This window comes from Azospirillum sp. A23 (assembly GCF_042938965.1).
GTDB classification, from domain to species: domain Bacteria; phylum Pseudomonadota; class Alphaproteobacteria; order Azospirillales; family Azospirillaceae; genus Azospirillum; species Azospirillum melinis.
The window spans coordinates 692,701-808,043 of record NZ_CP170666.1; the positions used below are offsets into that span (position 1 = coordinate 692,701).

General features: G+C 67.5%; 87 protein-coding genes (1 of these 87 running past the window's edge). 49 read left to right on the forward strand and 38 right to left on the reverse strand.

Annotated features, from left to right (window positions below; genetic code table 11):
- Positions 1-107: 107 nt before the first annotated feature.
- Positions 108-470, forward strand: a complete 363-nt coding sequence (locus ABNQ40_RS12095; protein WP_146255429.1) for a hypothetical protein — start codon at positions 108-110, stop codon at positions 468-470.
- Here the strand turns inward: ABNQ40_RS12095 and hypF are convergent.
- Positions 440-2,680: a carbamoyltransferase HypF gene (gene hypF / locus ABNQ40_RS12100; RefSeq protein ID WP_109049039.1), complete on the reverse strand. Its 2,241-nt coding sequence runs from the start codon at positions 2,678-2,680 to the stop codon at positions 440-442. The two genes, ABNQ40_RS12095 and hypF, sit on opposite strands and share 31 nt — an antisense overlap.
- Before the next feature lie 140 nt (positions 2,681-2,820).
- Here hypF and ABNQ40_RS12105 point away from each other — a divergent pair, with 140 nt between their 5' ends.
- The 4 genes from ABNQ40_RS12105 to ABNQ40_RS12120 all read left to right on the forward strand — a co-directional run bounded on the left by ABNQ40_RS12105 (position 2,821) and on the right by ABNQ40_RS12120 (position 5,973).
- Positions 2,821-3,054 (forward strand): hypothetical protein, encoded by a 234-nt coding sequence (locus ABNQ40_RS12105; RefSeq protein WP_109049038.1) that lies wholly within the window; start codon positions 2,821-2,823, stop codon positions 3,052-3,054.
- Between the two features lie 203 nt (positions 3,055-3,257).
- Positions 3,258-4,316: a type III polyketide synthase gene (locus tag ABNQ40_RS12110; RefSeq protein WP_109049037.1), complete on the forward strand. Its 1,059-nt coding sequence runs from the start codon at positions 3,258-3,260 to the stop codon at positions 4,314-4,316.
- A 17-nt stretch (positions 4,317-4,333) separates the two neighbouring features.
- Positions 4,334-4,900: an isoprenylcysteine carboxyl methyltransferase family protein gene (locus ABNQ40_RS12115; protein ID WP_109049036.1), complete on the forward strand. Its 567-nt coding sequence runs from the start codon at positions 4,334-4,336 to the stop codon at positions 4,898-4,900.
- Positions 4,901-4,953: 53 nt separating this feature from the next.
- A complete protein-coding gene (locus ABNQ40_RS12120) occupies positions 4,954-5,973 on the forward strand; it encodes an SDR family oxidoreductase (RefSeq protein ID WP_109049035.1) in 1,020 nt (339 codons plus the stop codon).
- A 329-nt stretch (positions 5,974-6,302) separates the two neighbouring features.
- On the opposite strand, the gene nirK is transcribed toward ABNQ40_RS12120, so the two are convergent.
- From nirK to ABNQ40_RS12150, 6 genes are all read right to left on the reverse strand, one after another.
- Positions 6,303-7,370 carry a copper-containing nitrite reductase gene (nirK, locus tag ABNQ40_RS12125; RefSeq protein WP_109049034.1) on the reverse strand — a complete coding sequence of 356 codons (1,068 nt, stop codon included), beginning with the start codon at positions 7,368-7,370 and terminating at the stop codon, positions 6,303-6,305.
- 147 nt (positions 7,371-7,517) lie between these two features.
- Entirely contained in the window at positions 7,518-8,066 is a 549-nt protein-coding gene (gene mog / locus ABNQ40_RS12130; protein ID WP_109049033.1) for a molybdopterin adenylyltransferase, read from the reverse strand.
- 19 nt (positions 8,067-8,085) lie between these two features.
- On the reverse strand, positions 8,086-10,002 hold the full coding sequence (locus ABNQ40_RS12135; protein WP_109049032.1) for a nitric oxide reductase activation protein NorD: 1,917 nt from the start codon (positions 10,000-10,002) through the stop codon (positions 8,086-8,088).
- 25 nt (positions 10,003-10,027) lie between these two features.
- Positions 10,028-10,831, reverse strand: a complete 804-nt coding sequence (locus ABNQ40_RS12140; protein ID WP_109049031.1) for an AAA family ATPase — start codon at positions 10,829-10,831, stop codon at positions 10,028-10,030.
- A 76-nt stretch (positions 10,832-10,907) separates the two neighbouring features.
- A complete protein-coding gene (locus tag ABNQ40_RS12145) occupies positions 10,908-12,257 on the reverse strand; it encodes a cbb3-type cytochrome c oxidase subunit I (protein ID WP_109049030.1) in 1,350 nt (449 codons plus the stop codon).
- A gap of 13 nt (positions 12,258-12,270) precedes the next feature.
- Positions 12,271-12,723 carry a cytochrome c gene (locus tag ABNQ40_RS12150; RefSeq protein WP_098738670.1) on the reverse strand — a complete coding sequence of 151 codons (453 nt, stop codon included), beginning with the start codon at positions 12,721-12,723 and terminating at the stop codon, positions 12,271-12,273.
- 230 nt (positions 12,724-12,953) lie between these two features.
- On the opposite strand from ABNQ40_RS12150, the gene ABNQ40_RS12155 reads away from it, so the two are divergent.
- From ABNQ40_RS12155 to ABNQ40_RS12170, 4 genes are all read left to right on the forward strand, one after another.
- Complete coding sequence (locus tag ABNQ40_RS12155; protein WP_109049029.1) at positions 12,954-13,568, forward strand: cytochrome c oxidase subunit 3; 615 nt, start codon at positions 12,954-12,956, stop codon at positions 13,566-13,568.
- 11 nt (positions 13,569-13,579) lie between these two features.
- Positions 13,580-13,882 (forward strand): cytochrome C oxidase subunit IV family protein, encoded by a 303-nt coding sequence (locus ABNQ40_RS12160; protein WP_244592693.1) that lies wholly within the window; start codon positions 13,580-13,582, stop codon positions 13,880-13,882.
- A gap of 20 nt (positions 13,883-13,902) precedes the next feature.
- Entirely contained in the window at positions 13,903-14,058 is a 156-nt protein-coding gene (locus ABNQ40_RS12165; protein WP_199235282.1) for a hypothetical protein, read from the forward strand.
- Between the two features lie 95 nt (positions 14,059-14,153).
- Positions 14,154-14,681: an AAA family ATPase gene (locus ABNQ40_RS12170; RefSeq protein WP_109490844.1), complete on the forward strand. Its 528-nt coding sequence runs from the start codon at positions 14,154-14,156 to the stop codon at positions 14,679-14,681.
- A 30-nt stretch (positions 14,682-14,711) separates the two neighbouring features.
- On the opposite strand, the gene ABNQ40_RS12175 is transcribed toward ABNQ40_RS12170, so the two are convergent.
- The 3 genes from ABNQ40_RS12175 to kynU are packed head-to-tail and all read right to left on the reverse strand — an operon-like array spanning position 14,712 to position 17,583.
- On the reverse strand, positions 14,712-15,545 hold the full coding sequence (locus ABNQ40_RS12175) for an alpha/beta hydrolase (RefSeq protein ID WP_109049028.1): 834 nt from the start codon (positions 15,543-15,545) through the stop codon (positions 14,712-14,714).
- Positions 15,542-16,393, reverse strand: coding sequence for a tryptophan 2,3-dioxygenase (gene kynA / locus ABNQ40_RS12180; RefSeq protein ID WP_109049027.1), 852 nt, complete (start codon positions 16,391-16,393; stop codon positions 15,542-15,544). The genes ABNQ40_RS12175 and kynA overlap by 4 nt, the downstream gene beginning before the upstream one ends.
- Positions 16,390-17,583 carry a kynureninase gene (kynU, locus tag ABNQ40_RS12185; RefSeq protein WP_109049026.1) on the reverse strand — a complete coding sequence of 398 codons (1,194 nt, stop codon included), beginning with the start codon at positions 17,581-17,583 and terminating at the stop codon, positions 16,390-16,392. Before kynU ends, kynA begins: the two co-directional genes overlap by 4 nt.
- Before the next feature lie 193 nt (positions 17,584-17,776).
- Between kynU and ABNQ40_RS12190 the strand changes: the two genes are divergently transcribed.
- Positions 17,777-18,949 carry an amino acid aminotransferase gene (locus ABNQ40_RS12190; protein ID WP_109049025.1) on the forward strand — a complete coding sequence of 391 codons (1,173 nt, stop codon included), beginning with the start codon at positions 17,777-17,779 and terminating at the stop codon, positions 18,947-18,949.
- Between the two features lie 31 nt (positions 18,950-18,980).
- Complete coding sequence (locus tag ABNQ40_RS12195; RefSeq protein WP_109049024.1) at positions 18,981-19,610, forward strand: YitT family protein; 630 nt, start codon at positions 18,981-18,983, stop codon at positions 19,608-19,610.
- 23 nt (positions 19,611-19,633) lie between these two features.
- On the opposite strand, the gene ABNQ40_RS12200 is transcribed toward ABNQ40_RS12195, so the two are convergent.
- Positions 19,634-20,107, reverse strand: a complete 474-nt coding sequence (locus ABNQ40_RS12200) for a YchJ family protein (protein WP_109049023.1) — start codon at positions 20,105-20,107, stop codon at positions 19,634-19,636.
- 281 nt (positions 20,108-20,388) lie between these two features.
- Between ABNQ40_RS12200 and ABNQ40_RS12205 the strand changes: the two genes are divergently transcribed.
- On the forward strand, positions 20,389-21,762 hold the full coding sequence (locus ABNQ40_RS12205) for an HD-GYP domain-containing protein (protein WP_247879690.1): 1,374 nt from the start codon (positions 20,389-20,391) through the stop codon (positions 21,760-21,762).
- A 6-nt stretch (positions 21,763-21,768) separates the two neighbouring features.
- Here ABNQ40_RS12205 and ABNQ40_RS12210 read toward each other — a convergent pair whose 3' ends face one another.
- Positions 21,769-22,401, reverse strand: coding sequence for a TetR/AcrR family transcriptional regulator (locus tag ABNQ40_RS12210; protein ID WP_109049022.1), 633 nt, complete (start codon positions 22,399-22,401; stop codon positions 21,769-21,771).
- Positions 22,402-22,491: 90 nt separating this feature from the next.
- On the opposite strand from ABNQ40_RS12210, the gene ABNQ40_RS12215 reads away from it, so the two are divergent.
- Together ABNQ40_RS12215 and ABNQ40_RS12220 are read left to right on the forward strand one after the other, a co-directional pair.
- Positions 22,492-23,610 (forward strand): efflux RND transporter periplasmic adaptor subunit, encoded by a 1,119-nt coding sequence (locus ABNQ40_RS12215; RefSeq protein WP_109049021.1) that lies wholly within the window; start codon positions 22,492-22,494, stop codon positions 23,608-23,610.
- On the forward strand, positions 23,607-26,729 hold the full coding sequence (locus tag ABNQ40_RS12220; protein WP_109490842.1) for an efflux RND transporter permease subunit: 3,123 nt from the start codon (positions 23,607-23,609) through the stop codon (positions 26,727-26,729). The genes ABNQ40_RS12215 and ABNQ40_RS12220 overlap by 4 nt, the downstream gene beginning before the upstream one ends.
- Before the next feature lie 170 nt (positions 26,730-26,899).
- Here ABNQ40_RS12220 and ABNQ40_RS12225 read toward each other — a convergent pair whose 3' ends face one another.
- From ABNQ40_RS12225 to ABNQ40_RS12245, 5 genes are all read right to left on the reverse strand, one after another.
- Positions 26,900-28,054, reverse strand: a complete 1,155-nt coding sequence (locus tag ABNQ40_RS12225) for an acyltransferase (protein WP_109049020.1) — start codon at positions 28,052-28,054, stop codon at positions 26,900-26,902.
- A gap of 265 nt (positions 28,055-28,319) precedes the next feature.
- Complete coding sequence (locus tag ABNQ40_RS12230) at positions 28,320-29,822, reverse strand: sodium:proton antiporter (protein WP_391346671.1); 1,503 nt, start codon at positions 29,820-29,822, stop codon at positions 28,320-28,322.
- A 114-nt stretch (positions 29,823-29,936) separates the two neighbouring features.
- Positions 29,937-30,314 (reverse strand): DUF1850 domain-containing protein, encoded by a 378-nt coding sequence (locus ABNQ40_RS12235; RefSeq protein ID WP_109047842.1) that lies wholly within the window; start codon positions 30,312-30,314, stop codon positions 29,937-29,939.
- Between the two features lies 1 nt (position 30,315).
- Positions 30,316-32,406: a TRAP transporter permease gene (locus tag ABNQ40_RS12240; RefSeq protein WP_109047841.1), complete on the reverse strand. Its 2,091-nt coding sequence runs from the start codon at positions 32,404-32,406 to the stop codon at positions 30,316-30,318.
- 25 nt (positions 32,407-32,431) lie between these two features.
- Positions 32,432-33,406 carry a TAXI family TRAP transporter solute-binding subunit gene (locus tag ABNQ40_RS12245; protein WP_109047840.1) on the reverse strand — a complete coding sequence of 325 codons (975 nt, stop codon included), beginning with the start codon at positions 33,404-33,406 and terminating at the stop codon, positions 32,432-32,434.
- A gap of 345 nt (positions 33,407-33,751) precedes the next feature.
- Here ABNQ40_RS12245 and ABNQ40_RS12250 point away from each other — a divergent pair, with 345 nt between their 5' ends.
- The 8 genes from ABNQ40_RS12250 (at position 33,752) to ABNQ40_RS12285 (ending at position 42,742) form a co-directional block, all read left to right on the forward strand.
- The gene (locus ABNQ40_RS12250; protein WP_109047839.1) at positions 33,752-34,252 is read left to right on the forward strand and encodes a (2Fe-2S)-binding protein; all 501 of its coding nucleotides are present in this window, start codon (positions 33,752-33,754) and stop codon (positions 34,250-34,252) included.
- A gap of 79 nt (positions 34,253-34,331) precedes the next feature.
- Entirely contained in the window at positions 34,332-36,722 is a 2,391-nt protein-coding gene (locus ABNQ40_RS12255) for a xanthine dehydrogenase family protein molybdopterin-binding subunit (protein WP_109047838.1), read from the forward strand.
- 28 nt (positions 36,723-36,750) lie between these two features.
- The gene (locus ABNQ40_RS12260; protein ID WP_109047837.1) at positions 36,751-37,542 is read left to right on the forward strand and encodes a xanthine dehydrogenase family protein subunit M; all 792 of its coding nucleotides are present in this window, start codon (positions 36,751-36,753) and stop codon (positions 37,540-37,542) included.
- Positions 37,543-37,758: 216 nt separating this feature from the next.
- On the forward strand, positions 37,759-38,682 hold the full coding sequence (locus tag ABNQ40_RS12265; protein WP_109047836.1) for a MoxR family ATPase: 924 nt from the start codon (positions 37,759-37,761) through the stop codon (positions 38,680-38,682).
- Positions 38,683-38,689: 7 nt separating this feature from the next.
- Positions 38,690-39,907, forward strand: a complete 1,218-nt coding sequence (locus ABNQ40_RS12270) for a VWA domain-containing protein (protein WP_109047835.1) — start codon at positions 38,690-38,692, stop codon at positions 39,905-39,907.
- A complete protein-coding gene (locus ABNQ40_RS12275; RefSeq protein WP_174469352.1) occupies positions 39,904-40,233 on the forward strand; it encodes an XdhC family protein in 330 nt (109 codons plus the stop codon). The genes ABNQ40_RS12270 and ABNQ40_RS12275 overlap by 4 nt, the downstream gene beginning before the upstream one ends.
- Positions 40,230-40,946, forward strand: a complete 717-nt coding sequence (locus ABNQ40_RS12280) for an XdhC family protein (protein WP_109047834.1) — start codon at positions 40,230-40,232, stop codon at positions 40,944-40,946. The genes ABNQ40_RS12275 and ABNQ40_RS12280 overlap by 4 nt, the downstream gene beginning before the upstream one ends.
- Positions 40,947-41,074: 128 nt before the next feature.
- Positions 41,075-42,742: an NTP transferase domain-containing protein gene (locus ABNQ40_RS12285; protein WP_109047833.1), complete on the forward strand. Its 1,668-nt coding sequence runs from the start codon at positions 41,075-41,077 to the stop codon at positions 42,740-42,742.
- On the opposite strand, the gene ABNQ40_RS12290 is transcribed toward ABNQ40_RS12285, so the two are convergent.
- On the reverse strand, positions 42,699-43,397 hold the full coding sequence (locus ABNQ40_RS12290) for a type 1 glutamine amidotransferase (RefSeq protein ID WP_109047832.1): 699 nt from the start codon (positions 43,395-43,397) through the stop codon (positions 42,699-42,701). The genes ABNQ40_RS12285 and ABNQ40_RS12290 overlap by 44 nt on opposite strands.
- A 175-nt stretch (positions 43,398-43,572) precedes the next feature.
- Here ABNQ40_RS12290 and ABNQ40_RS12295 point away from each other — a divergent pair, with 175 nt between their 5' ends.
- The 4 genes from ABNQ40_RS12295 to ABNQ40_RS12310 all read left to right on the forward strand — a co-directional run bounded on the left by ABNQ40_RS12295 (position 43,573) and on the right by ABNQ40_RS12310 (position 48,058).
- Positions 43,573-45,087: a bifunctional UDP-sugar hydrolase/5'-nucleotidase gene (locus ABNQ40_RS12295; protein WP_109047831.1), complete on the forward strand. Its 1,515-nt coding sequence runs from the start codon at positions 43,573-43,575 to the stop codon at positions 45,085-45,087.
- 121 nt (positions 45,088-45,208) lie between these two features.
- A complete protein-coding gene (locus ABNQ40_RS12300; protein ID WP_109047830.1) occupies positions 45,209-46,252 on the forward strand; it encodes a hypothetical protein in 1,044 nt (347 codons plus the stop codon).
- A gap of 5 nt (positions 46,253-46,257) precedes the next feature.
- The gene (locus ABNQ40_RS12305; protein ID WP_098738697.1) at positions 46,258-47,256 is read left to right on the forward strand and encodes a hypothetical protein; all 999 of its coding nucleotides are present in this window, start codon (positions 46,258-46,260) and stop codon (positions 47,254-47,256) included.
- A 79-nt stretch (positions 47,257-47,335) separates the two neighbouring features.
- Positions 47,336-48,058 carry a beta-lactamase hydrolase domain-containing protein gene (locus ABNQ40_RS12310; RefSeq protein WP_109047829.1) on the forward strand — a complete coding sequence of 241 codons (723 nt, stop codon included), beginning with the start codon at positions 47,336-47,338 and terminating at the stop codon, positions 48,056-48,058.
- A 32-nt stretch (positions 48,059-48,090) separates the two neighbouring features.
- Here the strand turns inward: ABNQ40_RS12310 and ABNQ40_RS12315 are convergent, their stop codons facing one another.
- The 6 genes from ABNQ40_RS12315 to ABNQ40_RS12340 form a co-directional block, all read right to left on the reverse strand.
- Positions 48,091-48,747 (reverse strand): YitT family protein, encoded by a 657-nt coding sequence (locus tag ABNQ40_RS12315; RefSeq protein WP_109047828.1) that lies wholly within the window; start codon positions 48,745-48,747, stop codon positions 48,091-48,093.
- Positions 48,748-48,977: 230 nt separating this feature from the next.
- Positions 48,978-49,952, reverse strand: a complete 975-nt coding sequence (locus ABNQ40_RS12320; RefSeq protein WP_109047827.1) for a pyridoxal-phosphate dependent enzyme — start codon at positions 49,950-49,952, stop codon at positions 48,978-48,980.
- Between the two features lie 380 nt (positions 49,953-50,332).
- Positions 50,333-51,787: a diguanylate cyclase gene (locus ABNQ40_RS12325; protein ID WP_109047826.1), complete on the reverse strand. Its 1,455-nt coding sequence runs from the start codon at positions 51,785-51,787 to the stop codon at positions 50,333-50,335.
- A 46-nt stretch (positions 51,788-51,833) separates the two neighbouring features.
- Positions 51,834-53,456: an ABC transporter substrate-binding protein gene (locus ABNQ40_RS12330; RefSeq protein WP_109047825.1), complete on the reverse strand. Its 1,623-nt coding sequence runs from the start codon at positions 53,454-53,456 to the stop codon at positions 51,834-51,836.
- Positions 53,457-56,144, reverse strand: coding sequence for a HAMP domain-containing sensor histidine kinase (locus ABNQ40_RS12335; RefSeq protein WP_109047824.1), 2,688 nt, complete (start codon positions 56,142-56,144; stop codon positions 53,457-53,459). It lies immediately after the preceding gene.
- 258 nt (positions 56,145-56,402) lie between these two features.
- Positions 56,403-57,377, reverse strand: a complete 975-nt coding sequence (locus ABNQ40_RS12340; protein WP_391346683.1) for a choline ABC transporter substrate-binding protein — start codon at positions 57,375-57,377, stop codon at positions 56,403-56,405.
- A gap of 192 nt (positions 57,378-57,569) precedes the next feature.
- Between ABNQ40_RS12340 and betI the strand changes: the two genes are divergently transcribed.
- The gene (gene betI, locus ABNQ40_RS12345; protein WP_098736529.1) at positions 57,570-58,145 is read left to right on the forward strand and encodes a transcriptional regulator BetI; all 576 of its coding nucleotides are present in this window, start codon (positions 57,570-57,572) and stop codon (positions 58,143-58,145) included.
- Between the two features lie 2 nt (positions 58,146-58,147).
- On the opposite strand, the gene ABNQ40_RS12350 is transcribed toward betI, so the two are convergent.
- The 4 genes from ABNQ40_RS12350 to ABNQ40_RS12365 form a co-directional block, all read right to left on the reverse strand.
- Positions 58,148-59,074, reverse strand: coding sequence for a proline/glycine betaine ABC transporter permease (locus ABNQ40_RS12350; protein WP_109048494.1), 927 nt, complete (start codon positions 59,072-59,074; stop codon positions 58,148-58,150).
- Positions 59,067-60,248, reverse strand: a complete 1,182-nt coding sequence (locus ABNQ40_RS12355; RefSeq protein WP_109048493.1) for a glycine betaine/L-proline ABC transporter ATP-binding protein — start codon at positions 60,246-60,248, stop codon at positions 59,067-59,069. Before ABNQ40_RS12355 ends, ABNQ40_RS12350 begins: the two co-directional genes overlap by 8 nt.
- Before the next feature lie 258 nt (positions 60,249-60,506).
- Positions 60,507-61,688: an acetyl-CoA C-acyltransferase family protein gene (locus tag ABNQ40_RS12360; RefSeq protein WP_098736532.1), complete on the reverse strand. Its 1,182-nt coding sequence runs from the start codon at positions 61,686-61,688 to the stop codon at positions 60,507-60,509.
- 32 nt (positions 61,689-61,720) lie between these two features.
- A complete protein-coding gene (locus ABNQ40_RS12365; RefSeq protein WP_109048492.1) occupies positions 61,721-62,536 on the reverse strand; it encodes an enoyl-CoA hydratase/isomerase family protein in 816 nt (271 codons plus the stop codon).
- A 298-nt stretch (positions 62,537-62,834) separates the two neighbouring features.
- Between ABNQ40_RS12365 and ABNQ40_RS12370 the strand changes: the two genes are divergently transcribed.
- From ABNQ40_RS12370 to ABNQ40_RS12380, 3 genes are all read left to right on the forward strand, one after another.
- Positions 62,835-64,073, forward strand: coding sequence for an MFS transporter (locus ABNQ40_RS12370; RefSeq protein WP_109048491.1), 1,239 nt, complete (start codon positions 62,835-62,837; stop codon positions 64,071-64,073).
- A 139-nt stretch (positions 64,074-64,212) separates the two neighbouring features.
- Positions 64,213-64,800, forward strand: a complete 588-nt coding sequence (locus ABNQ40_RS12375; protein WP_247879628.1) for a sigma-70 family RNA polymerase sigma factor — start codon at positions 64,213-64,215, stop codon at positions 64,798-64,800.
- Positions 64,797-65,468: a cupin domain-containing protein gene (locus tag ABNQ40_RS12380; RefSeq protein WP_109048489.1), complete on the forward strand. Its 672-nt coding sequence runs from the start codon at positions 64,797-64,799 to the stop codon at positions 65,466-65,468. The genes ABNQ40_RS12375 and ABNQ40_RS12380 overlap by 4 nt, the downstream gene beginning before the upstream one ends.
- Here ABNQ40_RS12380 and ABNQ40_RS12385 read toward each other — a convergent pair.
- Positions 65,465-65,746 carry a GNAT family N-acetyltransferase gene (locus ABNQ40_RS12385; protein WP_109048488.1) on the reverse strand — a complete coding sequence of 94 codons (282 nt, stop codon included), beginning with the start codon at positions 65,744-65,746 and terminating at the stop codon, positions 65,465-65,467. The genes ABNQ40_RS12380 and ABNQ40_RS12385 overlap by 4 nt on opposite strands.
- Before the next feature lie 57 nt (positions 65,747-65,803).
- On the reverse strand, positions 65,804-66,589 hold the full coding sequence (locus ABNQ40_RS12390) for an SDR family NAD(P)-dependent oxidoreductase (protein WP_109048487.1): 786 nt from the start codon (positions 66,587-66,589) through the stop codon (positions 65,804-65,806).
- Between the two features lie 223 nt (positions 66,590-66,812).
- Between ABNQ40_RS12390 and ABNQ40_RS12395 the strand changes: the two genes are divergently transcribed.
- Both ABNQ40_RS12395 and ABNQ40_RS12400 read left to right on the forward strand, forming a co-directional pair.
- Positions 66,813-68,936, forward strand: coding sequence for a 3-hydroxyacyl-CoA dehydrogenase NAD-binding domain-containing protein (locus tag ABNQ40_RS12395; RefSeq protein WP_109048486.1), 2,124 nt, complete (start codon positions 66,813-66,815; stop codon positions 68,934-68,936).
- A gap of 172 nt (positions 68,937-69,108) precedes the next feature.
- Complete coding sequence (locus ABNQ40_RS12400) at positions 69,109-69,618, forward strand: hypothetical protein (RefSeq protein ID WP_109048485.1); 510 nt, start codon at positions 69,109-69,111, stop codon at positions 69,616-69,618.
- Positions 69,619-69,705: 87 nt separating this feature from the next.
- Here the strand turns inward: ABNQ40_RS12400 and ABNQ40_RS12405 are convergent, their stop codons facing one another.
- Positions 69,706-69,960, reverse strand: a complete 255-nt coding sequence (locus ABNQ40_RS12405; RefSeq protein ID WP_247879627.1) for a hypothetical protein — start codon at positions 69,958-69,960, stop codon at positions 69,706-69,708.
- Here ABNQ40_RS12405 and ABNQ40_RS12410 point away from each other — a divergent pair.
- The 11 genes from ABNQ40_RS12410 (at position 69,887) to ABNQ40_RS12460 (ending at position 79,812) form a co-directional block, all read left to right on the forward strand.
- The gene (locus tag ABNQ40_RS12410) at positions 69,887-70,582 is read left to right on the forward strand and encodes a flagellar hook assembly protein FlgD (RefSeq protein ID WP_247879626.1); all 696 of its coding nucleotides are present in this window, start codon (positions 69,887-69,889) and stop codon (positions 70,580-70,582) included. The genes ABNQ40_RS12405 and ABNQ40_RS12410 overlap by 74 nt on opposite strands.
- 37 nt (positions 70,583-70,619) lie before the next feature.
- Positions 70,620-71,930 carry a flagellar hook protein FlgE gene (gene flgE, locus ABNQ40_RS12415; protein WP_109048483.1) on the forward strand — a complete coding sequence of 437 codons (1,311 nt, stop codon included), beginning with the start codon at positions 70,620-70,622 and terminating at the stop codon, positions 71,928-71,930.
- 4 nt (positions 71,931-71,934) lie between these two features.
- Positions 71,935-72,192, forward strand: coding sequence for a hypothetical protein (locus ABNQ40_RS12420; RefSeq protein WP_109048482.1), 258 nt, complete (start codon positions 71,935-71,937; stop codon positions 72,190-72,192).
- A 100-nt stretch (positions 72,193-72,292) separates the two neighbouring features.
- Positions 72,293-72,865, forward strand: coding sequence for a hypothetical protein (locus ABNQ40_RS12425; protein ID WP_109048481.1), 573 nt, complete (start codon positions 72,293-72,295; stop codon positions 72,863-72,865).
- Between the two features lie 36 nt (positions 72,866-72,901).
- Positions 72,902-74,659 (forward strand): flagellar hook-associated protein FlgK, encoded by a 1,758-nt coding sequence (gene flgK, locus ABNQ40_RS12430; protein WP_109048480.1) that lies wholly within the window; start codon positions 72,902-72,904, stop codon positions 74,657-74,659.
- Between the two features lie 11 nt (positions 74,660-74,670).
- Entirely contained in the window at positions 74,671-75,576 is a 906-nt protein-coding gene (locus ABNQ40_RS12435; protein ID WP_109048479.1) for a flagellin, read from the forward strand.
- A 121-nt stretch (positions 75,577-75,697) separates the two neighbouring features.
- Positions 75,698-76,522, forward strand: coding sequence for a flagellin (locus ABNQ40_RS12440; RefSeq protein WP_098736547.1), 825 nt, complete (start codon positions 75,698-75,700; stop codon positions 76,520-76,522).
- 166 nt (positions 76,523-76,688) lie between these two features.
- Positions 76,689-78,371 carry a flagellar filament capping protein FliD gene (gene fliD, locus ABNQ40_RS12445; RefSeq protein WP_109048478.1) on the forward strand — a complete coding sequence of 561 codons (1,683 nt, stop codon included), beginning with the start codon at positions 76,689-76,691 and terminating at the stop codon, positions 78,369-78,371.
- Positions 78,372-78,409: 38 nt separating this feature from the next.
- Positions 78,410-78,889 carry a flagellar protein FliS gene (locus ABNQ40_RS12450; protein WP_109048477.1) on the forward strand — a complete coding sequence of 160 codons (480 nt, stop codon included), beginning with the start codon at positions 78,410-78,412 and terminating at the stop codon, positions 78,887-78,889.
- A 34-nt stretch (positions 78,890-78,923) separates the two neighbouring features.
- The gene (locus ABNQ40_RS12455; protein WP_247879625.1) at positions 78,924-79,544 is read left to right on the forward strand and encodes an RNA polymerase sigma factor; all 621 of its coding nucleotides are present in this window, start codon (positions 78,924-78,926) and stop codon (positions 79,542-79,544) included.
- Positions 79,534-79,812, forward strand: a complete 279-nt coding sequence (locus ABNQ40_RS12460; RefSeq protein WP_109048475.1) for a hypothetical protein — start codon at positions 79,534-79,536, stop codon at positions 79,810-79,812. The genes ABNQ40_RS12455 and ABNQ40_RS12460 overlap by 11 nt, the downstream gene beginning before the upstream one ends.
- A gap of 16 nt (positions 79,813-79,828) precedes the next feature.
- On the opposite strand, the gene ABNQ40_RS12465 is transcribed toward ABNQ40_RS12460, so the two are convergent.
- Together ABNQ40_RS12465 and ABNQ40_RS12470 are read right to left on the reverse strand one after the other, a co-directional pair.
- Positions 79,829-82,138 carry a tetratricopeptide repeat protein gene (locus ABNQ40_RS12465; RefSeq protein ID WP_109048474.1) on the reverse strand — a complete coding sequence of 770 codons (2,310 nt, stop codon included), beginning with the start codon at positions 82,136-82,138 and terminating at the stop codon, positions 79,829-79,831.
- Between the two features lie 128 nt (positions 82,139-82,266).
- Positions 82,267-82,824, reverse strand: coding sequence for a helix-turn-helix domain-containing protein (locus ABNQ40_RS12470; protein WP_109048473.1), 558 nt, complete (start codon positions 82,822-82,824; stop codon positions 82,267-82,269).
- Between the two features lie 212 nt (positions 82,825-83,036).
- Between ABNQ40_RS12470 and lhpI the strand changes: the two genes are divergently transcribed.
- Entirely contained in the window at positions 83,037-83,969 is a 933-nt protein-coding gene (gene lhpI, locus ABNQ40_RS12475) for a bifunctional Delta(1)-pyrroline-2-carboxylate/Delta(1)-piperideine-2-carboxylate reductase (RefSeq protein ID WP_247879624.1), read from the forward strand.
- A 10-nt stretch (positions 83,970-83,979) separates the two neighbouring features.
- Here lhpI and ABNQ40_RS12480 read toward each other — a convergent pair whose 3' ends face one another.
- From ABNQ40_RS12480 to ABNQ40_RS12495, 4 genes are all read right to left on the reverse strand, one after another.
- Positions 83,980-85,656, reverse strand: a complete 1,677-nt coding sequence (locus tag ABNQ40_RS12480) for a tetratricopeptide repeat protein (protein ID WP_109048472.1) — start codon at positions 85,654-85,656, stop codon at positions 83,980-83,982.
- 33 nt (positions 85,657-85,689) lie between these two features.
- The gene (locus tag ABNQ40_RS12485) at positions 85,690-105,432 is read right to left on the reverse strand and encodes a calcium-binding protein (protein ID WP_391346698.1); all 19,743 of its coding nucleotides are present in this window, start codon (positions 105,430-105,432) and stop codon (positions 85,690-85,692) included.
- Positions 105,433-105,540: 108 nt separating this feature from the next.
- A complete protein-coding gene (locus ABNQ40_RS12490) occupies positions 105,541-107,013 on the reverse strand; it encodes an HlyD family type I secretion periplasmic adaptor subunit (RefSeq protein WP_109051639.1) in 1,473 nt (490 codons plus the stop codon).
- Positions 107,000-109,162, reverse strand: a complete 2,163-nt coding sequence (locus tag ABNQ40_RS12495; protein WP_109051640.1) for a type I secretion system permease/ATPase — start codon at positions 109,160-109,162, stop codon at positions 107,000-107,002. Before ABNQ40_RS12495 ends, ABNQ40_RS12490 begins: the two co-directional genes overlap by 14 nt.
- A gap of 482 nt (positions 109,163-109,644) precedes the next feature.
- Between ABNQ40_RS12495 and ABNQ40_RS12500 the strand changes: the two genes are divergently transcribed.
- From ABNQ40_RS12500 to ABNQ40_RS12520, 5 genes are read left to right on the forward strand one after another with little or no spacing between them, the layout of a single operon-like run.
- A complete protein-coding gene (locus ABNQ40_RS12500; RefSeq protein WP_109051641.1) occupies positions 109,645-110,676 on the forward strand; it encodes an ABC transporter substrate-binding protein in 1,032 nt (343 codons plus the stop codon).
- Between the two features lie 4 nt (positions 110,677-110,680).
- Positions 110,681-111,529 carry an ABC transporter ATP-binding protein gene (locus tag ABNQ40_RS12505; RefSeq protein WP_109051642.1) on the forward strand — a complete coding sequence of 283 codons (849 nt, stop codon included), beginning with the start codon at positions 110,681-110,683 and terminating at the stop codon, positions 111,527-111,529.
- Positions 111,526-112,437, forward strand: a complete 912-nt coding sequence (locus ABNQ40_RS12510) for an ABC transporter permease (protein ID WP_109051643.1) — start codon at positions 111,526-111,528, stop codon at positions 112,435-112,437. The genes ABNQ40_RS12505 and ABNQ40_RS12510 overlap by 4 nt, the downstream gene beginning before the upstream one ends.
- Positions 112,438-113,718, forward strand: coding sequence for a threonine synthase (locus ABNQ40_RS12515; protein ID WP_247880026.1), 1,281 nt, complete (start codon positions 112,438-112,440; stop codon positions 113,716-113,718).
- Positions 113,715-114,779 (forward strand): malate/lactate/ureidoglycolate dehydrogenase, encoded by a 1,065-nt coding sequence (locus ABNQ40_RS12520; RefSeq protein ID WP_109051644.1) that lies wholly within the window; start codon positions 113,715-113,717, stop codon positions 114,777-114,779. Before ABNQ40_RS12515 ends, ABNQ40_RS12520 begins: the two co-directional genes overlap by 4 nt.
- A 48-nt stretch (positions 114,780-114,827) precedes the next feature.
- On the opposite strand, the gene ABNQ40_RS12525 is transcribed toward ABNQ40_RS12520, so the two are convergent.
- Positions 114,828-115,343 carry the 3' portion of a C-terminal binding protein gene (locus tag ABNQ40_RS12525; protein ID WP_247880027.1) on the reverse strand. The gene runs 495 nt beyond the window's last position, so the window shows 516 of its 1,011 coding nt (coding positions 496-1,011); its start codon lies beyond the right edge, outside the window; its stop codon occupies positions 114,828-114,830.

The following is a 115,343-nucleotide window of genomic DNA, read 5'->3' on the forward strand; positions in this document are numbered from 1 at the left end:
TTGAAAATCTTGAATTGTTCTTCATGCGTTCCCATCTCTGGGAGGTTCCGAAACCACGGAGTCTCCCAGAGCGGCGCCACCCTATGCCGGTGCGTCAGGAGGACGTCATGCCCTATTTTCCGACCATCGACCTGACCCCGCAGGTGAAGATGCTGCTGGCACGCGGGGCGCTGACGCTGAACCCCGGCCAGTGGGTGCGGGGCGAGAAGGGACGCGGCCGGTTCCTGCGAACCGACCCACGCACCGGCACCGCCCATGTCAGCTGGCTGCGGCCGGGCGACGATTGGGGAACCGCGTCGCAGCGGTTCCACCGCGCCTGCCGCAAAGGCTATATCGGCAAGTATCGCGGCCTGTACCAATTCGACAAGGCAAACCCCACCACCAAAATCCCGCCCCTGCGCAGGAAGGTCCGGGCACCGGTCCAGATGCCGCTGTTCAGCTACAGGGCGAAGGACGCCGTCCATGCCTGACCGAGGCTGAGCCCGCCATCGTTGGCGGGAGCCAGTCTCGGCAGCAGCGCCTCCACCCCGGCGCTACGGAAGCCGGCCACCAGTTCCTCCGCCAGCACCGCGTTCATCAGGCAGCCGCCGGACAGCACCACCCGGCCCAGGCCATGGGCACGCAGCACCGGCAGCGTCCAGTCCACCAGCGCCGCCGCCAGCGTGCCGTGGAACAGCTCGGCCCCCTCCACCGCATCGGCGACGGTCAGCAACTGCTCCAACAGGGGGGTCAGGTCCAGTTCGCCCCCGTCGATCCGCCACGCGCCGTCCGCCACGCGGATCTGGCGCACGAGGGATTCCAACGCCATCGGCGCCTCGCCCTCGAAGCCAGCCACCGCGCGGACGCCCAGCAGACCGCAGGCGGCATCGAACCAGCGCCCGCAGGAGCTGGTGAGCGGTGCGTTGATGCCGCGCTCGATCATCCGCCGAACCCCCTCGGCCGGTCCGTGCGCGGCGAAGCGGGAGGTGATCTCATCGGCACGTCCCATCCGGGCCAGGGCCGCGGCGGCCATGCGCCAGGGCTGGCGGGCCGCCACATCGCCGCCGGGCTGCGCCAGAGGCGCAAGGCTGCCCAGACGCTCGGACCGCATCCCATCGACCAGCAGCATCTCCCCGCCCCAGGACCCGCCATCCTCCCCCAGGCCGAACCCGTCCAGCGCCAGCCCGATTGCCGGCCCCTCGACCCGGTGTTCGGCCATCACGGCGGCGACATGGGCATGGTGATGCTGGACCGGCACCGCCGGCAGGCCACTCGTCTCGGCAAAGCGGGTGGAATGGAAATCGGGATGCCAGTCATGGGCGACCGCAACCGGCTCGACGCCCAGGATGTGCAGCAGATGGGCGACCGTTTCCTCCAGGAAGCCCAGCGTCTCGGCGTTGTCGAGGTCGCCGATGTGTTGGGACAGGAAAGCCTCGTCGCCGCGGGTGACGCACACCGTCGTTTTCAGATGGCCGCCCACCGCCAGGACCGGCGGCACCGGCCGGGCCAGCCGGATCGGCTCCGGCACATGGCCGCGGCCGCGGCGCAGGAAGGCGGGGGCGCCGGCCAACCTGCGCACGACGCTGTCGTCGGCGCGGATGACGATGTCGCGGTCATGGTCGACGATCAGATCGGCGATGCCGGCCAGCCTCTCCCGCGCCTCCGCATTGCCGATGGCCAACGGTTCGCCGCCGGGATTGGCGGAGGTCATCACCAGGGTCAGATCCTGCGGCACATCCAGCCAGCCGGTGCCGCCCGGCCGCCCGGCCGCCTCGTGGAACAACAGGTAATGCAGCGGCGTATAGGGCAGCATGACCCCCAGCCAGGCCAGACCGGGAGCGATCTCGGGTGCCAGTTCGGGTGCATCGTCCCGCCGCCGCAGCAGGACGATGGGGCGCGCCACCCCCTCCAGCAACGCCCGCTCGCCGGCGTCCATCCAAACATGACGGATGGCGGATTCGGTGTTGGCGACCATCAGGGCGAAGGGCTTGCCGTTGCGCTGCTTGATCCGCCGCAACCGCTCCACCGCATCCGCCCGTTTGGCGTCACAGGCGAGGTGGAAGCCGCCCAGCCCCTTGATGGCAACGATCCTGCCGGCGCGGAGTGCGGCGACGATGTCTTCCGGCGGATGCGACAGGCGGGGCCCGCAGACCGGACAGGCCGTCGGCTGCGCGTGAAAGCGGCGGTTCGCCGGATCCTCGTACTCGGCCAGACAATCCGGACAGAGCCGAAAGCCGGCCATTGCCGTCTGCGGTCTGTCATAGGGGAGCTGCCGCGTGATGGTGTAGCGCGGGCCGCAATGGGTGCAGTTCAGGAAGGCATAGCGATGGCGGCGGTCAGCCGGGTCGAACAGTTCGGCCAGGCATGCCGGGCAGACCATGGCATCGGGTCCGATGCCGGTCGCCACGGCGCCTGCGGACAGGCTGTGCCGGATTGCGAAAGAGGTCTCAATGGAATGAGGCGGAACAGCGTCGCACTCGACGGCATCGATCCGGGCCAGCGGTGGCGCCTCGGCCGACAGGGCTGCCTGGAAAGCGGCAACGCCGTTGCCCTGTACCTCGATCAGCACGCCCTGCGGGTCGTTCAGCACCCAGCCGGTGAGGCCGAAACGCCCGGCGAGCGCATGGACATGCGGGCGGAACCCCACCCCCTGCACCCGCCCGCGCACACGGATCCTCAGCCGTTCGTCTTCATATGACATGAGAGCCTGTCGAATGATCTTCGGCCGCGCCGACCCCCGACATCCTAACCGTCTCCCAAAAAGGAAGAAGGGATTTCGCAACCATCGGGCACGGCGTCGGTTGACAGGGGGACATGCGGAACCGGAACGGAGATGCCGCCATGAGCGCAAGCAAGCACGAGAAGACCGACAAGCCGACCGATGCCGACCTGAAGAACAATCCGCAGATCGGCGGGTCGAAGGGCGCCCGCGCCGCCGGCATGACGCCGGATGACCTGGATCTGGCCCAGGGCGAGACCACCTTCGAAGGTGACGTGGAGAACCAGACCAACGACAAGGGCGGCGTCGACAAGCCCTTCCGCGACGGCCCCCCGCTTAGGCCCCGTCAGGCCTGACCGGCCGAAAAATCCAAGCGACAGGGCGGCGCTCCAACGGGACGTCGCCCTTTTCGTCGATGCCCACAGCCTGTCCTAAGGCGATAGCCTTTTGAAAGGCTGCCGCTTGGCGCAATCGGGCCACGCTCTACCTGTTGGCTGAGGAAGCGGGATTGCCGCCCCGACCCAGAACGCTCAACCGACGGCAGCATGCAGGAGGCAGGATGTCACCCGATCCGCAGCTGTTGGCGGTCGCCACCGCGTTGCCACCCCACCGCTTCGAACAGGAAGAGACTCTGGCCGTCGCGCGGACGGTGTTCGCCCACCGCCTGCGCGACTTCGAGCGGCTGGCCCCCGTCTTCGCCAACACCGGCATCCGCAGCCGCCACGCCGCCTGTCCGCTGTCCTGGTATCTTGAGCCCCATGGCTGGGCAGAGCGCGCCGCCGTTTTCGAGCGGGTGGCGCTGGAGTTGCTCGAAGAGGCGGCCGGCAAAGCGCTGAGCGCGGCGGGGCTGCGCCCTGGCGATGTCGATGCCATCGTCTGCGCCACCACCACCGGCATCGCCACACCGAGCCTGGAGGCGCTGCTGCTCGACCGCATGGGATTCCGGCCCGACACCTTGCGGTTGCCGGTGTTCGGGCTGGGCTGCGCCGGCGGGGCGCTGGGACTGGCGCGGGCAGGCATGATGGCGCGGGCGATGCCGGGCCGTACCGTGCTGTTCCTGGTGGTCGAGCTGTGCACCCTGTCCCATCGGCCGGAAGAGGCGTCCGCCACCAATGTGGTGGCGAGCGCGCTGTTCGCCGACGGTGCCGCCGCCGCCCTGCTCCGGAGCCCCGTGGCAGGCGACGACACATCCGGACCGCGTTTCGTCGACAGTGCCGAGCACACCTGGCCCGGCACCCGGCGGATCATGGGGTGGCGGATCGAGGATGAGGGCTTCGGCGTCGTCTTCAGCCAGGATATTCCCCGTCTGATCCGCGAACGGCTGGCCCCGGTGGTGGACGGCTTCCTGACCGGACGCGGCCTCACCCGTGCCGATCTGGGCGGCGTGATCTGCCACCCCGGAGGCGCCAAGGTGCTGCAGGCATTGACCGAGGTGCTGGCGCCCGCCACCGCGGGCATGGACGAGTCCTGGGCGGTGCTGGGCGACTGCGGCAACATGTCGGCGGCCAGCGTGATGTTCGTTCTGGAACGGCGGTTGCGGAGCGGAGCAGCCGGACCGCATCTGATGCTGGCGCTCGGTCCCGGCTTCACCGCCGGTCTCACCCTGCTGGACCTCTGAGGATTGAAAGGGTGACAATGGAAGCATTCGGCTGGCCGCAGATCATCCTGGCCGCGGTCGCGGCGCAGCGTCTGCTGGAGCTGGCGGTCGCCCGCCGCAACACCTCCCGCCTGCTGGCCGACGGTGCGCGGGAGGTCGGAGCCGGGCATTATCCTCTGTTCGTCGCGCTGCATGCCGGATGGCTGCTGGCGCTGTTTCTGGCAGTCCCGGCCGACGCGCCGGTGAATGGCTGGCTGCTTGCGCTTTTCCTGCTGCTCCAGGCCGGGCGGGTTTGGGTGATCGCGACGCTCGGCCGCTTCTGGACGACGCGGATCATCACGCTGGACAGCGCACCGCTGGTCCGCCGCGGTCCCTTCCGCTGGGTCCGGCATCCCAATTACCTCGTGGTGGCAGGGGAGCTTGCGGTGCTGCCGCTGGTCTTCGGCGAGCTGTGGATCGCGGTCGCGGCAAGCCTGCTGAACATTCCGCTGACCTTCCATCGCATCCGGGTGGAAGAACGGGCCCTGAGAGGACGCGACGGAACCGCAAGCGGTGCCGGGGGTTTGACAAATTGGAGCAACCGACGCACCCCGCCGGCAGCCTGACGCCCAGAGTGACGCCCAGATTCCGGCCCGCCCCCTGAGACAGGACCCTCGCCATGCAGCCGACCAACGGCGTTCAGAAGTCCCCCGTCATCTGCATCACCGGCGCTTCGGCCGGGGTCGGCCGCGCAACGGCGTTGGCCTTCGCCGCCTATCGCAAAGCCTCCATCGGCCTGATCGCCAGATCGTCCGATGCGCTGGAGGAGGTGAAGGCCGAGGTCGAACGGCTGGGCGGCCGGGCGCTGGTCCTGCCGCTGGACGTCGCCGACCCCGACGCGCTGGAGGCTGCGGCCGACCAAGTGGAGAACGCCTTCGGTCCCATCGACGTCTGGATCAATGTGGCGATGGTCACAGTCTTCGGCCCTGTCCACGCCGTGACACCGGAAGAGCTGAAGCGGGTGACCGAGGTGACCTATCTCGGCTCCGCCTACGGCATCCAGACGGCCCTGCGGCGGATGCGGCTGCGGGACAGCGGCACGATCCTGCAGGTGGGCTCGGCATTGGCCTACCGGTCGATTCCGCTGCAATCCGCCTATTGCGCGGCGAAACATGCGATCACCGGCTTCATCGACAGCCTGCACTCCGAATTGATCCATGATCACAGCCGGATCGGGCTGACCACCGTGCATCTGCCGGCGGTCAATACCCCGCAATTCGACTGGGCGCGCAGCCACATGCCGCGCCGGGCACGGCCGATGGGGACCATCTTCCAGCCGGAGGACATCGCCCGCGCGATCCTGCACGCCGCCGAGAATCCCCGTCGCGAATATTGGCTGGGCGGATCGGCGATGCAGGCGATCCTCGGCAATTTCCTGGCGCCGGGCTTTGCCGACCGCTACCTCGCCGACACTGCGGTGGAGGGCCAGATGACGGAGGAGCGGGAAATCCCCGGCCGGCCCGACAACCTCTACCACCCCGTCGACGGTCTGCACCGCACCCGCGGGCGCTTCGGACTGCCGCACAACAGCCTGCGCCTGACGGCACCCAGCGGCGCCGCAAGAGGCCTGGCGATGGCCGCCGGCCTGATCCTGGCGGGCGGGCTGGGCTTCATGATGCGCCGCGCAAGCCACCGGTAAATGTCACAGCGGAGCGGTCAGGGTCAGGACTTGCGACCCTCGGCGAGCCGCTTATATAGGGTGTCGTACGTCAACAACTGAAAGGAGGTGATCTCGTGTCTCATTGTCCGTCTCACTCGTCGTCGAGCGCCAAGGCCGAGGTCTCTTTCTTCGCGGAAGGGATTTCGGTCCGCTGAGGACTGCGCCGTGGTGTCGACGACACACGGATTGACAATGGAAGGGCTGCCGGAAACGGCGGCCCTTCTTTGTTTTTGTGTTTTTTGAGTGATTTTCAGTAAGCCCCTCTCCCCTTGCGGGAGAGGGGCTTTCTTTTTACTTCATCCGCAGTCTCAGTGCTGCATCTCTCCCATTTTCTTGCGGCTGTCGCCGCTCTTGTCGAGGATGATGCTGTCGTCGGGCTTGCCCTCGACTTCCAGAATGCCGATCAGGCCTTTGGTGGCGCGGCTCAGTGCGTGGTCGACCAGGGCATATTTGCCGGGGTAGTCGACCTTGAATTCCACCATGGTGGCGCCGCCGGGTGCGACGGTGACGGTCTGGATGCCCTTGGCCGGTTCGCTTTCCAGTCCGCCCAGATTGTAGACCTTGTCGAAGATCTCGCCGATGACGTGGAAGGAGGAGGTCAGGTTCGGACCGCCGACGCCGAAGAACAGGCGAACCGTCTCGCCGACCTTGGCCTTCAGCGGCTTGTCCTTGGTCAGGGCGCCGACGGTGCCGTTGAACACCAGATAGCTCGGACGCTCGTTGACGAGGCCGTCATAGTCGTCCTCGGCATTCGCCAGGTTCTTGGCCTTGGTGGCGTAGATTTCCTGCTGCATCACGTAGAATTCGTGATCGACCGGCGGCAGGCCAGCCTCCGGTTCCACCACGATCAGGCCGTACATGCCCTTGGAGATGTGGTGGGCGACCATCGGCGTGGCGCAATGATAGACATAGACGCCGGGGGTCAGGGCCTTGAAGCTGAAGGCCTTGGTCTGGCCGGGCTCCACCTGGGTGATCTGGCCGCCGCCGAGGAAGCCGGTCGCGGCGTGGAAGTCGACGGAATGGTTCATCGTCGATTCCGGCGCGTTGGAGATCGAAACATCCACCGTATCGCCGACCCGCACCCGCACCATCGGACCCGGCACCGTGTTGTTGAAGGTCCAGTAGGTGTAGGTGGTACCATCGTCCAGCTTGGATTCGACCTCGGTCGTCATCAGAGAGACCTTGTGGGTCTTCGGCGCCCGCTTGCCGGCCTTTTCAGGAGCCGGCACGGAAGCGGGGTCCTGGACGACGCTGACTGTCGGCTGCTTGACCTTCGGGTCGGCATAGAGCGTGTCGGCGGCCGAGGCGGCGCCGATACCGGACAGGATCATCAGGGCGGCGGCACTGACGGTGACGAGAGAGAGCTTGGTCTTCATGGCGTCATCTCGGTTGAATGTTTCTTGTGAGGGAATATTCCTCCTGCCCCCGAGATCGATGCTTGACCGCCGTCAAGTGGAACTTCTGAACGCTATTTTGTCGCATGCTCCTTTTTATTTCCACACTAAGTATAATGACTTTTGGTGTCACGATTTAGGACGGAAGGAAACGCAAATCTCGGGATCGGTCTCGATCCGGCCGGCACCGATCAAATCCAGGCAATAGGGGATCGCGGGAAACACCGCGTCCAGGCAATCATGGATGGCGGACGGCTTGCCCGGCAGATTGACGATCAGGCTGCTCCCGCGAATACCGGCGGTCTGGCGCGACAGGATCGCGGTTGGCACCACCCGCAGGCTGACCGACCGCATCAGTTCGCCGAAGCCCGGCATAATCTTGTCGCAGACACGCTCCGTCGCCTCCGGCGTCACGTCGCGCGGGGCCGGGCCGGTTCCGCCGGTGGTCACCACCAGACCGCAGCCGGCGACGTCGCACAGCTCGACCAGGGTGGAGGCGATCAGGTCCAACTCGTCCGGGATCACCCGCGCCTCCGCCACCCAGGGGGAAGAGATGATGCGCGACAGCTCCTCATTGATCGCCGGGCCGCCCTTGTCCTCGTAGACGCCGCGGCTGGCGCGGTCGGAGATGGTGACGATACCGATCTTCACGGGGCCGATCTTCACCGGTGCGGTCATGTCTGAAGGTCCTTTTCGGTCAGGCGGCGCAGGCGACCTGCCGGTAGAGCGCCGGCAACGCCTTGGTCAGATGGGAAACCTGCGGGAATATGGCATAGGCGCCGCGTCCGAACAGATACGGGATATAGTCGCGGGCCTGCGCATCGACGGTGATGGCGAAGACCGCCAGCCCGTCGCGCCGTGCCTCGCGGATCGCCTGCCGCGTGTCCTCGATGCCGTAACGACCCTCGTAATGATCGACGTCGTTCGGCTTACCGTCGGTCAGCAGAACCAGCAGCCGGTGCCGGTTCGGCCGGTCGGCAAGCTGGGAGGTCACGTGACGGATCGCCGCCCCCATGCGCGTGTAATAGCCGGGCTTCAGCGCACCGATCCGGCGGGTGACGGTGGGGCCCAGCGGTTCCTCGAAGCCTTTCAGCGTCTGGACCCGCACCCAGTTGCGCCGCCGCGACGTGAAGGAATAGAGCGCGTGGTCGTCGCCGCAGGCGGTCAACCCATGGCTCAGCGCCAGCAGCGCCTCCTTCTCGACATCCAGGACCCGCCGTCCCTCGATCCAGCCGTCGGTGGACAGCGAGCCGTCGACCAGCACCGCCACCGCCAGATCGCGGGCGGCGCTGCGCACCTGCTGGTGCACGCGGTCGCTGCCGCAACCGCCGGCCCGGAGATCGGCCCGGCTGCGCACCAGGGCGGCCAGATCCAGCTCGTCGCCATCGGCTTGGCCGGTGAACAGCATGCGGCGCGGGCGCAGCGCCTCGAACTGGCGGCGCACCTGACGGATGCGGCGAAGGGCGGCGGCATCGGGCTGCCAGGAGTCGCCGTCGGCCGGTGCGGTTTCGGCGATCACCCGGCAGTGGTTGGGCAGATGGGCCTGCCGGCCATGATCCCATTCCGGATAGGTCAGGGTCGCCGCCAGCGGTGTGTCGTCGACCACCGGCGCTCCGAGGTCGAGGTCGAGCTTCAGCGTGGTCGATGCCTTGCGCTGGTGGGCGCCGACGGCGATCTCGTCCAGATCATCGGCGGCCTTGCGGGCATTCTCCGCATCGTCGTCATCGACCGCACGCGGGATGTTCAGCGCCTCGGCGAGGCTCAGCATCTTTTCGAAGCGGTTGAGGATCAGCGGGTCGTTGCGCTGGATCTGGTCGGTCTGCCGGCGGGTCGCGGTCCGGCGGCGCTGGTCGCCCTCGGCCGCCTGTCCGCCTTCGCCGGGGCTTTCGACGGCAGCGGAAGCGTCACGGCCGATGCTTGGCGACACCAGCCCCCACAGCGGCACCGGCAGCATGCGGGCATAGCCGTAAGGGGCGGTGAAATCCGACAGCGGAACGCTGGGCGCCAGCATGCGTGCGCCGTCGCTGGTGACGGCACCGGCGCCGAGCAGCGCCAGGACGGCGCGCTCGACATCGGCCTCGACCGGCGGCGGGCGGCGGGCGGGGCGGATGGCGGCGACGGCGCGGGCCAACTCCGCATGCATGCGGGACAGGCCGGGCCAGCGCGTCAGAACCCGCGCGGTGGTAGTGGCGGCGCTGCGGAGCGCCTGCACATCGGCCTGCAACGGGTCGGCGGGAGCCGGCTCGGCCTCGGCATGGGCGAAGAAGGCGGCCAGCCATTCATACAGCCGCTCGTTCAGGGCGGGGTCGGGGAACAGGTCGATGGCAGTGGGCAACTGGAGCACATTGCCGTCCAGTGCCGCCCGCTCCACCCGCTCTTCCCCCAGCCCGATGCGGCCGAGCAGCGACAGCCGGTGCCCCGACACCGACGCGCTTCCGGCGGCAAGCCGCACGCCACGGTCGCCGCCCAGCGCCCGGAAAAACACCGCCAGCCGCGGACGCATCGTCTCCAGCGTGACGGCTGCGTCGGGATGGTGCGGATAGCTCGACCGCCCGCCGATCAGGCGGTGCCACAGACGGCCGACGGTCTCTTCCGGCTCGAAGAACTCCAGCATGGCGATTGCCCTCCGCCCTTTCCGATCAGCCCAGCGTGACCTCGGCGACGCGCAGCAGGGCGGCGCGGATGTCCGGGTCGTCGGTCAGCGGCTCGATCAGGGCGGCACGGATGGCGCGCTCGGGCTTCATGCCGGAGCGGATCAGCGTGGCGCAGTAGATCAGCAGGCGGGTCGAAACGCCCTCCTCCAAATCCTGGCCCTTCAGGGCACGCAGGGCGTTGGCTAGGCGGACCAGCGGGGCGACGCGGTTTTCGGGCAGGCCGCTTTCGGTCGCGACGATGGGAATCTCGCGCTCCGGCGGCGGGAAGTCGAATTCGACGGCCAGGAAGCGCTGGCGGGTGCTGGGTTTCAGCGCCTTCAGCACGTTCTGGTAACCGGGGTTGTAGGACACCACCAGCATGAAGCCCGGCGGCGCTTCCAGCGTTTCGCCGGTGCGGTCCAGCGGCAGGATGCGGCGGTCGTCGGTCAGCGGGTGCAGCACGACGGTGACGTCCTTGCGTGCCTCCACCACCTCGTCGAGATAGCAGATGGCGCCCTCGCGCACGGCGCGGGTCAGCGGCCCGTCCGCCCAGACGGTGTCCCCGCCCTTCAGCAGATAGCGGCCGGTCAGGTCGGCGGCGGTCAAATCGTCATGGCAGGACACGGTGTAGAGCGGCCGGCCAAGCTTGGCTGCCATATGGGCGACGAAGCGGGTCTTGCCGCAGCCGGTCGGCCCCTTCAGCAGAAGCGGCAAGCGATGAGTGTAGGCATGCTCGAACAGCGCGCACTCGTCGGCGGTCGGTTGGTAGAACGGCAGGGACGGCAGGATGGGGACGGCGCAGTCGGGCATCGCGAGGAAACTCCGTAAAAGAGACGGCCCCTGCGCCGACCGGGCATCCGGTGGGTCGCAGGGGCCGGAGGGAACGTCACTCGGCCGGCTGGTAGCTGGACGGGATCGAGGCGGGCCGCTCCTCGCGGGCCGGGCCGAAGACGGCGTAGAGGTAGAGCGCGACGCCCACCGCCACGGCGAAACCGGCACCCAGCCGCATCCAGTAGAACAGCGCGATCTGCTCCTGGACCTCCATGTAGCTCATGCCCAGGACCCGTTGCAGATGGGTCTGAACGACGCCGGCCACGGTCAGGGCGAAGGTCATGAAGGCCATGCCGCCGCTCATCAGCCAGAAGCTCCACATGTTGAGGATCTGGTTGTAGGGCTGCTTGCCGCGCAGGTAGGGCATGGCGTAGGTGATGATGGCGAGGTTGATCATCGCATAGGCGCCGTAGAAGGCGAGGTGCCCGTGCGCCGCGGTGACCTGGGTGCCGTGGGTGTAGTAGTTGATCGGGGCCAGCGTGTGCAGGAAGCCCCACAGCCCGGCGCCGAAGAAGGCGAAGACCGCGCAGCCCAGCGACCACAGCATCGCCGCCTTGTTCGGGTGACGGCGGCCGCTTTTCCACACCATCATGAAGGCGAAGACGACCATGGTGAAGAAGGGGGCGACTTCCAGCGTGGAGAACAGCGAGCCGATCCACTGCCAGTAGCCGGGCGTGCCGATCCAGTAATAATGGTGGCCGGTGCCGAGGATGCCGCTGAACAGGGCGAGACCGACCATGGCGTACAGCCACTTCTCGACGACTTCACGGTCGACGCCGGTCATCTTGATCATCAGGAAGGAGAGGATGGAGGCCAGGACCAGTTCCCACACGCCCTCGACCCACAGATGGACGACGTACCACCAGTACATCTTGTCCAGCGACAGGTTGGCCGGGTTGTAGAAGGAGAACAGGAAGAAGACCGCGATGCCCCACATCCCCACCAGCAGGATGTTGGTGATGACCGTGCGGCGGCCCTTCAGAACCGTCATCGTGATGTTATAGAGGAACATCAGCGCGACGACGACGATGGCGGCCTTGATCCACAGCGGCTGTTCCAGGAACTCCCGTCCTTCATGGATGCGGAAGACATAGCCGACGACCGCCGCCAGCGCGCCGAAGACGAACAGGCCGAGCTGGATCAGCGCCAGCTTCGGACTGTGCAGCTCGGTCTCCGCCTCCTCGGGTACGAGATAGTAGGCGGCGCCGAAGAAGCCGATCAGCAGCCAGACGATCAGCGAGTTGGTGTGGATCATCCGGATGATGTTGAAGGGCAGAAGCTCCGACAACGTGTTGGGCAGGACATAGACGGTACCGGCCAGGAGACCCACCAGGATCTGCACACCGAACAGCCCCATGGCGGCCGCGAAGTAATAGAGGGCGACTTTTTGCGATTCGTACTTCATGACGGAAATCTCCTCAGCCCGACAGCTTGGGCGGCCAGTTCTGGGTGTTGATCCGGCTGGTCCATTCCAGGAACGCGGCGAGATCCTCGACCTCGCCTTCGGTCAGGTGGAACTGCGGCATCTGGCGCCGGCCTTCGATTCCGGACGGCTGTGCCGCCATCCAGCCCTTCAGCGCCATCACGGCGCCCTCGGGGTCCTTGTCGCCGCCGTAGCGCAGCCAGACATTGCCCAGTTCGGGGGCGAAATAGGCGCCCTCGCCCAGCAGCGTGTGGCAGTTGATGCAGGCGTTCTTCTCCCACACATGCTTGCCGCGCACGACCGCTTCGGACAGCGTCTTCTTATCGGTGCTGGTATTGACGATGTAGTTGTGGCTGAGCGCGGTCAACGCAACGAAGGTCGCGAAGAAGAACAGCGATCCGCCATAGAAGATGTTTCGCGCGGCCGCCTTGGTGAAGCGTTCGGTCATCGCTCGGGATCCCTGGAAATCTCGATCTGTCGGTCGAGAGGGGGTCGGTTTGGAAGGGCGTCGGGTGCGCGAAGCCGGAGGCGGGAAGCCGGGCGTCGCAGCGTCCTACCGCCACGGGTCGGGTGAATAATTGACCGTGGCGGAAGGGCATTCCTTGACCGCGGTCAAGCCGGTCCGCGGATCGCCGCCTTATCATTCGCGTACATGATGACAAGCTTTGGATAGTGGAAATGGCCGACGTTGAGATGACGGGCCTGGAGATCGGCGGTGCGGAAACCCCGGTTCCGGCGGAGCGGGGAAGCGGCCTTGCCGCCCTGCCCGGCAACCTGATGATGTGGATCCTGATCTTCAGCGAACTGGCTGTGTTCGGTGTCGCCTTCCTGGGCTTCGCCGTCGCCCGCGTGCTGGATCCGGCGACCTTTGCCGCCGGTCAGGCCCATTTGAACGGAACGGCCGGCGCGCTGAACACCATGGTTCTGGTGACCAGCGGCTATCTGGCCGCCAAGGGGGTTGCCGCCGGGCGGCGCGGTGCCGTGCCGCAGGCCCGCCGGGCGATGCTGCTGGCGGCGGCCATCGGGTCGGTGTTCCTGGCGGTGAAGGCGGTGGAGTATTCGGCGACGCTGGGCGCCGGGCTGACCATCGACACCGACAGCTTCTTCACCCTCTATTTCCTGCTGACCGGATTCCACGCCCTGCATGTGGTGCTGGGGATCGTCATCCTGCTGCTGGTCGGCCGCTCCGGCCCCGACACGCTGGTGGAGAATCTGGAGACGGGAGCGGCCTTCTGGCACATGGTCGATCTGGTCTGGGTGATCCTCTATCCGCTCGTCTATCTGATCCGCTGAGAGGACAGGCCATGACATTTCTCAAGAAGATCGACCGGCTGACGCTGTCCTGGCTGATCCTGATGGGGCTGACCGCCGTCACTCTGCTGTTCGCCCGCCACGGCGATGCGGGTGGCAGCGTCGGCATCGCCGGGGCGGCGCTGCTGCTGGCGCTGGCGGTGACGAAGGGACGGGAAATCCTGCTGCATTATCTGGAGTTGGACCATGCCGGCCCGGGCTGGCGGTTCCTGATGACCGGATGGCTGGTCCTGCTGTGCGGGGCCATCCTGCTGATCACCGCCGCCGGCGCCCTGGGCTGGGTCGGCCCGCACTGAAAAGACCGAGGGAAGCCGCCATGACCGAAGCCAAGCTCGGCCTGATCCTGACCAGCATCGCCGTCATCACCATGGCGGTGGCGCTCTACCGCCAGCGCGCGTTGGGACGCAATGGATTGGTGACGGTGATCGCCGCCACCGCCGCCGTGTTCGCCGCGATGTTCTTCACCCAATAATCGGAACCCGCCCGTCATCGGCCGCGCTGGACCCGACGATCCGTATGCGTAAGATCGCCGGTTCGGAACAGCATCAGTCGGACGCGGCGGAAACCATGCAGCTTGAGGATTTGGGACAGCGCATCTGCATCCTGGGACCGTCCAACAGCGGCAAATCCACCCTTGCCACGGCCATCGGACGCAAGTGCGGCCTGACGGTCATTCACCTCGACCAGCTTTACCATCGGCCCGGCACCGATTGGGAGCCCCGCCCCCGGGAAGAGTTCGTCCGCCTGCACGATGACGCCATCGGCGGCGACCGGTGGGTGATGGATGGAAACTACTCCGTCTGTATGCAGCAGCGTTTCGCGCGGGCGACCGGATTGATCATGCTGGACATCGCCATGCCGGCCAGCCTGCTGCGGTATTTCCGCCGAACCTGGTTCGAACGGGAACGGCTCGGCGCGCTGGATGGCGGGCGCGACAGCGTCAAATGGGACATGATCCATCACATCGCCGTCGTCACTCCCCGGAACCGAAGCCGCAATGCGGCCCGGTTCGATCAAGCCGACCTGCCGAAAATTCGCCTGCCGTCCATCCGCGCGATCAAGGACTGCTACCGGCTATGGGGTCTGGAGAGATAGCCCGGCTTCTCTCCGCCCCGGCGGAATGCCCTAAAAGCCAAGCAACGCCGCGACCAGATCGGAGTCCGGATCGGCCAGATCGTCGATGACGTCGAAGTGATGCCGCCCCGCGGCCAGCCGCAATCCGGTCGCCGCTCCCAGCCCGAGCCAGATGTTGGCGAGCAGCTCCGTCTGGCGGACGAACTCCGGCCTCTCGGCCGCTCCGACCCAGCAGGTGATGCCGATGCCGGGCTGCGGGTGCAGCAGCGCCGGGCTTTCCGCCACGGCCTCCGCCTCGTCCAGGCGCAGCGTGGCGTTCATGCGGGTGTTCAGCAGCGGGCGCAGGTCGTGCAGCCCGCTGATGGAGACGACATGCTCCACCCGCGCCCGGACATCGTCCGACAGCGGGGCGTCCGCGCAGACGAGGCGGCTGACCAGATGGCCACCGGCGGAATGGCCGGTCAGGCGCAACGGCCCGGCCTCCGCCCCCGCGATGACCTCCACCGCCCGGGCCATCTGCCGGGTAATGCCGGCGATCCGTGTCTCGGGACACAGCGTGTAGCTGGGCATGGCGACCGCCCACCCTTGGGCGAGCGGCCCGGCGGCCAGATGCGACCAGCGCGCCTTGTCGAAGGCCATCCAGTAGCCGCCATGGACGAAGACCACGGTGCCCTTGACGGCCCCCTCCGGCCGGAACAGGTCGTAGAGCTCCCGGTCTCCCTCGCCATAGGGCAGGTCCAACTCCGCCCGTCCAGCGACCCCGAGTTCGGTCCGGAAGGCCGCGGCTCGCTCCGCCCAGCGTGCGGGGTAGGCGTCGCCGCCGGGGATGTGGGCGCCGTTGCTGTAGGCGTCGTCCCAATCCGCGATCCTGCGCAGTTCCGTCACAGCACCGTCCTCACCCGCCAGAGTTCCGGGAAGAGTTCCACCGCCAGCATGTTGCGCAAATAGGACACGCCGCCGGTCCCGCCGGTGCCGCGCTTGAAGCCGATCACCCGCTCCACCGTCGTGACATGGTTGAAGCGCCAGCGCCGAAAGTAATCCTCGAAATCGACCAGCTTCTCGGCAAGCTCGTAGAGCGGCCAATGGGTTTCGGGCGACTGATAGATAATCCGCCATGCCTCTGTCACGCCGTCATGGGGCTGGTGGGTCTGCGACACGTCGCGTTCCAGCACGTCGACCGGAACCGGAATGCCGTTGCGGGCGAGCAGGCGCAGCGCCTCGTCATACAGGCTGGGTCGCGACAGCTCCTGTTCCAGCAGGGCATGGATGTCCGGCCGGTGGGCATGGGGGCGCAGCATCGCCGGGTTGCGGTTTCCCAACAGGAACTCGATCTCCCGGTACTGGTAGGACTGGAAGCCGGAGGACTGGCCGAGATCGTCGCGGAACCGGGTGTATTCGCTGGGCGTCATCGTCCGCAGCACGTCCCAGGCCGAGTTCAGCTGCTCGAAGATGCGGGCGACGCGGGTCAGCATCTTGAAGGCGGGCGACAGCCGGTCCTCGCGGATCGCTTCGCGGGCGGCGCGGATCTCGTAGACGGCCAGCCGCATCCACAGCTCCGACGTCTGGTGCTGGACGATGAACAGCATCTCGTCATGGGCGGTGGAGCGTGGAGTCTGCGCACCGAGGATGCGGTCCAGCTGGAGATAGTCGCCATAGGACATCCGCCCGTCGAAGGCAATCTCGGCACCCTCCGCCGCCGGATCGTAGGGCTTCTTCGTATCCTGCCCGCTCATGTCACCATCGCCTTCCTGTGGTAGTGTGGCCGGTCCCAAAGCCCGCCATCCATCACCTGTTTGAGCACGGCGACGGCACCGCGTACCTCCGCCTCGCCGATATAGAGCGGGGTGAAGCCGAAACGCAGCACGTCCGGCGCCCGGAAGTCGCCGATCACGCCGCGGTCGATCAGCGCCTGCATGATGGCGTAGCCCTGGCTATGGCGGAACGACACCTGACTGCCGCGCCGGTTGCCGTCACGCGGGGAGGCGAGCTCCAGCATCGGGCACTGCGCCTCGACCAGTCCGATGAACAGCTCGCACAGCGCAATGGAGGTGCGGCGGATGTCGGTCATCTCGACCGCGTCCCACACATCCAGCGCTGCGTCGAGTGCCGCCAGCGCGATCACCGGCGGTGTGCCGACGCGCATGCGCTCCACCCCCGCACCGGGACGGTAGGAGGGATCGAAGGCGAAGGGCGCCTCATGCCCCATCCAGCCGGACAGGGCCGGCCGCGCCGTCGCCGCATGCTGAGGAGCGACATAGATGAAGGCCGGAGCCCCCGGCCCGCCATTCAGATATTTGTACGTGCAGCCGACCGCGAAGTCGGCTCCGGCGCCGGCCAGATCGACCGGCAGCGCACCGGCGGAATGGGCGAGGTCCCACACCGTCACCACCCCCGCCGCATGGGCCTTAGCGGTCAGCGCCGCTATGTCATGCAGCCGGCCGGTCCGGTAATCGACCTGGGTCAGCATCAACGCGGCGACATCCTCGCCGATTGCCGCCTCCACCTCGTCCGGCGCCACCACCCTCAGGACATGGCCGCGGCCCAGCGTCTCGATCAGCCCTTCCGCAATGTAGAGGTCGGTGGGGAAGTTGCCGCTGTCGGACAGGATCACCCGACGGTCGGGCCTCATCGCCAGCGCTGCGGCCAGCGCCTGATAGACCTTGATCGACAGGGTATCGCCAACCACCACGCTGCCGGACGGCGCGCCGATCAGCCGGGCGATGCGGTCACCGACCTTGCCGGGCTGCACCATCCAGCCGGCGCTGTTCCAGCCGCGGATCAGCTGGCCGCCCCATTCCTGGGCGAGGGTACGGGCCACCCGCTCCTCCACCCCGATGGGCAGTGGTCCCAGCGAGTTGCCGTCGAGATAGATCACGCCGTCGGGAATGCGGAACCGGGCGCGGGTCTTCTGAAAATCGGTCATCGATCTGCCTGCTCCTTCCCCGGCAAAGGATGCCCGGCAATCGCTGCCATTGCAAATTGTTGCGATGCTTAAGCGTATCAGACGATATGAATTCATCATTGTCCCGGAGGCCGCGAAAGTGGAGGATCGCACCGGCCGGACCAGCCGGCCGCTACCCCTGCCTTCCCCATCACCAAGGACCGGACGAACCGCCATGTTCAACGCGCTTTCCCGCCAGCCCGACGATGCCCTGCTCGCCCTGATCGGGCTGTACAAGCAGGATCCGCGGCCGGGCAAGGTCGATCTCGGCGTCGGGGTCTACCGGGACGAGGAAGGGCGCACCCCGGTCTTCCGCGCGGTGAAAGCGGCAGAACGGCTGCTGCTCGACGGGCAGGACAGCAAGGCCTATCTGGGGCTGGAGGGCGACGCCGGCTATCTGGAGCGGTTGTGGTCGCTGGTCGGCGGGGCCGCCGGAACCAAGGTCGCCACGGCCGGCGTGCAGACCCCCGGCGGGTCGGGCGCGCTGCGGCTGGCGGCCGACCTCGTCCTGCGCGGCGGGTCGAAGCGGGTCTTGGTCGGCCAGCCGACCTGGCCCAACCATGTCGGCATCTTCGCCGCCGCCGGCCTTGAGGTCGTCAGCTATCCCTTCTTCGACACCGCCGGCCAGACCGTGCTGTTCGACCGCATGGTCGCGGCGTTCGAGGCGGCGCAGCCCGGCGACGTCGCCCTGCTGCACGGCAGCTGCCACAACCCGACCGGCGCGCCGCTGTCGCTCGACCAGTGGAAGGAACTGGCGACGGTGCTGGAGACGCGCGGCGTCCTGCCGCTGGTCGACATTGCCTACCAGGGCTTCGGCCGCGGTCTGGATGAGGATGCCGAGGGGCTGCGCCACCTGATCGGGGTCGTGCCGGAAACGCTGGTCGCCGTGTCCTCGTCGAAGTCCTTCGGCCTCTACCGTGAGCGCACCGGCGCCATCTTCGCCGTCGCCGCGGCACCGGCTGCCGCCGACCTCGCCAAGTCCAACCTCATGGCGCTGGCCCGCACCAGCTATTCGATGCCGCCCGACCATGGCGCCGCCGTCGTCCGCACCATCCTGAGCGACGCCGCCCTGACCGCCGACTGGACCGCGGAACTGGACGTCATGCGCGCCCGCATCACCGGCATCCGCCGCAAGCTGGCCGCCGGTCTGGCCGGCACCTTCCCCACCCTGGCCGCAGTGGCGGAGCAGGAGGGCATGTTCTCGCTGCTGCCGCTGACCGAGGCGGAGGTGCTGCGCCTGCGCGCCGACCATGCCATCTACATGCCGACCTCCGGCCGCATCAACATCGCCGGTCTGAAGACGGCCGAGGTGGACGATGTGGTGGCGAAGTTCGCCGCTCTTCGTTGAGCCCTGTGGTTTGAACCGGGGACAGACGACGATGGCCGCGACCCTCCAGGCTCCGCCCGCCGCGGCGGAGCGTCACCAGCTCTATGAAGACGCGCTCGCCATGCTGATGGGCACGCTGTTCATCGCACTGGGCATGCTGATCTATTCCAAGACGATGCTGCTGACCGGCAGCACCGCCGGGCTGGCGCTGCTGCTGAGCTATGTCACCAAGGTCCAGTTCGGCATCCTCTTCTTCGCGATCAACCTGCCCTTCTACTGGCTGGCCTGGAAGCGGCTGGGCTGGAAATTCACCGCCCGCACCTTCATCGCCGTGGCTCTGGTGACGCTGTTCTCGCGCCTGACCGACCAGTGGGTGGGCTTCACCCATCTGGACCCGGTCTATGCCACCGTGGTGGGAAGCGGCCTGTGCGGCACCGGCCTCCTGATGCTGTTCCGCCACCGCACCGGTCTGGGCGGCGTCAACATCCTGGCGATCTATCTGCAGGAGACCTACGGCATCCGCGCCGGCTATTTCCAGCTGGGCGTCGATTTCGCGATCCTGGCCGGCGCCTTCTTCGTCCTGGCGCCGGACCGGCTTCTGCTGTCGGTGCTGGGGGCGACCATCGTCAACGTCACGCTGGCGATCAACCACAAGCCGGGCCGCTATCTCGGCATCAGCTGAGGGGCGACCGCTGCGGGCCCCGGTCAGCGCCCGCAGCAGGCCTTGTGCTTCTTCCCCGAACCGCAGGGGCATGGATCGTTACGGCCGACCTTCACCACGCGGCGCGGCGGGTCCTTCGGGTTCAGGACGCTGTCGACATAAAACCAGCGGCCGTCGACGCGGCGGAAACGCGACCGCTCATGCAAAGGCCACTCCTCGCCATCGCGGTGGAAGGTCAGGAAGAACTCGACCATCCCGTCGTCGCCGGTTTCCTCCGCCTTCATGACGGTCAGCGGACCCCAGTCGCATTCATCCGCCACCCGCTCCACATCGGCACGGCTGAAGGTGGCGCGGGTTTCCGGCACGCAGCTCCGCTCGATATGGTCGATGTCGCGGCGGACGAAGGCAGTGTAGCGCGACCGCATCAGCGCTTCCGCGCTGAGGGCGGGCTCCCCCGCCAGGATCGGGCCGCAGCAGCGGTCGAAGGCCAGACCGGAACCGCAGGGGCAGACGGACATCACGAAACGGCTCCTTCCATGAGCATCGAGAAACGGCCTGCGGCACAGTGCCCGGCAAAACTTAACGCCGTCTCAACATTTCCCGCCGGATTCTGGGGCGGAGGCTGGATTCCCGTAGGGGGAGCCAGGTCTCGATCCGTGCGCGGCGCGGCCGGCAATAGTGACGCCTGGCATCGGCATCGTCCAGATCGGCCTGCCTTGCGCCCTGGATATGCTGCAAACGGATTATGGCGATGAGCGCGCAGACAGAGACGTTGCAGACAGGAAAGTTGCGGACAGGCATGACGATGACGGCAAAGGGCGAGCGGCGGCGTCTCAGCCTGCTTTTCAGAACAGTGCCCGACCGCCATTCCGACGTGGCGGCGATGCGCCTGCCCACCCCCGGCACGGTTCTGCTGCGTCTGGCCGGCATCGCCCTGTTCCTGGCGCTCGCAGTCGGCGGTGTCGCCTTTCTGGTCGAAGTCGAGATTGCCGACAACCGGGTGGTCGAACTGGCGCGGGAAGAATCAGCGGCGTTTCTGACCGAAACCCGCACATCGCTGGCCGCCGGTGCTGCCGACTCCGATCTGGAGGCATCGCTGCAACATTTCATGGCCAGTCGCAACGGACTGCGCCTGAACCATGGTGACGGCCGCTTCATCGTCGCGGAGCTTTACACCCCGGAACAGCGGAAGACGGCCGAATACATCGCGCCCGGCGCGGAATGGGCGGAGCAGCGGATGTCCGCCACCCGGCATGGCTTCCCCACCGATGGGGATTCCATTTACGACCGCTTCACGATGGACGGACAGATCTTCATCCAGACGATGGAGCCGCTGCTCGATTCCGACGGTCGGCTGCTCGGTTATTTCGAAAGCGTTTTCCAACTTTCATCCCGCCGGTCCCATGAGATCCTGCGCGACACCGCCACCGTCGTCGCCGTTTCCTCGCTGTCGGTTCTTGTGACCGCGCTCATCCTCCTGCCGATCTTCGGCTCCTACAACCGCGGCATCCTGCGGCTGTCGCGCGGCCTGCTCGATGCCAACATCGGCATGCTGAGCGCACTGGGCAGCGCCATCGCCAAGCGCGACAGCGATACCAACGCCCACAATTACCGGGTGACGGTCCTCGCCATCCGTCTGGCCGAGGCGCTGGGGGTGGAGGACGCGGCGATCCGCAAGCTGGTGAAAGGCGCCTTCCTGCACGATGTCGGCAAGATCGCCATTCCCGACAGCATCCTGCTGAAGCCCGGCAAGCTGGACGCCGAGGAGTTCGCGGTGATGAAGACCCATGTCGTCCATGGGCTGGACATCGTCGCCTCGTCCGGCTGGCTGGCCGACGCGGCCGATGTGGTCGGCGGCCATCACGAGAAATTCGACGGGTCGGGCTATCCCAACGGTCTGACGGGAGAGGCGATCCCGATTGCCGCCCGCATCTTCGCCGTCGCCGACGTGTTCGACGCGCTGACCTCCCGCCGTCCCTACAAGGAGCCGATGTCCTACGCCGCGACCATGGACATTCTGGCCGAGGGCGCCGGCCGGCATTTCGACCCGGCGGTGCTCGCCCGCTTCACCGCCATCGCCGCCGGCCTGCATGAGCGGCTGACCGCCCTTGGCGACGATGGGGTACGGGAGGAGCTGCGCGGACTGGTGACGCGCTATTTCAAGCTGGTGTAAACTGCGTCACGCGGCGAGTCCGCGCAGGAAAAGGTCAACCGCCTTGTCGACGAAGGCATGGCGTTCCTCCTCCGTCGGCACCGGACAGAGGCCGAGTACCAGCTGGCAATAAGCGCCCCCCTGCATGGCGGACAGGAACTGCCGGGCGACGAAAGCCGGATCGTCGGTGGAGATCGCACCGCGGTCGTTCAGCCGGGTGAACAGGGCGACGAAATTGGCGATCCCCTGCTCAGGCCCCGCCTGGAAATAGAGCTGGGCGGCGAGCGGCATCCGCGTCGCCTCCCCCACCACCGCCTGATGGACGCGGATCGCCGCATCCGACCACAGCAGGTCGGTGAAACGGCGGCCGACCTGGACCAGAACGTCGCGCAACTGCATCCCGTCGAACATGTCCGGCGCGAAGCGCAGGCCGCGCCGCTCGCACTCGGCGGAGATCACCGCGGTGTAAAGCTCTTCCTTCGATGGGAAGCGGGTGTAGAGCGTCGTCTTGGACACCCGAGCCTGCTGCGCGACCTGATCCATCGACGTGGCGGCATAGCCGAGTTCCAGGAACACCTCCCGCGCGGCGGCGACGATCTGTTCCGCCTTCGCGTCGAGAGACGGGGCGGGGTGGGACGCTTTCTGCTCCGATGACTGCACTGAACTGTACCGTTCACTCTTGACGTTGGCTGGGGGCCGGAGTAGGACGGTAACAGTACGATACAGTCCAGTCCAGTGGGGAGACGTGGTATGGCCCTGTTCCGCGAAAGGCGGCTTGCGTCCGCCGTCATGGCGACAACGGCGCTTCTGACGGTGGCGGGCCTGCTTGCCGGCTGCAACGAAACGCAGTCCGCCTCCACCCCGGCGGAGGCAGAGGTGCGTCCGGTCCGTGTCGCCACCGTCACGCTGGAACCTCTGGTCGACAGCGTGCGCTACCCGGCGGTGATCCGCCCTCGGGTGGAGGCCGATGTCGGTTTCCGCGTCGGCGGCAAGGTGACCGCCCGGCTGGTGGAGGTCGGCACCCGCGTCGAACCCGGCATGCCGCTGGCCCGCCTCGACCCCACCGATCTTCAATTGCAGATCCGCGCATCGCAGGCGCAGCTCGCTTCCGCCCACGCCGATGCCGCCAACGCCCGCAGCGATTTCCAGCGCTACGCCAGCCTGCGCCAGGGCGAATGGACCACCCGCCAGGAATATGACCGCCGCAAGACCACGCTGGACAAGGCGGAGTCCAAGGTGCGCGAAGTGGAGGCGCAGCTGCGCGTCCTCGACAACTCCGCCCAATATGCCACGCTGGTCGCTGACGAGGCCGGCATCGTCACCGCGACGCTGATCGAGCCGGGACAGGTCGTCGCGTCCGGCCAGACCGCGCTGCGCGTCGCCCGGCTGGGCAGCCTGGAGGCGGTGGCGAACATCCCCGAGCAGAGCGTCGCCGCCCTGCCCCGCCAGAAACTGGCGGTGGAGCTGTGGTCGCATCCGGGCAAGAGCATCGCCGGCAGCCTGCGAGAGGTCTCGCCGAGCGCCGACGCCAACACCCGGACCTTCCAGGCGAAGATCACGCTGACCGATCCGCCGCCCACGGTCCAGCTCGGCATGACCGCGACCGTCATCGCCGCCGCCGACCATGGCGCACCGGTCGCCCGTGTTCCCCTGAGTGCACTGGCGCAGCGGGAGCAGAAGCCGGCGGTGTGGGTGCTGTCCGCGCCGGATGACCGGCTGGAGCTGCGCCCCGTGACCGTCGCCGCCTATGCCGGCGACCTCGCGCTGATCGGCGGCGGGCTGAAGGACGGTGAGCGCGTCGTCACCGCCGGCGTGCACAAACTCGACGCCGGCCAGAAGGTCCGCGTGTGGACGGAGCCGGCGCGATGAACCACTCCCGCATGAACCTGTCGGCCTGGGCGCTGGCCCACCGCACGCTGGTGCTGTTCATGATGCTCGCCAGCGTGCTGGCCGGGGCGCTGGCCTACAAGACCCTGGGCCGGGCGGAGGATCCGTCCTTCACCTTCAAGGTGATGGTGGTGCGCACCCAATGGCCGGGCGCCACCGCGCGCGAGGTCGAGCAGTTCGTCACCGACCGCATCGAGAAGAAGCTGGAGGAGGTGCCCTACTACGATGTCGCCCGCAGCTACTCCAAGCCCGGCGAGTCGGTGATCTTCGTCCAGCTGAAGGATTCCACCCCGCCGAAACTGGTGGCGGACCTGTGGTATCAGGTGCGCAAGAAGATCGGCGACATCCGCTACACCCTGCCCGACGGCGTGGTCGGCCCCTTCTTCAATGACGAGTTCGGCGACGTCTATTCCGGCATCTATGCCTTCATGGGTGAGGATTTCACTCCCGCCCAGCTGAAGAAGGTCGCCGAGCAGGCGCGTGCGCGCCTGCTGAAGCTGCCGGGCGTCGAGAAGATCGACCTGATCGCCCCGCAGGAGGAGCGCGTCTATGTCGAGATCTCCAGCCAGCGGCTCGCCAGCTTCGGTCTGCCGGTCGATTCGGTGATCCAGGCGCTCCAGCGCGAGAACGCCATCGCCGCGTCGGGTGACGTCGATACCGGATCGCAGCGCGTCTATGTCCGCCTAGACCTCGGCCTCGACACCGCGGCGGCGGTGCGCGCGATCCCGGTGGAGAGCGGCGGCCGGCTGCTGACCATCGGCGACGTGGCGGAGGTCAAGCGCGGCTATGTCGAACCGCGGCGCTACACCCTGCGCTACAACGGCCGCGACGCCATCGGTCTGGGCGTGGTCATGGCGAAGGGCGGCAACGTGCTGAAGCTGGGAGAACAGCTCGACGCCGCGATGGAGACGGTCCGCGCCGAACTGCCGGTCGGGCTGGAGGTGGCGCAGATCGCCGACCAGCCGAAGGTGGTCGAACATTCCGTCGGCGAATTCACGGAATCGCTGGCCGAGGCGCTGGGCATCGTCATCCTGGTCAGCCTCGTCAGCCTGGGCTGGCGCACCGGCATCGTCGTGGCGCTGGCGGTGCCGCTGGTGCTGGCGATGACGCTGGTGGCGATGCAAATCCTGCACATCGACCTGCAGCGCATCTCGCTGGGCGCCCTCATCATCGCGCTTGGCCTGCTGGTCGACGACGCCATCATCGCGGTCGAGATGATGGTGGTGAAGATGGAACAGGGGTGGGACCGGCTGAAGGCCGGCGCCTTCGCCTACACCTCCACTGCCTTCCCGATGCTGAGCGGCACCATCGTCACCGCCGCCGGCTTCGTGCCGGTCGGCTTCGCAGCCTCGGCCGCCGGCGAATACACCAATTCGATCTTCTGGGTGGTGGCGCTGTCGCTGCTGCTGTCCTGGGTGGTGGCGGTGATCTTCACTCCCTATCTCGGCTGGCTGTTGCTGCCCAAGCCCAAGCATGTGGTGCCGGACGGGCACGAGCTGGACATCTACGACACCCGCGCCTACCGCATCCTGCGCGGCATGATCGAGGCCTGCGTGCGGGCGCGCTGGATCACCATCGGCGTGACGGTGGCGGCCTTCGTCACAGCGCTGGTCGGCTTCGGCCATGTCCAGCAGCAGTTCTTTCCGTCGGCCAGCCGGCCGGAACTGCTGATCGACGTCCGGCTTGCCGAGGGCTCCTCCTTCGAAGCCACGGCGGCCGAGGTCAAGCGGATGGAGGCGGTGCTGGCCAAGGACCCGGACGTTGATTACTGGGTCGCCTACACCGGTGGCGGGTCGCCGCGCTTCTACCTGCCGCTCGACCAGCAGTTGGAGACCGCCAACTTCGCCCAGTTCATGGTGATGACCAAGGGGCTGGAGGAGCGTGAGCATTTCATGCAGCGGCTGGAGCCGACGCTGGACTCCGACTTCCCGGCCGCCCGCGTTCGCATCGGCCGCCTGGAGAACGGCCCGCCGGTCGGCTACCCCGTGCAGTTCCGCGTCACCGGCGAGGACCCGGCGACCATCCGCAAGATTGCCTATCAGGTGCGCGACACCATGCGCGCCCACCCCAACACTGCCAACGTCCATCTGGATTGGGACGAGCTGTCCAAGCGCATCCGGCTGGAGGTTGACACCGCGAAGGCCCGCGCGCTGGGCGTGTCGAAGCAGGATCTGTCAAACGCCCTGCAACTGCTGCTGAACGGCATGTCCGTCACCCAGTACCGTGAGGGCACCGAATTGATCGGCGTCCTGCTGCGCACCACGCCGGAGGAGCGGATGGACCTCTCGCGCCTGGGCGAACTGAACATCCGCACCAGCCGCGGCACCACCGTGCCGCTGAGCCAGGTCGCCACCGTGCGCTACGAGCTGGAGGAACCGGTGCTGTGGCGCCGGGCGCGCGAGACGACGATGACGGTCAAGGGCGACGTGACCGGCGGCTTGCAGGCCCCGGTGGTCAGCACCCAGCTGAACGGGCAGTTCGACGCCCTGCGCGCCACCCTGCCCGACGGCTACGCCATCACCATGGGCGGCGCCATCGAGGAAAGCGCCAAGGGGCAGGACTCGATCAACGCGATGATGCCGGTGATGCTGCTGATCATGGTCACCACGCTGATGCTGCAATTGCAGAGCTTCTCGCGCGTGTTCATGGTCCTGCTGACCGCTCCGCTGGGGCTGATCGGCGTCACCGCCTCGCTTCTGCTGTTCAATCTGCCCTTCGGCTTCGTCGCCATGCTGGGCGTGATCGCACTGGCCGGCATCATCATGCGCAACTCGGTCATCCTGGTCGACCAGATCGAGCAGGACATCCGCAGCGGCCGGTCCCGCTGGGAGAGCATCGTCGAGGCGACGGTGCGCCGTGCCCGCCCCATCGCCCTGACGGCGGCGGCGGCGATCCTCGCCATGATCCCGCTGACGCAGAGCGTGTTCTGGGGTCCGATGGCGGTCGCCATCATGGGCGGTCTGGCCGGTGCGACCGTGCTGACGATCTTCTTCCTGCCGGCGCTCTATGCGGCATGGTTCCGCGTGCCCCGGCCGGAGAGGGAGGAGGTGGAAGACAACGGCTTGAGCGGCGCGCTGCCGAAGCCGGCGTTGGGGGATTGATGCCCTACTCTTTTGCTCAAGCTTGACCGCGGTCAAGGGGCGCACGTGTCGTCCGTGACAGGGTGGCGCCACAATCGATCTCCCGATTGCATCATCACTGCTGATGATCCTCTTTCGTACTGTGCCTTTGCGCCCGGCGGCCTCAGCCCCCGGGCGCATTTTTTTAGGCCTCAGTCGACCCGCCTGCCCGCCGTCGCCAGCGTCAGCCGGCCGAAGCGCGGCCCGTCCCGCAGCAGGCGGCGCCCGCCAACCTCGATCCGGCGATAGGCCGGGCCGGCCATCAGCAAGCAGGCCGTGACCATCGCCAGCATGAGCGCCATCGACCAGCTGCCCGGCAACGCCTTGCGGTCATGGATGCCGAGCCCCAGCCCCAACAGCCGCGTGGTGGCATATTCGACGAAGCCGTGGATCAGGTAGAGCGAATAGGACACGTCGCCCAACCAGACCAGGGGCCGGACATTCAGCATCCCCGCGGCCCGGCCGTGGTTGGCGACCGCCGCCAGGATCAGCAGGGCGAACAGGGGCACGGCCAGCAGGTCCGGCCCGCCTGTGTGCAGAAGCAGCAGGATCGCCACCACCACCCCGGCCATCGTCAGGTCGCTCGACAGCACCGGCGCGGCAAGCCCGCTGCGGAAGGCACTGTAAAGCAGCGTGCCCATCAGGAATTCCGGCAGGCAGCGCAGCAGGGTCTGCGGACCGTCCCACTGGTTCAGATTGTCCTGCGTCGCCCAGGCCAACGCAAAGAGCGTCGCCAGCGCACCGACCGCAAGCAGGGCCTGCGCCCGGCCGCTCGACCGCCAGACCCAGGGCAGCGCGAAGGGGAAGACCAGATAGGCCATGAACTCCAGGCTGATCGACCAGGCCGGGTAATTCCAGCTCAGCATGCTGGCATAGAGGCCCTGGAGCATGAACAGGTTGGCGACCAGGGCCCAGACCGATTCAGCCCCTTTCAGCGGGATTGCCGGGAAGCTGCCGGTGGCGGCGTACTCCACCGCGCGGACGGCCAGCGCCGTCGCCACGAACAGCAGCAGGACCGCCAGATGCAGCGGATAGAGCCGGGCGATGCGCGCCCGCAGGAAGCTCCAGTATTTGTCGCCGACCGAGTCCGTAAAGGTGCCGTGATAGACATGCGTCAGCACGAAGCCGCTGAGCATGAAGAACAGATCGACGGCCAGATAGCCTTTCTGCACCAGATGCGTGTAGCTGTCCGGATGCAGATTGGGGAAATACTGGAAGCTGTAGTGGTACAGCACCACCCACAAGGCCGCGATGCCGCGCAGCGGGGTCAGGGAGTGGAGGTGGCCGGGGTTGGTCTGCGTGCTCATGGCGCAGGCTCCGGCCGCTCAGACCGATGTCACCTGCCCAATCGATGGGACTTGGTCCGAGCAAGATTGCCTGGGCGCGGCCATCGGCCGCCCCGCCTTGAAGCCCGCACCCGTGTTCCAGCCGAGACCCTTCGAAACCACGTCATCCTCCAGCCGTTACGCCGCGCGACACCCGTCCGATGTCGGACGGAAAGGCGGCCCCAGTGCGGGTTAACGGCGGAGGTGACGATTGGTTTCGTCGGTGGCTGTTACAGATTGAGGATCGTTACAGGAAGAAGACCAGCGTGGTCAGCCCCAGCAGAGGCACCAGGATACCGAAGGACCAAGCCATATAGCCGAAGAAGCTGGGCATGGCGACGCCGCGCTCCTCGGCAATCGCCTTGACCATGAAGTTGGGAGCGTTGCCGATATAGCTGTTGGCACCCATGAACACCGCGCCGGCCGAGATCGCGGTCAGCGTCAGCGACAGATCCGTCATCAGCACCTTCGCGTCGCCGCCGGCGGTGTTGAAGAAGATCAGGTAGGTCGGCGCGTTGTCGAGGAAGCTGGACAGGATGCCGGCCGCCCAGAAATAGGCGGCGGGGTTCGGCTTTCCGCCCTCGTTCACCGCGGAGATGATGGCGCCCAGCGCGCCGTCGGTGCCGGCCCGCAGGATGGCGATGGCCGGAATGATGGTCAGGAAGATGGCGGCGAACAGCTTCGCCACCTCCAGGATCGGACCCCAGCTGAAACCGTTCAGGCGGCGGCTCTGCTTGCTGGTCAGCGCCAGCGACAGGCCGGTGATGCCAAGCAGCAGCAGGTTCGACACGATGGTCTCCAGCGGCACCGGCACATGGTACAGCGTGACGCCCGTTCCCGGATGCCAGATGCCGCTGAGAAGCACCGCGCCGACGATGGCGACCAGCAGCAGCAGGTTGACGCTGCCCTCGATGCGGATCGGTTCGCGCTCGTGCACGCCCTCGATCAGCGGGTGCTTGCCGGGATCGCGGGTGTGCAGGAAGAGGTCGAGCGCGAAATAGATCGCCAGCAGCAGGCCCGACAGGAAGGTCATCGGCGCCAGCAGATGCACCGTCGGCCAGAAGAAATCGACGCCCTTCAGGAAGCCCAGGAACAGCGGCGGGTCGCCCAGCGGGGTCAGCGACCCGCCGACATTCGACACCAGGAAGATGAAGAAGACGACCGTGTGGACCTTGTGGCGCCGATGTTCGTTCGCGCGCAGCAGCGGGCGGATCAGCAGCATCGAGGCGCCGGTGGTCCCCATCAGGCTGGCCAGCACGGTTCCCAGCGCCAGCCCGACCGTGTTGGCCATCGGCGTCCCCACCAGCGATCCCGCCAGCCGCACGCCGCCCGCCACCGTGAACAGCGCGGTCAGCAGAACGATGAAGGGGATGTATTCCAGCAGGACCGTGTGCAGCAGCTCGTAGGTGGCAAGCTCGACCCCGAAGGTCGCGGCGAAGGGAACCAGGAAGGCCAGGGCCCAGGCCGCCGAAATCTTGCCGAAATGATGGTGCCAGACCATTGGCGCCAGCAGCGGGAACAGCGCGATCGACAGCAGGATCCCCGCGAAGGGCACCACCCACGCCGCACTCATCAACCGCCCGTCCAGATGCGGCACACCTGCATGGGCGACCTCCGCCGCCACCTCTGCTGCTTGCACCCCATGCGCGCCCAGCAGCACGCTGCCGACGGCGAGCGCCCCCCAGAGAAAGGCCGGGAGAGCGGTCGGGAGGATGGATGGGCGCCGTTGGTGCGTTGGGGAAGTGATCATCGGTCCGGAAAATAGGCTGACGAAAGGAACGGGAGTATGCGGACTGACGCAGCGTAAGCCAAGCCGGAAGGGGCGGCGACGACACGAACTTTCGTAGGCAGGTATGCGCCGGCCCTATGGGCAGGCCCGCAGGGTGATTGCCCGGTCCGCCATCCCCGTCCAGCCGGACAGCGGCCGACACTCGCCGCCCGCACACAGCCGATGCTCGTCGGTGAATCCGGATGCCGCCAGCGTGACGCTGTCCTGCGGCGGCAGTTCCGGCATCCAGACCATCCAGCCATCCTCGGTCGTCCGGGCATCGGGTCCGGGCTCCATCCCAGCACCGGTGCCGCGGATGCGGGCCTCCGTCAGGCGCAACCGTCCGGCTTCGACGGTCCACTGTTCCCGCCACTCCGTCTTTTCGATGGAGTGGGCCCAGGACAGGGTGAAGGCCGTCCCCGGCAGCGACACCAGCAGCGCGCCGCCGAGGGCGAACAGGCAGAGACCGCTCACCTCACGCCGCGGCGGCGGTCGGCACGCTCCGGCGCCGGTGCTGCCACAGCAGGAACAAGACGGTCATGACGAAGGCGGCCTCGTCCGTCAGCGGCAGAGCCACGATGAACAGGAAGGAGGCTGCCGCTGCATAGAGGCGGGCGACCAGCGACAGCGGCGTCCAGAAGAAGCCGATGGTGGCGGCGCCCCACAGGGCAATGGCGACGCAGGCCTTAACGAACACATAGGCCACCGCCAGCCAGCTCCCGCCTTGCAGCACCAGGGCCGGATCGTAGACGGCCATGAAGGGCACGACATAACCCGCCATCGCCACCCGCGTCGCGATCCAACCGATCTCCATATGGTCGGCCTTGCAGATCGACGAGGCCGCCAGTGCCGCCAGGGCGACCGGCGGGGTCAGGTCGGCCATGATGCCGAAATAGAAGACGAACATGTGGCTGACGATCAGCGGCACGCCCATGGTCAGCAAGGCCGGCGCGGCAATGGACGCGGTGATGATGTAATTGGCCGTCGTCGGCAGGCCGGTGCCAAGCACGATGCAGGCGATCATCGTCAGCACCAGCGCCGCCAGCAGATTGCCGCCCGACCAATCGACGATGGTCGAGGCGAAGCTGGACGCCAGCCCGGTCAGCGTCATCATGCCGATCAGCACGCCGACCAGCGCGCAGGCGACGCCGACGCCGACCGCGTTCTTGGCGCCGTCGGCGATGCTGTTGACCACCAGCACCAGCGTCTGCCGGCCGCCCTTGAACAGCAGGCAGGGGATGATCAGCAGCACGACCATGGTGAAGGCCAGATGCTCCGTCCGGAACCCCAGCTTCCACAGGCCGGCGGCGACCAGCCCGACCGCGACCCAGAAGGCGACGCGCAACGCCATCGGCCCGATGGTGCCGACGATGGTCGTGCCGAGGATCAGCGCCGCCGTCGCCGCGATGCCGATCACCCCAGCGAACAGCGGCGTGAAGCCGGAGAACAGCAGGTAGATCAGCGCCGCCAGCGGCAGGATGAGATACCAGCCCTCGATCACGGCGCGGAGCGCGCTGGGGCACTGGTCCTTGGGCAGGCCGACGAGGTTGCGCATCCCCGCCTCCAGATGGACCATCCAGAAGGCGCTGCCGAAATAGAGGATGGCGGGAATCGCGGCAGCGATGGCGACCTCGCTGTAGGGCACGCCGATGGTTTCCGCCATGATGAAGGCCGCCGCTCCCATCACCGGCGGCATCAGCTGCCCACCCATGCTGGCCGTGGCCTCCACCGCACCGGCGAAGGCCGGGCGGTAGCCGAAGCGCATCATCAGCGGGATGGTGAACTGCCCGGTGGTCAGCACGTTGGCGACGCCCGACCCGTTGATGGTGCCCATCAGGCCGGACGAGATCACCGCAACCTTCGCCGGTCCGCCCTTGGCATGGCCGACAAGGCCGAGCGACACGTCGTTGAACAGCTTGATCATGCCGGCGCGCTCCAGGAAGGCGCCGAACAGGATGAACAGGAAGATGTAGCTGGCCGACACGAAGGTCGGCGTGCCGTAAAGCCCTTCCGTCGACAGGTAGAGATTGTCGATCACCTGATCGATGTCGTAGCCGCGGTGAGCGAGCCCGAAGGGCAGATGGCGGCCGAACAGGGCGTAGGGGATGAACACCCCGCACATGATCGGCAGCGCCAGCCCCATGATGCGCCGCGCCGCCTCGAACACCAGCGCCACTGCGATGGTGCCGACGATCAGGTCGGTGGTGTTGGGATCGCCCGCCCGCTGGATCAGGTCGACCTCGAACACATAATGGTAAAGGCCGACGCCGAAGGCGGTCAGGCCCAGCAGCCAGTCGTACCAGGGAACCCGCCTGCGTTCGGCCGTCTGGCGGAAGCCGAACAGGGTGAAGGTCATCAGCAGCAGGAAACCGACATGGACCGCCCGCACCACCATGGTGGATACCGGGTTGAAGGCGGCGGTCCAGATCTGGAAGGCGGAGAAGGCGACGGCGATGGCGAAGACCGCCCGCCCGTCGAACCCTTCGAATGCGGCCACCGTCGCCGGATTTTCCCGGTCGATGGCCTGGCGGATCTCGGAGTCCGCCTGATTTTTCTGTGCGCTCACCACGGCTTCTCCGCCCGTCAGTTTTTTACATCAAGCCCTTTTCCTTGAAGTACTTGATGGCGCCCGGATGCAGCGGCACCGGCGACTGGGTGGCGGTCTGGTCGAGCTTGATCTGCTTGGCGGCGACATGGGCGGCGACCAGAGCGTCGAGATTCTCGAACAGCGTCTTCGTCATCGCATAAGCCGCATCGTCGGACACGCCGGAGTGGCTGACCAGCAGGTTGCGCACGGCGGCGGTCGGCACGGCCTCCGTCTGGCCCGGATAGGTGCCGGCCGGGATCGTTTCGGTGATGTAGGCGGCATCGCCGACCTTCTGCACCAGCTCGGCCGGAATACTGACGACGGTGATCTCCTGCGACGAGGACAGATCCTTGATCGCCGCCACGCCGAGGCCGGCGGAAATCAGCGTCGCGTCGAGCTGGCGGTTCTTGATCAGATCGACCGACTCGCCGAAGGGCAGATACTCGGTCTTGGCGAAATCCTTGTAGGCAAGTCCGGCAGCGCCGAAGATGGCCCGCGCGTTCAGCTCCGTCCCCGATTTCGGCGCGCCGACCGACACCCGCTTGCCCTTCAGGTCGGCCAGCGTCTTGATTCCCGATTCCTTGGCGGCGACGACCTGGATGTAGTTGGGGTAGATGGCGGCGATGGTGCGCAGCTTGTCCAGCTTCTGCTTGAAGCCGACCTCCTCGTTGCCTTTCCAGGCATCGCTCAGCGAATCGCCCAGCGTGAAGCCGATCTCGCCGCGCCCGGCCTGGAGCAGGTTCAGGTTCTCGACCGACGCCTTGGTCGCCTGCGCCGTCACCTTCGCCCCCGGCAGCGCCTTGCCGTATACGTTGGAAAGCGCCACGCCCAGCGGGTAATAGACGCCGCTGGTGCCCCCGGTCAGAACGGTGATGAAGGTCTCCGCCTGCGCCGGGAGTGCGGCGAAGCCAAGACCGATGCCGAAGCCCGCGGCCGTGCACAGGGCCAGGACGCGACGCTTCACAGATGGGCGATTCATGGTGGCTCTCCCCGTCATCATTGCCGTGCCCGGATCGTTGCCGGGCGGATTTATTTTGGGCCCACAGAGCGTGGGCAGCCCCAACCCACTGTAACGCGCCACAAAATTGCGCGCCAGTACGTACAATCCGACATAACGATGGTTGCAATGCCATTCTTTCGGCCAAGCCATGCACAGGCTCCTTGACCTCGAAGGGCAGACACCCCCTATCCTTGTGGCACAAGACCGCCGACCGAAGCGGACACCACCACGGCTTCGGCCGACGGCGCGTCAATCGACAGCGATAAGTCCCAACTGCACGCCATACGACTGCAAGCCAGACTTCAGCCAGCGGGAGGAAAACCGATGTCCTGTACCGTTTCGATGACCGTCAATGGCAAGACGGTCTCGCGCGAGGTGGAGGAGCGCACACTGCTCGTCGCCTTCCTGCGCGAGCATCTTGGCCTGACGGGCACCCATGTCGGCTGCGACACCAGCCAGTGCGGCGCCTGCGTCGTCCATGTCGACGGCCGGTCGGTCAAATCCTGCACCACGCTGGCCGTCCAGGCCAACGGGGCGGATGTCATGACCATCGAAGGTCTGGCGGCGGCCGACGGCACGCTGCACCCGATGCAGGCCGCTTTCCGCGAGCATCACGGTCTGCAATGCGGCTTCTGCACGCCGGGCATGGTGATGAGCGCGGTCGATCTGGTCCGCGAGAACCCTAGCCCGACCGAAGCCGAAATCCGCGAAGGGCTGGAGGGCAACATCTGCCGCTGCACCGGCTATCACAACATCGTCAAGGCGGTGAAGGCGGGTGCCGAAGCGATGGCCGGAGCGCAGGCGACGCCGGTCGCGGCCGAATAAGGGCGAAACGCCCAGAACAGAAAAGATTGCAGATCAGGCATTTCCGCATCTTCAGCGTTCCTGTGGGAGGAAACACGAGATGGCGAACCCCAATGGCATCGGCGCCTCGGTGCGCCGGCGCGAAGACCAGCGTTTTCTGACCGGCCGCGGCAATTACACCGACGATTTCAAGCGCCTGAACATGACCCATGCGGTCCATGTACGCTCGCCCTACGCCCATGCCCGCGTCCTGGGCATCGACTTCACGGACGCGGCGGCGATGCCGGGCGTGGTCGCCGTGCTGACCGGGGCCGACATGGAGGCCGACAAGGTCGGCAGCCTGCCCTGCGGCTGGCAGATCCATTCCAAGGACGGCTCGCCGATGAAGGAGCCGCCGCATTACCCATTGGCGCGCGACCGCGTGCGCTATGTCGGCGACGCGGTCGCGGTGGTGATCGCCGAGACCCGCGAGCAGGCGCGCGACGCCGCCGAGATGGTGGTGGTCGATTACGAGGAACTGCCGGCGGTGGGGTCCTCCACCCGCGCGGTCGCCGGCGGTGCGCCGCTGGTCCATGACGATGCGCCGGACAATGTCTGCTACGACTGGCATCTCGGCGATCGGGCGGCGGTGGATGCGGCCTTCGCCAACGCCGCCCATGTCGCGAAGATCGATCTGGTCAACCAGCGTCTGGTCCCGAACGCCATGGAACCGCGAGCGGCGATGGGCGAGTACGACCAGTCGAACGGCGAATACACCCTGACCACCACCAGCCAGAACCCGCACGTCACCCGCCTGCTGATGGGTGCCTTCGTGCTGGGCATTCCGGAACACAAGCTGCGCGTGGTGGCACCCGACGTCGGCGGGGGGTTCGGATCGAAGATCTTCCATTACGGCGAGGAGGCCGTGGTAACCTGGGCGGCGCGCAAGGTCGGCCGGCCGGTGAAATGGACCGCCGACCGCTCGGAGAGCTTCCTGACCGACGCCCATGGCCGCGACCATGTCAGCCATGCCGAACTGGCGATGGACGCCGACGGCAATTTCCTGGGGCTCCGCGTCTCGACGTTGGCCAATCTCGGCGCCTACCTCTCGACCTTCGCGCCGTCGATCCCGACCTACCTCTACGCCACCCTGCTGGCCGGCCAGTACAAGACCCCGGCGATCTATGCCGAGGTGAAGGCGGTCTTCACCAACACCTCCCCAGTCGATGCCTATCGCGGCGCCGGGCGGCCGGAGGCCTGCTATCTGATCGAACGGATCGTCGATGTCGCGGCCGGCGTGATGGGCATGGACAAGACCGAAATCCGCCGCCGCAACTTCGTGCCGAAGGAGGCGATGCCTTACCAGACGCCGGTGGCGCTGCAATACGACACCGGCGATTTCGCCAAGAACCTGGACATCGCCCTGCCGCTGGTCGATTACCCCGGCTTCCAGCAGCGCCGTGCCGAATCGAAGGCGCGCGGCAAACTGCGCGGCATCGGTTTCGCGACCTACATCGAGGCCTGCGGCATCGCGCCCAGCAATGTCGCCGGTGCACTCGGTGCTCGCGCAGGACTTTATGAATGCGCGGAAGTCCGTTTTCATCCAACGGGTTCGGTGACGGTCTTCACCGGCGCTCACAGCCACGGCCAGGGCCATGAGACCACCTTCGCCCAGATCGTGGCGGAGCGGTTCGGCATCCCGATCGAGAATGTCGAGATCGTCCACGGCGACACCAACAAGATCCCCTTCGGCATGGGCACCTACGGTTCGCGTTCGCTCGCGGTCGGCGGCTCGGCCCTGGTGAAGGCGATGGACAAGGTGGAGCGCAAGGCGAAGAAGATCGCCGCCCACATGCTGGAGGCCGCCGAGACCGACATCGAGGTCAAGGAGGGCCGCTTCACCGTCGCCGGCACCGACAAGAGTTTGGGCATCGGTGATATCGCCCTGCAGGCCTATGTCCCGCACAACTTCCCGCTCGACGAGCTGGAACCGGGGCTGGACGAGCAGGCCTTCTATGATCCGAAGAACTTCACCTACCCCAACGGCTGCCATGTCTGCGAACTGGAGATCGACCCTGACACCGGCGTCACCACCATCGTCAGCTTCGCCGCGGTGGACGATTTCGGCAACGTCATCAACCCGCTGATCGTCGAGGGGCAGGTGCATGGCGGCCTGGTCCAGGGGATCGGACAGGCGCTGTACGAGAACTGCGTCTATGACGAGGAGTCGGGCCAGCTCGTCACCGGCTCCTACATGGACTATTGCATGCCGCGGGCAGACGATGTCCCATCCTTCACCGTGCGCTATCACGAGGACCAGCCCTGCACCCACAACCCGCTGGGCGTGAAGGGTTGCGGCGAGGCCGGGACCATCGGCGCCGCCGCCGCCGTGATGAACGCGGTGGTGGATGCGCTGTCCGACTATGGCGTCACCCACATGGACATGCCGGCGACGCCGGAGAAGGTCTGGCGGACCATCCGCGACGCTGCCCCGGCAATGGCGGCGGAATAAGACGGCCGAAGAAGAAGGAGGCTAGAGAATGTACGCGTTCACGTACCAACGGCCGACATCGCTTGCCGACGCGGCGACCGCCATCCAGGCGGAAGAGGCCAAACTGCTGGGCGGCGGTCAGACCCTGCTGCCGACGCTCAAGCAGCGCCTCGCCCGCCCGACCGACCTGATCGACCTCGGCGCCATTCCGGAACTCAAGGGCATTCGTGAGGCCGATGGAGGGTTGGAGATCGGCGCCTTCACCCGTCATGCGGAGGTCGCCCATTCCGACCTCGTCAAGCGGGTGATCCCGGCGCTGGCGAGCCTCGCCGAGGGCATCGGCGACCGGCAGGTCCGCAACATGGGCACGATGGGCGGCTCCATCGCCAACGCCGATCCGTCGGCCGACTACCCGTCGGCCGTGGTGGCGCTGAAATCGGTGGTGACCACCGACCGTCGGACCATCTCCGGCGACGATTTCTTCACCGGCATGTTCGAAACTGCTTTGGAGCCGGGCGAGATCCTCAAGTCGGTCCACTACTCCCGGCCGGACAAGGCGGCCTACGCCAAGTTCCGCAACCCGGCCAGCCGCTACGCCATCGTCGGCGTCTTCGTCGCAAAGTTCGGCGCGGAGGTGCGGGTGGCGGTGACCGGCGCCGCTGGCTCTGTCTTCCGCGCCGAGGCGTTCGAGGCGGCGCTGGCCGCCGACTTCCGTGCCGAAGCCTTGAACGGCCTGTCGGTGGAGGCCGACGGCCTGAACGCCGACATCCACGCCAGCGCCGACTACCGTGCACACCTCGTCACCGTGATGGCGAAGCGCGCGGTGGAAGCGGCGGGGTGATCGGGAAAGTCCCCTCTCCCCCCCGGGGAGAGGGTTAGGGTGAGGGGGATGCGTTGCGTGGAGCATCCAAGCGATGCAAAGTCCCTCACCCGGCGCCCTTGGCGCCACCCTCTCCCCGAGGGAGAGGGTCCGCCCCCCTCACCCGGTCGGCTTCGCCGCCCGACCTCTCCCCAGGGGGGAGAGGCGGATTTGCGGATTGAGCCTTGAAGGTAATTGATGACCGCAGCCCTCCCCGCCTCCGTCGACGACACGCTGGCGCTACTCACCCGCGGCAATTACGTCGCGGACCGCTCGCTGGCGACAGCACTCTTCCTCGCGCTGAAGCTGAAGCGCCCGCTGTTCCTGGAGGGCGAGGCCGGGGTCGGCAAGACGGAGATCGCCAAGGTCCTGTCGGCGACGCTCGGCCGCAACCTGCTGCGGCTGCAATGCTATGAGGGGCTGGACGCCTCGTCGGCGGTCTATGAGTGGAACTATGCCCGCCAGATGATGGAAATCCGGCTGGCCGAGGCGTCGGGCGGGCAGGACCGCGAATCGCTGGCCGCCGACCTGTTCTCCGAGCGTTTTCTGGTCAAGCGGCCTCTGCTCCAGGCGCTGGAGCCGGACCTTGCCGGCCCACCGGTGCTGCTGATCGACGAGTTGGACCGCACCGACGAGCCGTTCGAGGCCTATCTGCTGGAGATCCTGTCCGACTATCAGGTCTCAATTCCGGAGTTCGGCACCGTCCATGCGCCGGAGCCGCCCATCGTCATCCTCACCTCCAACCGCACGCGCGAGATCCACGACGCGTTGAAACGGCGCTGCTTCTACCATTGGGTCGATTACCCCGGCGCCGCGCGGGAGCGGGAGATCCTGTCGGTCAAGGCTCCCCAAGCCGATGCCCGGCTGGCGGCCCAGGTGGTCGGCTTCGTCCAGACCCTGCGCGGCATGGACCTCTACAAAGCGCCGGGCGTGGCCGAGACGCTCGACTGGGCTCAAGCCTTGGTCGAACTGAACCAGCTGGAACTTGAGCCCTCCGTCATCAACGACACGCTGGGCACGCTGCTGAAATACCAGGACGACATCGCCCGCATCCAGGGCAGCGAGGCGGCGCGCATCCTGACCCAGGTCAAGACCGAATTGGCCGCCACCACCGCGCGTTGAGGCCGTCATGACGGACCCCGTTCCGGCCGGGCGCCTCACCCTTAACCTGATGCATTTCGCCCGTGCGTTGCGCGCCGCCGGCCTGCCGGTCGGGCCGGGCAAGGTGTTGCAGGCGGTCGAGGCGGTGGAAGCGGTCGGGCTGTCCAACCGCACCGACTTCTATTGGGCGCTGCACGCCATCTTCGTGAACCGCCACGACCAGAGCGAGCTGTTCGACCAGGCCTTCCACGTCTTCTGGCGCAACCCCGACATCCTGAAGAAGATGATGTCGCTGATGCTGCCGAAAGTGCGGACGGAGGCACCGCCCGACCAGCCGGAAATGGCGCAGCGCCTTGCCGAGGCCCTGCACGGCAGCGGCACCGAACAGGAGGAGCCGGAAAAGACGGAGATCGAGATCGATGCCTCCTTCACCGTCTCCGCCGCCGAGCGGCTTCAGGACAAGGACTTCGAGAAAATGACGGGGGAGGAGATGGCGCAGGCCAAGCGCCTGCTGACCCGTCTCTCCCTGCCGCTGGCGGAGGTCACCACACGGCGCCACCGCCCCGATCCGATGGGACCGCGGGTGGACCCGCGCGCCACGCTGCGGCGGATGCTGCGTAGCGGTGGCGACCTGTCGGACCTCGCCCGCAAGCGTCGTCGCACCCGACCGCCGCCGCTGGTGGTGCTGTGCGACATCTCCGGTTCGATGACCCGCTATTCGCGGATGCTGCTGCATTTCATGCATGCGGTCACCAACGACCGCGACCGGGTCTACAGCTTCGTCTTCGGCACGCGGCTGACCAACATCACCCGCCACCTGCGGCACAAGGACGTCGACGTGGCGCTGGACGCCGTGTCGGGAGCGGTGGCCGACTGGTCGGGAGGCACACGGATCGGCACCGCGCTGCACGCCTTCAACCGGACCTGGGCGCGCCGGGTGTTGGGCCAGGGTGCGGTGGTACTTCTCATTACCGACGGGCTGGACAGGGATGCAGGGGAAGGGCTTGCGGCAGAGGCCGAACGGTTGCACAAAAGCTGTCGGCGGCTCGTCTGGCTGAATCCTTTGTTGCGCTGGGAAGGCTTTGCGCCGAAATCCTCAGGCATCCGGGCGTTGCTGCCGCATGTGGACGATTTTCGTGCGGCCCACAGCCTGAACAGCCTCGCGGATCTGGCCGGCGCCTTGTCGGCCGACGGTCCGCGTCGTAGCCCGGGCTTGCGCCGCTGGTTGAAGGAGGCGGCGGGATGAACGACACCCTGATGGCGGACAACATCGTAGAGCAGGCGGCCGCATGGCGGACAGCCGGCCGCAGGGTGGCCCTGGCGACCGTCGTGTCGACCTGGGGCTCCTCGCCGCGGCCGGTCGGCAGCCAGATGGCGGTCGACGACCGCGGCTCCATGGCCGGTTCCGTGTCCGGCGGCTGCATCGAAAGCGCCGTGGCGCATGAGGCTGCCAAGACGATGGAGGACGGCGAACCGCGTCTGCTGTCCTTCGGCATCACCAACGAAATGGCCTGGGAAGTCGGGCTGGCCTGCGGCGGACAGGTGCAGGTCTATGTCGAGGCCGTGGAATGAAACGCGAAATTCTGGACCGGCTGCTCGCGGCGAAGGCCGACGCAATTCCGGCTGCCCTGGTGACCGATCTTAACAGCGGCCTCCAGACGCTTGTTTTCGAAGACACCGTGCATGGCGGCTTCGGGCTGGAGCCCGACCTGCTGGACGAGGTGCGCCGGCGCATCCGCCAGGATCGTTCCGGCATGCTGGTCGATCCGCAGGACGAGGACGGCTTCCGGCTGTTCGTGCATGTCCACAACCCGGCCATGCGGCTGTTGATCGTCGGCGCCGTGCACATCGCCCAGGCCCTGGCCCCGGTGGCGGCGCTGACCGGCTATGACGTGACGGTGATCGACCCGCGCGGCGCCTTCGCGACCGAGGCGCGCTTCCCCGGCGTGAAGCTGAACCACCTTTGGCCGGACGAGGCGCTGGCCGAGCTGAAGCCCGACGTCCGCACCGCGGTGGTCACGCTGACGCACGACCCGAAGCTGGACGACCCGGCGCTGATCGCCGCCCTCCGGTCCCCCGCCTTCTATGTCGGCGCGCTGGGCAGCAAGCGTACCCATGCCCTGCGCCTCGACCGCCTGCGCGACGAGGGGCTGAGCGAGGTCGAGGTCAAGCGCATCCGCGGCCCGGTCGGGCTGTCGATCGGCGCCGTCACCCCGGCGGAGATCGCCATTGCGATCATGGGCCAGATCACCTGCGTGCGGCGGGGCGAGAACCATCCCTGCTGAGGTCTGAGGACCGGGGTGGGGGGAGCCATAGCCGTCTCCCCCCACCCCACACCTTCCGCCCATTGCCCCGCTCCGGCCCGGTCGCCATATCCGTCGGCGAACACCGACCGCGCCCATCCGGAGCCCCCATGTTCTTCGGCCCGCTTCCCCTGTCCGACGCTGAGGGCGCGATCCTCGCCCATTCGCTGCGTCTGGGCTCCATCGCCTTCAAGAAGGGGCGCCGGCTGTCGGCCGATGACCTCAAAGCCCTGGGCGAGGCCGGCGTCGCCGAGGTGATCGCCGCCAAGCTGTCCGACACCGACATCGGCGAGGATGCCGCCGCCACCCGCATCGCCGCCGCCGTGGCGGGCGGCGCCGTCCAGGTCGCCGCCGCCTTCACCGGCCGGGTCAACCTGTTCGCTGAAGCGCGTGGCCTGCTGCGCCTCGCCCCGTCCCGCATCGACGCCATCAACGAGATCGACGAGAGCGTCACCATCGCCACCCTGCCCGACTTCGCCCCGGTCGAGCCCGGACAGATGCTGGCCACCGTCAAGATCATCCCCTTCGCCGCCCCCGCCGACGCGGTGGAGCGGGCGGAGCGGATCGCCACCGACGGACCGCCCCCGCTGGCCGTGCTGCCCTACCGCCCGCTGTCGGTGGCGCTGATCCAGACACGGCTTCCGGGGGTGAAGGACAGCGTTCTCGACAAGACCGTCGCCGTGACGCGGGAACGGGTCGAGGCCATCGGCGGCGCGCTGATCCATGACTCTCGCTGCGCCCATGACGAGGCGGAACTGGCGGCGCAGATCGCCGGGGCACCGGTGGCCGACCTGCTGCTGATCGCCGGCGCCTCCGCCATCACCGACCGCCGCGACGTGCTGCCGGCGGCCATCGAGCGGGCCGGCGGCGTGGTGGAGCATTTCGGCATGCCGGTCGATCCCGGCAACCTGCTGCTGTTGGCGCGGCGTGATGGCAAGCCGGTGCTGGGGCTGCCGGGCTGTGCGCGCTCACCCAAGCTGAACGGCTTCGACTGGGTGTTGCAGCGCATTGCCGCCGGCATTGCGCCCAGCCGGGCCGAGGTGATGCGGATGGGTGTCGGCGGGCTGCTGGCCGAGATTCCGACGCGCCCCCTGCCCCGCGCCGGCGTTTCGCCGGAAACGCCCCGCGCCCCGCGCGTCACGGCGCTGGTGCTGGCCGCCGGCCGCTCCAGCCGCATGGGGCCGACCAACAAGCTGCTGGCGGAGGTCAACGGCGCGCCGCTGGTCGCCCGCGCCGTCGATGCGGCTCTCGCCTCGCAGGCCGCCACCGTCATCGTGGTCACCGGCCACCAGGGGGAAAGCGTAGCGCGGGCGCTGGCCGACCGGCCGGTCACCTTCGTCCACAATCCCACCTTTGCCGAGGGGCTCAGCAGTTCGCTGCGCGCCGGCCTCGCGGCGGTGCCGAGCGAATCCGACGCGGTGGTCGTCTGCCTGGGCGACATGCCTCGGGTGGCGTCCGCCGTGATCGACCGGCTGATCGCCGCCTACAGCCCGCTGGAAGGCCGCGCGATCTGCATCCCCACCACCCATGGCAAGCAGGGCAATCCGGTGCTGTGGGATCGCGCCTTCTTCACGGAGATGGCGGCGCTGAGCGGCGATGCCGGGGCGAAGCGGCTGATCGGCCAGCATGCCGACCGGCTGTGCGAGGTGCCGGTCGACGATGCCGGCATCCTCTACGACGTCGATACGCCGGACCTTCTGGCCCGCTTCACCGAGGCTGCCGGCAGTGGACCGGTCAGCGCGCCAGATCCAGCCAGCGCCGGGTCATCGCACGTGTGAACCGCTCCGCCACCGGCAGGTGTGTGACGATCGAGTCTTCCAGTCCGTGCAGCATCTCCGCATTGCTCTGCCGCGCCTCTTCCCGGATGCGCGAGGCCCAGCCGCGCAGGATGTCGCCGGTGGCTTCGGGATGGAACTGGAAGGCATAGGTGGCGCGGCCGAGGCGGAAGGCCTGACGGTCGCAGGCTTCGCTGTAAGCCAGCGGTACGGCGCCCTCGGGAAACTCGAAGGTGTCGTAATGCCACTGGGCGAGATTCAGTTCGGAGCCGAAACCGCCAAGCAACGGGTCGTCCTGCGCCCCGTCGGTCAGGCTGACGCGGTGGATGCCCAGTTCCGGCGTGGTGTGACGGTAGACCTTGGCGCCATAGGCGCGGGCCGCCAGCTGCGCGCCCAGGCAAATGCCCATCACCGGCCGGTCGGCCTCGGTGAAGTCGCGGATCGACTCCATCACCCGGCCAAAATGCGGCCCCTTCTCATCGTCCCAGGCGTCCTGCGGACCGCCCAGCACCACCAGTCCGGCAAAGCCGTCCTTGTCGGGGATCGCCTCCCCCTCGTTGGCGGCGATGGTGATGAGGGTGGCACCGTTGTCGGTCAGCGCATCGCCCACCAGACCGATGGGGGCGGTACGGCTGTTCTGAACGACCAGAATGCGCATGGGTCTGCTCGGCTCGCGTCGTTGGTAAGGCTGTCATGAAGTTGTGAGACCGTCGCGGGCAGAGTTCAAGCCACAGCCTTACCCGACCGCATGCGCCGATGTGCAAAGCCGCTATGCGCGGGGGCGGAAAGCTGGTCTAGAGTATCCGAAGTTTCCTGCCGGAGGTCCGTTCCTCATGCTGTCCCGCACCCGTCTCGTCGCAGCACCGCTCTTCGCCATCATGCTCGGCGCCACCCTGCCCGCCTGGGCGCAAAGCGGCACGCTGACCTTCCTGCACGTCAACGACGTGTATGAAATAGCGCCGGTGAAGGGACAGGGCGGGTTCGGGCCGCTGATGACCCTCTTGAAGCGCGAACGCGCGGCCGCCCCCGATGCGATCACCACGGTCGGCGGCGATTTCCTGTCGCCGTCGCTGCTGTCCGGCACGACGCGCGGCGAGCAGATGATCGCGCTGTTCAATGCCATCGGCGTCGATGCGGTGACCTTCGGCAACCATGAATTCGACTTCGGTCCCGACCTGCTGAAGCAGCGCATGGCCGAATCGAAATTTCCGTGGATCGGCACCAATGTGCGGTCGGCCGACGGCTCCGCCTTCGCCAGCACGGTGCCGAGCTGGACCCGGACCATCGACGGCATCACCGTCGGCTTCCTCGGGCTGATCACCCCCGACACCGCCCGCCTGTCGAGCGCAGGGCCGAGCCTCGACTTCCCGCCGGTGCTGGAGACCGCGGCGGCGACGGTGAAGGAGTTGCGGGCGAAGGGGGCGTCGGTCGTGGTGGCGCTGACCCACCTGACCATCGAGGAGGACCGCGAACTGGCGTCCAAGGTCAAGGGCATCGACCTGATCCTGGGCGGCCACGACCACGACCCGATCAGCTTCTATGAGGGGGCCACCCTGATCCTGAAGGCCGGGCACGACGCACAGTATCTCGGCGTCGTGAAACTCGCGGTCGAAACGAAAGATGCCGGCAAGGGCCCGGCGACCACCACCGTCCCGACGGAATGGCGCTTCGTCACCACCGCCGGCGTCGCTCCCGATCCGGAGGTCGAGACGGTGGTGGAGGGCTATACCAAGCGGCTCGACAGCGATCTGGCGGCGGTGATCGGCACCACGACGACAGACCTCGACAGCCGCAAGGATGTGGTGCGCAGCCGCGAGGCCAGCATGGGCAACCTGATCGCCGATGCCCTACGCGACACGCTGAAGGCCGACGTCGCCATCACCAACGGCGGCGGCATCCGCGCCGACGCGCTGCATCCCGCCGGATCCAAGCTGACCCGCAAGGACATCTTCGCCGAACTGCCCTTCGGCAATGTCGGCGTGCTGGTGGAGATGTCGGGGCAGGATCTGATCTCCACCCTCGAACATGGCGTCAGCAAGGTGGAGGAGAAGGCCGGCCGCTTCCCGCAGGTTTCCGGCCTGACCATGACCTACGACCCGAAGGCGCCGGCCGGGCGGCGGGTAACCTCGATCATGGTCGGCGGCAAGCCGGTGGACCCGCAGGCGACCTACCGCGTCGCCACCAACGATTACATGCTGAAGGGCGGCGACGGTTATGCCGCCTTCCCGCGCTCCAAAGTCATCGTCGATGCGTCGGGCGCGGTGTTGCTGGCGACCATCGTGATGAACTACGTCGAGGACAAGAAAACGGTGGCTCCGGCGGTGGACGGCAGGATCGTGGCAAAATAACGCAGCAGCCGGGACATTATAGTGCCCTGGGCCGTCACTCCGTTGCGTGTGGCGGCCTTTTCCCTTTAGGGTAGCCCGTCCGCCCCGGATCCGCCCTCAGACCAGCGCCCAAGGCCGCCGCATGTCCGACACCCTGACCGCCCGTTCCAACGACTTCGCCCAGACCTTCAACACCGCCCACGGCGAGGCCGGGCTGGGCCGGGTGTCGATCGCGCACATCCTGCAACGCATCCAGACCGATCCGAATTTCCTGTTCAGCCAGGAGTTCCGCCAGGGCGCCGGGCAATGCCCGTTCCATTCCGGCAAGACCGACGGCGCCGCTGTAGGAACGGCCCCGATCCCGCAGGACGACGCCGACAAGGTGGCGGTCAACAGCCTGCTGGCCCTGCTGTTCAGCCGGCTGCGCGACCACATCGCCGGGAAGCTGCCCTTCGATGCGGATGGGCGGCCGATGCTCCCCATCCCGCCGCGCTCGCCGCACGGGCTGGACCCGGCCGACCGCGCCGCCATGGCCGCGGCGGCGCCGGACGTGTTCTGCTCGGTCCTGCGCGACGCCACCTGCCATCTGCTGGACGGGCTGATCACCGGCTGGGCCGTCGATCTGGTGCGCGAGGAGGAGTATTTCCGCTCCCAGGGCTCCGGCGAGATCTCGCTGGAGGCGGCGGCGACCTTCGTCCTGCGCACGGTGCTGGAACATTCGCCGCTCTACCAGCGCGCCGGCTACGACATGCTGTCGATCACCAAGACCGGCAGCCACACCGCCATCCACATCTGCTGGGCGATGGTGGAGGCCGCACCGCTGCTGGTGCCGGGACAGGACGCCGCCTTCTACGACGACCTCGTCCACCGCAGCCTCAAGCAGATCGTGCCGCTGTCGATGTCCAGCCTGGGCATGCTGGTCCATTACATGGAGGAAAGCGGGATCGAGCCGCCCGACGGGCTGGCGGTGCACCGGCTGCCGAAAGACCAGAAGGCCTTCATCCTGGACGCCAACGGGCTGATCCGGCTGAACGCCGATCCCATCGTCACCTTCGCCAAGCCGGACGAGCGCTATTACACCGGCTGCCCGGCCTTCTACACCACCAACCTGATCAAGCTGTATCTCGACATCGTCGCCGGGCTGGCGCTGGACTACTCCGTCTACGACCGCCTGCAGGAGGGCTGAGCCCGATGGCCCGCACCAACGACTTCGCCCTGACCTATGCCGGCGCGCATGAGGAAGCCGGGATGACCCGGATCAACCTCGCGCCCATCCTGCACCGCATCGCCGAAGACCCGAACTATCTGCTCAGCGAGGAACTCCTGACGCTGGCCGGCCACTGCCCGGCCCATGCCGACACCCGCAAGGAGGATTTCGAGAAGGTCGCGATCAACACGCTGCTGGGCTTCCTCTATGTCGATTTGCGGGAGCACATCATCGCCCGCATGCCGCTGGACGATGACGGCCATCTGCGGCTGTCCACCCCGCCGGAGTCGCCGCACGGGCTGGACTTCGCCGACCCCGACGGCATGGCCGCCGCGGATCCCGACCGCATGGTCGGCTTCCTGCGCGATTCCGTCTGCCACCTGCTCGACGCCATCATCAAGGATTGGGCGATCAAGGTGATGGTGGAGGAGGACCGCTGCCGGACGGAGGGAACCATCACCGACATGGCCGCCGCCGGCTATGTGCTGGGCCGCGAATTGCAGAAGTCGGTGCTGCACGGCCCGTCCGGCTACGACATGCTGTCGATCACCAAGACCGGCAGCCACACCGCGCTGCATGTCTGCTGGAATCTGGTGGAAGCGGCGCCGCTGCTGCGGCCGGGGCTGGAGGCCGCGGCCTATGACGACCTCGCCCGCCGCAGCCTGAAGCAGGTGCTGCCGCTGGCCATGGGCAGCCTGGGCATGCTGTGCCAGTTCATGGCGGCGGGAAAGATCGAGGCGGACGACCATCAGGCCATCCACCCGCTGCGCACCGACCAGTCGGCCTTCCTCTACGATCCGGACAAGGACCTGATCGTTCTCAACACCGACCTGATCGAGCCGACCGCAATGGCGGGGGAGCGCCATTACACCGGCTGTCCGGCCTTCTACGCCAACGGCCTGATCAACCTGTACATGGAAATCGTGCTGACGCTGGCCGCCCAGTACGGCATGTATGTGCGGCTGCAGGACAGGGTGGCGTGACCCGTTTCTCGCAATGGGGTTCTTGACGGAACGCCGACCATGCCTATGTTGGCGTTCCGTCAGAGTCGGAAGGTTTGAGTTGGCGAAGAAAAGCACCCTGCGGGCGGTCACCACCACCGCGCTGGCCGATGCGATCAAGCGCAGCCGCAGCCGCATGGCGACGCCGTGGCAGCGCGCACTCGGCCATCTGGAAGCCGTGTTCATCGACCATGCCTGTTTCCGGCTGATCTATTCCAACACCTATCGCATTTCCCCCAACATGTACCGGGCGAGCCAGCCCTCACCCTCGCACATTGCGGCGGCGGCGCGCAACGGGGTGAAGTCGATCCTGAACCTGCGCGGCTCGCGCGACTGCGCCTCCTACATCCTGGAGGCGGAAGCCTGCCGCGCCCATGGCTTGGAACTGGTCGATTTCCCGGTGAACTCCCGCGACATGCCGAAGAAGGAAACCCTTCTGAAGGCGCGCGAACTGTTCAAGACGATGACCTATCCGGCGCTGATGCACTGCAAGTCGGGCGCCGACCGCGCCGGCTTCATGTCGACGCTGTATCTGTTCGCCCATGAAGGCCAGCCGCTCGATCAGGCGATGAAGCAGTTGTCCTGGAAGTACGGCCATTTCAAGCAGGCAAAGACCGGCATCCTCGATTACTTCTTCGAGCTGTACGCCGCCTACAACCAGAAGCGTCCCATCGCCTTCTGGGATTGGGTCGAGCGCGTCTATGACCCGGTGGAAGCCAAGGCGAGCTTCCGGTCGCGGGAATGGGCCGACGCGGTGGTCGACCGGGTGCTGGGCCGCGAATAGAGCGGCCCTCTCCACTGGCGGCCCCATTCCGTTTAGCGGGCGACGTACCAGTCGGCGCGGTGGTTGAAGGCGACGAAGGCGTTCAGCACCGCGGCCCCCAGGATGGACGCCAGCAGCGCCGGCCAGTCGAGCACGAAGGCCGCGGCCGAGAACACCGCCAGATCGAACAGCGACTGTAGCCAGCCGGCACGGAAGCCGGTCTTTTCCTGCAGGTAAAAGGCGAGGATGCCGACACCGCCGCCGCTGGCGCCATGGCGGAACAAGGCGATGACGCCGATCCCGACGCAGAAGCCGGCCAGCACCGCCGCGACATAGGGGTTGATGGCGCTGAAGCTCATCATCGTCGGCAGCAGGCCGGACAGCACGGCGATGCCGGTCACCGCGATCAGCGACTTGACCGTAAAGCCGACGCCGATGCGCGCCAGCGCAAGAAAATAGAAGGGCAGATTGACCAGGAAGAACAGAGTTCCGAAATCGATGCCGGTCGCGTAAGAAATCACAAAGGCGAGCCCCGCCGCCTGTCCGGTGACCAGACCCGCAGCATGAAGAATTGCAATGCCGAAGGATGTCATGACGATACCGAACAGTTGTCCTTGCAAATTGTCAAAGACACTGTGCGCCACCTTCGGACGCTCGTAAGTGGCCGATGCAGGGGATGACGAAATAGTCGAGGCGGAATTGTTCGTCATGCCAGCTACCTCTCGGTGTCGCCTGTGTTTTTACAGGCGGCGACCAATATAGGTCATTTCTGCTGACCTATCCATACTTCGCTTCGGTGAAGGGGTGAGCTATGCGATTTGCGGGGGGACGACTGAGGTGGCGGTCCTTTGGTGCCAGCCGCCCCACCACCTCCAGCGTTCCGCGACGACGGCAATGAATGGGGAGGGGCAGCAACCGAACCCTGATGAATAGCGGAAAATCACGCCGCCAAGGTCCGTGCCAGCGTGTCGCCATCGACGTTGCGGCCGGACAGAACCGCCACCGTCCGTCCGGTCCGTCCCAGCCGGCCGCCGAGCACCGCGGCGATCCCCGCGGCCCCGGCTCCCTCCGCCACCACGCCGAAGGAGCGGTGAAGCGCCCTCATCGCCGCGCCGATCTCCGCCTCCTCCACCTCGACCACCCGGTCGACAAGAGTGTCCACGATTGCCTGTGGCAGCTTGCCCAGCGCATGGACGTTGATACCGTCGGCCAGCGTCGGACCGCCCCGCCGGGCAAGGCGCACGCCGATCACCCGCACCCACGGATTCCGCGCCTTCACTGCGGCGGCCACTCCGGCCAGCAGACCACCGCCGCCGACCGGCACCACCACCGTGTCGACATCCGGCCGGTCGGCCAGGATCTCCAGCCCGACGGTTCCCTGCCCGGCGATCACGTCGGGATCGTCATAGGGATGGAGGAAGGTCAGCCGGCGTTCCGCCGCAAGTTCCAGCGCCCTGCCCTTCGCCTCGCCGACCGTGGCACCGTGGAGCACCACCTCGGCCCCCAGTTCCGCGGTGCGCTCCACCTTGCAGCGCGGGGCCGTCTCCGGCATCACGATGGTGGCCCGCACCCCCAGGCGGGCGGCATGCAGCGCCACCCCCTGGGCATGATTACCGGCCGACATCGCCACCACGCCGCCGGCCCGTTCCGGTGCCGTCAGCCGCAGCAGGCGGTTCAGCGCGCCGCGCTCCTTGAAGGCGCCGGTGGCCTGGAACACCTCCGCCTTCAGCCACAGGTCCCGGCCCAGCGTCGGCGCATGCAACAGCGGCGTGCGGACGATCTGGCCGGACAGCCGCTCGGCCGCATCGGTCACCGCCGACAAGGGCAGCCACGCCGGCAGGCGGTCTTCGAGGGATCGGTGGCGGGGAGCGCAGACGGAAAGGGTGCACGCGGCATCGGCATGCGCGGTGAACATCGCGAAGATCCTCAGCGAACGAATTTTTGGGTAAGTCGGGCGTGCCCCGGACCGCCTCAGCGGGCCGGGAGAATAATTCGCGCCGAGCCACACATTCGCTCGCCGAACCGGACGTCAAAAGACGACGCCGCAACAGCGGTCAGAGCGTTGGACCTGTCATGAACCGGATTGAGGGTTCCGGGAACCACATGGTGCAGCGACACGCCACACACTCCACACGACCATTGAACACGAAGACGGCAACCCTCCGACGCTTCAGAGCGCCGGGCCGGTAATTCGCATTCGCATGGTGTCGGTGGTCTTCATGGGATCTGGATACCCGTTGTTGCAGCGGCGGTCAAGCCGTCATCGTTCAAATTGTCGCAGGTCGATACCCCCCTTCACATCACCTCGACCCGATTCCGCCCGAGCGCCTTGGCGCGGTAGAGCGCCTGATCGGCACGCCCCAGCACGCTCTCCACCGTATCTCCCAGTGTCCGCACCTCCGTCAGACCGAAGCTTCCGGTCAGTTGGAAGTTCCGGCCATCCGACAGCTCGATTGCCAACGCGGCGAGGCCGCTCCGCAGCCGCTCCGCGATGGCCACACCGTCAGCTCGCGAACTGTCCGGCAGCAGGATGGCGAATTCCTCTCCACCGATGCGGCCGATCTGGTCGGTCGCACGCATCTGGCCGCGGATCACCTCGACCACCCGGCGAATCGCGATGTCGCCGGCGCCGTGGCCCATCTCGTCGTTGATGCGCTTGAAATGGTCGATGTCGAGCATGATCAGGCAGGCCATGCCGGCGGCCTGACGCCCCTCCGGGACAACGTCCAGCCCGGTCAGCAGACGTTCCAGAAGCTCCAGAATATGCCGGCGGTTGTGGGCACCGCTCAGCGGGTCGGTGATGGCAAGGCGCTGGAGTTCGCGCTCCATCCGCCGTCGCTCCGTGATGTCGGTGGCGATGGCGATCACGCCGGTCGCGGCACCGTCCGGCGAGGTCAGCGGACGCTTCACCACCAGCAACTCACGCGCATCGCCGTCCGGCCCGGCAACGCTGGTTTCGAAGGAAAAGGCCGTCGTACCGGACGGAACCTGTTCCGGGAAAACCTGTTCCGGTAGATCCTGGCCTGTAAGTTCCTGACCCTCGGATGACCATCCGGCCCCGTCGGCGGCGTTCGGAAACAGTTCGCGGAAGGCGCGGTTGCACAGGGCATAGCGGCCGGCCGAGTCCTTGTACCAGACCGGGCTCGGCATCAGTTCCACCAGATTCTCGATGAAGCGCCGCTGCTCCTCGGCCAGGGCGGTCTGCCGTTCCAACTGCGCCGTGCGTTCGGCGACGCGATGCTCCAGCGATTGGTTCAGAGTCTCGATGGTGACCAGATCGCGCCAGCCGCGCACGGCGCTGACCAGACTGGTGAACAGCTTCTGGGCGGTCAGTTCCGCCTTGCTTTTGTAGTCGTTGATGTCATAGGCGACGATGGCGTCGCGTTCCGGCGCCTGTCCGGGCTGGCCGGTGCGCAGGATGATGCGGATGTGGCGGTTGCCCAGATCGCGCCGGATGTGATGGACCAGACGCAGGCCCGCATCCTGCGTTTCCATCACAACGTCAAGAAGGACCACGGGCAGGTCCGGCCGCTCGGCCAGGATCGTCCGCGCCTCCGCTGCGGAAAAGGCGCTGACGATGGCGAAGCGGCGGCCTTCGAACTCGAAATCGTTCAGCAGCACGCGCGTCATCGCATGCACCTGCTCGTCGTCGTCGACCACCAGCACCGGCCATGGCACAGCCGCCGTAGTCAGCCGCGCCGGCACCGTGCCGGCTTCGTCATCCTCGAACATCAGATCGTCGGGCGACATGTCACCTGCCGGGAATTGCCCAGTTGAAGGTTGCATAAGCCTGTACTCACCGGGCCTCGATGTCGACACCTGAAAAATCCTGGTTGAAAATGTTGTTCGTGTAGTTTTTCACCTCCTTGCGGTGGGCGACGACGATGATCGAGTTCGCAATGGGAAACCACGGGACTTCCTGATGGAAGATCTGCTGGGCTGTGCGGTAATGGGCAGTCCGACGGGGGACATCGCTGGTCACCTTGGCCTTGGTGATCTGCTCTTCGAAATCGGGATTGCACCATCTCGCGATGTTGGCGCCGCCGGGACGCACCGCACCGCAGTTCAGCAGGAAATACAGGAAGTTGTCGGGATCGCCATTGTCGCCGGTCCAGCCATAGAGCACCATGTCCTGTTCGCCGCGGGTCACCTGGCGGCGATAGTTTCCCCAGCTTTCGGTCTTCAGGGTCAGCTTGATCCCGACGCGCTCCAGATTCTCCCGGATCATTTCGGCGGCACGCTTGCCATTGGGCAGGTAGGGGCGCGTCACCGGCGGATACCACAGGTCGAGGGTGAAGCCTTCGGGATAGCCCGCCTCGACCAGCAGACGGCGTGCCTCGACCGGATCGAACGGGTGATCCTCGATGCTGTCGTTGTAGGACCACATGCCGGGCGGAATCGGGTTCTTGGCCGGCATCCCGCCATTCTGATAGACCGCATCGACCAGGGTGCGCTTGTCGATCGCCAGCGTGATCGCCCGCCTCACCCGCACATCGTCGAGCGGCGGCTTTTGGGTGTTGAGCGCCATATAGGCGACGTTCCGCCCATCCTGCCGTTCCAGCACCAGATTCGGATCCTTCTCGATGTTCCCCAACTCGGCCGGGTTGGGAAAAATCATCACGTGGCATTCACCCGACCGCAGCTTGTTCAAGCGAACCGCGATGTTCGGCGTGATCGAGTAGATCAGATTGTCCAGCGGCTGGCGCCCGCGCCAATAGCCGCCGAAGGCCTTGTAACGGATCGCCACGTCCTTCTGGTAGGACACGAGCTGGAACGGTCCCGTTCCGATGGGCATCTCGTCGAACGACGTCTGGCGGCCGGACTTCATCAGAAAATCCGCATATTCGGCGGATTGGATCGACAGGAACGGCATCGCCAGATCGGCGAGGAAGGGCGCTTCCGGATGATCCAGGGTGATGCGGACGGTATGGTCGTCCAGTTTCTCCACCGACTTCAACAGGGTCGGCAGCCCCATATCCCTGAAGTAATCATAGGTTGCCGGCCCGACGTTATGGTAGGGGTGGTCGGCATGCCATTGACGTTCGAAGGTAAAAAGAACGTCATCGGCATTGAGCGGCCTGCTTGGGGTGAACAGATCGTTGGAATGGAAGTTCACATTCCGGCGAAGATGGAAATCATAGATCAGACCGTCGGCCGAGATCGTATAGGATTCGGCCAGTCCGCTGTCCGTGATTTGCCCATCCGCCCCCATTTCAACCAGATTGTTGAAGAGCGGTGTGACCGCATTCACGGTGGTGCCGGAGGTCGAGAGCTGCGCATTGAAGCTCTGCGGATTTCCTTCGGTGCAGTAGACGAGAGACTTCTCCGCCAGCGCCGCACCGGGCATGGTCGCAAGCCCGAAAAGAACAGCCGCCCCCGTTGCAAGAGTCCGCGTCAACGTCTTCGGCGGCAAAGGCATTCACTGCTCCTGCGGGGATGGCACTGCGGCGACCAACGTCATGTTATCAGTGGCAAATCGTCGTGGAAAGCGAATGGTGAACCGCACGCCTCTATTGGGAAGACTGTCCACCGCGATCTTTCCACCGAGCCGATTGACCACGAGGTTATAGACAATGTGCAGGCCGAGGCCGGTGCTGCCCGCACCGCGCCGGGTGGTGAAGAACGGATCGAACACCCGCCCCAGATCGGCGGGGGCAATCCCGCGGCCGTCGTCGGAGTAGACCAGCGTCACCACGTCGGCGTCCTGGGCCGCGGCGGCAATCAGCAGTTGCCCCCGCTGTCCTTCGCGATAGGCGTGAGTGATGGAGTTCATCACGAGATTGGTCAGGATCTGTGCCAGAACGCCGGGAAAGCCGTCGATCTCGATGGTTTCCGAACAGTCCACCCGCAGGTTGTGGCCCGCCCGGCGCCAGGACGGGCTGAGGCTGGTCGCCAGATCCTCCAGATAAGGCTTCAGCAGGAAAAGCCGTTCCTCGCCGCTGGTCTGGTCGGCAGCGACCTGCTTGAAGCTCTGCACCAGCTCGCAGGCCTGCTGGAGGTTCAGCACCAGCAGCCGGGCGATCTCGTCCGCCGTCTCCTGGAACTCGGCGAAGTCGCTGCGGCGCAGATTGCTCCCGCTCGCCTGCCGCGCCAGGATCGCCAGCCGATCCTCCAGATGGGTGGCTCCCATCAGGGCATTGCCCAGCGGCGTGTTGATCTCGTGCGCCACGCCGGCAACCAAGCCACCCAGCGAAGCCATCTTTTCAGCCTGGATCAGGTCGGCCTGGGTGCGTCGCAGGTCTTCCAGGGCGCGGTCGGCGCGGTCCTTCGCCTGCCGGGCCGCCTGTTCGCGCAGGCCGATCTCGCGGATGAAGAAGACGGCGGCACGCGCCATCGCACCGAATTCGTCCTGGCGGCGCGTGCCGTCGATCGGGCCGGCCAGTGGGTCCTCGGCCAGCCGGGTCATCTGCTTTTGCAGGCGCAGCACCGGCCGGCTGATCGACCGGGCCACCACCGCCGCGGCGCCGCCGCCCAGCAGCAGGCCGATGGTCGCCCCGATAACCAGGATACGGGTCAGCAGCTCGCCGATGCGCGCGGCTTCGTCCCGGAAGGTCTCGTCCAGTTGCCTTGCGGTTTCCACGAGCGCGCCGGCATCGCGATCCATGGTGATCAGCAGCTGGTTGAGGCGTCGCAGCCCCTCGGCGGTGCGGCGCAGACTGTCCCGCCAATTGCGGATGGCCGACAGCACCTCGTCCTGCAACAGCGGCGACATGGGAAGGCCGCGCACCGTCTCCAGCAGGGCGCCGGCATCGGCGACGATGCGGTCGGCCTCCTCCGCGTCACGCACCGCCACCGCGTCGGCGGCCCGCCGGCCGAGACGCAGGGCGACGACGGCGACGTTCTGCGTCTCCTGCTCGGTGTCGTTGGCCTGGATGGCGTAGGCGATCAGCTGCACCACCTCGTCCTGGATCGCGGTGTAACCGGTGGCCTTGACCATCAGGATGCGGGCGGTCAGCGCCTCGATGGCGGATGCCGCTTCCGCCCCGGCGCGCTGTGCGGATTCGAGCGCCCGCTGGGCCGCGGCGGCACGAGCCTGCACACGGTAAAGCCCATCCAGCGGCGCACGCAAGGACGGCAGCATGGAGGACAGGAAGGTCACGTCGGGCTGGCGGTTCAGTGTTCCGGTCAGCACAAGCGCCCGCACCACCGGCAGCGTGCGGATGACCTGCTCGGCCAGCATCCGCTCGCCCAGGGGACTGCTGATGGCCGGCTGCTCGGCATCGTCGCCCGCCAGCCCCGCTGCCGCCTGCACAGCCGTTTCGAAGCGGCTCAATGCCGCGTCACGTTCGGCCTGGGCCGCACGCAGCTCGGTGACGGCGGCCTGCAACCCGTCCACCGTGGCGGCATAGCGGGCGGCAGACTGCTTCGCCGGATAGCGATCGACCAGCGGGTCGGTCCGATCCAAGGCCGACTGCAACCGGTCGGCGGTTCCAATCAGCCTGTCGATGGCGATGTGGAAATCGGCCAGGGTCAGGGGGCGGCCGCTGCCGAACAGTCCGACCCCGAACCCGAGGGCGGCGACATGCTGGGCCTCCGCCCGTTGCAAATCCAGCATCGCCTCGCGCAGCTCATGTGCGCTGTCGACCACGTCGCGGCTGTCCCGCAGGCGCTGGTCGGCCTCCGTCAGGGATCCGAGGGAATCGACGTTGGCGGCATGCTGGCGTTCGCGGGCGCGGTCGGTCAGCGCCATCAGGGTGGAGGCGTGAAGCCCCATGTCGGCCACCGCGGAGTCGTTCGCGGCGGTCACCTGGATGAAGCTGCGCATCTGGTCGACATAGCGCGCCAGCACGGCGGTCGCACGCTCCACCTCCGCCCGATGGGTATTGGCCGATCCGGCCTTGTCCAGCTGGCGCAACTCGGCCGCCGCCGAGTCCGACATGCTTTCGAAACGGTCGGCGCGGCTGGCACGGTCGGCGGGAGCCACCTGAAGATAGTCGATGCGGGCTGCGGTCGCCGCCAGCACGTCGCGATAGACCGAACCCGCGAGCACCGCCGATTCGTAAACCCGCTCGCTGCGGGCCAGCAGCAGCCCGCCGGCCACCGCGATGACCGCCGCGACCATGACCGGTACGCCCCCGACGACCGCGATGCGCGAGCGAATCCTCATGCGCGTCCCGCCGCGCAATCACGCACGCCGGCTGCCCGGTACGAGTGCCGGGAGAGGGGCAGGCTCCCGGAAAAGGGTGAATGGCGATCCGCCACGAACGCTCCGCACGCAGGACCTAATGGGCCTTAGCAGAGCAATGGACCGTGGCAAAGGGATAAAGCCACCGGAAAGAAAGTGATAGGTGGGATGGGGCAAAACGCCGCCCCATCCCGCCCCATCCGATGCCGTTTACGACTTGGCCGGTTAGGACTTGGCCCGTTACGACTTGGTTGCGACGCCGAGCTTGGCCTGCACCGCAGCCAAACCGTCCTTGCCATCAATGGTGGTAACGCCCGACAGCCAGCTCTTCAAAACGTCGGGGTTCTTCTTCAGCCAGGCCTTGGCGGCGGCGTCCGGCTTCCTGTTGCCGTTCATGATGTCGTCCATCACAGCATTTTCCATCGCCAGCGTGAAGGACAGGTTGGACAGCAGCTTGCCGACATTCGGGCATTCGGCCCCATAGCCCTTGCGGACGTTGGTGCTGACGGTGGCGCCGCCCAGGTTGGGGCCGAACCAGTCGTCGCCGCCCTCCAGATAGGTCAGCTCGAAGCTCTTGTTCATCGGGTGCGGTTCCCAGCCCAGGAAGACCACCCAGCCCTTGTTGCGCGTCGCGCGCTTCACCTCGGCCAGCATGCCGGCCTCGCTGGATTCCACCAGCTTGAAGTCCTTCAGGCCGAAGGCGTCGGCCTTCAGCATCTTGTCGATGATCAGGTTGCCGTCGTTGCCGGCCTCGATGCCATAGATCTTGCCGCTCAGCTTGTCCTTGAACTTCGCGATGTCGGCGAAGGTCTTCAGCCCGGCCTCGGCGGCGTATTTCGGCACAGCCAGCGTGTATTTGGCGCCTTCCAGATTGACGCGCGTCACCTCGACCGAGCCGTCTTCCAGCACCGGCTTCACGAAGGGCTCCATCGTCGGCATCCAGTTGCCGAGGAAGACGTCCAGCGACTTGGTCTTCAGGCCCGTGTAGACCAGCGGCACCGACGACATGGTGGTGGTCGGCTTGTAGCCCAGCGCGTCAAGCGTGACGGAGGCGAGCGCCGTCGTCGCCGCGATGTCGGTCCAGCCGACATCGCCGAAGCGCACCGCCTTGCAGGAGGCCGGTTCGGCGGCCAGCGCCCCGCCGGCGCCCAGCGTCACGACCGCGGCGATGCCGGCACCCGCGATCCCCTTGGCCAGAGCCTTCCATCCGTTCATATCCTCAACTCCTCTTTCTTGTCGTTCGGGCTTGTTGTCCGGGCTTTGCCGTTCCGGTCCATCCGGTCTGCGTTACCGGGTCTGCCGATTTCGCCATCGACGGACCGGCGAAAATGGCGCATTTGTTGCGGTACAGGCCAAGGTCCCGGTTGAAACCGTCTTGGCTGAACAGGACAGGAGACCGCCAGCCCCATGCCCAAAGTCGGAATGGAACCGATCCGCCGCCGCCAGTTGATCGACGCCACCATCACCTCGATGGGCGAGCATGGCCTGGCCGACACCACGGTCCAGACGATCAGCCGGGGGGCCGGCGTTTCGCCGGGCATCATCCACCATTATTTCGGCGGCAAGGACGAACTGCTGTCCGCGACCATGCGTAGCATGCTGCAACAGCTGCGCGACGACGCGACCCAGCGGCTGGCGACCGCCGATTCGCCGCGCGCCCGGCTGGAGGCGATCGTCGACTGCAACTTCGCCCCCGGCCAGTTCGAGCCGCGGGTGGTCGCGGCGTGGCTCGGCTTCTGGGCGCAGGCGCCGCACAACCCGGCGCTGGCCCGGCTGCAACGGATCAATGCCCGCAGACTGCATTCCAACCTGCTGCATGCCCTGCGCCCTCTGCTGCCGCCGGACCGGGCGGAGCGGGTGGCCGTCGGGCTGGCGGCGATGATCGACGGGCTGTGGCTGCGCTTTGCCCTGACCGGCGCCATGGACGGCAGCGCCGCCCGGGCGGTGGCGCTGGGCTACCTCGATTCCGAACTGAACGCCTGACCTCACCGCCGCCACCAGCGCTGCTTGGCCGTTCCGGCGGCGGTCCGGCGGCGGCCGACGCCTCTGCCGGCACCCCGGCCAAAGCTCTGCGTGATGCGGTCGAGCACCACGGCCAGCAGCACCACGGCCAAGCCGCTCTGCACGCCGAGGCCGATGTCCAGGCGCTGGATGCCCTGGAGCACCACGTTGCCCAGCCCCCCGGCGCCGATCATCGAGGCGACGACGATCATCGACAGCGCCATCATCATGGTCTGGTTCACCCCGGCCATGATCGACGGCAGGGCGTTCGGCAACTGGATCTTGAACAGGAGCTGGTGGTCGCGGCAGCCGAAGGCGCGCCCGGCCTCGACCAGTTCCGTGGGCACCTGTCGGATGCCGAGCGCCGTCAGGCGAACGGCCGGCGGCATGGCGAAGACCACCGTGGCGATGATGCCGGGCACCCGGCCCAGGCCGAAGAACAGCACCGCCGGGATCAGATAGACGAAGGCCGGCATGGTCTGCATCAGATCCAGCAGGGTCTTGCCCACCCCGTCGGCGATCTTGCTGCGCGCCATCCAGATGCCGAGCGGCACCCCGCCGATCAGGCTGAGCACGGTGGAGGCGAGAACCAGCCCGAGGGTGGAAACCGTCGGCTCCCACAGCCCCATCACGAAGATACCGCCCAGCGACAGCAGGGTGAACAGCGCGAAGGCGCGTCCGACCCGCCAGAACGCCACCGCCGACAGCACCAGCGCCAGCAGCCAGGGCGGCACCCCCAGCAGCAGCCCGTCCAATGCCTCACCCAACCCGTCCACCGTCGCGGCGATCAGCGTCAGCGCCGGCTGACCATGGTCGAGGATCGTCGTCACCAGCCATTCGGCCCCGCGGGCGATGCCGCCGCCGATGGTCTCGTTCAGCCACTCGATATCCAGCAGCGCGATGTCAGCCATGCCGCACCTCGCGCCCGGCGGTCTCGCCACGGTCGAGCGCCGCCAGAAGCGCCGCACGGGAAATCACGCCGATGAGCCGGCCGTCCGGCTCGACGACCGGCAGCGGACAGGGGGCTGCGGCGACCCGGCCGAGCAGGGCATGGATCGGCGTGTCGGCCGCCACCGGCTCCAGCCCGAACAGGGCCGATGTGCCATCGCCGGCCAGCACGCCGCGGAAACAGCCGGCCGCATCGGTGCGGTAACGGAACCGTCCGGGCTCCCCCGCGGTCCCATCGTCGGGCGGCCGGGCGAGATCGCGGGCGCGCAGCACGCGCGAGGCATCGACGCCGCGGAAGAAGGCGCGGACATACTCGTCGGCCGGCGCGCGCAGGATTTCCGCCGGGGAGCCGATCTGGGCGATCCGGCCATCCTCCATCACCGCGATGCGGTCGGCGATTCGCATCGCCTCCTCGGCATCATGGGAGATGAAGACGATGGTGCGGGCATCCTCGCGCTGGAGCCGCAGAAGCTCGTCCTGCATGTCGGTGCGGATCAGCGGGTCGAGCGCCGAGAAGGCTTCGTCCATCAGCATGATCGTCGGATTCTTGGCCAGAGCGCGGGCCAACCCCACCCGCTGCTGCATGCCGCCGGACAGCTCGTCCGGATAACGGTCGGCATAGTCCGCCAGACCGACCCGTTCCAGGGCGGCCAGCGCCGCCTTGCGCCGCTCGGCCCGCTTCACCCCGGCCACCTCCAGCCCGAAGGCGGCATTCTCCAGCGCGGTGCGGTTGGGCAGCAGAGCGAAGGACTGGAAGACCATGCTCATGTCCCGCCGCAGCACCTCGACGAGGTCGGCGTAGGGAAGCGCGGTCAGGTCGCGGCCATCGAGCCGGATTTCCCCCTCCGACGGTTCGATCAGGCGGTTCAGCAGCCGGATGATGGTCGATTTTCCCGACCCCGACAGGCCCATGATGACGAAGATCTCGCCCGCCCGGATGTCGAAGCTGGCCTCGGCGACGCCGACATTGACGTTCAGCCGCTGCAGGACTTCCGCCTTGGTCGCCCCGCGGCGCAGCATTTCCAGCGCCGGGCGGGGATCGTCGGCAAAGACCTTGCGCAGGCCGCGCACCGCCAGACGCACCTGTCCAATCGTCGCCGAAGACGAACCGGTGGGCGTGGGCAGAATCGTCGTCATGGGCAAGGCTTCCGGAACGCAACAGACCAGGGTTAAGGCAATCGGGCCGTAGATTGCCCCGAGACGAGGGGCGCGGTCGATAGCTGCGTTCACGAAACCTGCATTTTGATGGCGCCGTTGCGCAATTGGCCGCAGGCGGAGGCCGATTTTATTTTGATTGATCGTTCAATGAAAAACCGGATGCGAGTTTTGAGTACGGGCGGGCGGTCCCGCCCGTACCTGCCCTGATCTTCTGACCGGATCCTCTGGCCCAGAGCCTCAGACGCGCTCGAAGATGGCGGCGATGCCCTGGCCGCCACCGATGCACATGGTCACCAGGGCATACCGGCCGCCGGTGCGGTGCAGTTCGTGGATCGCCTTCACCGTGATGATTGCACCGGTCGCCCCCACCGGATGGCCGAGCGAGATGCCGGAGCCGTTGGGGTTCACCTTGGCCGGGTCGAAATCCAGTTCGCGGATCACCGCGCAGGCCTGGGCCGCGAAAGCCTCGTTGGATTCGATGACGTCGAGGTCGCCGACCGACAGGCCGGTCCGTTCCAGCACCTTGCGGGTCGCCGGGATCGGGCCGATGCCCATGTAATCGGGCTCGACACCGGCATGGGCATAGCCGACGAGACGGGCCAGCGGCTTCAGCCCCAGCGCCTCGGCGCGGCGGGCGTCGGCCAGCACCACCGCGGCGGCGCCGTCATTCAGGCCGGAGGCATTGCCGGCAGTGACCGACCCGTCCTTCTTGAAGACCGGCTTCATCTTCGCCAGCCCTTCCGGGGTGACGTCGCCGCGGACATGCTCGTCGGTGTCGAAGACGATGGTGCCCTTGCGCGAGGCGATCTCCACCGGGACGATCTGGTCCTTGAAACGGCCCTCGGCGATGGCATGGGCAGCGCGGCGCTGGCTTTCCAGCGCCAGGGCGTCCTGCGCTTCGCGGTCGATGCCGTAGCGGGCGGCGACATTCTCCGCCGTCACCCCCATGTGGATCTTCTGCCAGGGGTCGTGCAGGATGCCGTTCATGTAATCGACCAGCGCCCCATCGCCCAGGCGGGTGCCCCAGCGGGCGCTCGGCACGAAATAGGGGCCGCGGCTCATCGATTCCGCACCGGCGCCGATGGCGACATCGCAGTCGCCGAGCGCGATTGACTGCGCCGCCGAAACGATGGCCTGAAGGCCGGAGCCGCAGAGCCGGTTGACGTTGAAGGCCGGCGTACCGATGGGGATGCCGGCGTCGATGGCTGCGACGCGGCTGAGATAGGCGTCGTTGGTCTCGGTCGGGATGACGTTGCCCATCACCAGATGGCCGACGGCGTCGGGCGCGGCGCCGGACCGCTCCAGCGCCGCCTTGACCGCCACGGTGGCGAGCCGGGTCAGCGGCACATCTTTGAGACTGCCGCCGAAGCCGCCGATGGCGGTGCGGGCGGCGCCGACGATGACGATGTCGTTCTGCATGGTTCGGTCCACTTCTCGGACAATAAAGACGGTCAGCGGCCGGTGAAGTCCGGCCTGCGCTTGGCGATGAAGGCGCTGACGCCCTCGATGAAATCGCTGGTGGCGGCGGTGGCGAGGAAGCGGTCGCGCTCGGCATCTAACTGCTGGTCCAGCGTCCGGTCGAAGGACTGGCGCATCAGATGGCGGACGCCGGCATAGGCGACGGTCGGCCCGGCGGCAAGCCGTTCGGCCAGCTTCGCCGTCTCCTCCGCCAGGGATGCCACCGGCACCACCCGGTTGACCAGCCCGATCCGCAATGCCTCCGCCGCGTCGATCACCTCCGACAGCATCGCCAGTTCCATGGCGCGGCGCAGACCGACGAGACGCGGCAGATGGAAGCTGCCCGACCCGTCGGGGGTGGCGCCGATGCGGGCATAGGCCATGGTGAATTTGGCGTCGTCGGCGGCGATGCAGAGGTCGGCGGCACTGGCGAGGCTCATCCCCGCCCCGGCCACCGGCCCATGGACGGAGGCCAGGACCGGCACGTCCAACCGGTCGAGTACGCGCAGCGCCTCGTGCAGATGGGCAATGATGGCGCCGGCCACCGCCGGGGCGGCTGCGGGATCGTCGTTGAAACGGCCGACATCGCCGCCGGCCATGAAGCCGCGGCCGTTGCCGGCGATCACCAGCACCCGCGTCGGCCCCGTCCCGCCCTCCTCCGCCACGCTGCGGCAGGCGTCGAGGAAGGCGGCGGCGGTCGGCTCGTCCAGCGCGTTCAGAACGCCCGGGCGGTTCAACCGGATCCAGGACACCGCCCCCTCGCGGACGAGCTGGACCGGCGATGGGGTGGCGGGCGCGGTGTCGGACATCCTGGCGTCTCCCGAATCTCTACCTGACGGAAGGTATGTTACCGATCAGTATGCCATGTCAACGGTCCGGTTGACCCAACGGTTACTCAGATTCCCGGGCCGCATCCCCCGACCACATCCCTGGGCCGCATCCCTGCTCCCCGCCCCGGCGACGGACCCAATCCATGGCTTGGCTGTTGGACCTTGCGACAGGTCGCAGCACCACACGCAAACAGAGATTCGGAGAATCGCCATGCATCATCGGCCCCCGACCGGCCTTCCGGCCCTGACGCACTGACGGCGGCGGAGGATTCAAGGCATGCCACCGGTCGTGCGTTCAGTCGCCTCGCTTCTGCTGGGCGTCGCCTTTCTGATGCTGGCGAACGGAGCCATGTCGACCCTGATCGGGCTGAGGCTGTCGGCGACGGCATCCGGTGCGACGGCGGTCGGGATGATCACCGCGGCCTATTATGGCGGGCTGACGCTGGGATCGCTCTATGCGCATCGGATCATCACCCGCGTCGGCCATATCCGGGCTTTCTCCGCCTTCGCCTCCGTCGTGTCGGTCGCCGCACTGTCACACGCGCTGTTCGTCGATGCGCCGCTCTGGGCTCTGCTGCGCCTGACGCAGGGGTTCTGCATGGCCGGTCTCTACATGTGCATCGAAAGCTGGCTGAACGGCACCGCCACCAACGAAAGCCGCGGGCAGCTGCTGTCGGCCTACATGGTGACGCTCTATGGCGCCTCCGGCGTCGGGCAGCAGCTGCTGCGCCTGGACGATGAGACCGGCGTGCGGCTGTTCATGATCGTGTCGATCCTGCTGACGCTGGCGCTGGTGCCGGTGGCCCTGACGCGGACGACGCCGCCGCAATTGCCGAACGTCTCCTCTTTCGGCATCGGGCGGCTTTATCGAAGCTCGCCGCTAGGGGTGGCGGGGGTGTTCATCAGTGGGGCGATCACCGGGTCGATCTATGGGCTGGCCCCGGTGTTCGGCGCCTCCTCCAGCTTCGGCGTGTCGGGCACGGCGCTATTCATGTCGGCGCTGATCCTCGGCGGCATGGCGCTGCAATGGCCGCTCGGCCGGCTGTCGGACCGTTTCGACCGGCGCCGTGTCATCATCGGCCTGTCGGCTGCCCTGTCGCTGACCAGCCTGGGCATGATCGCCGCCGCCGGGCTGGGCCAGCCGCTGGCGCTGATGCTGGTGGCGCCGCTGTTCGGCGGACTGGCTTTCACGCTCTATCCGGTCTGCCTCGCCCATACCAACGATTATGTCCGGCGGGAGGACATGGTGTCGGCCAGCGGCGGCCTGATCCTGGCCAATTCCGTCGGCGCCATCATCGGCCCGCCGGTGGCGGCGGCATTGATGATCGCCACCGGGCCGGCCGGGCTCTTCAGCTTCGTCACCGGCGGCGCGCTGTGCGCCACCCTCTATGGCCTGTGGCGGACCCGCATGCGCCCGCCCTTGCCCGCCGAGGCGCAGGCCGCCTTCCGCCCCCTGCCCCAGACCACGCCCACCGTCTCGCCCCTGGATCCCATGAGTGCGCTGAGAGCACGCTAAGAGCACACCCAAAGGACCAATGGTACACTGACGATTTTCGGGAATGCTCCGTTAAGAAGTTCAGGATAAGCTGCCGCCCGCTGGAATGCTGACTGGTGGTTGAATGCCGTTTACGCGTGGGCCCCTTTTGCCGGGGACGTTGAACAAGGACGGGGCAGGGAGTCCAGATGCCGACCGGGCCGATGCCGACCAGTTCGGCGGGCTGGTCCATGCGGTGGCGCAGGATCGCGACCGCACGGCTTTCGCTGCGCTGTTCCGCCATTTCGCGCCGAAGATCCTGCACTATTGCCTGAAGCTCGGCGCCGACCGCAGCACGGCGGAGGAACTGGTCCAGGACGTGATGCTGACGGTCTGGCTGAAGGCCGGCAGCTTCGATCCGGCCCAGGCGACTGTCGGCACCTGGGTGTTCACCATCGCCCGCAACCGGCGCATCGACCGCCTGCGCAAGGAGATGCGCCCCGCCCCCGACCCGGACGATCCGGCGATGACCCCCGCCTCCCTCGCCACGCCGGAGGAGACCGCCCAGATGGTCCAGAGCAGCCGCCAGCTTCAGGATGCGATCGAAACTCTGGCGGAGAACCAATCCGAGGTGCTGCGCCGTTCGTATTTTCTCGAACAGACCCATGAAGAGATCGCCGAGGATACGGATGTGCCCTTGGGAACGGTCAAGACCCGGCTGCGCCTCGCGCTCAGCCATCTGAAACGCAGCATGAGGGACAAGCCGTGACGGTGCCGTTCCACCATCCGGACGACCAAATTCTGATCGGCTATGCCAGCGGGCAGGAGCGGGCCGGGAAGTCCCTGCTGGTGGCGACCCACCTCGCCTATTGCCCGGAGTGCCGCCAGCGCGTCGCGTCTTACGAAGCCTTGTGCGGGAACTGGTTCGAAGAACTGCCCTGCGCGGGTCACGATGGGCTGGATACGCTGCTGGACCGCATGGACGGCCTGCTGACCGCCACGCGGACGCCGCCGGAGCCGGCCTCCATCGAGCCACCCGCCGCCGGCCGGACATGCGGACGGACGGTGCCGGAACCGCTGCGCAGCTGGCTGCCGGACGCCATCGACACGCCGACCGATGACGGGTCCTGGCGGGAGATTTCCAAGGGGGTCTGGCTGTCGGGCTGGGAGCGCACCCTGTCCGGCACGACGATCCGCCTTCTTCGCATGGCCTCGGGCGCCCCGGTTCCGGCGCACCGCCACACTGCGGACGAACTGCTGCTGGTCCTGCGCGGCGCCTTCCGCGACGAATATGGCAGCTACGGGCTTGGCGACGTCGCGCACTATGTCGCCGGCACCGACCATTACGCCCGCGGCGCCAGCGAGGAAGACTGCATCTGCCTCTTCCTGCTGGACGGCGATCTGATCTTCCTCGACGAGGACGGCAATCCGCTTTAGCCGACGAGGTCCTGATACTCCGGGTGGCGCTTGATGTAAGACTCGATGAAGGTGCAGAGCGGTAGCACCTTCAGGCCCTGCGCCCGGATGTCGTCCAGCGTGCCCTTCGCCAGTTCCGACCCCACCCCCTGGCCGGTCAGGGCGCCCGGCACCTCGGTGTGGGTCAATGCGATCTTGCCATCGCGCATGTCGTAGGTGACCAGCGCGGTGGAGCCGGCCACCGTCAGCTCATAGCGGCCGAGTTCCTCGTTTTTCCGCACCTTCTCATGCAAGCTCATGATGTCCTTCGCCTTGGTTGTTCGGTTTTGCGGCCGAGGCCGCGGGATTGCGGATCGTCAGCCGACCATCAGGGATTCCGCACCGTCGATCCAGACCGGGGTGCCGGTGATGTGCTTCGCGCGGTCGGACGCCAGGAACAGCGCAAGCTCCGCCACGTCGAAGCTGTCGCCGGACTTGCCGCCGGTCAGGGGCACCTTACCCTGCGGATACTCGATGGGGGTCTTCACCGATTCAATATTCCGCATCCTGGTGTTGTCGGGAATGTCCGTGTCGATGATGCCGGGGCAGATGGCGTTGACGCGGATGCGGCTCGGCGCCAGTTCCAGCGCCAGCATCTTCACCATGGCAAGCTGTGCCGCCTTGGTGCAGGAATAGGCGGTGGCGCCGGTGTTGCTGAACACCCGCGTGCCGTTGATCGATGCGGTGACGATCACCGAGCCGCCGCCCGCTTTCTTCAGGTGCGGAACCGCATGATGCAGCGTCAGGTAGGTGCCGCGCAGGTTGGTATTGATGGTGCGGTCCCATTCGTCCGGCGTCAGGTCGTCGATGGGCGCCCAGACACCGTTGATGCCGGCATTGGCGAAAACGATGTCGAGCCGCCCGAACTCCTCAACAAGTCGCTCTGTGGCCTGCCGCATCGCCGCGTCGTCGCCGACATCCGCAGTCAGGGGAATCGCCTTTCCACCGGCGGCACGGATCTCCTCGGCGGTCTTCGCGATCTCGTCCGCGGTGTGGCTCAGCACACCGACCGAGGCACCGGATTGGGCGAAGCGTATCGCCGACGCCTTGCCGATCCCAGACCCCGCACCGGTGACCAGTGCGACCTTCCCCGTCAAATCCATAACCCAACTCCAGCCAGTGACCTTCGACGCGAGTGCCAACCCATGACCGCGCCGTTCGGTTCCCGCGGATGCCGCTTCGCGCATTAAATTCCGTACAGAGAAATTATATTCCGAAAACTTGATTTGATGGGACCGTCTGTTAGACTGACGGTCCGCGGGCTTCCCATCCATGACGTCGTCTGTGATCGGATCAGCCCGGACCTTGGCTTTTCGGAGAGTGCCGATGCCGTCGCCGGCCCAGACTGAAGCGGTTCCGTCCAACCCTGTCCAGTATGCGCGCCAGGGACGCGTCGGCGTCATCACCGTCGATTACCCGCCGGTGAACGCCGTCGGCCATGGCGTGCGCAGCGGGCTGGTTGCGGCATTGGACGCCGGGCTGGACGACGATGGGGTCGAGGCACTGCTGATCGTCTGCGCCGGGCGCACCTTCATGGCCGGGGCTGACATCCGGGAGTTCGGCAAGCCTTCCGCCCCGCCGACCCTGCCGGAGGTGGTGGCGCGCCTCGATGCGGCGGCCAAGCCGGTGATCGCCGCCATCCATGGCACGGCGCTGGGCGGCGGGCTGGAGGTGGCGCTGGCCTGCCATCTCCGCGTCGCGTTGAAGTCGGCAAAGCTCGGCCTGCCGGAGGTGAAGCTGGGCCTGCTGCCGGGGGCCGGCGGCACGCAGCGGCTGCCGCGGCTGGTCGGGGCGGCCAAGGCGCTGGACATGATCCTGTCCGGCGATCCGGTGGGTGCCGAAGAGGCCCTGGCCATCGGCCTCGTCGATGCGGTGGAGGACGGCGCCTCCCCCCTGGAGGCCGGTCTTCGCGCCGCCGAACGGCTTCTATCCGACGGGAGCCGCCCGCAGCCGGTGAGTGCCCGCACCGACCGCATCGCTGGCACCGATCCCGCCCTGTTCACGGCGAAGCGGGCCGAGCTTGCCAAGCGGCAGCCGCACCTGTTCTCCCCCCACCGCATCGTCGACGCGGTCGAAGCCGCCGTCACCCTGCCCTTCGATGAGGGCACGGCGCGCGAGCGGGAGTTGTTCCTCGCCTGCATGGACTCGCCCCAGCGCGCCGGCCTGATCCACGCCTTCTTCGCCGAGCGCGAGGTGGCGAAGGTCCCCGGCCTGCCGGCCGGCACGCCGACGCGCGACATCCGCAAGGTCGGCGTGATCGGCGCCGGCACCATGGGCGGCGGCATCGCCATGTGCTTCGCCAATGCCGGCATTCCGGTGGTGCTGGTCGACAGCGCGCAGGAGGGGCTGGAACGCGGCATCGCCGCCATCCGCCGCAATTACGACTCCACCCTCCGCAAGGGCCGCCTGACCGCGGCACAGCTGGACGAGCGGATGGCGCTGATCCACCCCACCCTGTCCTATGGGGAACTGGCCGACGCCGATCTGGTGGTGGAAGCCGCCTTCGAGAGCATGGAGGTCAAGCAGGCGATCTTCCAGACGCTGGACCGGACCTGCAAGCCGGGGGCGATCCTCGCCACCAACACCTCGACGCTGGACGTGGACGCCATCGCCGCGGCGACCGGCCGGCCGCAGGACGTGCTCGGCATACATTTCTTCAGCCCGGCCAACGTCATGCGCCTGCTGGAAGTGGTGCGCGGGGCCAGGACCTCCGACACGGTGCTGGCGACGGCGATGGGGCTGGCGCGCCGGATCGGCAAGGTCGGCGTGGCGGTGGGCGTCTGCTATGGCTTCGTCGGCAACCGCATCCTGCACCAGCGCGGCCGGGAGTCGATGGCCCTGGTCGAGGAAGGCGCCAGTCCGGAGCAGGTCGACCGCGTGCTGACGGAGTTCGGTTTCCCGCTCGGCCATTTCTCGATGACCGACCTTGCCGGGATCGATGTCGGCTGGCGCATCCGCGAGGAGCGGCGCAAGGCCGGCGATCCGGAGGCACAATCGCCCAACTGGCTCGACACCCTGGCGGAGCGTGGGCGGTACGGCCAGAAGACCTCGGCCGGCGTCTACCGCTACGAGCCCGGCAGCCGTGTCCCGATCCCCGATCCGGAAGTGACGGCAGTGATCGAGGAGGATCGCCGCCGCCGTGGCATCGTCCCGCGCCCGGTCAGCGACGGGGAGGTCCGCGAACGCTGCCTCTATGCGATGGTGAACGAGGCGGCCAAAATCCTGGAGGAGGGCATCGCCGCCCGTGCGGTGGACATCGACGCCATCTGGCTGCACGGCTATGGCTTCCCGTCCTGGCGCGGCGGCCTGCTGTTCTGGGCCAACCGGGAAGGTCTGGGCAAGATCGCCGAGGCGGTCCAGCGTTACCACCGCGACATCGGCGGCCCGCAATGGCGGCCGTCGGCTTTGCTTCTGCAATGTGCCGCCGAAGGCCGGGCCATTGGATGCTGACTCCGGAATGTGGATTTCAAACCGGAAACTAGTTTCCGTTACTGATTGTTAGGAATCTCCCCTATACTCTGTCGTCAGGGATGCCCCGCTGCCCCCGACCGGCCCCCCAGCCGACGGGATCGACGGAGCGGACCTGACCCGAGGAACCCGGACCACACCGAAGGGGAAAAGCATGAAGGACATGACCGTCGCAGCCACCGACTGGGGTCTCCACGCCGTCGCCTGCAGCGGCCTTCGTGACGTTCCTCCCTCCGTCTGGCTCGAGACGTTGCGCAACGCGCTGTCCGGTGCCGGCACCGGCCGCAATCTGTTCCTGGACCTGCGGGAGGTCGGCAATTCCCCCTTGCCGCCGTCCCATCTGGGAGCCCTGGCATCGGTCGTCGCACAGGCCGGTTACAGTGCGGTTCTGGTGTCGGACCTCCGGCTCGGCCATGCGCTGTGCGATGCGGTTCGCCGCAGCGGTTCGAACGGGGAAATGGCTGCCGGCCTGCGCGTGCTGTCCGCGGACGGACGTGACCGGGTCGCCATCGCCGCCGCCTACCAGTGGCTGTTGAACGGGCGGGAGCCTGCGGATGCCCTTCTGGTGTCCGACCGCCGCCCGTCTGTCCTGGTCTTCCCCGCTACCGTGGCGCACAGGCGGCCGACCTCCCCCGGTTCCGCCGATCTGCGCCACGCCTCGTAACCGTCCTGTCGTAACCGCTTCATTTCCGCAGTCGTCGTCGTCTCAACTGCCTTTTCGCCCCGGCCGGACCCGTCCCGCCGGGGTTTTTTATGTCCATCTGAATTTTCCCGGAAGAATCTGCGCCAGCTTTCGCCCGCCGTTCCGTGGATAGCCACAGAACGAACGGGGCGGCGCCAGCCCGCCGCCCATCCCGAAAAGCCATCGGCCTGAACCGCCGCGAAATCCCGCCCGGATTCCGCGAACGGGCCGCGATTGGGTGGAGAAGGCGATGCTGGTCGATTCCGTCAGCGCAACGACGTCAACGACGTCGACGAAGTCCACGTCGAGCAGCTCGTCAGCCACGAGCGCGACCGACAGCTATCAGACATTTCTGACACTGCTGATGAAGCAGCTCGAGGTCCAGGACCCGACCAACCCGGTCGACACGACCACCTTCACCACCCAGCTCGTCCAACTGTCCGGGCTGGAACAGCAGATGTCGATCAACGACAAGCTCGACGAGCTGAACAGCACGGTGTCCGACCTCAGCAGCACCCTGTCGTCCTCCCTCGGGTCCGGCAGCGGCGCCGTCAATTATTACGGCAAGACGGTCGAGGCCGAGGGTTCCACCACGCCATTGCAGGACGGCGAGGCGAACTGGGAATACGACCTCGATTCCGCGGCGTCCTCGGTCAAGCTGACCATCACCGATTCCAGCGGCAACACCGTCTACAGCGATGTCAGCTCCTCCACCGCCGCCGGCACGCACGAGGTGACCTGGGACGGCGTCGGCACCAACGGCAAGAGCTACAGCGGCGGCACCTACACCCTGTCGGTCACCGCGCTCGACGCCAACGGCAAGGCCATCGACACCGCCACCCGCTTCAAGGGCACCGTGACCGCCGTGGACAGCTCGTCCGGCACGGCGGTGCTGAGCGTCGGCGGCGTCAGCCTGTCGGCCGACAAGGTGCTGACGGTTTCCTGACCCCTCCCCCCGGACAATTCGAAAGACAGGTGCCGCCATGAGCCTCACCAGCGCAATGTACAGCGCCACGTCCGGGCTGACCGCCCAGAGCAAGGCGCTCGCCAGCATCTCCAGCAACATCGCCAATTCCAGCACCACCGGCTTCAAGGGCACGGTGACGGAGTTCACCTCCTACATCAACAAGACCACGACGGTGGACGAGCAGGTCGGCGGCGTCATCGCGTCCAACACCCGCAGCGTCAGCCGCCAGGGCGAAATCCAGTCCTCGGCGACCACCACCAACATGGCGGTCAATGGCGACGGCTTCTTCGTCGTGTCGGACAAGACGTCGAGCGGCGGCACCTACTTCACCCGCAACGGCTCCTTCTCCACCGATTCCAACGGCAATCTGGTCAATTCGGAGGGCTATTACCTCTATGGCTGGGCGGTGGGCGACGACGGCACCATCAAGGCCGGCAACAAGACCTCCACCGACAGCCTGCAGGCGATCAACCTGACCAGCATCAAGGGCACGCCCAAGGCGACCTCGACGCTCGACATCGAGGCCAACCTGCCGTCCGACGCCGCGACCGGCGACAGCTTCACCACCGACGTGGAACTGTTCGACGCCCTGGGCAACAGTCATTCGGTGACGATGACCTGGAGCAAGACGGCCGACAACACCTGGTCGCTCAACGCATCCGACCCGACCGGCTCGGCCGACGGCACGACCACGACCGGCACGATCTCCGGCTTCCCGATCTCCATCGCCTTCAACAGCGACGGCTCGCTCGCCAGCGCCACCCAGACCGACAGCGGCGGCACCACGACCAGCGTCGATCCGTCGGCCATCGGCTTTTCGGTCGGCGGCTGGACCACCGGCGCCGGCGACAGCACGGTGACGATGTCGCTCGGCAGCGCCAACAGCACGACCGGGCTGACGCAATACGCATCGGGCGAGAGCACCGCCGCCATCGGCGACTGGACCGCCACCGGCAACGGCTACGAGCCCGGCACCCTGACCGGGACCACCATCGACAGCAGCGGCGTGGTGCGCGCCACCTTCGACAATGGCGAGACGCGGGCGATCTACCAGATCCCCATCGCGACCTTCGCCAATTCCAACGGGCTGGAGAGCGAGAGCGGAACCACCTTCACCCAGACCTACGAGTCCGGAAATTACCAGCTGCGCACCGCCGGCGACGGCAAGGCCGGCGAGATCGAAGCCAGCTCGCTCGAAAGCTCCACGGTGGAGCTGACCGACGAGTTCAGCCGGATGATCGTCGCCCAGCAGGCCTATTCCGCCGCGTCCAAGGTGATGACGACGGCGCAGGACATGATCGACACGCTGATTTCGATGAAGCGCTGACGCCATGGGCGCCGCACCCGACGAACGCTTCGCCCGCGCCGAGACCCTGCTGATGGAGCACCGGCGGCTGACGGTCCAGGCGCGGGCCCTGCTGGCGAGGACCGCCACGCAGGCCGAGCGGCTGGCGATGGCAGACGATCTGATCGCGCTGATCGACGGGCTGGACGTGGAAAAGCGTGCGCTGGGAGCCCGGATCCACCGCGGCCGGGTCGCCAATGCCGCGATGAGCGCCTATGGGCGGGCGATGGCGACGCGGCGGTAGTGGGAGCGGGCAACCGAAGCCGACGCTCCCCTCAAAAATCCCCGCCAGTTTTCGCACCACCCGCCGTGGAACCAGACATCCAAAACCCGGAGCTATCGCTATGGCGCTCAAGCAGACCTTGCGCAAGCCGGCCCCGCCGAAGCCCGTTCTGACCAAGGCCCAGGCTCCCGTCCAGCCCCCCGCCCGGCCCCCTGGCCAGAGCGGCACGCCGGAAACCCCGACCATCTTCCTCCGTGTCGATGCGGTGGAGGTTCTGGAGGCCTTCGTCGCCGAACTGGACCGCGCCGCAACGCGCGCCGAGGCGGCGGTGCGCGAGGGGCGGCCGCGCGATGCGCTACTGGCGGCGGGCGACATGCAGACGCTGCTGCGGAGCTGGAAGGACCGGCTGGCCGATGCGCTGGTGCAGACGCGCAGCAAGCGCGTCGCCCCTGCCGTGCGCGGCGCCGCCAAGGCCGCCGCCGACCGGGTCCTGCCGGCGCTGGCCGCCCGCATGCGGGAGATGGAGGCGCAGATCAGGGTTCACCGCGCCCGCCAGAACGCCATCGGCGCCGCCCTGCGCGCCGCGTCCACCGCGCCGGCCGGCGTCTATGGCGTCGCCTATGGCCCCGGCGCCCGCTATGGCGCGCGGGTGGCGATGCGCACCACCGGCCATGTCGTCGGCCTGACGGCCTGACCATTTGAGCGCGGAAAGCCGGAAAGGAGGCCCGCCATGTCGCTTCGCGTCGCCAGTTCCATCGCCTCATCGGCGCTGCGCACGTCCGAGGTCGGGATCGCCGTCGCCTCCTCCAACGTCGCCAATGCCGACACCGACGGCTACACCCGCAAGACCGCGTCCAACGTCACCCGCAACACCGGCGTCAACGTCGCCAGCGTCGACGTCACCGCGGTCAGCAGCAACGTCGACCGCTATCTGCTGAAGACGCTCGTCTCGGCCCAGTCCGACCTCGGCTACACCGACACCCGCAACAGCTATCTCGACCGGATGCAGTCGGCCTTCGGCAGCGTCAGCGACGACGACAGCGGCGGCACCGACATCGGGTCGATGATCGACGCGCTGGCGGACACGCTGGGCACGCTGGCGACCTCTCCCGAAAGCGAGAGCGCCAAGGCCGCAACCGTGCAGGACCTGTCGGATCTGGCGGAGACACTGCGCAACACCTCCTCGTCCATCCAGTCGCTGCGCGCCCAGGCCGACGACGAAATCGCCACCACCGTCGACACCATCAACGAGACGCTGACCGGCATCGATTCCCTCAACGACCGGATCGTGAAGGGAAAGGCGCTGGGCCAGAACGTCACCGACCTGGAGGACCAGCGCAACACCGCGCTGAAGAGCCTGTCCAAGTCCATCGACGTCACCTATCAGGTCGACGACAGCGGGCTGATGCGCATCTCCACCGCGTCGGGCAAGTCGCTGCTCGACACCAAGGTGCATGAGCTGTCCTACACGCCGGCCGCCTCGGTCAGCGCCAGCACGGTGTACAGCGCCAGCGGCAGCAGCGGCTTCGGCGGCATCATGCTGAACGGGGTGGACGTCACCGGCTCGTCGCTCGGCGGTTCGCTGGGCGCGCTGGTTCAGCTGCGCGACACCGACCTGCCGGCGCAGCAGGCCGGCCTGGACGAGCTGGCGACCACCCTGATGGACAGGCTGAACGCCATCCAGAACCAGGGCACCTCCTACCCCGCCCCGCAAAGCCTGACCGGCACGGAGACCGTCTCGGCCAGCGACGCGCTGAAGGTGACCGGTGGCACGCTGCGCCTCGCGGTCACCGACAGTTCCGGCACGGCGGCGGAGGTTCTCGACATCGACCTGTCGACCAAATCGACCCTTCAGGACGTCGTCGACGCCATCAACACGATGAGCAGCGCCTCGGCCTCGATCTCCGCCGACGGCAAGCTGGTCATCGCCGCCACCGGCACCGGCAACGGCATCGCACTGGGCGGCGACGCCAACGATGGCACGACCGGCGCCTTCTCCGACGCCTATGGCCTGAACGACCTGCTGACCGGCACCGGGGCCTCCGACATCAAGGTGGCAACCCGCATCGCCGGCGACAGCAGCCTTCTCGCCACCGGCGCCCTGTCCTCCGCCAGCGGGCTGACCGCCGGGGACACGGCGCTGACCAGTGGCGAGGGGTCGGTGGCGAAGGCGCTGTCGGCAGCCTTTTCCGCCAGCTACGACTTCGATGCCGCCGGGTCCTTGAGCGCCCGCAGCACGAGCTTCGCCGGCTACGCCGGTGCGGTGATCCAGGGGGCGGCAACGCTCGCCGACAAGGCATCCACCGCCTACGACAGCCAGAAAACCTACACCAGCAGCCTCGAATCGACCTTCTCGTCGCAGAGCGGCGTGAATGTCGACGAGGAGACCGCCGCGATCTCCACCCTGCAATCCGCCTACGAGGCCGCCGCCGCGGTCATGAAGACGTTGCAGGAGATGTTCAGCACGGCGCTCGACATGGTCCAGTAGAGGAGACCGCGATGGAACGGGTCGCGACCTACAACCATCAGAACACGCTCGTCCAATACATGATGAAGGCCGAGGCCAAGGTGGCCGCGGAACAGGTCCGCTCGGCGTCGGGGCTGAACTCCACCGACTATAAGGGGATCGCCTCGGACAGCGGCCGGCTGGTGAATCTCGAAAGCCATTACCGCCGGCTGGAACAGTATATCGACGAGGGCGAGGTCGTGAACGGCCGCATCCAGTCGATGTACGACGCCGTCGGCGGCATGTCCGACCTGACCTCCCGCCTCAGCGCGCTGATCACCGGCCTGCAAGGCAACAATGCGGCCGGCGTCGAAGGCGTGGTGGCCGAGGCCGGCCAGCTGATGGAGGAACTCGGCGGGCTGCTGAACACCCGCCAGGACGGCCGCTATCTGTTCGCCGGCGGGCGCACCGACCAGCCGGCGGTCGATCTCGACAGCTACAGCGCGGCGACCTATCCCTCCAGTGCCGACACCGGCTATTACCAGGGCGATTCCACCGTCGCCCATTTCCAGGCCGCCGACGATTTCGTGCTGTCCTACGGCGTCACCGCCGACCAGCCGGCCTTCGAGAAAGCCCTGCGCGCCTTCAGCCTGATCGCCAACATGTCGACCGATCCGGTCGACACCGATCTGCTGGCCGAGGCGACGCAGCTCGCATCCGACGCCACCGACGGGCTGTCCATCGTCCAGGCCAAGCTGGGTGCCGCCAGCTCCTCGCTGGAGAACACCATCGACCGCCATGTGGACGAGCAGCTGGTGCTGCAAACCCAGGTGGAGGACATCCGCAGCGTCGATCTGGCCGAATCCACCACCAAACTGTCGCAGCTCCAGGCCTCGCTGGAGGCGACCATGAGCCTGATGAAGATCCTCGAAGAGAACAACCTGTCCAAATATCTGTGAGGGTCGGGGCTCCGCAAAAAAGCGCTACTCCCATCGAAAAAGTCCGCCAGCTTTCGCCGCCTGCCCCGTGAGTCCCAGTGAGGGTCGCCGAAACGGCCCGGTTCGATCAGGAGACCACATCATGCCCGTCATCTCGACCAACACGGCTTCCAATTCGGCCCTTCGTTACCTCAACATCAACTCGACCAACCAGTCGGACTCGGTCTCGAAGATCGCCAGCGGTTCGCGCATCACCAAGGCGTCGGACGATGCCGCCGGTCTTGCCGTCGGCACCTCGCTGAAATCCGACGTCACGGTGCTGAACCAGGCGGCCACCAACGCCTCGCACGGATCGTCCATTCTCCAGACCGCCGACGGCGGCATGTCCAGCATCTCCGACATCGTGCAGCGCATGCGCTCGCTCGCCACGCAGTCGCTGTCCGGCTCGGTCACCGACAACGAGCGTTCCTACCTCGATGCCGAGTTCCAGCAGTTGCAGGACGAAATCGACGGCATCGCGTCCGGCACCCGCTTCAACGACGAATCCCTGCTCGACGGCGCGACCAACTGGTCGACCGGCGTGTCCTTCCGCGTCGGCACCACCTCGAACGACAACATCACCGTGCAGATCGCCGGCGTCACCACGACGGGGCTCGGCATCAACACGCTGGATGTCGGCACCTCGGCCACCGCCGCCGCCGCGCTGACGGCGCTCGACACCGCGGTCACCACCCTGTCGGACGCCCGCGCCGACGTCGGCGCGCTGATCTCGCGCTTCGAATTCCGCAGCGACATGATCGACACCACCATCGAGAACACCGAGGCCGCCCAGTCCAAGATCATGGATGTCGACGTGGCCGAGGAGCAATCCAAACTGGCATCGGAGAAGGTCCTGACCCAGGCCGCCATCGCCGTGCTGTCCCAAGCGAACCAGATGCCCGAGAATCTGCTCTCCCTTCTCCGCTGACGGTTCGCAAGGCCGCCGGGCAAGGGTGCCGCGTCCCGCACAGCCTCACACACTCGTGGGGCGCGCGCCCCCGGCGGCCGTTTCCTTCCATCGTCAGCGCTGCAAAACCCCGCATCGCCGCGCCATCCGCCGCATCCCCCGCGGCCGGAACCGGGAGAGTCTTGCCATGACCACCGTCAGTTCCACCACCTCCAGCACGGCCGCGACGACGGGCTATTCGGCGCTGTCCTCCAGCGATTCCGGCACCGGCATCGACTATTCCCTGCTGATCGAGGCCAAGGTGAACGCGCGGCTGGCCAAGGCCGACCGCATAGACACCAAGATCACCGCGAACGAAGCGAAGATCACCGCCTACACCGACCTTCAGGACAAGCTGCAGGCGGTCAGCGACGCCATCGACGGGCTGCGCAACCGCAGCGTCTCCACCGGCGCGTCCTCCAACCTGTTCGGTCAGCGGACCGCCTATGTCGGCGACGACGATGTGTTCAGCGCCACGGTGGACGACGATACGGAGGTCGGCACCTATTCGGTCGTGGTGCAGCAGCTCGCCACCAAGCACAAGATCGCGGCGGACGGCGTCGCCAGCAAGACAAACGCGCTGGGCTATTCCGGCAGCTTCACGCTCCAGGCGGCCGACGGCAGCGCCGTCACCATCGCGATGGACAGCGACGACAGCCTGACCGACCTGCGCGACGCCATCAACGCCAACAAATCGACCAGCGGCGTCACCGCCAGCATCGTGCAGGTCAGCGACAGCAGCTATCAGCTGATCCTGACCTCCAACAACACCGGCCAGACCATTTCCATGACCGACGGCGGCGATGGCGTCCTCTCGTCGCTCGGGCTGACCGACAGCGACGGCGCCATCAAGAACGAGCTGGTCGCCGTGCAGAAGGCAATCGTGGAAGTGGACGGCGTCACCATCACCCGCAGTTCCAACACCATCGACGACGCCATCGAAGGCGTGACGCTGACCCTCTACAGCGCCAGCCCGGACACGGCGATCCCGATGGAGGTGTCGACCGACCTGTCCTCGATCAAGTCGGCGATCACCGGCTTCGTCGATGCCTACAACGAATACCGCGACTTCGTGGTGACGCAACAGGCGACGACCAGCGACGGCACGGCGTCCAGCGACGCCACGCTGTTTTCCGACAGCCTGCTGCGGCAGATCGTCCGGTCGGTGAACAGCGCGCTCAACACCTCCATCACCACCGACGACGGCACGGTTCTGTCGATGGCCTCGCTGGGCATCAGCTTCAACAGTTCCAACGAGCTGGAGCTGGACGAGGACACGCTGAACAGCATCCTCAGCAGCGACGTCGACTCGGTCAAGCAGTTGCTCGGCCTCAACATGACCTCGTCCTCCAGCCAGATGTCGCTGCTGCGCTACACCAGCAGCGCCTCGGCGCTGTCCTTCACGCTGGACATCGTACGCGGCGACGACGGGACGCTGGCCTCGGCATCGGTCGGCGGCGACAGCAGCCTGTTCACCGTCAGCGGCAACCGCATCATCGGTGCGACCGGTTCGGCCTATGAAGGCATCGTGCTGGTCTATTCCGGCAACAGCGGCAGCGTCGACATCGACTTCTCGCAGGGGCTGGCCGACAAGCTGTTCGGCGTCATCGACGATGCGTCGGCCACCTACGGCAGCGACCTCGCCACCGCCATCGACGATCTGGAAACCCGGGACACCGAGCTGGAAAGCCGGTCCACCGACATCAAGACCAAGGCCGAGACCTACCGCAGCACCCTGACCGCCTATTACGCCAGGCTGGAGGCGGCGGCGGAACAGGCGGCGCTGCTGCTAAAACAGCTGACCTACAAGGACAGCAGCAGCGACAGCTGACACCGGTCAAGTCCATCCAACGATAAGGATTTGGCGCCATGCGCAATTCCGCCTATTCGAAGGCCCTGAACGCCTATGCCGTCGCCAACAGCGCGGTGCCGCCGCTGATGGCGGTGGTGCGGCTGTACGAGCGGGCGATGACCCATTTGCACGCCGCCCGCGACGCCGCCGCGGAGCGCCGGTTCGAAGCGCACCACACCGCGATCCGAAACGCGGTCATGGTGTTCGCGGGCCTTGATTCCATTCTGGTTTTCGACAAAAATGAGGATGTCGCGCTGACGCTTCGCCGGTTCTACCACCGGCTGATCGCGCAGGCCGGCGCCGCCGCCAGCCGGACGGATCCGGTTGCGGCCTGTGACTCGCTCATCCGCCAGACGTCCTTCATGCTGAAGGCTTGGCAGGCCGTGGCCGCAGAACGCGGCGGGCCATCCACTGTCGTCGGTGCCACGGCCAAAGGGCCGCATGCATCCGTCGTCGGGAGAACGATGGATCATGCAAATGGCGGACTCTCGGCTTGACCGTCCTTGCGAGGATTCCGGTGCCGGGCGCTCCATGTCCGGGGATCTGAGCCGGGGGTCAACCTCCGGCGTCATCATCCCTGCGGACGAGGACAGCGACGAAGCGCTGATGGCGCAAATCCGCTCCGGCAGCCAGACGGCGTACCGGACGCTGGTTCATCGCCACCTGAAGCGCACCTACGCCCTGGCCCGTCGCCTGACCGGCAACGAGGCGGAGGCGGAGGATGTGGTGCAGGACGCCTTCCTCCAGGTCTGGCAACGCCGCAGCCAATGGAGCGACGATGGCGGCGCCCGCTTCACCACCTGGCTCTACCGGGTGGTGGTGAACCGCTGCATCGACCACAAGCGGCGGCCGGTCGGCCAGGATCTTGAAACCGTGGCGGAGCCGTCGGACAACGCGCCGGATGCGGTCAGCACCATCCATCGCCGGCAGGTCGCCGCCCGGCTGCTGGAGGCCCAGGACAGACTGACTCCGCAGCAGCGCGCCGCCGTGACCCTGTTTTATTACGAGAATTTAAGCAACGCCGACATCGCCAGCGTTATGCAAATCAGCATAGGTGCTGTAGAGTCGCTGTTGAAACGCGCGCGCCAGCAGCTCCGGCTGCTTCTGCGCGCCAGTGCGCAGGCGGCCAGGGATTCCTTCGATGACGGATGAGGAGTTTCGCGATCGGCTCGATCGTCACGGAGGCGACCTCGCTCTTTGGCCGGCCGACGCGGCCAGGGACGCGCGGCGCCTTCTTCTGCGTTCGGTCAAGGCGCAGGCGATGCTGGACGAGATGGTGACGATGGAGCTGGCGCTGGGCCATTCCGAAGACCGCCCGCCGCCCGGTCTCGCCGACCGCATCTTTGCCGCGGCTTTCCGTTTGCCGCCGTGCGACCGCGGCTTCGATGAGGATGGCGATCAGCCGCCCCGGTTGATGTAGCCGGCTGATATAGCCGTCAGTTCGCCACGACCCGTCGCAGTTCCACTGCAATGCGCTCAAGCGCCTGTTCCAGCCCTTGGCCGCCCAGCGGCTGGAACAGACGCATCGACGGGTACCAGGGCCGCCCGGCGGTGCCGAGCTGCGTCCAGTCGCGATGGCCGAAGCGCCAGACCGGCACGCCCAGCGCACCGGCAAGCTCCGCCACCGAATTCGCCGGCGCGATGACGAGGTCGAGAGCCGAGACCAGCGCCGCCGTCTCTTCGAAATCGTCGCGCAGGTCGAGCCCGGTCCAGCCATAGATCGGCTGCCCGAACCGGCGTTCCGCCGCCAGGATCTCGCGCTGGCACTCGTCATATTGCAAATTCACGAAGGTGACGCCGGGCACGGAGAAGACCGAGCCCCAGGCATCCAGCGGCAGATAGGCGTTGCGGCGGTCGGCGGTCATCACTTGGCTGCGCCAGCTGATGCCGACACGCAGGTCGTCGCCGGCGCCGTCCAGCCGCTCGCGCCAGTCGGCGACGCGGCCACCCTGGGCGAACAGCCAGCAGGACCGCGTCGGGAAGGCCGACAGCCGTTCCCGCAGCAGACGGGGGATCGAGCCGGCGGGGACGTGATAGTCGCAATCGACCGTCTCGGCTTCCATCAGCCCGCAGGGCGGCTGCTCGGCCCGCAAGGTCGCCTTCGGGAAGGAGCGGGCAAACAGCGGCACCAGCCGGCGTTCGCATTCGATCACCACATGCCCCGCCATCTTGATCAGGTCGGGATAGCAGGACGCGAACAGGAACTCGTCGCCCACCCCCTGCTCGCGCCAGACGAACAGACGCTTGCCGGCCAGCGGCTCGCCCGTCCATTCGGGAATGGTGAAGCGCCGTTCCGGGCGGACGCGGCCGGCCTTGAAGCGGAAGGCGTAGTCGGCCCAGCCGGCGCTCAGCGCGCCGCGCTCCAGCGACAGCAGGCCGCGGTTGAAGCGGGCCAGCGCATGGCCGGGGGTGGCGGCGACCGCCCGCTCGAACCAGCGGCCGGCATCGGCACGGCCCTGCCTCTGCTCCGCCAGCCCCAGGGTGCAGAGCGGATCGGCCAGCGACGGCGCCAGCGCCAATGCCCGGCGGCAGGCGGCATCGGCCTCGACCGGCCGTTGGGCGCCATTCAGCGCATAGGCCAGAACGGCATGCAAAGGCGCATGACCGGGCATCAGCCGGATGGCCCGGCGCACCTGCACGGTCGCCAGGGCAAAGGCTTCGCGGTCGGAGAGATCGGCGCCGAGATTGCCCAGCGCATCGGCGAAAGCGGGGTTGAGCGCCAGCGCCCGCCTCCAGCAGGCTTCCGCCTCCACCGGACGCGCCTGCGCCTTGCAGGCGTTGCCGAGATTGTTCCAGGCCTCCGCCTGACCGGGGTCGCGGGAAAGGGCGCGGCGCTGCCAGCGCTCGGCACGGCCAAAATCCCCGAGCGCGGACTCCGCCAGCCCGAGATTGACGAGGGCCGGCACATGACAGGGATCGAGCGCCAATGCGGTCCGGAACCGGTCGCGCGCCTCTGCGTGACGGCTGAGCGCATGCAGCAGCAGGCCCAGATTGTTGCGTGTCTCGGCATGATCGGACTGGCGCCGCAACGCCTCGCCATAGGCACTTTCCGCCTCGGCCAGCCGGCCCGCTCCCTGGAGCGCGGCACCCAGATTGGCCCAGACCGATCCGGTATCGGCACCCAGCCCGATGGCCTCCCGATACGCCGCGGCGGCCTCGGTCACTGCACCCCAGCGGCGCAATGCGTTGGCCAGCGCGATCCGGGTGGCGGCATCCTGCGGCCGCAGCCTCGCCGCCAGCCGGTAGCAGCCGATGGCCGCAACGGCCTGCCGCAGATCCTCCAGCGCGCGGCCCATGCCGAGCCGCGGTTCGGCCGCACCCGGCACCAGACGGGCCGCCGCGCGGTAGCAGCGCAGGGCCTGCACCGGCCGCGCCTGCCGCCCGGCAATGGCGCCCAGCAGACAGAGCGCATCGGCGTCGTCCGGGTTGACGGCGAGAGCCCGGCGGGCGCTGGCAAGCGCCGCGGTCACCCGCCCCTCCTCCATCAGCGCCTGCCCCAATGCCAGATGATAGGAGCCGACCAGCGCGTTGGAGCGCGCCGCGGTGTCGAACAGACGGGTGGCGTCGGTGCGCCGCCCATCCTGAAAGGCGATATGGCCCAGCAGATGGGCGGCGTCGCCATGCGTCGGGTCGATCCGCAGGATCTCGCGATAGAAACGCTCCGCCCGCTCGGTTTGTCCGGCATTGTGATGCTGGACCGCAAGGCGCAGCAATCCGTCGGTACGCCGTGTCGCGTTCCCGTCCATGTCGTCGCCGTTCCGTCAAATGAACTGGTCAGCGGCATCCATGGCCGCGTCTGTTCCTTGTTACGGCACCGACATGGGACTCCTGCGCGGGTCTGCAACTTTTCCGCTGTCCTGCCCGCCTCGATGTATCAGGCGAGCGAGGTGTGCGAGCAGACCCAGAGAACCCGCGCATTCCCCTCGCCACCCGAGATGCAGGCATGCCCCATGGCGCTGTCGAAATAGCAGGAATCGCCCTTGGACAGGGTCAGGGGCGTGTAGTAATCGCTGTGAACCGTCACCTCTCCTTCCAGCACATAGATGAACTCCTCGCCATCATGGCGGGAAAGTTCGCCGAATTGCTGGATGCTGCGTGCCTTGATCGTGGTCACCAGCGGGACGAACCGCTTGTCGGGCAGATCGGCGTTCACCGCCTCGTACCGGTACTGGTCGGTTTCGTGCACCGCGCCGCCACCGGCCCTGGTGACGCTGCGGCGGCCCAGCGGGGTCGGCTTCGCGACTTGACCGAACAGCACCCCCACCTCCACCCCCAGGCCGGAGGCCAGTGCGGCAATCTTCTCGTAGGTCGGCGACAGCTGCCCGTTCTCGATCTTCGACAGGGTCGATATCGAGACGCCTGACCGCTCGCTCAACTGCTGAAGCGTCAGCTGCGCGGCCGCCCTCAGGCGCTTCAGCGTCGGCGCAAGCATGCCCGCCGTACCGTTCGGCCCTTGCCCGTCCCGGCCGGTTCGCTGTGATGATCCGCCCACGCTGTCTTCCCGACTTGATGCGACCGGCTCGGCCGGCCGAGAGAGTATAGACGGCGGAAATTTTTCTTATACGAAAATTTTGTGGCGCATCGTCCGGGCTGCATATAGCGTGACGGTCCCTGACGCCCATCCGTCGCGAGGAGAGCACCGCCTTGACCACAGCCGCCCTGTCCATGCTGTCGCCCGCGGAAACGGCCGAACTCCTGCCTTTCGCTCCCCTGTGCGATGCCATCGCCGATGCGGCCCGCGACTATGCCGCCGGCCGGATCCACAGCCCGGAACGGCAGGTCCTGCCGCTGCCGCAGAATGGCGTCCTCCTGTCCATGCCGGCGACGGCCGGGGATATCGGCATCCACAAGCTGGTCAATGTCTGTCCGGGGAATGGAGCGCTCGGGCTGCCGACCATCCATGGCGTGGTCGCCGCCTATGACGGCGCCACCGGGGCCCCGCTGGCGATCCTCGACGGGCCGACGGTCACCGGCCGCCGCACCGCCGCCGTGTCGATGCTGGCAATCCGGACGCTCGCCCGGCGCCCTCCGCAGCATGTCGCCCTGTTCGGCACCGGCAAGCAGGCCGCGTATCATGTCGAGGCGCTGGCATCGCTCTACCCCGGGGTCCAGGTCGACGTGCATGGCCGGCGAGAAGAGGCCTGCCAGTCCTTCTGCCGGACCTCCGGCGTGGCTGGAATCGATCTGCGTCCGGCCTCCGGGGCGGTGGACCCCGCCGTCGATGTCGTCATCACCCTGACGACCAGCCTCGTGCCGGTCTATGACGAAGCACCGCGGCCGGACCGGCTGCTGGTCGGCGTCGGCGCCTTCAAACCGGAGATGGCCGAGTACGGTCCAACCTCCATCCATGGCAGCGACGTCTTCATCGACGACCCGGCCGGCGCGCGCCATGAGGCCGGCGACCTGATCCAGGCCGGCTTCGACTGGACGAGCGGACGCTCGCTGGCCGACGCGCTGGCCAAGGCGCAGGACGGCACCGGCCTGACCGACAGGCCACGCCTGTTCAAGAGCGTCGGCTGCGCCGCCTGGGACCTTGCCGCCGCGCGCTGTGCGCTGAGGAGCCGCGTTCCGGCGTGAGGCGCCGACGCTATTTCTCGCCAATGAAGGCGCAGTGCGGAAAATTCTGGAAGTCGTAGCGGTGGATGCGCAGGTCCGGTCGATGGCGGCTTAACCAGTCCAGCACGGCCAGATGGGCGGTCTGGTCGAGCATCCACTCCGGCCGGCCCTCCAGCAGGAAATGGCCGATATAGGCCGCCACCGTCGCCAGATACTGCCCGGCGAGCGGCGTGTCGTTGTAATAGACGAAACCGACGGGAACCTCGCGGAACGGTCCGCGCCGCCTGCGATCGTGGAGGATGCCGAGGTCGAATCCCGCCGTTTCGGCGGAAAGCAACCGCAGATCGCTGCGGGTTGTCGCGTCCAGATCGATCAGGATCAGCGGCCGGCCAAGATGCCGGTGCCATTGCTGGACGCGGATGAAACGCGCGCAGGCGTAATAGGTGACGCGCTGCGCATGGGACCAGGCGGTGAAGTCCGGCTGCTCGGTCGACAGGCCGATGGACAGCGGATAAAGCCGCCGCCATTCGCCCAGCATCCCCAACAGCGACGGCGTCGGCGAAACCACGTTCAGCACGACCGACGCGCCGGGACTGCGCTCGCCGATGGACCGGAAAAGGTCCGGTCCGAAACGGCGCACATAGTTCTCGTCGCCGCTCACCATGATGACCGGGCCGCTGCCCTCCGGCAGATCCGCCACGATGGTCATGTCCGGCAGCCGGGCGATGATGCTGTCCAGCAAGGGCAAGCGTTCGAAGAACGCATCGTCCGCCCGCAGCATCGACCAGGACCCGAGTTCCCCGGCACCGTCCAGTTCCGCATCCGTAAAACGGGCGGCGAATCTCATCTGCAGCTTCGATGCAAGGGTCAGGCGTCCCCGGCGATAGACGTGATAGCCCACAATCGAGGCGGCCAGGGCATCCTTTGGATCGCCGCGCAGGCGCCGCCACGCCGCCCGCGCCGCCCATGAAAGCCGCCGGTCGTCAAGCGCACCCAGTTGGAACAGGTCGAGCGCCAGCGCCAGCCACAGGCGCAGACTGCCCGGCTCGTCGGGATGGACCGTCTGGACCCGGTGCAGATGATCGAAGGCCTTCACCGCCAGACCGAGATCGAGCGTCATCGCCTTCCCCGGCGTCCAGTCCAACAGCCCGCTGCGGTACTGATGCAGCCGGGCAAGGGCGTCATGTCCGCGCACCGACTGCGGGTCGAGCGCCACAACACGGCGGGCGGCGATTTCCAATCGGCCGGCCTCCTTGCGGCGCAGAACCTCCAGATTGTTCCGCGCCTGCTTGTGGTCGGGCGCCACGGCCAGGATGCGCTGGTACCAGCCGGCCGACTCCAGGGGCGATCCGGTGCCGGCCGGCGGCGGGGCGGCGAGGAGGTTCGCCAGATTGTAAGCCCCCGCCACATGGGCCGGCGCCAGTGCCAGGGCCCGCCGGCAGGCATATTCGGCATCCTCCGGCCGGCCGGCCCCGCGCAGCAGGCTGGCATAATTGGCCCACTGATCCGGGCTGTCGGGCTGGGCCGCCGCCACCTGACGGAAATGGTCGGCGGCCTCGGCGGGACGGCGGGTCTGCATCAGCAGCAGGCTCAGCATCTGGAGCGCCTGGAGATGGCCGGGCATGGCCGTCAGGAATTCGCGGTATCCCGCCTCCGCCTGTGTCAGATCACCCTGCTGGTGACTGCGGATGATCTGACCGAGATCCATGCCCGTCCCTTCCCCCCATTGCTCCCCGGCCCTTCACCGCCAGGCGGCGGTGATGGCGGCCTCGACCTGCGGCAAGGCATCGGGATCGATGCTCATTGTACCGGCCGCCGGCGGAGCGAACCCTGCCATGGCCTGCACCAGCCGGTCCACCATGGAGTCCAGCAGCACGCTGCCGTCGGCTGTCTCGATGCTGTCCATTTGATGCTCGACGCCGCTGTACCAGCCGGCGACAGTCACCTTGTCGGCCGTGCCGACCACCTGCACCTCCAGATCGGTGCCCGACTTTGTGAACCAGAGCTGATGGGCATCGATACCGGCGTCGAACACCAGCCGGTCATGGTCGATGTCTCCGCTGTTCTCGACGATGCGGTCGCGCCCGTCCCCGCGTCCGAACCGGTAGACGTCGCTGCCCAGCCCGCCGACCAGCGTGTCGTCCCCGGCACCGCCGCTCAAGGTGTCGTCGTTGAGCACCGACCGGGCCACCATGACGCTGTAGGAGCCGAAACCGACGATATCGGCGCTTCCATTGCCATCGACGTCCGCCAGCTCCCGCGGCATAGTGGTGTATGCGTTCCAGTAGTCGTATCCAAACTCGTTACGACCGCGGAACACCCGGCTGAAGGTTCCGTCCGCTTGACCCAGCGATACATAATATCCAGACATATGGAAACCGATAATGTCCGCACGTCCGTCGCCGTTGATGTCGCCAACCTGGCGAGGAACTTGGTTTGCATTCGGGTAGTCGTCCGCATACCTGGAGAATGAGCCGTTGTTGGCAACAATCGCCGGGGCAAAGGTCCCGTCGGCCCGGCCCCGGGCGACATAGACCCGATTGTCCCCGAAACCGATGATATCGGTCATCCCATCGCCATCAACGTCTCCCAACTGCCGTGGATTGTAGAATTCCTGCGACCAACCGGTGCCGATGGTGAAGCCGCCCTGGTAAGCGACCTGTGCACTGGCGAAGGTCCCATCGGCCTGTCCCAAAGCAGTCAGCACGGCGCCGCCGGAAAAACCGACGATGTCCGCCCGGCCATCGCCGTTCACATCGCCGAGCAGCCGGGGATATTGCTCCGAACTGGTCCAGCCGCTGTTGTTGGTGAAGATACCGCTCAGCGCCGTTTTTGCCTGCGCAAAAGTCCCGTCCGCCTGACCCAAGGCGATCAGCACCTCATTTTTTCCGAACCCAACGATGTCCGCCCGGCCGTCGCCATTCACGTCGGCCAGTTGGCGCACGTTCTCGCTCTGGAGGCGCCACCCGTAACTTTCCGTGAAGGATCCGTTATAGGCTTGCAAGGTCGGCCCGAAAGTGCCGTCAGCCTGCCCAAGGGAGACCTGGACCGTGGTGCTGGAGAAACCGACGACGTCGGCCCGGCCATCGCCGTTCACATCCCCGAGCAGCCGAGGAGTGTAGCTGTCGATGCTCCACCCGAGGTTGCGGATGTAGTTCTGGGTGAAGGCTGTCGTCGCGGGCTCGAACATGTCATAGGCGCCTCCCAACCCGGCATCGCCGATCAGGCTGTCGTTGCCGTCGCCGCCTTCCAGCACATCCCGGCCGTTGCCTCCCACCAGCGTATCGTTGTCGGCGCCGCCGGTCAGCAGGTCATCGTCGTCATCTCCGGCAAGCACGTCTGCGCCGACGCCGCCGTCCATGGTGTCGTTGCCGTTGCCGCCCGCCAGGGCGTCGCTGCCGTCGCCGCCCGACAGGCTGTCGTTGCCCTCACCGCCCGAAAGGTTGTCGTTGCCGCCGCCGCCCAGCAGGGTGTCATTGCCGCCTTCGCCATAGGCGACGTCGAAGTCGCCGGAACCGGCAACATCCGCCCGGCTGTCCAGCAGATCGTCGCCGTCGCCGCCATGCAGTTCGTCGCGGCCGGTGCCGCCGATCAGCGTGTCGTTGCCGGCATAGCCGGCCAGCACGTCGTTGCCGCCCCGCCCGTCGAGCAGGTCGCCGTTCGCATAGCCGAACAGCGCGTCATTGCCGGCGCTGCCGCTGAAGTCCAGCCGCAGGGCGGGATCCGACAGCCGCACCTCCGTCCCGTCCTGGAAGCGGACGGTCTCCAGATAGTTGCTGCCATCGCCCCCGCCGCTGAAGCGGTTGGAGATGACCACCTGCTCCGGCCGGTCGCGGAAGCTCAGCACCAGATTGTTGTCGAGGCGCGTGATCTGAAGCTGGTCGGCCGCAAATCCCTCGCCGAACAGCAGCGTGTCGTTGCCGGCGCCGCCAATGATGGTGTCCCGGCCGCCGTCATAGATCACCAGATCGTCGCCGGCGCCGCCGTCGATGTTGTCGTCGCCGTCGCCACCCCGGATGGTGTCGTTGCCCGCCTCGCCATAGAGAAGGTCGTTGCCGGCTCCGCCCTGGATGACGTCGTCGCCGTCGCCCCCCTGGATGCTGTCGTCGCCCGCCTCGCCATAGAGGAAGTCGTTGCCGGCCCCGCCGTTGAGCGTGTCGATGCCGTCGCCGCCATACAGTTCGTCTGAACCGTTGTTGCCCGCCAGGGCGTCGTTGCCGGTGCCGCCCAGCAGCGTGTCGGCGCCGTCGCCACCCGACAGGGCGTCATTGCCGGCACCTCCGTCGAGCAGATCGTCGCCAGTGCCGCCGTAAAGGGTTTCGCCGCCGCCGCCGCCGCTCAGGGTGTCGTCACCATCGTCGCCGGACAGCGTGTCGTTGCCGTTGATGTCATCGCTGTTGTCGAGCAGGTCGTTGCCGGCGCCGCCGAACACCTGATCGCTTCCCGCCCCGCCATACAGGCTGTCGTCGCCGCCATAGCCATAGATGCTGTCGTTGCCGCCACCGCCATGGATGGTGTCCGAAGCGGCATAGCCTTCCAGCGTGCGGGCAGCGGCATCGTCCCAGGTGTCGATGATGAGCCCCGGATTGCTCAGATCGACGGTCCTTCCATCGGCAAACAGCAGGGTTTGCAGGTAATTGGTGCCGTTGCCGGCGCCACTGAACCGGTTGGCAACGACGATCCGGTCGGTCTTGCCGTTGAAGCGGACATGCAGGTCGTTGCCGTAACGCTCGAACCGCAGATCGTCGCTGCTGTAGCCTTCACCGAAGGACAGCGTGTCGTTGCCGCCGCCGCCGGTCACCGTGTCGGCGCCGCCCTGGTAAAGCACGAGGTCGTCGCCAGCCCCGGTGACGATCCAGTTGGCGCCGGCACCGCCGGCCAGCGTGTCGTTGCCGTCCTCGCCGTAAAGCGTATCGGCATCGTCCCCGCCGGACAGGATGTCCGCACCGGCACCGCCATACAGCGTGTCGACCCCCGCCCCGCCCAGCAGGCTGTCGTCGCCGGCGTCGCCATACAGAATATCGTTACCGTCATCGCCATTCAGAGTGTCGTTGCCGCCGCCGCCATACAATGTGTCGATACCGGCACCGCCAGACAGGCTGTCCCTGCCCTCATCGCCCTTGATGGAATCGTTCCCGGCATTCCCCTCGATCAGGTCGTCGCCGTCGCCGCCATAGAGCGCATCGTTGGCGGCACCGCCATACAGCGTGTCGTTGCCCGCCTCGCCATAAGCACTGTCGCCGCTGGCGGTATCGTCCCGGCTGTCGATCAGGTCGTCGCCATCGCCGCCGTAAAGGGCATCGACGCCGGTGCCGCCATACAGCGTGTCGTTGCCGCCATAGCCATAGATCGCGTCGGTGCCGCCGTTGCCACGGATCACATCGCCAGCATTGTAGCCTTCCAGCACATGCCCAACGTCGCTGTCGCGCGTGGCGATGAACAGGTCGGTTCTGGACAGATCCACCGTTCCGCCATCGGCGAAGCGCAGGGTCTGCACATAGTTCGCCCCCTCGCCATTGCCGTTGAAGCGGTTGGCGACGACGATCCGCTTGCCGAGATCGTCGAAGACCAGATGGAGATCCTTGCCGAACCGTTCCAACCGCAGGTCGGACTGGCTGTAGCCTTCGCCGAAGACCAGCTCGTCATTGCCGCCGCCGCCCACCACGGTGTCTGCGCCGCCTTCATAGACGATGCGGTCGTTGCCGGCACCGCCGTCGATGGAATTGGCGCCGACGCCACCCAACAGCGTGTCGTTGCCGGCACCGCCGTACAGCGTATCGTTGTCTGCGCCGCCGGACAGGCTGTCGTCGCCGTCGCCGCCTTCGAAATAATCGGCACCGGCACCACCGTCCAACCGGTCGGCGCCCGTTCCGCCATACAGCGCATCGTTGCCGTCTCCGCCGATCAGCAGGTCGTCGCCGGCGTAGCCGTACAGGGTGTCGTTGCCGCCGGCACCGTCGATGGTGTCGTTGGCCCTGTAGCCGTAAATGGTTTCCGCGGTCGACTGCCCATAGGTTTCCATCACGATGGTCTGGGCGGACAGGTCGACGGTGCTTCCATCGGCGAACGTCACGGTCTGCACGAAATTCGCACCGTCGCCCTCGCCGCTGAACCGGCCGGCCAGGACGATGCGGTCGCCGGTATCGCGGAAGTTCAAGTGCAGGTCGGTGCCGATGCGCGAGAGGTACATCCGGTCCCGGCTCAGTCCCGCACCCAGCAGCAGCACATCGTTGCCGCCGCCGCCGGTGATGCTGTCCACACCGTCACTGGAGGTGAAGCGGATCACGTCGTCGCCGGCCCCGCCGTCGATGGTGTCGTTGCCGGTCCCGCCGTCCAGCGTATCGTTGCCCGCCTGACCGTAGAGGTAATCGGCACCGGCGCCACCGAACATGGAATCGGCGCCGTCCTCGCCATAGAGATAGTCGGTGCCGCCGCCACCGTCGATCAGGTCGTCCCCCGCCCCGCCATAGGCCACGTCGACCCCGCCACCGCCATAGATGGTGTCGTTGCCGCTGCCGCCATAGGATACGTCATTGATCCCACCGGCGCTCGGATCGTCACGATTGTCGATCAGGTCGTCGCCGGCACCACCGTGCATCTCGTCGGAACCGGAACCGCCCAGGATGGTGTCGTTGCCCGCACCGCCGAGGATGGTGTCGTTGCCGCTGTCTCCCGACAGCCTGTCATCGCCCAGACCGCCGCCCAGCGCATCGTTGCCGTCGCCGCCGGTCAGGGAATCGTTGCCGGTGGGTTCATTGGCCGATAGCGGCGGCGCGGCGGACCCGACACCCCACGTATAGCTGAAGCCCTCGGAAATCCAGCGAATGGGCGTGGTTCCATCCGGATAGTACACGCCGTCGGTGCCAGGGAAAGGCACGCCGTTGATCTCGATCCCGGCGACATAGACCCAAGCTCTGTCCTGAGGATTGTTGCCGGACTCACGGGCAACGGAAATCGTAAGATTGGAGACGACGGACCGGTCCCGAAGCGTAAACACGAAATCGGAGACCTGACCTATGAACGGTCCGTCCGAGTAGGAGTAGGGAACAGTAATTCTTTGATAAAGAATTGCCGTTCCGTCGATAGAGATCGTTGTCAGCGGCCATTTCTGCATGTAGTGCGCACCCATTCGGATGCGGACGAGAACCACCTCGTTTCCCGTCGACGAAATCTCGTCGCCCCACAGGCGATCCTCGCCGCTTCCACCGGAAACGCTGTCGTCGCCAGCGCCGCCATAGGCGAGATCGTTGCCGTCCCCACCATCGACGACATCCTGGCCGGCACCGCCATGCAGATCGTCGTTGCCGGTTCCACCGGTCAGCGTGTCGTTGCCGCTATAGCCGTAGATCGCATCGTTGCCGCCCTGCCCATCGATGCTGTCATCGACGTTGTAGCCCTCCAGCTTCTCGCCTCCCGCCCCGCCGGTCGTCTGGATCACCAGATCCTTGCGGGTCAAATCCTCCAGCGATCCGTCGGCGAAGCGCAGGGTCTGGGTATAGGCGGCACCGTCGGCGGCACCGTTGAAGCGGTCCTTCACGACGATCTGGTCGGTGCGGCCGGTGAAGCGCACATAGAGATCGTTGCCGAAGCGGGAGAAATAGAGCGCAGCCCTGTCGAAGGACGCATCCAGTTCGACGACGTCGTTGCCGCCGGTGTTGTAGACGATGTCCTGACCGCCATCGAAGCGGATGACGTTGTTCCCGGTTCCGCCGTAAAGCGTGTTGTTGCCGGCCCCGCCGATCAGCGTGTCGTCACCGGCGTCGCCATAGAGCGTGTCGTCCCCTTCCCCGCCATCCAGCGTATCGAGCCCGTCTCCGCCTTCCAGGCGGTCGGCACCGACCCCACCGCTCAACGTATCGTCGCCCGACCCGCCATAGAGCTGGTCGTTGCCGGCTCCACCCTCCAGCGTGTCGTTCCCGCCATAGCCGTAGATGCTGTCGTTGCCCTCGACGCCCTGGATCAGGTCGCCGACATTGTAGCCCTCCAGCTTTTCGGAACCGGCGGTCGCCAGCGTCTCCAGCGTCAGCGTCGGGTCGGTCAGGTCCGCCCGCTGCCCGTCGGCGAACAGCAGGGTCTGGACATAGCTCGCCCCGTCGCCCGCGCCGTTGAAGCGGTTCTTCAGCACGATCTCGTCGGCCGCGCCGCGGAAGCGCAGATAGAGGTCGTTGCCGAAGCGGGCGTAATACAGGTCCTCCCGCCGCAGGCCGCTGCGGATTTCCAGGACGTCGTTGCCGCCCTCGTTGGTGATGGTGTCCCGGCCGCCGGCATGGCGGATCACGTCGTCGCCCAGGCCGGTCAGGATGGTGTTGGTTCCCGTCCCGCCTTCCAGCGTGTCGGCGCCATCGCCGCCCTGGATACTGTCGTCACCGGTATCGCCCGACAGGCTGTCGTCGCCGGCCCCGCCGGACAGCGTGTCGTTGCCGGCCCCGCCGAACAGCGTGTCGTTGCCGGCATTGCCCTCCAGCCAATCGTTGCCGGCGTTGCCCTCCAGCCGGTCATCGCCATCCCCGCCGGAGAAGGTCTCGGCCGCGTCGCCGCCGAGGATGGTGTCGTTGCCCGCCTCGCCATAGGCGACGTTCAGCGACGCCCCGGTGCCGGTATCGTCCCGGTTGTCGATCAGGTCGTTGCTGTCGCCGCCATAGAGCTGGTCGGCTCCCACGCCGCCGATCAGGGTGTCATCGCCGACCCCGCCGGTCAGGCTGTCGTTGCCGTCGCCGCCTTGCAGCAGGTCGTCGCCATCGTCGCCGTTCAGCCGGTCGTCACCGGCACCGCCGATCAGCGTGTCGTCACCCGACCCGCCGTAGATCTGGTCGTTGCCGGTCCCGCCATCCAGCGTGTCGTTTCCGCCATAGCCATAGATCGTGTCGTTGCCGCCGACGCCCTGGATCAGATCGCCGACATTGTAGCCCTCCAGCTTTTCGGAACCGGCGGTCGCCAGCGTCTCCAGCGTCAGCGTCGGGTCGGTCAGGTCCGCCCGCTGCCCATCGGCGAACAGCAGGGTCTGGACATAGCTCGCCCCGTCGCCCGCGCCGTTGAAGCGGTTCTTCAGCACGATCTCGTCGGCCGCGCCGCGGAAGCGCAGATAGAGGTCGTTGCCGAAGCGGGCGTAATACAGGTCCTCCCGCCGCAGGCCGCTGCGGATTTCCAGGACGTCATTGCCACCCTCGTTGGTGATGGTGTCCCGGCCGCCGGCATGGCGGATCACGTCGTCGCCCAGACCGGTCAGGATGGTGTTGGCCCCCGTCCCGCCTTCCAACGTGTCGGCGCCGTCGCCGCCCGAAAGGAGGTCGTCGCCGTCGCCACCCTGCAGGCTGTCGTTGCCGGCATCGCCGTACAGCGTGTCGTTGCCGGCGTCGCCGGACAGGCGGTCGTCGCCCTCACCGCCTTCCATGTAGTCGGTCCCGGCCCCGCCGACGATCAGGTCGTTGCCCGCACCGCCATAATGGAGATCGGCATCGTCGCCGCCCTCCAGCGTGTCGTCACCGTCGCCACCTTCGAGCCGGTCGGCCCCGGCACCGCCGAGCAGCCGGTCGTTGCCGGTGCCGCCGAGCAGAACGTCGTTGCCGGCCCCGCCATCGAGCAGATCGTCGCCGCCATAACCGAGGATGGTGTCGGTGCCGCCAAGGCCGCTGATGGTGTCGTTGGCGTTGTAGCCTTCCAGCGTCTCGTTGAACTCGTTCGCCACCGTTTCCAGCACCAGCGCGGGATCGGACAGGTCGGCCCGGTCGCCGTTGGCGAACAGCACGGTCTGGACATAGCTCGCGCCGTCGCCGGCCTTGTCGAAGCGTCCGGTCAGAACCACCTCGTCGCTTCGGTTGCGGAAACGCAGATACAGGTCGTTGCCGAAGCGGGCGTAATACATGTCGGCCCGCGTCAGCCCGCCACCGATCTCCAGCGTGTCGGCGCCGGCTTCATTGGTGATGGTCTCGCGCCCGCCGTCGAAGCGGATCGTGTCGTCGCCGGCTCCGGTGAACAGCCTGTCGGTGCCGCCGCCACCAATCAGCGTGTCGTCGCCATCGCCGGCCAGCAGGCTGTCGTCGCCGTCGCCACCCTCCAGCAGGTCGTTGCCGGCCCCGCCGTCCAGCGTGTCGGCCCCCGCCCCGCCGGACAGGCCGTCATTGCCGTCGCCCCCCGAAAGGAAGTCGGCGCCGTCGCCGCCGGACAGGATATCGGTTCCCTCATCGCCATAGATGCTGTCGTTGCCGCCGCCGCCCTCGATGCTGTCGTCGCCGGTTCCACCGGACAGGGCGTCAGAGCCACCGCCGCCGAGGATGGTGTCGTTGCCGGCCTCGCCGTAGGAGCGGTCGAAACGGCCATCGGTACCGGAATCGCCGCGGCTATCGATCAGGTCGTTGCCGTCGCCGCCATACATCACCTCCCAGCCGGTATCGCCAATCAGCGTATCGTCGCCGCCATAGCCGAAGATGGTGTCGTCGCCGCCCCGACTGTTGATCCAGTCGCCGACATTGTAGCCTTGCAAATACTCGCTGGCATTGGTCGCATCGGTCTCCAGCGCGATGTCTGTGCGGGTCAGGTCGAAACCGGTGCCGTCGGCAAAGACCAGCCGCTCCACAAAGGACGCGCCATCGCCCGCCCCGTTGAAGCGGCCGGTGACAATGATCTCGTCGGTGGACCGCCCGCGGAAGCGGATGTGGAGGTCGTTGCCGAAACGGGCGAAATAGAGATCGCCGCGGCCGATGCCAGGACCGAACTCGATGCGGTCGAACCCGGCAGCATCGATGATGGTGTCTCGCCCGTCGCCGATGCGGTAGACATAGACGTCGTTGCCGCCGCCGGCACGGATGGAGTCGGCACCGGTCCCGCCGTCGATGGTGTCATCACCGTCCTCGCCGTCGATGCTGTCGTTGCCGCCGCCGCCCGACAGGCTGTCGTCGCCGATGTCGCCGAAGATGATATCGGAACCGCCGCCGCCCAGGACGGTGTCGTTGCCGTCGCGGCCCTGGATCACATCGCTCGCGCCGTCGGTGCCGGGGTCGTCGCGGCCGTCGATCAGATCGTCGCCGGTACCGCCATCGATGGAATCCGATCCGGTGCCGCCGATCAGCGTGTCGTTGCCGGCATAGCCGAGGATCGTGTCGTTGCCGGCCGTCCCCTCGATCCGGTCGCCGACATTGTAGCCCTGCAGATACTCCGCGGCCGCGGTCGCCACCGTCTCCAGCGCGATGTCGGTGCGGGTCAGATCGAAGCCGGTGCCGTCGGCGAAGGCCAGCCGCTCCACGAAGGACGCGCCGTCGCCCGCCATGTCGAAGCGTCCGGTCACCACGATCTCGTCGGTCGGCCGCCCGCGGAAGCGGATGTAGAGGTCGTTGCCGAACCGCGCGAAATAGAGATCGCCGCGGCCGATGCCGGGACCGAACTCGATGCGGTCGAGCCCGGCGCTGTCCAGGATGTAATCGCGCCCGTCGCCGATGCGGTAGACATAGACGTCGTTGCCAGCCCCGCCGTCCAGCGTGTCGTTGCCGATGCCGCCGATCAGCGTGTCGTTGCCGCCGCCGCCGCTCAGCCGGTCATCGCCGTCCTGTCCCAGCAGCAGGTCGTCGGTCGCCGCCCCGGTCAGCAGGTCGCCGCCGGTGCCGCCCAGCATCGCCAGTTCGCCCAGCGGCATGGTGGTGCCGTCCGAGAAGGTCAGCCCGGCCAGCCCGCTCGTGCCGTCGCTGGCCGAGAAATGGTTGACGATGCGGATCTGCCGGCCGGTGGCACGGACCTGCACGATCAGGTCGCCGCCGGACCGCGTCAGCACGACGTCCTTCCAGTCCAGCCCATCGGGCAGGCCCACCGTGTCGCCGCTGCCGGGGAAGACGATCAGGTCGGTGTCGATGCTGCCGAAGCGGAAGACCGACGGGCCGTCGCCGCCGATATAGACGTTGCCGGCCCCCAGCACCCACGGAATCCCGGCCGCGAAGTTGATCTCATCGAGCTGGTTCAGGAAATGGTTGACCACCAGCACGTTGACCGTGCCGTCGGCCGAGACGATGCGCAGATCGTCATGCTCGCGCACCAGACGCAGGTTGGCCGGCGGGATGCCGGCGCCGAAGACCAGCCGGTTATCCCCGCCCGCCGGGTGGATCGTCACCGGGCCGCTGCCGGAACCGACGCTGAAGCTGTTGTTGCCGCGGCTGCCGATCAGGATGCCGTTGCCGGCAACCGCCCAGCTCTGGCCGTCGTCATAACGGACAGTGGACAGGCCGGACCCGCTGCCCGCCAGCCCGGTGGGGCCGAAATGGTTGACCACCGTCAGGTCGACGCTGCCGTCGTCGGTGAAGATGTGCAGGTTGACGCCGTCGCGCTCCATCCGCACCAGCGCCGGGTCGATGCCAGGACCGAAATACAGCCGGTCGCTGCCGCCGCCGGGGAAGAGGTAGCGCTGGCCCTGGCCAGGCAGGATGGTGAAGTCGTCGGTTCCCTGCTGGCCGAACATCACGCTGTCGCCCTGCAGGTTGAGCGTCACGCCGCCGGAGAAGGTGATGGCGTCCAACCCGCGCGCCAGCCCATCGGTGGGAGCGGTGAAGTGGTTGACGACGCGCACGACGCGCCCGCTGCCGATGAAGGCGACCACCAGATCGACGCCGTCCTGCCGCAGAGTCACGTCGCCGGGGGAAACATCCGGCCCGAAGACGATCTGGCTGCCGCCGCCCCCGGCATGGACGATTTGGGTGGCCGGACCGGTCTTGCCGATGGTGAAGCGGTCGCCGCCCCCGCCGCCTATCAGCGTGTAGGGCGAATACAGGTCGAACACCCGCCCGTCGGAGAAGTCCAGCTGGCCGACACCGCCGAAATAGTTGAGGACGGTCACCACCTGCTGCGTGCGGTCGATGAAGACCTGCAGGTCGGACCCGGTGCGGATCAGCCGCACCTCCGTGCTGTCGATGTCCTCGAACACCACGCGGTCGCCGCCTTCGGCATAGATGGTCTTCGATCCGCTGTCTTCGCCGATCAGGAAGACCGTTCCGCCCTGGCCGCCGATCAGCAGATTGTCGCCGGTCAGCGGCAGCACCGAACCGTCGGGGCGCGTCAGCGAGTCCATCGGCGTGCCGGCGAAATGGTTGACGATGGTCAGCGCGTCCGCCGTGCCGTCGATGGTGATGCGCAGATTGTCGCCGATGCGCGCCACCCGGATCTTGGATCCGTCCACCGTGTCGACGAAGCGCAGGGTGTCGTCGCCGGCACTGTCGGGATAGACGATCACGTCGCCCATGCCGCGCTGGATCACGAACTGGTCGTGGCCGGTGCCGCCGATCAGCACCTTGCCGCCCTGGATGTTCCAGGTGGTGCCGTTGTTGAAGACCAGATCGCCGATGCCGTTCATGGCGAAATGGTTGACGATGACCATCTCGTTCGGTTGGCCGACGATGGTCAGGTGCAGGTCGTTGCCGACGCGCACGATGCGGGTCTTGCCCGGATCGGCGTCGATGGCCAGATGCTGGCCGGCCGCGCCGGGATAGATGTACATCGGCCCGGCGGGAATCGTTTCCGCCCCGCCGCCGCTGATGAAGACGTTGGTGCCGATGATCGGCCAGACGACACCGCCGGGGAAGACGATCTCGGGAATCGCCACCACGCCGCCGGTGGCGAACTGGTTGACGATGGTCATGCTGTCGGCACCGGCGGTGACGCGCAGATCGTTGCCGACACGGGTCAGGCGGACGGTGGACGGGTCGATGCCGGGCGCCACCTCGATGCGGTCGCCACCGCCCTGCCCGCCGCCGCCATAGACGACGACGGCGCCGGAGCCGGGCGACAGCAGGAACCGGTCGGCACCGTCGGTGCCGATGCGGGCGCCGGGACCGCCGACCGTCCAGATCTTGCCGTCGGCGAAGGCGATGTCGCGCGCCTCGTTGCCCAGGAAATGGTTCAGCACCTTGACCGTGTCGCTGCCGTCGCGCATGACGATCTCAAGGTCGTCGCCGACCCGGCGCACCAGCGTGTCCAGGCTGTCGAAGCCGGTCCCCAGCCGCAGGCGGTCACTGCCGCCACCGGGGTAGAGCGACACATGGCCGATGCCCGGTGCGGCGGTGAAGGTGTCGGTGGCGCTGGTTCCGACCATGATGCTGGCGCCCCAGATGTTCCACGTGTCGCCGTCGATGAAGCGCAGCGTGTGCACGCCGCCGCTCGCCCCGCCGGAGAAGTGGTTCAGCACGGTCAGCTTGTCCGGCAGCGTGCGCAGGCCGATCACCAGATCGTCACCCACCCGCTGCATGGTCACGCTCGCCTTGTCGATGCCGGGACCGATGACGATCTGGTCGTTGCCGCCACCGGGCAGGATCGACTTGGAACCGCCGCCGACCGTCAGGGTGTAGCTGTCGTCGCCGGCCCCGCCGATCAGCAGGGCGGGATCGGACAGGTTCCAGAAGCGTCCGCCGGCATAGACGTTCTCAAGCAGCGACGCCCCCCAGCCGGTGGCGAAATGGTTCAGCACGGTGACCTTGTCCGTCGAACCCTTCACCGAAATGACCAGATCGTCGCCTTGGCGCGTGAAGCCCAGCCTGTCGGCGCCGATGGCGGATGCGACGTTCAGCGTGTCGATGCCCTTGCCGGCGAACAGCGTGACGGCCCCGTCGCCCGGCTTGAAGGCGAACACGTCGGTGGTGTCGCCGCCCATGCGGAATCCGGCCCCGCCGTCCAGCGGCCACACCGTCCCGTCGGCGAAGGTCAGGCTGCGCAGCACGCCGTTGCCGGCGCCCGCGTCGTTGAAGTGGTTGAGCACCACAACCCGGTCGTCGGCGTTGCCGATCTGGATGACCAGCTTGTCGCCATCCCGGTGCAGCGCCACCTGCGACGGGACGATGCCGGCGCCCAGCACCAGCCCGTCGTGGCCGCCGCCGGTCGCGAGCACGCGCTCGCCCAGCCCCGCCGCCACCTCCACCCGCTCGTCGGCGGCGGTGCCGGCGATCAGGCGGGTGTTGTCGATGGACCATTCGGTTCCATCGCCGAAGCGGATGGTCCGATAGCCGTCGGCATTGCCGTCGAACTGCTGCTTGATCAACCAGGACGCGCCGCTGCCGTCATAGGAGACGCGCAGGTCGTCGCCCTCGCGGGTCAGCCGCATGCGGTCGGGGTCGATGTTCGACGCGAAGGCGATGGTGTCGGCACCGGCGCTGCCGTAGAGAATCGTCTGCCCGCCATCGAGCCCGAAGACCATGCGGTCGTCGCCGCTGCTGCCGATGCGGATGTCGTTGCCGCGCACGCGCCAGCGGCTGCCGTCGGCCAGTTCGATCGCCTCCACCCCGCCATTGCCGGCCCCGGCCAGCGCCTCGGCCGAGAAATGGTTGAACAGCAGGAGCGAGCGGTCGGTCCCGACGATGCGGATCTCCAGGTCGTCGCCCTTGCGCGACAGGCGCAGATCGTCGGCGCTCACGTCGGCGCCGAAGCGGATGACGTTCACACCGGCATCGGCATGCAGGCTGTGGCTGGCGAAGCCGGGCTCGATGGCGACGGTGTCGTCGCCGGTGCTGCCCAGCAGCAGGTCATCGCCCCACACCGGCCAGACCACACCGTCGGCGAACTGGATCTGGCGGACGCTGCCGTCCCCCGCTCCGGCGGCACCATTCGGGGCGAAATGCCCCATGATGGTGATGCGGTCGCGGGCATAGCCATCCTCCCCGGCCGGGCCGCCCTGCGCGTCGAACAGGATGTGCAGGTCGTCGTCGATCCGCACCAGATGCGCGATCTCATGCCGGAAGCCGGAACCGAGCCGCACCGTGTCGTTGCCGCCCTCGCCGAACACCACCACATGGCCGGCGCCCGACGGCGCGGTCAGGACATCGTCCCCCGCGGTGCCGGTGACCACGAGGTCGCCGAACATCCGCACGCCGTCCTGCACATAGACCGTGGTCGCACCGCGGCTGTACAGGTTGTACAGCACGGAACCGACGGTCTGGCTGCCGCCGCGGCGCCAGCCGGACTCCTTGAAGGTCACCAGATCGTTGCGGTCGCCGGTGACGTAGAGCGGCGCCCCGCCGGTGTCGGCGACGATGCCCTGCTCGTTCAGGATCAGGGTCTGGCGGCCCGGATGGCCGAGATCGATCATCTCGACGCCATGGACGCCGCCGGCGTCGGCGCCGGTCACCACCAGCCGCTCGCCCTCGAAGCGCAGGGTGTCGAAGCCGCTGCCGCCGTCGATGCCGGCGAAGCCGTCGTCCAGCACCCGCAGCGTGTCGTCACCCGCCCCGCCGGACAGGCTGTCGGCACCGCCGCGGCCGTCCAGATAGTTGGCGGCACCGTCGCCGGTCAGGCTGTCGGCAAGGCCGGTGCCGATCAGATTCTCCACCCCGTCGAGCCGGTCGCCCTCGGCATGGCCGCCGCGGCCGATGCCGGTGGCGAGGTTGACCGACACCGCGGCATCCGACGCCGAATAGTCGGCGGTGTCGATCCCCGCCCCGCCGCTCAGGCTGTCGGCACCGATCCCGCCGATCAGCGTGTCGTTGCCGCTGCCGCCGCGCAGGCGGTTGGCGCCGGCATCGCCGGTCAGCCGGTCGTCGGCGGCGGAGCCGGTCAAATTCTCGATCCCCGACAGCACGTCGCCGGTGGCGTCGCCGCCGGTTGCCGTTCCATCGGCAAGGCTGACCGTCACCCCGGCGGCAGACCCGGTGTAGTCAGCGGTGTCCGATCCGGCCCCGCCGATCAGCGTGTCGGCACCGGCGCCGCCGCGCAGGGTGTTGTCCTGCGCATCGCCGGTCAGCAGGTCGGCGCGGGTCGAACCGAACAGGTTCTCGACCCCGATCAGCACATCCCCCTCCGCCGTGCCGCCAAGCCCGGTGCCCACCGACAGATCGATGATCACCGCCGCGCCGGACGCCGAATAGTCGGCGGTGTCGCTGCCGGCCCCGCCGATCAGCGTGTCGGCCCCCGCCCCGCCCACCAGCGTGTCGTTGCCGCCGGCACCATCCAGGACGTTGGCCCTGCCGTCGCCGGTCAGCCGGTCCCCGAAGGCGGAGCCGGTCAGGTTTTCGATCCCGCTCAGCCGGTCGCCCTGGGCGTCGCCGCCGCTGCCGGTGCCGCTGGCCAGACTGACGCTCACCGCGGCGGCGGAGGACAGATACTCCGCGGTGTCGATGCCGTCGCCGCCGATCAGCGTATCCGCACCGCCCAGCCCGGCGAGCGTGTCGTTGCCGCCGCGCCCGTCGAGCCAGTTGGCGCTCGCATCGCCGGTCAGCCGGTCGTCATGGTCGGAGCCGGACAGGTTCTCGATACCAGACAGCACGTCGCCCTCGGCATCGCCGCCCGAACCGTTGCCGCCGGTCAGGTTGACCGTGACGCCATCCGCGGAGGCCGCATAATCGGCGCTGTCGATGCCGTCGCCGCCGATCATCGTGTCGGCTCCGGCACCGCCGGACAGCCAGTCGTCCCCGGCGGCGCCATCCAGCCGGTTGGCGCCGGCATCGCCGGTCAGCCGGTCGGTGCCGACCGAGCCGATGACATTCTCGATGCCGGACAGCAGGTCGCCTTCTGCATCGCCGCCGGTCCCGGTGCCCGCCGCCAGATCGACGGCGACAGCGCCGGAGGATGCGGCATAGTCGGCGGTGTCCGTCCCCTCGCCGCCGAGCAGCGTGTCGGCACCGGCGCCACCGGCCAGCAGATCGTCGCCCGTTCCGCCGTCGAGCAGGTTCGCGCCACTGTTACCGGTCAGCGTGTCGTCATGGTCGGAACCGGTCAGGTTCTCGATGCCGGACAGCACGTCGCCCTCGGCATCGCCGCCCAGGCCGCTGCCGTTGGACAGATCCACCGCCACGCCCGCATCGGAGGCGGAATAGTCGGCAAGGTCGATGCCATCGCCACCGATCAGCGTGTCCGCACCGCCCAATCCGGCAAGCGTGTCGTCACCGTCGGCACCGTCGAGACGGTTGACGCCGTCATCGCCGGTCAGCCGGTCGCCGAAGGCGCTGCCGGTCAGATTCTCGATGCCGGACAGCCGGTCGCCGTCCGCGTCGCCGCCAATGCCGGTGCCGCTCGACAGATCGACGGTCACGCCGTCGGCCGATGCCGAATAGTCGGCAAGGTCGACGCCCTCGCCACCGATCAGCGTGTCGGCACCGCCAAGTCCGATCAGCGTGTCGTTGCCGCCGCGGCCGTCGAGCAGGTTGCCGTTGGCATCGCCCACCAGCAGATCGTCGTGATCCGAGCCGGTCAGGTTCTCGATGTCCGACAGAACGTCACCCTCGGCATCGCCGCCGGCCGCCGTGCCCGCCGCCAGATCGACGGACACCCCGGCGGCCGAAGCCGAGTAATCGGCGGTGTCGATGCCGGCGCCGCCGATCAGGCTGTCGCCGCCGCCGGCACCCGCCAGCGTGTCGTCCCCGGCACCGCCATCCAGAACATTCGCCCCGCCGTCGCCGGTCAGCCGGTCATCCTGGGCTGAGCCGGTGAGATTCTCGATGCCCGACAGGACATCGCCTTCGGCATCGCCACCCAGGCCGGTGCCGGCCGCGAGATCGACCGTCACGCCGGCTTCGGACGCGGAATAGTCCGCAGTGTCGGTCCCCTCGCCGCCGATCAGCGTATCGGCGCCGCCGGCCCCTGCCAGCAGATCGTCACCGTCACCGCCCTCCAGGCGGTTGGCGGCAGCGTCGCCGGTCAACCGGTCGTCATGGGCGGAGCCGACGACAGTCTCGATGCCGGTCAACCGGTCGCCCTCGGCATCGCCGCCGGCACCCGTGCCGGCCGCCAGATCGACGGTCACGCCCGCCCCGGACGCCGCATAGGTGGCGGTGTCGATGCCGTCCCCGCCGTCGAGCCGGTCGGCACCGCTGCCGCCGTCCAGCAGATCGTCCCCCGCCCCACCCGACAGGCTGTCGTCCCCGGCCCCGCCGGACAGGCTGTTGTCGCCGCCGTCGCCGGCCAGCGTGTCGGCACCGCCACCGGCCAGAATGGTCTCGATGCCCGACACGCGGTCGGCCATCCAGCCGCCGTGGCGCACCTCGCCGGTCGCAAGATCGATGGAGATCGCGCCGGTCTCGGCAGAGTAATCGGCGATGTCGATGCCGTCGCCGCCGTCGAGGACATCGTTGCCGCCGCCCCCCTTCAGCACGTCGTTGCCGGCGCCGCCCAGCAGGGTGTCGGCACCCAGCCCGCCGACCAGCGTATCGTCGCCGTCGCCGCCGTCCAGCCAATCGCCGTTGTAATCGGCGCCCACCGTCAGCCGGTCGTTGCCGGCCCCGCCGATCAGCGTGTCGCTGCCGAGGCCGCCGTCCAGCGTGTCGTTGCCAGCACCGCCGTCGAAGCGGTCGTCGCTCCACACGCCGTCGCCGTCGCTGACCAGATCGTCGCCGTCGCCGGCCAGCACGATGTCGCGGCCACCACCGCCGATGATGGTGTCGTTGCCGTTGCCGCCGTCGATGCTGTCATCGTTCTCACCGCCGTCGATGCTGTCGTTGCCGGCACCGCCGCTGATGATGTCGGCCCCGGTGCCGCCGCGGATGACATCGTCGCCGCTGCCGCCGTCCAGCGTGTCGCTCACGTCGCCGCCCAGCAGCGTGTCGTTGCCGCTGCCGCCATAGAGCCGGTTGGCGTCGGTGCCGCCATCCAGCAGATCGTCGCCCATGCCGCCATAAAGCAGGTCGGCGCCGCTGCCTCCGTACAGGCTGTCGTTGCCGGTCCCGCCGTCGAGCGTGTCGTCCTCGCTGCCGCCGTCCAGCAGATCGTTCCCGGAGCCGCCGAACAGCCGGTCGCTCTGCGATCCGCCGCGCAGCGTGTCGGCACCCGACCCACCGCGCAGGCTGTCCTCGCCCCAATCGCCATTCAGCAGGTCATCGCCGGCCCCGCCCAGCAGCGTGCCGCCCCCACCGCCGCTGCCCAGCGTGTCGTTCCCGGCGCCGCCATCAAGCGTCTCCGCCCGCCAGTCGCCCATCAGCGCGTCGTTGCCGCCGACCTGCGCCTCGCCAGCCTCAAACGCCTGTTCGTCGGCCGGCGACAGCCCGTCGATGTCGGCGGCCCCGTCGTTCCGGGCCGCGGTGACGCCGATGTGGAAGACCCGCTCGGTGCTGAGTCCCCCGGCATCGGTGACGCGGACGGTCACCGCATGGGCGGGAACCTGCGCATAGTCGAGCTCCGCCCCGGCGGCGACGGACAACACCCCGGTAGCCGCGTCGATCACGAAGCGCCCGCCGGCATCGTTGGTCAGGCTGTAGGACAGCGCGTCGCCGTCCGGGTCGCTGCCGCGGGCGGTGCCGACGACGGTCCCGGCCGATGCATGTTCGGCGATGGCAGCCCCGTCGAGCGTCACGCCGGTCGGGGCGTCGTTGACGCCGGCCAGCGTGACGGTGACGGTCTGGCTGGTCACCCCGCCCCGGCCGTCGGCCACATCGATGCGGAAGCTGTCGGTGCCGGCATAATCGGCATCGGGCCGGTAGGTGAAGCGGCCGTCGGCCTCCAGCACCAGCCGGCCATGGCCCGGTCCGGCACCGACGCCATAGGTCAGCGCGTCGCCGTCGGGATCGACCGCGCCGACCGACCCGGTGACCGGCATATCCTCCATCCCGCTCAATGCCTGATCGGCGGCGACCGGGGCCCGGTTGGGGGCCGCGACGACCATGCCGGCCAGATCGGCGACCGCCACCGGCCGGCCGTCCACCGTTACCTCGAGCGCGTTCCAGTTGTTGGCGACAAGCCGGATCGCCTGACCGGTGAAGCTCTGGCCGTCATCGCCATGGCGCCTGATGAAGTCCGCCAACTGGACGAGGTCGGCCGCGACGGCGGCGGTCACCTGACCGGCGGTCAGCGCCACGCGCAGCCGGTCATAGCCGGCACCGCCGTCCAGCGTGTCGTTGCCCGCCTGATCAGACAGGACATGGTCCAGCAGATCGTCGCCGCCGCCAGCCCGGACGAGGTCGGTCCCGGCACCGTCGGCCAGCCGGTCGGCGCCCATCCCGCCGGTCAACGTGTCGTCGCCGTCGCCGCCGTCCAGCCAATCGCCGCTGTAATCGTCACCGACGGTCAGCCGGTCGTTGCCCGCCCCGCCGATCAGGGTGTCGCTGCCGTATCCCCCCTCCAGCGTGTCGTTGCCGGCACCGCCGTCGAAGCGGTCGTCGCTCCACACCCCGGCGCCGTCCGTCACCAGATCGTCGCCGTCGCCGGCAGTCACCACGTCACGGCCGCCGCCCCCGACGATGGTGTCGTTGCCGCTGCCGCCGTCGATGCTGTCGTCGTTCTCCCCGCCGTCGATGCTGTCGGCACCGTCGCCGCCCCGGATCAGGTCGTTGCCGGTCCCGCCGGAGATCACGTCGTTGCCGGCGCCGCCATCCAGCGTGTCGTTGTTGCTGCCGCCGAGCAGCGTGTCGTTGCCGGCACCGCCGAACAGGCTGTTGTTGCCGGTTCCGCCATCCAGCCGGTCATTGCCGTCGCCGCCGTCCAGCCAATCGTTGCCGTCGCCGCCGATCAGGGTGTCGTTGCCGGCACCGCCGCTCAGCGTGTCGGCGCGCCAGTCACCGGTCAGCAGATCGTCGCCGTCGGTGGTCACGGTGCTGGTCATCGGCTTGTCCTCCGGAAATGTCGGCCCGGTTGCTCCGGGCCTCGCGGCTGGTGGGTCGGATCGGGAGAAAGGGAGTGAGCTTAGGATTTAAGGATTAGGACTTAGGTCTTATCGCTCGCGCATCGCCTCGTGGACGTGCGCGAGCACCGGGGAGAGCAGGTAGTCGAGGACGCGGCGGCGGCCGGTCTTCACCTCCGCCGTCACCGCCATGCCGGGCGCCAGCGCGATGTCCTCGCCGGTCTCGCCGCGGATGGCGGTGCGCTCCAGCGCGATGCGGGCGGAGAATTTGGGGCCGTCCCGCTCGGCCGTGGCCACCGGTTCGGCCGCCCCGGTGCGTGCCGCCGCCCCGTCGGGCGGCAGGATCACGTCATGCGAAACCGACAGGACCGTGCCGGGAAGCAGCCCGTAACGGGTGAAGGGGAAGGCATCGACCTTGATTTCCGCGGGCATGCCGGGATGGAGGAAGCCGATGTCCTTGTTTTCCACCTGCACTTCGACGATCAGGGTGCGGTTCGCCGGCACGATCACCATCAGCGGCTCCGCTGCCGTGACCACGCCGCCGACCGTGTGGACGGCAAGCTGCTGGATCATGCCGCCGACCGGGGCGGTCAGAAGCTGCCGCTCCCGCCGCCGCGCCGCCTTGGTCAGTTCCTGGCGCAAGGCGGCGGCGCGCTTTTCGGCATCGGCGAGATCGGCCATCGCCTTGCCGTCGAACTCCGCGGTCACCCGCCGCCTCTCGTCCGCCAGCCCCTTCAGCGCCGCTTCGGCCTCGGCCTCGCGGTTCTTCGCGGCGACGGCGCCATATTCGACCTCGGCAAGCTCCTTCTCCAGCTCTAGCAGGTCGAAGCGCGGGCTGTAGCCGCGCTGGGACAGGTTCCGCTTGGCCTGCACCTGCTCCCGGATCAGCGGCAGGGTGGCGCCCAGCCGCGCCTTCTCGGCAGCCAAGGCGGCGATTTCCGCCCGGCGCTGGCGTTCCTGGCTGCCGATGGCGTCGAGCGCCGCGTCGCGGGCGGTCAGCTGGTTGACGAGGATCGAGCGCTGGAGCGCCACCAGGGCGGCGTCGGCGGCTGGCGGCGGGTCGAAGCTGCGTCGGTCGGCCAGCCCGGCCCGCAGGCGGGACGCCTCGGTCTCCGCCATCGCCAGTTCCCATTCGGCGCGGCCGGCGTCGGCGGCGCTGTCGGTGGGGTCGAGTTCCAGCAGGACCGCGCCCTGCTCCACCTGCTGCCCCTCGGTGACGCGGATGGCACGGACGATGCCGGGCTCCAGCGTCTGCACCAGCTTGTTGCGGTCGCTGGGAATGAGGCGCCCGCGGGTGACGGCGGTGATGTCGATGTGGCCGATCCAGGCCCAGGCGACGGCGATGACGGCGAAGGCGACGATCAGCAGCGACACCGCCCTGGCGCAGGGCGACGGCGGCGTATCCATCGCCTCCAGCGCAGCCGGCAGGAATTCCAGCTCGTGCCCGCGGCGCGGACGGAGGCGCGGCGGTGCTGGAAGAGGCCTTGAGGGTGGCAGTGGTGGCGATGCGGCCGGAGCATCGGAAGCCGGCGCCGCTTCGGCTGCGCTCTCAGGCGACGCCATGATCGACCTCCGCCTGTCCGCCCGCCTGCATGCGCCATAGCGCCGCATAGCGTCCGCCGAGCCGGATCAGCTCGTCGTGGGTGCCCTGCTCGGCGATCCGCCCCTCCTCCACCGTGACGATGCGGTCGCAGCCGCGCACGGTGGACAGCCGGTGGGCGACGATCAACACTGTGCGGTTGTCGCAGATGCGGCGCATGTTGGCCTGGATCGCCGCCTCGCTCTCGACGTCCAGCGCGCTGGTCGCCTCGTCGAAGATCAGGATGCGCGGATCGGTGGCGAGCGCGCGGGCGATGGCGACGCGCTGGCGCTGTCCGCCCGACAGGCTGGCGCCGCGTTCGCCGATCACCGTGTCGTAGCCTTCCGGTAGGCCCAGGATGAAGCGGTCCGCCCCGGCCAGCCGCGCCGCCTCGACGATCCGCTCCATCGGCATGCCGGGATCGGCCAGCGCGATGTTGTCGCGGATCGACCGGTTGAACAGCACATTCTCCTGGAGAACGACGCCGATCTGCCGCCGCAGCCACGCCACGTCCACCAGCGACAGATCCACGTCGTCGATCAGCACCCGGCCGGATTCCGGGACATAGAGCCGCTGCACCAGCTTGGTCAGCGTGCTTTTCCCCGACCCCGACGAGCCGACGATGCCGACCGTCTCCCCCGCCTCCACCGTCAGGTCGATGCCCTGCAGGGTGGGCGAGGCATCGGGGCGATAGCGGAAGCCGACCCGGTCGAAGCGGATGCGGCCGCGGATGGTGGGCAACGGCAGCCGGCCGGGCTTGGCCGCCGGCTCCGGTGTGGTGTTGAGGATGTCGGCCAGCCGTTCGACGGAGACGCGGGCCTGCTGGAAATCGTTCCACAGCTGGGCCAGCCGCAGCACCGGCGACGACACGCGGCCGGCCAGCATGTTCACCGCCACCAGCGCGCCGATGGTGAGCGCGCCGTCGATCACCTCCTGCGCACCGACATAGAGCAGGGCCGCCATGGTCAGCTTCGACACGAGCTGGACGCCCTGGCCGGCGACCACCCCCAGGCTGGACGCGCGGAAGGCGGCGCCGACATAGGCGGCCAGCCTTTCTTCCCAATGGCGGCGCATCTCCGGTTCGACCGCCATCGCCTTCAGCGTCTCGATGCCGGAGATGCTCTCGACCAGAAAGGCCTGGTTCTCCGCCCCAAGGGCGAATTTGGCCTCCAGCCGCCGCCGCAGGACCGGCGTCACGGCAAGGCTGATCGCCGCATAGACCGGCAGGGACGCCAGCACGATCCCGGTCAGGGCCGGGCTGTACCACCACATCACCGCCAGGAAGACGACCGTGAAGACCAGATCGATGACCAGGGTCAGGGCCGATCCGGTCAGAAAATCGCGGATCCGGTCCAGCTCGCGCACCCGCGCCACGTTGTCGCCGACCCGGCGCGCCTGGAAATAGGGCAGCGGCAGCGCCAGCAGATGGTCGAACAGCCGTGCGCCCAGCGTGACGTCGACCCGGCTGGTGGTGTGCGAGAACAGGTAGCTGCGCAGGCCGCCCAGCACCGTTTCGAACAGCGAGACCACGACGAGGCCGACGACGAGGATGTCCAGCGTGGTCAGGCTGCGGTGGGCCAGCACCTTGTCGACGACGACCTGGAAGAACAGCGGGCTGATCAGCCCGAACACCTGCAGCATGAAGGAGGCGAGCAGGATTTCCGAAAACAGCCGCCGGTATTTCAGCAGCGCCGGCACGAACCAGCCGATTCCGAAACGGACCTGCGCCAGATCCAGCCCGGCCCGGCGCGCCATCAGCACCAGTTCGCCCGCCCAGGCCGGTTCGACCACCGCGCGCGGCAGGGCCAGCGGCTTCGATTCGAGCGGGTCCTGGATCAGCACCCGGTCGCCGTCGATCTTGGCGATGATGAAGTAGCGCCCGTCACGGCGCTTGGCGATGGCAGGCAACGGCGTGGCGGCCAGCCGATCCCAGCTTGTGGTGACGGATCGCGCCTTCAGGCCGAAGCGCTTTGCGGCGCGCAGGATGTCCAGCGTCTCCATCGCCCGGCCACGAACGGCATGATTGTGACGGATCTGCTCCGGATCGGCGGGATGGCCCATCAGGCGCAACATGAAGATAAGGCATGACAATCCGGTGTCCGGAGTCACGCTGTCCTCAACCAGACGCGGCATGCCTCGTTTCCTGATCTGGATACCGGCGCCGGCCCGAATCCGCGGACACGTCATGGGGAACGAACAACTCCGGAGAGATTGCCTGTCCGCTCACCCGATCTGTGCGCGCTTATTCGGCACGGAACGTCTTATTACGAGCGTATGAAACTTTAATACCACCAAATAGCAAAGTGGTTGCGTTGCAATCAAGATAAATTGCTACTGCGATGGCCTGCTCTACCTAAGATGATATTCCCTTAATGGTACTAAGGGAATTTTACTAAAATTGCTCGCAGCGACGCCCCGCCGTGCTTCCGGAAATGAGCCTTGAGCGCCTTATTGGCGCGCGCCTGATTGCGGAGCCTCACTACACTCCGTTGAAAAATCCATTCATGACATGTTTATTCCCGTCGAAACGCGGCAAATTTCTACACTGTTGACCACGCAACAGAATCATGTTCCCATATTTTCTAGTAGATTTATGGAGATAGGGGAGCATCGCCATGCGACAGTCAGGACGCCTCAACCGCCGTGCCTTAGCGGCGGTCGCCGCATCGGTGATGGGGCTGCTGGTGACGTCGGCCATCGCGACGTCCGCGGCTGCCGAAGGGCGCATCCGGATCGCCGAACAATACGGCCTGGGCTATCTGCCGCTGCATGTGCTGCGCCACAACCAGCTGATCGAGAAGCACGGCAAGGCTCTCGGCCTCGACGTGACGGTGGATTGGGTCCAGCTGTCCGGCGGCGCGGCGATGAACGATGCGCTGCTGTCCGGCAGCATCGATCTGGGATCCGCCGGGGTCGGGCCGCTCCTGACCATCTGGGACCGCACCAAGGGCAACGCCAACGTCAAGGCCATCGCGTCGTTGAACGACATGCCGCTGTTCCTGACCACCAACAACCCGAAGGTCAGAACGCTGAAGGACTTCACCGATGCGGACAAGATCGCGCTGCCGGCGGTGAAGGTCGGGGTGCAGGCCCGTGTCCTGCAAATGGCGGTGGAGAAGGAGCTTGGCGCCGGCAAATTCGACGCGCTCGACAAGCTGACCGTGTCGATGCCGCATCCCGACGCCACGGCGGCCCTGCTGTCGGGCAGCGGCGGCATCACTGCCCATATTTCCAGCCCGCCCTTCCAGTACCAGCAGCTGGACGACCCGAAGATCCACAAGGTCGTCAGTTCCTACGACGTGCTGGGCGGCCCGCATAGCTTCAACCTGATCTGGAGCAAGCAGTCCTTCCGCGACGAGAACCCGAAGACCTACCGGGCTTTCCTCGATGCGCTGAAGGAGGCAATGGATCTGATCAACGCCAACCATGACGCGGCGGCGGACGCCTATCTGGCCCAGAACAAGGGCAGCCTGGACAAGGCCTACATCCTGCGCCTGCTGAACGACCCCGACATCCGCTTCACCGTCACGCCCAACCGGACGGAGGCCTTCGCCGATTTCATGCACAAGGTCGGCGCGATCAAGAACAAGCCGGCGTCGTGGAAGGATTACTTCTTCGACGACCTGCATGACGGCACCGGGAGCTGACGCGATGAACGCGCTTACCTACCCGCACAGCATCGACAGCGACGGCCTGTCCGAACGGCCGCTGCTCGACGTCTCCGGCGTCACCCTGCAATACAAGACGCGCCGGCATCTCGTCACCGCCACCTACCGCGTCGATTTCCAGGTGTTCCAGTCCGAACGCTACGTCCTGCTGGGACCGTCGGGCTGCGGAAAATCCTCCCTGCTGAAAGCGGTCGGCGGCTTCCTCCAGCCGGTGGAGGGAGCGATCCGCCTGAACGGCCGCACGGTGACGAAGCCCGGCCCCGACCGCATGATGGTTTTCCAGGAATTCGACCAGCTTCCGCCCTGGAAGACGGTCAAGGAGAACGTCATGTTCCCCCTGCTCGCCAGCGGCAAGGCCAGGCGGCGGGAGGCGGAGGAAAAGGCGCTCGACTGCATCGCCCGGGTGAACCTGACCAAGTTCGCCGAAATCCACCCGCACATGCTGTCGGGCGGCATGAAGCAGCGCGTCGCCATCGCCCGCGCCATGGCGATGGAACCCGACATCCTGCTGATGGACGAGCCCTTCGCGGCGCTCGACGCGCTGACCCGGCGCAAGATGCAGGAGGAGCTGCTGCAACTGTGGGACGACCTGCGCTTCACCGTGCTGTTCGTCACCCATTCCATCGAGGAGGCGCTGGTCGTCGGTTCGCGCATCCTGGTGCTGTCGCCCCATCCGGGACAGGTGAAGGCGGAGGTCAACTGCGACGGCTACGACCATGGCGCCGTCGGCGGCGCCGAGTTCCAGAGCCTTGCCAACCGCATCCACACCATGCTGTTCGCCGAGGATGTCGAAGGCCCCGGCCAATCGACCGGAAAAGGACCGAGCGCATGACCGACCTGTCCTTTTCCCCGCGTCCCCTTCCCCCCAATAGCAGGCGCGAACCGCCGCTGCGCCCGGAATATGAGCGCACCGTCACCGCCACCGGCCCCATCGGCGACGTCGCCCGCCCGCTGTCCCGGTGGGAGCGGCTCGGCAACGTGACCGCGCTGCGCCGGCTGCTGGTCCTGGCGGCGGTCGCGGCGCTGTGGCAGACGGCCGCGGTCTGGCAGAACAACCCGCTGATGTTCCCGACCTTCACCGACACCGCGGCGGCGCTGTGGGACGGCATCCGCCGCGACAATCTGCTGTCGATGGCCTGGACCTCGCTGGCGGTGCTGCTGAAGGGCTATGCGGTGGCGGTGGTGCTGGCCGTGCTGCTGACCACGGTCGCCGTCTCCACCCGCATCGGCAACGACCTGCTGTCGACGCTGACCTCGATGTTCAACCCGCTGCCGGCCATCGCGCTGCTGCCGATCGCCATGCTGTGGTTCGGGTTGGGCGAGGTCAGCCTGATCTTCGTGCTGGTCCATGCCGTGCTGTGGCCGCTGGCGCTGAACACCCATGCCGGCTTCACCTCGGTGTCGGAAACGCTTCGGATGGCCGGGCGGAACTACGGACTGGGGAGCTTTCGTTACGTCGTCACGCTGCTGATCCCGGCGGCCTTCCCGGCGATCCTCACCGGCCTAAAGGTCGGCTGGGCCTTCGCCTGGCGGACGCTGATCGCGGCGGAGCTGGTGTTCGGCGTGTCGTCCGGCAAGGGCGGGCTCGGCTGGTTCATCTTCCAGAACCGCAACGAGCTTTACATCGACAAGGTCTTCGCCGGCCTCGTCACCGTCATTCTGATCGGCCTGCTGGTCGAGAACGTCGTCTTCCGGTGGATCGAGATCCACACGGTCCGCAAATGGGGCATGGTCCGCTAAATGGCTTTCCAAGACATCAACCCGGTGCGCTTCGATTCCAACCTGACGGTCGAGCGCCCGACCTTCGTCACCCATCTTGACTGCGCCTACACCGGCGAGCGGTACGAGGCAGACACAATCCACAACCTGTCGCGCGCCGGCAAGCCGCTGCTGGTCCGCTACGACCTGAACGGCGTGAAGCAGACGCTGACCAAAAGCTCGCTGTCCGAACGCCCGCAGGATCTGTGGCGCTACCGCGAGCTTCTGCCCGTCCGCAAGGTCGAGGACATCGTCAGCCTGGGCGAGGCGGTGACCCCGCTGGTCCCGCTTCCCCGGCTGGCGAAGCGGCTGGGTGCGGCGGAACTGCTGGTGAAGGACGAGGGACGGCTGCCGACCGGCTCCTTCAAGGCGCGCGGGCTGGTGATGGCGGTGTCGATGGCGAAGGCCTTCGGCATCGCGCACATGGCGATGCCGACCAACGGCAATGCCGGGGCGGCGCTGGCCGCCTACGCCACCCGCGCCGGCATCCGCACCACCATCTTCTGCCCGGCCGACACGCCGGAGGTGAACGTGTCGGAGATCGAACTGCAGGGCGCCACCGTCTACCGCGTCAATGGCCTGATCGACGATTGCGGGAAGATCGTCGGCGAGGGCAAAGCGAAGGTCGGCTGGTTCGACGTCTCCACCCTGAAGGAGCCCTACCGGATCGAGGGCAAGAAGACGATGGGGCTGGAGCTTGCCGAACAGCTGGGCTGGGAGGTGCCGGACGTCATCTTCTATCCCACCGGCGGCGGCACCGGCCTGATCGGCATGTGGAAGGCCTTCGCCGAGCTGGAGGCCATCGGCTTCATCGGATCGAAGCGTCCGCGCATGGTGGCGGTCCAGGCTGCCGGCTGCGCGCCGATGGTCCGCGCCTGGGAACAGGGGCAGGAACATGCCCCGCGCTGGGAGGATGCTCACACCATCGCGTCCGGCATCCGCGTGCCGCAGGCGGTCGGCGATTTCCTGATCCTGCGCGCCGTGCGCGAAAGCGGCGGCTTCGCCATCGCCGTGCCCGACGACGCCATCCAGGCCGCGTTGAACGAGGTGGCGCGGGAGGAAGGCTTCCTGCTCTGTCCCGAAGGGGCGGCGACCTACGCCGCCTACAAGCAGTCCCTGGCCGAAGGCCGGGTCGGCAAGGAGGAGCGCGCCGTCCTGTTCAACTGCGCCACCGGCCTGAAATACCCGCTGCCGCCGGTGCACCGCACGCTCGACCGCACCCGGCCCATCGACTATTCGCTCTTTCAGGACAGCGGACGATGAGCGGGGTCCGCTACCGCCCGGACCGGCTGGTCGCGACGCTCGACGCCATTCTCCGCCGCAGCGGCAGCTCGGCGGAGGAGGCGGCCATCGTCGCCGCCAATCTGGTGGAGGCTGACGCCCGCGGCCATGCCAGCCACGGCGTCTGCCAGATCGCCGTCTATGCCCGCAGCCTGGAGCTTGGCCATCTCCAGCCCAACCGCCATGCCCGCATCGTCCGCGACGAGGCTCCCTTTCTGGTGGTGGACGGCGATGTCGGCTATGGGCAGGTGATCGCGCAGGAGGCGACCGACCTTGCCATCGAGCGGGCCAGGGCCGGCGGCGCCTGCATTCTGGCACTGCGCAACGCCCACCATATCGGCCGTGTCGGCTCCTATGGCGAGCAGTGCATCGCCGCCGGGCTGATCGGCCTGTTCTTCGTCAATGTGGTCAGCCGGCCGCTGGCGGCTCCGCATGGCGGCGGCCGGCCCCGGCTGGGCACCAATCCGGTCTGCATCGCCGTTCCCGGCACGCCGGGATTCGCCCCCTTCCTGCTCGATTTCGCCACCAGCGCCATCGCCGCCAACAAATGCCGGGTCGCCGCCTCTCTGGGCAAGGAGGTGGAGGACGGCCTGCTGCTCGACCCGGACGGACGGCCGACGCGCGATCCGGCCGTGATGTTCACCGAGCCGACCGGTGCCATCCTGCCCTTCGGCGGCCACAAGGGCTACGGTCTGGCACTGGCCTGTGAAATCCTGGCGGGTGCCCTGGCCGGCGGCCTGCCCGCTTTGCCGGAAAACCTGCGGCCGGGCCGGGTGGTCAACAACGCGCTGGCCTTCGTCATCGACCCCAACCGGGTCGCCGGCCCGGAATGGCAGACCCTGACCGACGCCGTGCTCGACCATGTCGCCGACACGCCCGCCGCCCCCGGCAGCGACGGCGTCAGCATCCCCGGCGAGCCGGAGGCGCTGCACCGCATGGCCGCCATGGACCGCGGCATCGCGCTCGACCCCGACACGGTCGCGGCACTGCACCGCATCGGCGGCGGGCTCGGGTTGGATGTGCAGGGGTTGCTGGAGGGCTGAACGGGGCGGAGTTCCGCTCCGCCCCATCGCCTGCTCCGCCCCGCCCGCTCAGGCGGTGATCCGGTTCCGCAAGATCCCGTCCTCCAGGAACAGCCGCACCGTCTCCGCCGCGTTGCGCCGCATCTCCACCGCCGCCTGATCAGAGTGGAAGGCATTGTGCGGCGTCACCACCAGCCGCCCGGCAAGCCAGTCCTCCCGCGCCCGCCATGCGTCCAGCAGCGGGTGGGGGGCCGGCGGCTCGACCGGCAACACGTCTGTCCCGACGGCGGCGAGCCGGCCGCTGCGCAGGGCCGCCTCCAGCGGATCCAGCCCGGCGAACAGCTCGCCGCGCGCGGTGTTGACCAGAATGGCACCCGGCTTCATCGCCGCCAGGGTGGCCTCGTTCAGCAGGCCGCGGGTCTCGCCGTTCAGCGGGCAGTGGAAGGTGACGATGTCGGACTCTGCCAGCAGCTCCTCCAGCCGGCGGACGCGGCGATAGCCGACCGCCTTCTCGTGCCCGGCCGGCTGGAACGGATCGTAGCCCAGGATGCGGTGGCCGAAGCCCTTCAGCCGGTTCACCACCGC

What these genes read in the sequence shown, in the direction of transcription:
- ABNQ40_RS12440 (WP_098736547.1), top strand. Translation starts at nt 75,698, where the DNA reads ATGCCCGTCATCTCGACCAACACGGCTTCCAATTCGGCCCTTCGTTAC.
- ABNQ40_RS12355 (WP_109048493.1), bottom strand. Translation starts at nt 60,248, where the DNA reads ATGACGACGATTCTGCCCACGCCCACCGGTTCGTCTTCGGCGACGATT.
- ABNQ40_RS12290 (WP_109047832.1), bottom strand. Translation starts at nt 43,397, where the DNA reads ATGCGCATTCTGGTCGTTCAGAACAGCCGTACCGCCCCCATCGGTCTG.
- ABNQ40_RS12190 (WP_109049025.1), top strand. Translation starts at nt 17,777, where the DNA reads ATGTTCAACGCGCTTTCCCGCCAGCCCGACGATGCCCTGCTCGCCCTG.
- ABNQ40_RS12425 (WP_109048481.1), top strand. Translation starts at nt 72,293, where the DNA reads ATGGCGCTCAAGCAGACCTTGCGCAAGCCGGCCCCGCCGAAGCCCGTT.
- ABNQ40_RS12255 (WP_109047838.1), top strand. Translation starts at nt 34,332, where the DNA reads ATGGCGAACCCCAATGGCATCGGCGCCTCGGTGCGCCGGCGCGAAGAC.
- ABNQ40_RS12270 (WP_109047835.1), top strand. Translation starts at nt 38,690, where the DNA reads ATGACGGACCCCGTTCCGGCCGGGCGCCTCACCCTTAACCTGATGCAT.
- ABNQ40_RS12260 (WP_109047837.1), top strand. Translation starts at nt 36,751, where the DNA reads ATGTACGCGTTCACGTACCAACGGCCGACATCGCTTGCCGACGCGGCG.
- ABNQ40_RS12520 (WP_109051644.1), top strand. Translation starts at nt 113,715, where the DNA reads ATGAGCGGGGTCCGCTACCGCCCGGACCGGCTGGTCGCGACGCTCGAC.
- ABNQ40_RS12230 (WP_391346671.1), bottom strand. Translation starts at nt 29,822, where the DNA reads ATGATCACTTCCCCAACGCACCAACGGCGCCCATCCATCCTCCCGACC.
- betI (WP_098736529.1), top strand. Translation starts at nt 57,570, where the DNA reads ATGCCCAAAGTCGGAATGGAACCGATCCGCCGCCGCCAGTTGATCGAC.
- ABNQ40_RS12365 (WP_109048492.1), bottom strand. Translation starts at nt 62,536, where the DNA reads ATGTCCGACACCGCGCCCGCCACCCCATCGCCGGTCCAGCTCGTCCGC.
- ABNQ40_RS12410 (WP_247879626.1), top strand. Translation starts at nt 69,887, where the DNA reads ATGCTGGTCGATTCCGTCAGCGCAACGACGTCAACGACGTCGACGAAG.
- ABNQ40_RS12165 (WP_199235282.1), top strand. Translation starts at nt 13,903, where the DNA reads ATGACCGAAGCCAAGCTCGGCCTGATCCTGACCAGCATCGCCGTCATC.
- ABNQ40_RS12335 (WP_109047824.1), bottom strand. Translation starts at nt 56,144, where the DNA reads ATGAGGATTCGCTCGCGCATCGCGGTCGTCGGGGGCGTACCGGTCATG.
- ABNQ40_RS12515 (WP_247880026.1), top strand. Translation starts at nt 112,438, where the DNA reads ATGGCTTTCCAAGACATCAACCCGGTGCGCTTCGATTCCAACCTGACG.
- ABNQ40_RS12320 (WP_109047827.1), bottom strand. Translation starts at nt 49,952, where the DNA reads ATGTTCACCGCGCATGCCGATGCCGCGTGCACCCTTTCCGTCTGCGCT.
- ABNQ40_RS12265 (WP_109047836.1), top strand. Translation starts at nt 37,759, where the DNA reads ATGACCGCAGCCCTCCCCGCCTCCGTCGACGACACGCTGGCGCTACTC.
- ABNQ40_RS12220 (WP_109490842.1), top strand. Translation starts at nt 23,607, where the DNA reads ATGAACCACTCCCGCATGAACCTGTCGGCCTGGGCGCTGGCCCACCGC.
- mog (WP_109049033.1), bottom strand. Translation starts at nt 8,066, where the DNA reads ATGACCGCACCGGTGAAGATCGGCCCCGTGAAGATCGGTATCGTCACC.
- ABNQ40_RS12435 (WP_109048479.1), top strand. Translation starts at nt 74,671, where the DNA reads ATGGAACGGGTCGCGACCTACAACCATCAGAACACGCTCGTCCAATAC.
- ABNQ40_RS12340 (WP_391346683.1), bottom strand. Translation starts at nt 57,377, where the DNA reads ATGAACGGATGGAAGGCTCTGGCCAAGGGGATCGCGGGTGCCGGCATC.
- ABNQ40_RS12450 (WP_109048477.1), top strand. Translation starts at nt 78,410, where the DNA reads ATGCGCAATTCCGCCTATTCGAAGGCCCTGAACGCCTATGCCGTCGCC.
- ABNQ40_RS12150 (WP_098738670.1), bottom strand. Translation starts at nt 12,723, where the DNA reads ATGACCGAACGCTTCACCAAGGCGGCCGCGCGAAACATCTTCTATGGC.
- ABNQ40_RS12205 (WP_247879690.1), top strand. Translation starts at nt 20,389, where the DNA reads ATGACGATGACGGCAAAGGGCGAGCGGCGGCGTCTCAGCCTGCTTTTC.
- ABNQ40_RS12105 (WP_109049038.1), top strand. Translation starts at nt 2,821, where the DNA reads ATGAGCGCAAGCAAGCACGAGAAGACCGACAAGCCGACCGATGCCGAC.
- ABNQ40_RS12460 (WP_109048475.1), top strand. Translation starts at nt 79,534, where the DNA reads ATGACGGATGAGGAGTTTCGCGATCGGCTCGATCGTCACGGAGGCGAC.
- ABNQ40_RS12500 (WP_109051641.1), top strand. Translation starts at nt 109,645, where the DNA reads ATGCGACAGTCAGGACGCCTCAACCGCCGTGCCTTAGCGGCGGTCGCC.
- ABNQ40_RS12095 (WP_146255429.1), top strand. Translation starts at nt 108, where the DNA reads ATGCCCTATTTTCCGACCATCGACCTGACCCCGCAGGTGAAGATGCTG.
- ABNQ40_RS12495 (WP_109051640.1), bottom strand. Translation starts at nt 109,162, where the DNA reads ATGCCGCGTCTGGTTGAGGACAGCGTGACTCCGGACACCGGATTGTCA.
- ABNQ40_RS12245 (WP_109047840.1), bottom strand. Translation starts at nt 33,406, where the DNA reads ATGAATCGCCCATCTGTGAAGCGTCGCGTCCTGGCCCTGTGCACGGCC.
- ABNQ40_RS12155 (WP_109049029.1), top strand. Translation starts at nt 12,954, where the DNA reads ATGGCCGACGTTGAGATGACGGGCCTGGAGATCGGCGGTGCGGAAACC.
- ABNQ40_RS12350 (WP_109048494.1), bottom strand. Translation starts at nt 59,074, where the DNA reads ATGGCTGACATCGCGCTGCTGGATATCGAGTGGCTGAACGAGACCATC.
- flgE (WP_109048483.1), top strand. Translation starts at nt 70,620, where the DNA reads ATGAGCCTCACCAGCGCAATGTACAGCGCCACGTCCGGGCTGACCGCC.
- ABNQ40_RS12505 (WP_109051642.1), top strand. Translation starts at nt 110,681, where the DNA reads ATGAACGCGCTTACCTACCCGCACAGCATCGACAGCGACGGCCTGTCC.
- ABNQ40_RS12325 (WP_109047826.1), bottom strand. Translation starts at nt 51,787, where the DNA reads ATGTCGCCCGACGATCTGATGTTCGAGGATGACGAAGCCGGCACGGTG.
- ABNQ40_RS12480 (WP_109048472.1), bottom strand. Translation starts at nt 85,656, where the DNA reads ATGGATCTCGGTCAGATCATCCGCAGTCACCAGCAGGGTGATCTGACA.
- fliD (WP_109048478.1), top strand. Translation starts at nt 76,689, where the DNA reads ATGACCACCGTCAGTTCCACCACCTCCAGCACGGCCGCGACGACGGGC.
- ABNQ40_RS12275 (WP_174469352.1), top strand. Translation starts at nt 39,904, where the DNA reads ATGAACGACACCCTGATGGCGGACAACATCGTAGAGCAGGCGGCCGCA.
- ABNQ40_RS12455 (WP_247879625.1), top strand. Translation starts at nt 78,924, where the DNA reads ATGTCCGGGGATCTGAGCCGGGGGTCAACCTCCGGCGTCATCATCCCT.
- kynU (WP_109049026.1), bottom strand. Translation starts at nt 17,583, where the DNA reads ATGACCGATTTTCAGAAGACCCGCGCCCGGTTCCGCATTCCCGACGGC.
- ABNQ40_RS12135 (WP_109049032.1), bottom strand. Translation starts at nt 10,002, where the DNA reads ATGCTGGAGTTCTTCGAGCCGGAAGAGACCGTCGGCCGTCTGTGGCAC.
- ABNQ40_RS12115 (WP_109049036.1), top strand. Translation starts at nt 4,334, where the DNA reads ATGGAAGCATTCGGCTGGCCGCAGATCATCCTGGCCGCGGTCGCGGCG.
- ABNQ40_RS12145 (WP_109049030.1), bottom strand. Translation starts at nt 12,257, where the DNA reads ATGAAGTACGAATCGCAAAAAGTCGCCCTCTATTACTTCGCGGCCGCC.
- ABNQ40_RS12360 (WP_098736532.1), bottom strand. Translation starts at nt 61,688, where the DNA reads ATGCAGAACGACATCGTCATCGTCGGCGCCGCCCGCACCGCCATCGGC.
- ABNQ40_RS12250 (WP_109047839.1), top strand. Translation starts at nt 33,752, where the DNA reads ATGTCCTGTACCGTTTCGATGACCGTCAATGGCAAGACGGTCTCGCGC.
- ABNQ40_RS12295 (WP_109047831.1), top strand. Translation starts at nt 43,573, where the DNA reads ATGCTGTCCCGCACCCGTCTCGTCGCAGCACCGCTCTTCGCCATCATG.
- ABNQ40_RS12390 (WP_109048487.1), bottom strand. Translation starts at nt 66,589, where the DNA reads ATGGATTTGACGGGGAAGGTCGCACTGGTCACCGGTGCGGGGTCTGGG.
- ABNQ40_RS12215 (WP_109049021.1), top strand. Translation starts at nt 22,492, where the DNA reads ATGGCCCTGTTCCGCGAAAGGCGGCTTGCGTCCGCCGTCATGGCGACA.
- nirK (WP_109049034.1), bottom strand. Translation starts at nt 7,370, where the DNA reads ATGAAGACCAAGCTCTCTCTCGTCACCGTCAGTGCCGCCGCCCTGATG.
- ABNQ40_RS12370 (WP_109048491.1), top strand. Translation starts at nt 62,835, where the DNA reads ATGCCACCGGTCGTGCGTTCAGTCGCCTCGCTTCTGCTGGGCGTCGCC.
- ABNQ40_RS12315 (WP_109047828.1), bottom strand. Translation starts at nt 48,747, where the DNA reads ATGACGAACAATTCCGCCTCGACTATTTCGTCATCCCCTGCATCGGCC.
- ABNQ40_RS12400 (WP_109048485.1), top strand. Translation starts at nt 69,109, where the DNA reads ATGAAGGACATGACCGTCGCAGCCACCGACTGGGGTCTCCACGCCGTC.
- ABNQ40_RS12195 (WP_109049024.1), top strand. Translation starts at nt 18,981, where the DNA reads ATGGCCGCGACCCTCCAGGCTCCGCCCGCCGCGGCGGAGCGTCACCAG.
- ABNQ40_RS12485 (WP_391346698.1), bottom strand. Translation starts at nt 105,432, where the DNA reads ATGACCAGCACCGTGACCACCGACGGCGACGATCTGCTGACCGGTGAC.
- ABNQ40_RS12280 (WP_109047834.1), top strand. Translation starts at nt 40,230, where the DNA reads ATGAAACGCGAAATTCTGGACCGGCTGCTCGCGGCGAAGGCCGACGCA.
- ABNQ40_RS12110 (WP_109049037.1), top strand. Translation starts at nt 3,258, where the DNA reads ATGTCACCCGATCCGCAGCTGTTGGCGGTCGCCACCGCGTTGCCACCC.
- ABNQ40_RS12465 (WP_109048474.1), bottom strand. Translation starts at nt 82,138, where the DNA reads ATGGACGGGAACGCGACACGGCGTACCGACGGATTGCTGCGCCTTGCG.
- ABNQ40_RS12170 (WP_109490844.1), top strand. Translation starts at nt 14,154, where the DNA reads ATGCAGCTTGAGGATTTGGGACAGCGCATCTGCATCCTGGGACCGTCC.
- kynA (WP_109049027.1), bottom strand. Translation starts at nt 16,393, where the DNA reads ATGAGCGGGCAGGATACGAAGAAGCCCTACGATCCGGCGGCGGAGGGT.
- ABNQ40_RS12305 (WP_098738697.1), top strand. Translation starts at nt 46,258, where the DNA reads ATGGCCCGCACCAACGACTTCGCCCTGACCTATGCCGGCGCGCATGAG.
- ABNQ40_RS12395 (WP_109048486.1), top strand. Translation starts at nt 66,813, where the DNA reads ATGCCGTCGCCGGCCCAGACTGAAGCGGTTCCGTCCAACCCTGTCCAG.
- ABNQ40_RS12225 (WP_109049020.1), bottom strand. Translation starts at nt 28,054, where the DNA reads ATGAGCACGCAGACCAACCCCGGCCACCTCCACTCCCTGACCCCGCTG.
- hypF (WP_109049039.1), bottom strand. Translation starts at nt 2,680, where the DNA reads ATGTCATATGAAGACGAACGGCTGAGGATCCGTGTGCGCGGGCGGGTG.
- ABNQ40_RS12140 (WP_109049031.1), bottom strand. Translation starts at nt 10,831, where the DNA reads ATGCCCGACTGCGCCGTCCCCATCCTGCCGTCCCTGCCGTTCTACCAA.
- ABNQ40_RS12420 (WP_109048482.1), top strand. Translation starts at nt 71,935, where the DNA reads ATGGGCGCCGCACCCGACGAACGCTTCGCCCGCGCCGAGACCCTGCTG.
- ABNQ40_RS12330 (WP_109047825.1), bottom strand. Translation starts at nt 53,456, where the DNA reads ATGCCTTTGCCGCCGAAGACGTTGACGCGGACTCTTGCAACGGGGGCG.
- flgK (WP_109048480.1), top strand. Translation starts at nt 72,902, where the DNA reads ATGTCGCTTCGCGTCGCCAGTTCCATCGCCTCATCGGCGCTGCGCACG.
- ABNQ40_RS12490 (WP_109051639.1), bottom strand. Translation starts at nt 107,013, where the DNA reads ATGGCGTCGCCTGAGAGCGCAGCCGAAGCGGCGCCGGCTTCCGATGCT.
- ABNQ40_RS12160 (WP_244592693.1), top strand. Translation starts at nt 13,580, where the DNA reads ATGACATTTCTCAAGAAGATCGACCGGCTGACGCTGTCCTGGCTGATC.
- ABNQ40_RS12200 (WP_109049023.1), bottom strand. Translation starts at nt 20,107, where the DNA reads ATGTCCGTCTGCCCCTGCGGTTCCGGTCTGGCCTTCGACCGCTGCTGC.
- ABNQ40_RS12120 (WP_109049035.1), top strand. Translation starts at nt 4,954, where the DNA reads ATGCAGCCGACCAACGGCGTTCAGAAGTCCCCCGTCATCTGCATCACC.
- ABNQ40_RS12285 (WP_109047833.1), top strand. Translation starts at nt 41,075, where the DNA reads ATGTTCTTCGGCCCGCTTCCCCTGTCCGACGCTGAGGGCGCGATCCTC.
- ABNQ40_RS12470 (WP_109048473.1), bottom strand. Translation starts at nt 82,824, where the DNA reads ATGCTTGCGCCGACGCTGAAGCGCCTGAGGGCGGCCGCGCAGCTGACG.
- ABNQ40_RS12300 (WP_109047830.1), top strand. Translation starts at nt 45,209, where the DNA reads ATGTCCGACACCCTGACCGCCCGTTCCAACGACTTCGCCCAGACCTTC.
- ABNQ40_RS12510 (WP_109051643.1), top strand. Translation starts at nt 111,526, where the DNA reads ATGACCGACCTGTCCTTTTCCCCGCGTCCCCTTCCCCCCAATAGCAGG.
- ABNQ40_RS12385 (WP_109048488.1), bottom strand. Translation starts at nt 65,746, where the DNA reads ATGAGCTTGCATGAGAAGGTGCGGAAAAACGAGGAACTCGGCCGCTAT.